Genomic DNA, 112,103 nt, shown 5'->3' with positions numbered 1-112,103 from the left:
GACCTCCTCATGGTTGGCGTGGGTCTACGTCAACGCTAGCGGGGCCGCTCGGCCGGTCACTGCGGGATGGGTGGGATCTCGCCTGTCGGACTGCCGAGTTCTTCTCGCACATGGTGTTCGACGAGCAACGGGACATAGTTGCGGATGTGCACCTTCCCGAACGCGTCGTAGACGTTGTGCACGATGTCGGCGAGCTCAGCGGGTGCGATGGTCGGGTACCGGATGATCAACCGCTCGATGACCTCGTCGAGTTGTCGGTTCTCGTGAGTAGTCATGTTCCGGGGTTACCCGGAGACGGCGTCGATCAACGGGTCGGCGCCTACTTTTCGTCGAAAACCAGATCGGTCGGCGGGCGCGTGAGGCGGACCGTCGCGCCGTCGATCACCGTGATCGCGTCCAGGCCGGTGGTGGAGTGCCCGGTCGAGAGGATGAAGAACCGGTCGGCCGCCTGGGCGAGGAAGGCGGGGAAGGTGTCCAGCGACAGGTCGCCGTCGCCGAGTTCGAGATAGTCGGCGAGGCGGCGGAACAGTTTCGGGAGCAGGACGACGTCGTCGGTGAGCGAAGTCGGCGAGGTGAGCGCGGCACCGGTCGTTGTCGCGTCGGCGGGCCAGACCCCGAGCCCGGCGGTGGCGGCGGCGATCGCGACGGCGGCGAATTCGTCGCGCAAGGCGGGGAACAAGCTGCGATAGAACGTGGGGTAGGCGAGGCCGGTCGCCAGCTGATGGTGGTTGAGGGTGAGTCGCAGCAGTGCAACGTCGACGAAGGTCTCGCTGCCCGAGGCAGCGGGTGCGGGTCCGCGCCCGGCGAACGCGACGCATCGCCCGTGCAGATCGGCGCCGCGGGTGAGGATGAAGCCGGGGACGTCGGCCTGGTCGGTGCTGGTGACCGTCTCACTCGCATTGCGCACCACGCCGGTGAAACCCAGCCATGCCAGCAATTCCTCGGCGGCGGCACGGGCCAGCGGCAGCGGCTGATGCATGCGGGTGCCGTGCCGGGGCGTGTAGTGCGTCTCGAGCGAATCGATACCGTCCAGGCGCAACTGCGCGGCCCCCGAGGCATTGCGCTTGACCCGGTGCGGACCGCCCACCCGGTCCCACAGGGCGGGGTCGTCGGGCCGGAAACGCACCGAATCACCATCGGGCTGTGCGCCTTTGGCGACGAAGACTCCGGAGATCAGCAGAAACGGCATCGCGCATCCTTCGGCTCGTGCTGTGTTGCCGACCTCGAACGCGCGGGGAACCGCGTGGGGCGGCGGGGATCTCGACCACGCTGTCGAACAGACACCCAGTCTGGGCACGGTTGCCGCACAGGGCAATACGCACCGGCGATGGTTCTGCGCTGTTCACCCAGCGGTTACCGCGATCCCTGATGTCGCGGCGCTCACCCGCCGTCCGTGCTGATCCGCGTCAGCACCGCGTCGACCACCAGGCACGCGCTGTCGACGACATCGGTCAGCGGTTGGCGGTATCCGTCGAGCACCCACTTCTGGGCGATGATCACGATGGCGCCGACCAGTCCGAGCAGCACGGTGCGCACGCTGAGGGCGGGATGGGTTTCCAGGTCGACGTGCGGGATGACCAGGGCAAAGCAGATGTCGACCAAGTCGTCGAGAACGCTGCGGTAAGCCCGGTCGACGGCGGGGCTCACACCGAGGATCTCGAAGAACGCGATCCGGGGAACCCGTGGGTCGTCGAGGATGAGCTGGAAGTACGCGGTCAGGGCGACGCGCACCTGGGTCTCGACGTCGGCGCCGGTATCGCGAAGGCCGGTATGGATCGCCCCGATCATCCTGGCGGCCGTCTCGCGATACACCTCGAGCAGCAGATCCTCACTGTCGGTGAAGGATTCGTAGAAGTAGCGTTTGCCGACGCCTGCCGCCGCGCAGATCGTGGTGACTGTGGCGTTGCGATAGCCATCGATGCCGAAGGCGTCGGTAGCCGCTTCGATGAGCCGGGCGCGGCGTTCCTGCTGACGTTGCCCCGGTGCGGTGCCACGGTACAGGCGGCCGTCGTCGAGTTCGGGCGCTGTCACAGTGCCAATTCTGTCAGGCGGCGGCCGCGGGGTGCGCGCGGGCGCTGATCGAGGATTGCCCAGAACATGTTCTTGCGGTCGAACGTGACCCACGCTACGTTACTTACCGGTACGGGAACGCTGTAGTTCCCGATGGTCGAGGGGTGAACCGAAGCATGATCGCACATCGCGGGCGGCTGGCAGCGCTGGTCGCATCTGTCGTTGTCTTGGCAGGCGCCGTCGCATCCGCACCGGTCGGGCAGGCATCGCCGAACGCCGAGGGCCTCGACGCGCAGTTCATCGCCACCCACAACGGACCGCAGCAGTACCCCAACGTCTTCATCGAGTGGGATGTGCCGATCACGATGAGTGACGGCACCGTATTGAAAGCCAACGTCTATCACCCAGCCGGTGCGGACGGTCAGCCGGTCGCCGAGCCGACACCCACCATCGTCAACATGACGCCCTACACCAAGCTGGTCTCCAACCTGGCAGATTCGGCACTCGCGGTGCCCGGCCTGTCGGAGCTGCTGATGCCGGTGCTGCAGAACCTGGACTTCACGCCGTTCGGTTTCAGCAGTCTCAGCGACATGATGAACGCGCTGCCCGGTGGCGCGGCCCGCACCTTCGGTGTCGACCGCAACCTGATCCGTGGCGGCTACACGCAGGTGGTCGTCGATGTGCGCGGCACCGGTTTCTCCCAGGGCATCTGGCAGGTGTTCGGTGAACGCGAGCAGCTCGACGGCGTGGAAGTCGTCGACTGGGCGGCGAAACAGGGCTGGTCCGACGGCAAGATCGGGATGAGCGGCATCTCCTACTCGGGGATCAACCAGCTGCAGACCGCGCAGCGTCATCCCGAGGCGCTCAAGGCGATCTTCCCGATCGTGCCAGGCAGCGACCTGATCCGCGATGTCGCGGCCCCCGGTGGCGCGCTCGGGATCGGGTTCATCCCGCCTTGGCTGCTCGCGGTCGACGGCGCGAAACTGCTGCCCGACATGGTGTCTGTGCTGACCGGCAAATTCGACTGGGTCTGGCTGCGCGACCGGGTGCGCGACCCGTTCACCTTCTTCAACGTGCTCATCGCCGCGCTGACCACCCCGAGCATCGAGCAGATCCCGCCGGAGATGGCCGCGATCCTCGACGACAAGAGCCCACTGCGGACCGCGTGGGTCGGCTCGCCCGAACAGGTACGGGTGCCGACCTTCCTCTACGGCGGCTGGCACGACATCTTCACCTACTCCACCCCGCGCATCTACAACGCGGTGAACGTGCCCGCCGAGCAGAAGAAGCTCGTCATGGACAACGTCTACCACGTGACGGTGAGCTCGGGCATGGGCCAGCCGGGTGCGCCCGCGCCACTGGAATCGTTGCAGCGCGCGTGGTTCGACAAGTGGCTCAAGGGAATCGACAACGGCATCGACCGCTACGACCCGGTCACGTTGTGGCAGCAGGGCAGTGAGCAGTGGACCACCGATGTCGCCTTCCCGCGGCCGGGCATGCAGTACCGGCGGATGTATCTCGACGCAGCATCTTCGGGCACCGCGCCGGGCGCCCGCCACGACGGCAGCCTGCGCACCGCTCCCGGTGCCGCACAGCGTGTTTCGGTGGACCCGAGCCTGACCACCATCTGCTCGCGTGATGGCGCGCAGGGCACGGCCGGACTGGTTCCGCTACCCGATATCTGTGCGAAGGACGCCCGGATCAGCGAGGGTGCCGCGCTCACCTTCACCACGGCGCCGGTGACTGCGCCGACGAGGATCTCCGGGGCGATCGCCGCACACCTGAACACCGTGCTCGACGCCACCGACGGCTACTGGACGGTGACCGTCAATGATGTAGCGCCCGACGGTACTTCGACAGTCTGGTCGCAGGGTCAGCTGACGGCGTCACTGCGCGCGATCGACGAAGGCAAGGCGACCCGCTCGCCGAACGGCGACTACACCGACCCGTATCCGTACCTCACCTTGGATACCCGTCAGCCGATCGTGCCCGGCGAGCCGACGACGATCGACATCGGGATCCGCGCCACCGACGGTGTCCTGCTACCCGGCCACCGCCTGCGCGTCGACATCTTCGCGGGCAACTTCCCCAGTGGAATCCCGTTGCGCCCGTTGCTGAACGAAAGCGGCCTGCGCACCCAGCACCTCGAGCTGGACCCGTCCCGCCCGAGCTGGATCAACGTCCCCCTCGACACCGATCCCGGCTGGTGACCCCGGCCCAACCCTTCTCGGACAGCCGCGGAAACGTATTCGGCGGCACCGGGATAGGTGCTCGGTGAGGTCACGACGTCGTCGGTTCGCCGATCGGTAGGTCGGGCACCCGGGTGACGTCGGCGCCCGCGCCCGCCGCGAGATGGGCGAAGGTGACGGCGTCACGCACGGCGGCACCGCCGTGGTCGTTGTTGAAGTAGACGTAGCTGTCGTCATCGGTGGACCAGGTGTCGAGCAGCCGATGCGCCCACCCGCTCAACGCCTGCTTGCCATAGGACGGCGGGGGAGTGGCGCGGCCCGCGTGCAGTCGCAGATACGCCCAGTCGGTGGTCCGCCACAGCGGCGCCGAATGCCTCGGCCGCCAAGGTGAATCCGAGCTGCCTGGCGAACCTGTCGCAGTGGGTTCAGCCGCGGCCGAGGGCGTTGGCCAGCTCCTGCTTGTTCATCTTGGAGCGGCCGTCGATATTGCGGCGACGGGCTTGCTCGTAGAGCTGATCGCGGGTCTGGCCGCTGCCCTGTGCCCGTTGACCGCCACGTCGGGAACTGCCGGATCGCGATGATTTGCCCGACCCCTTCGTCTCGCCGTGCTCGGCGCGCGTCTTGTTGACCGTCCGCGCGGCGATTTCCTCGGCCCTGCCCTCGCTGTGGCCACGGTCGCGCTCAGATTTCTTGATGTCTTCGTACTGTCGTTCGCGCTTGTCACTCCACGCTTGCTGGGGCATTGCTCGCTCCTGTCCGATCGGGATGTCGCCGCTGATTGCCGCCTACCCGGGGAGCGGCCGAGAAAACAGGACGACAGCAATGCTCCGGCAATTGCTGCCTGGCACACTGTTCTGGTGGGCGCACCGAGCAGGACGGCCAAGCGCGGCTGGCGGTGGATCCGCAGCGCGCCCGGCACCTACCTGTGGCTGACCGCCCTCGCCGTCACGTCGGTGATCATCGCCCTCCTCCCACCCGAGGAAGCCAGGCAGTGGCTCGATCACCGGTCGACCAACCTGCACCACCTCGGCCAAGATCCCCTGCGCGTGCTGATCACCAGCGCGTTCTGGACCGACGGCGGCGGATGGCTCGCCTACGCGGTGCTGTTCACGCTCTGTCACGCCAATGCCGAACGCTGGCTCGGCACGCTGCGCTGGCTCGTGGTGGTCGTGCTCGCGCACGTGGGCGCTACCTATCTCAGCCAGGGCGTGGTGCTGTGGGCGATCCGTAGCGAGGACGCGCCCGAACGGGCGATGTACCTCCTCGATGTGGGCGTCAGCTATGGGCTGGCCGGTGTTGCCGCGGTGCTCGCCTACCGGTTCGTGACGCCGTGGCGCTGGGTGTACGTATTCGCGGTGCTCGCGGTGGTGGTTCCGCCGATCTTCCTCAACCGCACGTTCACCGATATCGGGCATGCGAGCGCGGTCGCCATCGGTTTCGCCTGCTACCCGCTGACACGAGGTCGCGGGCGCCGATGGGATCCCGGTGTACTGCTCAGCCGGCGGTCCACCGCCGCGCGGTGATTGCCTGTTGCCGGCCGATAGGGCGTATCTGCGCACTAGCTCAGGCCCTCCGCTCGGGTCTGACGATCGCTGTGAGCCCCGCGCTCACTAGGGTGAAGCTGGTGATCTTGCTGGCGATCGGTGTGGTTGTGCTCGGTGTGTTCGCGCTGTGCTTCCGTCAGGAGCGGCGCCGATTCAGCAATGGGGTGTTGCTGCTGCTCGGAATTCTGTGTGTGGGCGCCGCGCTGATCGGTTCGGGCGCCGAGGGGGCGGGCTCCGACATTCTGGTCTTCTTCGCGCTCGCGTTGTCGCCGCTGCTCGTGCTGATGCCGGCCGGACTGCTGATGCTCAACGGCGTGGTGATGATGCGCCGTGAGGGCGTGCGCCCGGCGAACCTGCTCTCGTTCGGACTCGGTGTCGCGCTGCTGATTCCGTACGCGCTGCTGGTGGTGGCGGTGATCGCCGAGTGGATGGTGTTCGGGGTGGTGCTGCTCGCGGTCGTGCTCGTCGCCGCCTACCTCGGCTTCGTGCTGGTCGCGTTCGGGCTCTATTCGGTCGTCTACGGCTGGGTGACCCGCACCGACGGCGCCGTCGCGATCGTGGTGCACGGCTCCGGCCTGCTCGGTGACCGGGTCCCGCCGCTGCTGGCGAGCAGGCTCGACCGCGCGCTGGGCATCTGGCACACCGATCGCACGCACGGCCCGTCGCCGCTGCTGGTCACCAGCGGTGGCAAGGGTTGCGACGAGAAGGTCTCCGAAAGCACCGCGATGGCCGCCTACCTGGTCGAACACGGCGTGCCCGACGAAGAGATCCTGCGGGAGGACCGCTCGACGACCACCCGGGAGAACCTTCTTTTCAGCCGGGAATTGCTCGCCCGGCGTGGGATCGAGAGCCGCATCCTGCTGGTCACCAGCAACTTCCATGTGCTGCGCACCGCGCTGCTCGCCCGCTCGGTCGGGCTCGACGCCCAGGCAGTCGGCGCGCCGACCGCACGCTACTACCTGCCCAGCGCCATCCTGCGCGAATACGTCGGGATTCTGGTCGAGTACAAGGCGATCAATGCCGTGATATGCGCGTTGTTGGTGGCGGCGCCGGTCGCGCTGGCGATCTTCGGTGCAGCGAGTTGACAGATTTAGGTGTTACGTAAAGTTATGGATAGTTGTATCATCGGAACTACCGAGTGGGCGCAACGTCGCGACCTGGTGCACGCAGGATCGTGCGCGGTTGATCGAGGAGTACCGATGAAGCTATTTCCTTGGGGAAGAGAGCGGCCGGACGTGGATCCGGGCGTGGTGGCGTTGCACGCTCGCAATGTCGCCTTCGACTGGTCGGGTGTGGAGCTGCAGTGGATGTCGGCCGAGCCGATCGCCGGCCATCTGATCAGTGCGCTGAACATGCTGCTGCCCGAGGGCGAGCGCATGTTCATCGAGACCTATCGCGAAGCGTTGCCCTACGTCAAGGACGAGAAGCTGCGCGAGGACATGCTCGGTTTCATCGGCCAGGAGTCGATGCATGCCCAGACCCACGGCAAGGTGCTCGAGGACGTCTTCACCGCCCATGATATCGACGCGGGCCCCTATCTGCGACAGATGGAATACTTGTTCCGCATCTCGCTCGGCGCTCGCGGCGGCGACGATCGCGCAGGCCGTCAGATGCTGGTGGAACGGCTCGCCTTCATCGCCTGCCTCGAGCATTTCTTCGCCTGGCTCGGCGATTGGATTCTCAATGCCGACCTGGAGAAGTTCGGCGCCGACCCGCGGATGGTCGACCTGTTCCGCTGGCACGGGGCCGAAGAGGTCGAGCACCGCAGTGTCGCCCATGATGTGGCGGAGTACTTCGGGGTCGGGTACGTGCGCCGCTGCGCGTCGATGACGCTGGTGTTCCCGATCTTCCTCATCGTGCTGGTGCGTGGCGCGCGCTTCCTTGTGCAGCAGGACCCGCGATTGCCGGATCGGGGCTATACGCGGCTGCTCGCCGGGTTGTTCGGTGCGATGTGGCGTGGTGCGCTGCCCGGCGTTCCGTCGTTGCTGATGAGTGCGCTGTCGACCTTCCAGCCCGGGTACAACCCACAATCCGTCGGCTCCACGGCGCAGGCCATCGCCTACCTGGCCGCGTCGCCGGGTGCCCGCGCGGCAGCGTCGTGACCACTCGCGAGTTCCCGGCCGATCTCTACGGCAGGCGGCGGCACGACCAGGCGATCAGGATTATCGATGCCGTCGCGACCGCCCGGCTGCGCTGGACCGCGCTGGTCAACCGCAATGATCTGCGACCGCGCGTCGATGACCGCCGCCTGCCCGTGGTGGTGACCGAACGCCGGATCGAAGCGCACGACCAGGACGTGGTGAGCCTGCGTCTCGAGTCGCCCGATGGCCGGGTCCTGCCCCGTTGGTGGCCCGGCGCGCACCTCGACCTCGAATTGCCCTCGGGCCGGCTGCGGCAGTACTCGCTGTGCGGCGACCCCGCCGATGAGCGCGCCTACCGGGTCGCGGTGCGTCGCATTCCCGGCGGTGGCGGCGGCTCGATCGAGGTGCACGACGCACTGCCGGTCGGCAGTCGATTGGTGGTCCGCGGGCCGCGCAATGCCTTCCCGTTCGCGGTGCCCGGGCACGGATCACCCTCGCAGCGATTGCATTTGGTCGCCGGGGGCATCGGCATCACGCCGATCCTGCCGATGGCCCGGCTCGCGCACCGGCTCGGTGTGCCGTGGACGCTGGTCTACAGCGGGCGCAGCCGTGACACCATCCCGTTCCTGGCCGAGATCGAGAGCTTCGGTGCGAATGCCGTAGTGCGCACCGATGACGAGCACGGTCTGCCCGCCGCGGTGGATCTGCTGGCCGGCGTCGGTCCTGGCACCGCGGTCTACGCGTGCGGCCCCACCCCGATGACCTCGGCGATCGTCGCCGCGGTGCGCGAGATGCCCGAGGTGGAACTGCATTTCGAGCGGTTCTCCCCGCCGCCGGTCGTCGACGGCACACCGTTCGAGATCGAATTCGCCTCCAGCGGTGCGGTAGTCACCGTCGACGCCGACCGCACCGTGCTCGACACCATTCTCGATACGCGCCCCGACCAGCCCTATTCGTGCAGGCAGGGCTTCTGCGGTACCTGTGTGGTGCGGGTCAGGTCGGGCGAGCCAGACCATCGCGAGACCGTGCTCTCCGAGGCCGACCACGCCGAAGGTGCCATGCTCGCGTGTGTATCCCGTTCCCGCGGTGAGCGATTGGTACTCGACCTGTGAATTTCTTCGGTGACAACTCAGTGGACAGGGAGTCCGGCAGATCATGACGAACGACAGCCCGCAGCCCGTGAACCAGCGCACCGTCCGCAACGGCGATTTCGACATCGCCGTGTTCGAATACGGCGACCCGGCCGCCGACACCATCGTGCTCGTGCACGGCTGGCCCGACACACATCACCTGTGGGACCGGGTCATTCCGCTGCTCACCGCGCGCTTCCACGTGGTCGCCTACGACACCCGTGGGCACGGTGAATCCACCCGCACCCAGCGCACCGACGATTTCCGCCTCGACGAACTCGCCCGCGACTTCTACGCCGTGATCGACGGGGTGAGCCCCGACCGCCCCGTGCACGTACTCGCCCACGACTGGGGTTCGGTGCAGGTGTGGGAAGCGGTGTGCGAGCCGCAGGCCACCGAGCGCGTCGCCTCGTTCACCTCGGTTTCCGGCCCCAACCTCGACCACCTGGCCAGCTGGGTGCGCGACCGGTTCTCCCGCCCCACCCTGCGCAATGTGTGGCAGCCGATGACCCAGCTCGCCTCCTCGGCCTACACCTTCTTCTTCATGACCCCCGGGCTCCCGCGTGCCACGTTCAACGCCATCGGCACCGAAAAGGTGTGGCAGCGCGCGGTGTCCATCATGAACGACACCCCCGCCGCCAACGTGAAGCTCGGCCCCACATTCCGCCGCGACATGGTCGACGGGCTGCTCATCTATCGCGCCAACATCGTGGCGCGCATGCTCTCCCCGCGTGAGCGTCGCACCGAGGTGCCCGTGCAGTTGATCGTCGCGGGCCGCGACGTCGCCGTGCGGCCCGCCGGGTACGACGATTCGGCCAAGTGGACCGACCGGCTGTGGCGTCGCGACGTCCCCGCCGGGCACTGGATGCCGTTCTCCCATCCGGAACTCCTCGCCACCGCGACCACCGAGCTGATCGACGCGCTCGACGGGGCCGCGGTACCGCGTGGGCTCGCCAGAGCCGAAGTAGGCACTGCGCAGCGGGAATTCGAGAACAAGCTGGTGGTGGTCACCGGTGCGGGTAGCGGCATCGGCCGGGAGACCGCGCTGGCATTCGCGCGGCTCGGTGCCGAAGTGGTGGTCTCCGATGTCAACGAGCTCGCCGCCAAGGCCACCGCGGAGCTCGTCGCCTCGGAAGGTGGTGTGGCGCACTCCTATCCGCTGGATGTGTCGAACGAGGACGCGGTGCGCGCGCATGCCGACACGGTGATCGCCGCGCACGGCGTGCCCGATGTGCTGGTCAACAATGCCGGTGTTGGTCAGGCAGGCGGGTTCCTCGACACACCGTCGGAGGAGTTCGACCGTGTCCTGCGGATCAACCTCGGTGGTGTCGTCAACGGCTGCCGGGCTTTCGGCGCGGCGATGGCCGATCGGGGTCTCGGCGGGCACATCGTGAACCTGTCCAGCATGGCCGCCTACAGTCCGCAGCGCGATATGGCGGCCTATGCCACCAGCAAGTCGGCGGTGTTCATGTTCTCCGACTGCCTGCGTGCCGAACTGGCCGAGCGCGGCATCTCGGTGTCGACCGTGTGCCCGGGTATCGTGCACACGAATATCGTTGCCACCACCCGTATCTCGGGTGTCTCCGCCCAGGAAGAGGCGGCCGCGCAGCAGAAGTTCGACAAGCTGTACGAGCGCCGCGGCTACACCCCCGACCGGGTGGCCGCGCAGATCGTGAAGGCGGTGCGGACCGGGCGCGACATCGTGCCGGTGACGCCGGAATCGTGGGTGCAGTACCGGATCAACCGGATCGCACCTGGCGCGGTGCGGTTCGCCGCACGCCGGATGAAGCTGGTCTGAGCCGGCTACGCCCGGCGCAGTTGCTCCGTCACGGCGGCAACGTGCCGGGCGTCCACGCCCCACGGGTCCGCGACGCCGACCTTCCGGTCCAGGTCCCACAGCACGCACTCTTCGTCCGGTTGCGCCACCAGCGACCAGGCGACCACCGTGCGGCCCAGTTGTTCGACCATGGTGCCGTGATTCTGTGTGCTCTCCCCGACGCCCTCGGGGAAATGGTGCAGGAAACGTCGGTACGCCTGCTCACAGAAGTTCGCGTAGAGCTGGGTGCACAGGATGAAGCCGTGCCACGCCTCGTCGACCGCGTGCGAGGGCATACCGATCACCTGGTCGTCGCGAATGGCGGCACCGCAGCACCGCAACCATTGGCGCAGACCGGTTTCCACGAGATCGCGGGGTTGCCACGGTGAAGTCTTGAAGATCGCTTCGGGGAAACGCAGGGCGGCGACGGTGCGGTCGACGGTGGAGAGGTCGACTTGCCGTCTGCCGGGCCGGGGGAAAGAGAACGCCACAATTCACTGTAAGGCCACCGGCGGTGGGGGTGCTATGGGTGGGTGGCGCAGCAGCAGCTGCGGGGGTGGCTCATGATCGCGTGACCCACGTCCCAGCGCACTTGACCTGAACTCGACTTGAGGTTTCATACTTGGGACTTGTTGGGTCAACGCCACGAAGGAGTCGCCATGCGTGCAGTGCAGGTCAAGGAATTCGGTGGCCCAGAGGTCATGGAAGTGCTGGAATTGCCTACACCACAACCGGATTCGGTAGAAGTGGTCGTCGATGTCGAGGTCGCCGACGTGATGTTCCTCGACACCCGGCTGCGCAGTGGGTGGGGTCAGGACTACTTCCCGCTGAGCCTGCCCTACGTCCCCGGTGGTGCGATCGGTGGTGTGGTCAGCGCGGTCGGTGCCGAGGTCGATCCCCGCTGGCTCGGCAAGCGCGTCGTCACCCAGACCGCCGCCAGCGGCATCGGCGGGGGCCTGCCCATCGGCGGCTATGCCGAGAAATCCCTTGCCAAGGCCGCCACGTTGACCGAGATTCCCGGCGGATTGACCACCGAGCAGGCCGTCGGCCTCGCCCACGACGGCCGCACCGCCCTGGCAGTCTTCGACAGGGCTGCGGTGCAACCGAATTCGTGGGTGCTGATCACCGCCGCCGGGGGTGGGCTCGGCACGCTGCTCATCCAGCTGTCGATCACAGCGGGCGCGCACGTTGTCGCCGCGGCCCGCGGGACGGAAAAACTTGCGCTGGCAACACGATTGGGCGCCACCGCTGTGGTCGACTACTCCGTCGCGGGCTGGGCGGAGCGGGTCCGCGAGATCACGGGAGGGGGAGCGGCCGTCGTCTTCGACGGAGCGGGTGGCGAGTTCGGCGGTACGGCGTTGGCTGCCGCCGCCGACAACGGACTTTTCCTCGGATATGGGTCTGCCGCAGGAGATTTCGCAGACGGAGACACCGATGCCGCGGTAGCACGCGCGGTCACGGTGCTCGGCTTGTTCGACATCGTCGGCGAGGACGTCGACTGGGCCGCCATCACTTCGCGCGCTCAGGCAGCGGTAGTCGAAGGTTCGCTGGAAGTGGTCATCGGGCAAACCTTCCCGATCGACCAGGTGCGGCAGGCCCATGCCGCGATCGAAAGCCGCTCCGCCCTCGGTCGTACCTTATTGACGGTCAACGCGTCATTGTAACTTATTATGCGCCGCAATGGAATACACGTTAAGTTATGTTCTGTGCAGGGACTGATTATCGTCGCAGTGACCGCTGCGGTTCTGTTGTTGGTAATAGGAGTGATCAAGTTGGCCAGCAACCCAGGGGGCAGCATCGAACGTCGCGAACGCGAGGTTCGAGCACGGGAAGGCCAGCGAGCGAATAGCTCGTAACCCCTACCCCCGGGTGTAGCACCACAACGGCGATCGGGCACCGCAGCTTCCTCGGAAGCCGCGACCCCGATCGCCGTTCCTGTACCCAGCCACCCCACATCACCCAGCCGACACGACACGACCACGGCGCCAAGTGGTCAACCCCGCACTCCGCCGGGTACCATGCGACTCGCCCGCGGAGACCCCCGCGGCGAGGGGCGGTAGCTCAGTCGGTTAGAGCCGCGGACTCATAATCCGCTGGTCGTGGGTTCGAGCCCCACCCGCCCCACTTTTCCCCTCTGAACTGCCGGTTATCCGTACTTACCGGGCGTGACGCAACAACTACTCGGTGTAGGCGGACAGCTGGTCGGCGGCCTCGGGGGTGAAGGGTTCGCTGTGGATATCTCCGGGTCGTCCTGCGTGAACGCGGTCAGCGGGGCGGTGGGCGGGTTGTCGAGGTGGTGGAGAATTCGGTGGAGGGCCGCTTCGGCGAAGGTATCGAATTCTGCTGTCGAGGTAGTTTCGGGTGAAAGCTATCGTCGCTGCGTTGCAGATCCTGTCCGGCGTCGGTTGCCAGGGATGCGGATCGAGGACGTCGCCGAACGCTCCGATATCGCGAAAGCCACTCTCTACCACTGTTTTCCGAGCGAAGACGCGCTGGGCTCCGCCGCATTGGAGAAACTGACCTCCGACGTGCTCACACATCACTGAGGCTGTTCACCCGCCCCAGACAATCGCCACCTGACCAGTCAACTTCGAGATGAGGCGGCCACTGTCCGCAGCGATGGCTCCCACGCGACTACTTCGCACTCAGTCCCGCGATGAGTAGGGCGACCATTCGGCGTGGGTTGTAGCGGGGAGTGCTGCCGCCGATGCAGAGGTTGCCGACGGCGCGGAGGAGTTCGTAGGGGTTGGTGCCGGGGTGGATTTCGCCTGCGGTGGTGGCGGCGGTGAGTAGGGCGGCGCAGGTGGGGACCAGGCGGTCGAGGAAGTAGGTGTGGAGGGTTTCGAAGGTGGTGGCATCGGATTGAAGTGCTTCTGCCAGGCCGTGTTTGGTAGTGAGGAAGTCGGTGAACAGGGTTATCCATTCGCCGAGTGCCGTGTGGGGGGAACTGTGGGTGGACAGGAGGGCGGGGCCCGCTTCGGCGCACGCTTCGACCTGGTGGCGGTAGACGGCGACGATGAGGTCGGCTCGGGTGGGGAAGTGGCGGTAGATGGTGCCTACGCCGACGCCGGCTCTGGCGGCGATCTCGCGGACGGGAATATCGACGCCGGAGGCGATGAAGGCGGCCGCGGCGGCGTCGAGTAGCGCTTGCTGATTGCGCCGGGCGTCGGCGCGTTTGCGCGGTGCCTCTGCCGGGTTGTCGGCCATGGTCGCGAAACCTCCCTCTTGGCAAACGGAACAGCGTTCCGTATGTTGATTAGCGGAACACCGTTCCGCTTGGTCGAGGATGCCAGAATGGGCGAGCCGAACCAAGCTCATCTGGGAGGAACCGCCATGCAGTACCGCACTCTGGGTCGTACCGGTGTTCAGGTCAGCACGCTCGTGCTCGGCGCGATGAATTTCGGCAAGCTGGGAAAGTCCACGCAGGACGAGGTCACCGCCATGATCGACGTCGCCATCGACGGCGGCATCAACCTCATCGACACCGCCGACATGTACGGCCAGGGCGAATCCGAGGAACTGGTCGGCAAGGCCATCGCGGGCCGCCGCGACGACATCGTGCTGGCGACGAAGGCGAGCATGCCGATGGGCGAGGAGCGCAACCATCGCGGCGGTTCGCGCCGCTGGCTGACCACCGCGCTCGACAACAGCCTGCGCCGACTCGGCGTCGACCACGTCGATCTCTATCAGATCCACCGCTGGGACCCTGAAACCAGCGACGAGGAAACTCTCTCGGCGCTGACCGATCTGCAGCGCGCAGGCAAGATCGGCTACTTCGGATCCTCGACGTTCCCCGCCTACCGCATCGTGCAGGCGCAGTGGGCCGCTAAAGAGCACCACCTGAGCCGCTACGTCGCCGAACAGCCCAGCTACTCGATCCTGCAGCGCGGCATCGAAACCCACGTCCTGCCGGTCACCGAGGAATACGGCCTCGGCGTCCTCGCGTGGAGCCCACTGGCCTCGGGCTGGCTCTCGGGCGCGATCCGCGCCGATCGCGAAATAACCACCAGCCGTTCGGCATTCATGCCCGACCGCTACGACACCACCATCGCGGCCAACCACGCCAAGATGACCGCCGTCGAACAACTCGCAGCACTGGCCGACCAGGCAGGCCTGACCCTGATCCAGCTCGCCCTGGGTTTCGTCACCGCCCACCCCGCCGTCACCAGCGCCATCATCGGCCCCCGCACCATGAACCACCTGCATTCCCAACTCGCCGCCGCCGACACCGTATTGCTGCCCGAGGTCCTCGACGCCATCGATGCGATCGTCGCGCCCGGCATCGACCTCGCCCCCCACGAAAAGCACGACACCCCACCATCTCTGCTCGACGCGTCCCTGCGTCGTCGATGACGGGTGCTTGCTCGCGCGGCCGCCGCGATCGTCTCGCGACCAGGCGAATCGATCAGCCCTGAGTCATAGCCCGCAGGAACGAGGTGAGATCACCTGCACGGTGTGAGGATCACGATCGGGATTCTGCGGCTGCCCGCGTTGCGTTGGTAGAAGTCGTAGCTCGGGAAGAACTCGATGAACTTCGGCCACAGCAGGTTTCGTTCCGCATCGGTCGCCACGCGGGCTCGGACGGGGTGCGACTGGGCGCCGATTCGGATTGTGGTGTCCGGGTTGGCTTTCAGGTTGTGGAACCAGGCTGGGTGGGTTGGCTGGCCGGCTTTGGATGCGGCTATGGCGATGACATCACCGTCGGCGTGGTACATCAGCGGTGAGGTTCGGTGGGTACCGGTCTTGGCGCCGACGTGGTCGAGGAGCAGGATTCGGGCATCGGGCCAGCCGGGCATGCGCCCACCCAGTCGGCCGTTTGTTCGGCGGTACAGGGCCACATGGAGTTTCGTCGATCGGCGGCCGAGGTAGATCCCGCGCTTGTTCATGAACTGAGAACTCGATTCCACCAGGCGTGCCACCAATGACCTCTTGTTTCCACGTCCGGGATCGGGATCGTTCGGATTGCTCACTGCCCCCCCAAGGTTCAGTCTACTACGTACAATAGTAGACCGGTCGTCGATCGGCGGATGGTGAATCGTCCAGCGCATCCAGGCACTGATGACATATGTCATGACCGACCCATGCGAAACCCATCGGGGATCGGTGACTGCGCTTACTACTGGTGACGCCCCGCGTCGACCACCGTAGAGGGCATGAGAAACACAGACGTCATCACCGCACGGGGGCTGCGCCGAACATACGGCCGTGGCGACGACGCATTCGAAGCCGTCACAGGCGTCGACCTCGAGGTGCACGAGGGGGAGGTGTTCGCGCTGCTCGGGACGAACGGCGCGGGCAAGACTTCGACGCTCGACATGTTGGAAGGGCTCATCGCCCCCTCGGCGGGCGAGATCGAGGTCTTCGGCCTCGACCCGCTCCGGCACCGCGACCAGGTCCGCCCGAGGGTCGGCATCATGTTGCAGTCCGGTGGGCTGCCCGCCGAGCTGACCGTCGCCGAGACGCTGGAGATGTGGCGCGGGACGTGCACCGATCCGACCACCGCCGACGCCGTGCTGGCACAGGTCGGCCTCACCGATCGCGCGGGTGTGCGGGTCGGCGCGCTGTCGGGTGGTGAGCAGCGCCGCGTCGATCTGGCCTGCGCCCTGCTCGGACAACCGCGCTTGCTGTTCCTGGACGAACCGACCACCGGTCTCGATCCGGAAAGTCGGCGTGGGACCTGGCAATTGCTCGCCGACCTGAAGGCGTCGGGGGTGACGATGGTTCTCACCACGCACTATCTGGACGAGGCCGAAGCACTCGCCGATCAGATCGCGATCATGCACAAGGGCGCGATCGCCCGCAGGGGCACGCTGCGCGACATCGTCGAGGACCACCCGGCGCGCATCGCCTTCGACCACCCCGGCCTGCCCGTGCCGCAGTTCCGCGGCGCCCGCGTCGACGCACAGGCGCGAGTCACCCTCAGCACCAGCGATTTACAGGGCCATTTGTTCGAGCTGCTCGGCTGGGCACGTGCAGCAGGCGTGCGGTTGACCGGGCTAGAGGCGCGTGCCGCGTCGCTGGAATCGGTCTTTCTCGATATCGCCGAGGCGACCACCCCCACCCTGATCGGAGCACGATGACCACCACCCTGCCCGCCAATGCATTTCGCCGTCGACCACTCACCGCCCTCGCCAAGGCCGAGTGGCTGCAGTTCCGGCGCAACAAGACGCTCGTCTCCATGGCCACGGTGTTCCCGATCGGAATTCCGCTGGCCACCTTCCTCCTTGCCCGCAAAGACGCCGAGCCGACGACGGCGATGGCGGCGGTGGCCTTCGAGTTGCTCGCGCTGATGGCCCTGCTGTTCGTCCAGTACTACTCGGTGCTCTCGATGGTGACCACGCGCCGCAGCGAAGGTGTGCTGAAACGGCTGCGCACCGGTGAGGCCGCCGACTGGCAGATCCAGCTCGCCCCGGCCATACCCGGCGCCATCATGACGTTCGCGTGCACCGCTGTGGTCACCGCGGTGGTCTACGGCACCGGCACGCCCGCCCCCGTCAACCCGCTGGCGATCGCCGTAGCCATGGTCGGCGGGACGGTGCTGTTCTCGCTGCTCGCCCTGGCGACCAGCGCGTACACGAAGAACGCCGAGGCCGCGCAGATCACCTCGCTGCCGGTGATGATCATCGCGATGCTCGGCATGGCCTCCATCCGCACCGTGCTGCCCGACCGGCTGGCGCAGGTGGCCGACTGGACTCCCTTCGCCGCCGTCTCCGACCTCATCTCCCTCGGTACGGCGGGCAAGCTGTCGGCGGTCGCCGGATCCGACGCCGCGCTCAGCTTCGCGGACACCGTCATCGAATCCGGCCGGCCGTTTGCGACACTGGCGCTATGGACCGTTCTCGCGCTCGTGCTGACCCGCAAGAGCTTCCGCTGGGACGACCGCGGGTGATGCGCGCGACCGCCTGGTGGCATGAGCTGTCGGGGTCGGCCAAGTACCGGCTCTACTCGCGGCTCACGTTCCAGGCGGCCATCGCGGGTCTGGCCGTGGCGTTGGCGGTCTCCGCAGGCTCGGTGGTGGCGGTGCTCATGATCGCCGTGGGCGCCATCGCGGCGATGGCCGCCGTGGAGGCCCAACCCGCTTTCGCGACCGTCCCCGGTGTGGTGGCACGGCCGCGGATGCTGCCGCTCGCCACCGCGGTCCTGGCCGCACTCTGGGTGGTGAGCGGAGTCGTTGCCCACCTCGCCACCGACGAGTCGACTGTCGTCAGCGCACGCGTTGTCGGGGTGTCCGCGGCCTTGCTGACGATCTTCTCCGTGATCGCGTTCGCCCGGCACAAGTGGTGGTTTCTGATCGGCCTCAGTGTGATTACCCCGCCGGTGCTGGGAGCGCCGCTGGTGGCCGGACTCCAGGGAACCGCGTCGCTGCTGCTCGCGGGGGCATTCGCGATCGTGTTGACGCTGCTCACCGTGTGGGCGCTGGGAATCATCGACGAGTTGGAGCGGACCAAAGGGGTCGAGGCGCAGCTACAGGTCGCGGAGGAACGGCTGCGTTTCTCTCGGGACCTGCACGATGTCGTCGGCCGCGGGTTCTCCGCCATCGCAGTGAAAAGCGAACTGGCGGTGGCACTGTCACGAGCAGGTGACATCGATCGGGCGACCGCGGAGATGGAAGAGGTCAGAACGCTTGCGGTCGAATCGATGGGACAGATGCGCACCCTGGTGCGCGGCTACCGCAATATCGACCTGCGCGGGGAGGTGGCCGGGGCGCGGTCACTGCTGTCGGCGGCGGGATGCGAACTCGTCATCGAGGGAGACGCGGCCAAGGTGCCCGCGGCATTCCATGAAGTCGCGGCCTGGGTGGTCCGTGAAGGCACCACCAATATCGTCGAGCACTCGGCGGCGACGACCGCGACTCTCACACTCGGCGGGGCGGGTATGTCGCTGCGCAACGATCGTCCGCAGGGCTCGATCGGTGAACGATCCGGGCTGCGCGGGCTCGGCGAACGCCTCGCCGCGGTCGGCGCGACTCTCGGCATCGCCACCTCCGGCGACGAGTTCATCCTCGAAATCCATTGGGAGAATCAGTGATTCCCGTACTCCTCGCCGACGACGAAACCCTCATCCGCGCCGCCATGGCGACGATGCTCGGCCTGGAGCCCGATCTCGAGGTCGTCGCCCACGTCGGCTCCGGTGCCGAACTCCTCGCCGCGTGGCGGCGCAGGGCCGAGGCGGGTGAGCCCGTCGCGGTCGCCGTCATAGATCTGCAGATGCCGGGTATCGACGGCATCGATACCGCGGTCGAGCTGCTCCGAATCACTCCTGGCGCAGGCACTTTGATCGTCACCAGCCATGGCAGGCCCGGCTATCTCAAGCGCGCACTTGCCGCGGGTGTCCGGGGGTTCTTGCCCAAGACGACCTCGGCGGCGACGCTGGCCGAGGTGATCCGGTCGGTGCACAACGGTGGTCGATACGTCGATCCCGAACTCGCGGCCGAAGCCATCAGCGCGGGGGACACCGTCCTCACCGCCCGCGAGGCCGACGTGCTGGAATTCGCCGCCGACGGTGCCTCCGTGGAGGACATCGCCAAACGCGCGCACCTCTCGCCGGGCACCACCCGCAACTACCTGTCCTCGGCGATGACCAAGCTCGGTGTGTCCAATCGCTACGAAGCCGCACTCAAAGCACGAGAGAAGGGCTGGATCTAGCCCCGTATTCGCTTAGGGTGTGGGGCATTACGGTGCGATGAGAGGGATGGCGATGGCTGCTGCGCTGGTCAAAGGGCAGAACGCGAGCTTGGATTCGAGGGAGGTGGTGCTGTCGGTCCGGGGCGGGGTCGCGGCCGACCTCTCGGCGCTGTTGGTGACCGAAGCGGGCAAAGTTCGCTCGGACGCGGACTTCGTCTTCTTCAATCAGCCACAGGCGCCGGGTGTTCGGTGCAACGGTGCCGGGCTGGAGGTTTCGCTGGGCGCGGTGCCGGGGGATATCGCGCAGATTCGTGCGGTGATTACCGTTGCGGCAGAAGGGGATACGTTCGGCAAAGCCGCGTCTCCGGTCGCTTCGGTGGCTGATCGTGCGGGGAATATGTTGCACGAGTACGTGATCGACGGACTCGGTGGTGAATCGGTGGTGATCGCGCTCGAGCTGTATCGCCGGGGCGAACAGTGGAAGGTCCGTGCGGTAGGGCAGGGATATACGGGCGGGTTCGCCGACCTGGTCACCGATCATGGGGTGAGCGTCGACGATGAGCCGGAAGCTGTTGTGGTGCCGGAAGTTCGCACCGTGCTGGGGGAGGCGGCGCTGTCTTTCGAGAAGCGGCAGAAGCTGGACATGCGCAAGCGCGACGTCGCGAAGGTGCTGATCGACAAAGGCGCTTTCGGGGCCAGAGCGCGGGTGGTGCTGGTAATCGACAAGACCGGCAGCATGCGGAAGATGTACAGCGGCGGCACCGTGCATCGGGTCGTCGAACGGATGATCCCGGTAGCCACCCAGCTCGATGACGACGGCACCCTGGAGGCCTACCTCTACGCACTGACCTACGCGAAACTGCCCGATATCACCGTGGCCGGCGGAGAGCAGTGGGCGCAGACCTTCCTGCATCTCGAGGGCACCCACCAGGGCATCGACTACGACGGGATCGGCGGCCGCAACGACGAACTGCCCATCATGCGCGCGGTCATCGACACCCTCACCGCTGAGCCGACGCTGGTGCTGTTCTTCACCGACGGCGGTTTCGCGAAGAAACGCGAGATCGCCGCCCTCCTGCGCGAGGCCGCCCACCTGCCCGCCTTCTGGCAGTTCATCGGCCTGGGCAGAGCCAATTTCGGCGTCCTGCGCACCCTTGACGAACTCGACGGTCGCGTTGTCGACAATGCCGGCTTCTTCGCCCTCGACGACATCGATAGGGTCGACGACGCCGAGCTCTACCGCCTGCTGCTCAGCGAATTCCCGGACTGGCTGCGCGCCGCCCGCGCCGCGGGGATCGTTACGGCGTAGTCGCGATGCCGGTAACCACCGAACCGACCGAACCGAAGATGCCGAGGCCGACCGGACGGCCGGAAATCGAGTTGTGGCTGCTGGCGAGGATCGTTAGCGTGTCTACCGTTTGCTGTTCGGCAAACTGAAAGGACGAGCTCATGGAACCGATTACCGAACGCGACATCAGGTCGTCGTTCGTCAACTGCTCGAAAGGTGACGCGAAGCGGTTGAATGTGCCGCGTGACCTCGGTGAACGGCCCTGGGAGGATCTCGACTTCCTCGGCTGGACCGACCCCTCGTACGCGGGCCGCTGCTATCTCTCGGTGCCGCGCGAGGACGGGCTGGTCAGTGTCGCGTTGCGGCATGAGACCGGCGGGTCGGGCAAGACCCAGATGTGCACGATCTGTCTCACCACGCACTCGGGTGGTGGTGTTTCGCTGATGACCGCCAGCAAGACGGGCGAGTCGGGCCGCAAGGGCAACACCGTCGGCAGCTACATGTGCACCGATCTGGCCTGCTCGCTGTATGCGCGCAACAAGAAGCGGCCGTCGATGGGTAGCCGGTATCGCGAGGATCTGACGCAGGAGGAGAAGGCCGAGCGGGTGGTGGAAAACCTGAACGCTTTCGTGGACCGGCTCTACACCTAATGGGCGCCGACGCGACAGCGTTCACCAGCCGCGCACGGCCGGAGCGAACGCGGAGGTACGCCTAGCCGAACCGACGCGCTGAACGACAGGAGGTAGATGCTGTGCGCCGACACTCGATAACACTCATGCGGCCCGAGTTCTGTTGATCTCCACAGGACTCGGGCCGACTCGTTCCTGGCCGGTCGAGGTGGCCCGGGTTGATCCCGGGCCGTCCCGAGCGGAGCAGGAACCTAGAGCATCGCGTTCATGATGGTGCCCGCGCTGGTGGCGACGACGCCGCCGATCATCGCGCCCGCGACCATCTTCGGCGATTGCATCGCGCCGCCGGTCCATTTCTCCCAGGCGAATTTTCCGCCCGCGACAGTGATGGCGACGATGCCGGACAACAGGATGAACCAGGTCAGGTAGCTCACCATCTGCATGATCTTGTCCGCCAGTGGTGGTGCTTCGGGTGTCGGATTGCCGATTTGCGCCAAGGTATCGGTGACGGCGGCCAGAAACATGGGGTCTCACTCGGTAGCTCGGAGGAACGACGATGAACTCTGCACTGATCGTATCCGGTCCTGTGCGACGGTGTCGGTGCCCATCCGGACCGAACCGATCGGTTTTGTTGGTGTGCAGGGGGTTCGCGCCCGTATCCTGGACCACGATCGAATACGGCAGGGCTGGAACGCAGTTCGCGTCACGCGATAGGGGAGCAGGCTATGAGCATCATTCTGACGTCGATGGCCGACACCATCACCACGTATGCGCAGATCGGCAACCCGTCGCCGGAAGCGCCTCCGCTGTCGGACAAGATCATGAAAATGGTTCAGTACTTGACCTGGTTCATGATCCTGTCGGGCGTGCTCGCCATCACCGTCGCGGGCGGAAAGTTCGCCTGGGAGAAGTGGAACGGCAGCGCGATGGAGTCGCCGAAGATGATCGCGGGCGCCATGATCGGCGGTGTGGTCGCCACCAGTGGCGGCACCATCATGAACGCGATCCTCGGCTAGATCCGCGCGCCCTTGGCGCGATTGCAGGCCCGGCACAGGATCTGCAGGTTCGTCGCGCTCGTCGCACCACCGCGGCTGAGCGGGATGATGTGGTCGAACTCCAGGTAGTGGCCGTCGCCGCATTCGACGCACGCGCCGCCGTCGCGCTGCCACACCTGGGCTTTCACATCCTGCGGGATGCTGCGGCTGTCGCGCTGTCCCGGTGTCAGGACCAGTCGTTTCGACACGCGCAGCGCACCTTCCAGTGCGGCCGCCACATAGTCGGGGTCGGTGACACCGAAGGTCGCGCCGCCGCGTGCCGAGGTCGCCGCGAGCACGACAGTGCCGTGCTCGGGATGCACCGACACCACCCGGTTCCACGGCAGTTCGATGCCGGTGCCGTCGCCGACGAACCGCAGCTTCTTGGAGCTGCCGATGAGTCGGCCCTCGGTGTTGCGCGGGCCGCGGGCGAGCATGCGGATGTGGACGGCGGGCAGGTCGAGGTGGACGCGCTCGTCGGGGTCGAGGTGCAGGCCGGGGGTGTTGACGGTGGGCAGTTCGCCGGCGCGCAAGCGGGAGAGGGTGCGGCCGCGATGCATTCGGCGGCGCAGATCGTCGACGATGCCGCCGGACAGTGCCAGCTCGCTGACCACATGTTCGAAGGCGTCCAGTTCGTCGGCGAACACCTCACCGTCGGCGAAGGCGAAGGCGACCATTCGCTCGACCTGGGTCAGGCCGGCCTCGCGCAGTAGTGTTCGGCCGCGCTCGGAGTCGATGCGCTGGAAGCGCAGAGCGGCCCACACCTGGGTCCACTCCTCCGACATCGTGCCGGGGCCCGCGAGGGCGCGCCTTGCTCGGTTGCGCCAGTGAGTGAGGAACTCCTCGATCTCGTCGGCACAGTTCTTGCACGGTCCGTGACCGCCGAACAGTCTGCGCCGCAAGTGATTGCCGCAGCGGGAGCAGCGGGTTCGGTGATCGTGGATGTGGGGACGGACGCTGGTGGTCCACTCGTCGCCGTCCCACCAGCGGAGTTGATCGGGGGTTTCCGGGTCCGGGTGCCAGTCGGCGATCTCCGGGTCGACCGGTGGTGGGGGCGGCACATCGATGACGCGGCGGGACAGAGCCGGTGGGCGCGTCGACGCCGGTCCGTCGTGCCGCGATGCGGCTGGATTCGGAGATCCGGGGGACGGCGCCCAGTTCGTCCGGTGCTCGGCCTCGGGCAGATCGGCGGCGGAGGTCGCCGCGTCGGGTCGTGACGGCACCCTCGCCAATCGTGCGCGATCGGCGTCGGCGGGTGCCCCATTCGGTCGCGCGGGCACCCGCGCGCTGTCGTCGGGCGTGATCGTGGGGCGTCCGGTGGTGGGTTCGTCGACCGTGACCCCGAATTCACTGGCAAGTCCGGCCAGCCCGCCCGACCAACCCTGGCCGATCGCGCGGAACCGCCACTGGCCGTCGCGGCGGTAGAACTCGCCGAACATCATCGCCTGGACGTCTTCGATGCCGTCGATGGTGAACTGGGCGATCGGGCCGTCGGCGGCGTGCACGGTCAAGGTGAGGTCGGGGAGTTGGTCGAAGGTGGCGTCGTCGAGGGACGCGCTGATGACGATGCGTGCCACATCGGGTTCGGTGCGCGGCAGCGAAATGCTCAGACGCGCGGTCCCTGGGGCGGGCTCCTGGTCCAGGGTCACCGCCTGGGAGGCATGGCGGGGGGCGTTGAAGAAGACGAAATCCCGGTCACCGCGGACCAGGCCCGACTCGGTGACCAGCAGGGCGTGCGCGTCTACAGTATGCGCCGACCGCCATGAAACGACCACGGCGAGAAGCGATGTCGGGACCGGCGCGTGCGCACCCTTGCGTAGTTCCATGGTGCTCGCATGATGTCATGAGGGTCCGACAGGGTTTCAGCGCTGGGTGGTGGTGTGGTCGGGGTGTGCGGGGATTCGGGGGTTGGTAGTCCCAGGAGGTTTGGGGCTGTGTTTGTTGGCGCGCTGGCGCGCGCGTGTCCGCGGCCCTGAGGGGCCGCCGGTCAGGCACCGGTGCTTGCTCCTTCGTCGCCTACGCACCGGCGCCTGACCGGCGGCCCGGCCGCGGACCGGCCACTTCGTGGCCGTCCCTCCCTGGGGGTCGGGAGTGCGGTGGGTGGGTTGGGTTGGTTGTTGAGGACGGGGACTGGCTGGGGTGAACTGTGGTCGGGAGTGCGGTGGGTTGGTTGTTGAGGACGGGGACTGGCTGGGGTGAACTGTGGTCGGGAGTGAGGGGGGTTGGTTGTTGAAGGCGGGGACTGGCTGGGGTGAACTGTGGTCGGGAGTGAGGGGGTCTGGGGGTTTGGGGTGTGTGGTTGTGGGCGGGTGGCGGCGGAGTTCGGGCGTGACACGAGGCGGTGGAGGTTCGTACTGTTCGGCAATATGAGTATGAATGTGTCATTTCATGTCATACTGTGCAGGTGAAGTTGAAGGAATGGGCCAGCGTTCAGGGTGTTTCGTACCGAACCGCCCTGAACTGGTTTCATGCCGGAACGTTGCCGGTGCCCGCCCGTCAGCTCCCCACCGGCACGATCCTTGTTGACCCACCAGCGCTGTCATCAGGTCGGGCCGTGGCGTACTGCCGAGTGTCCTGCTCAGATCAGCGCGCCGACCTCGAGCGCCAAGCCGGCCGGGTAGCGCAGGCGTGTGGCAGCCGCGGAATCACGCTGTCCGAGACGGTCACCGAGGTCGGGTCAGGTCTGGACGCCCATCGCCCCGAACTACGGAAACTGTTGTCGGATCCGACGGTGATCACCATCGTGGTCGAGCATCGGGATCGGCTGGCACGGTTCGGTGTCGAACACCTCGAGGCCGCGCTGTCCGCATCCGGGCGGGGCCTGGTGATTCTCGAAGATGGCGAGGTCGACGACGACCTGGTTCAGGACATGGTAGACGTGCTCACTTCCCTGTGCGCTCGGTTATATGGTCGCCGGTCCGCGCGAGGGCGCGCCGAAGCTGGTATTCGTGCCGCCGCGGACGAGCCAACAAGATGAGCCGAGTAATCCAGGCGTACAGGTTCGCACTCGACCCGACCGTAGGTCAGGAGGAAGGGCTTCGGTCGCATTGTGGTGGACAACGATTCGCCTACAACTGGGCCTTGGCCGCAGTGATGGCGAATCTCGACCAGCGCACCGCGGAACGCTCCTACGGGATCGCCGAAGCGGACCTGACACCGCCGGTGGGCTGGTCTGCCTATAGCCTGCGCAGGAACTGGAACTTGGCCAAAGACGTTGCGGCACCGTGGTGGGCGGAGAATTCGAAGGAGGCGTACTCCTCGGGGTTGGCGAATCTGTCGACGGCCCTGTTGAATTGGTCGAACTCTCGATCCGGGAAGCGGAAGGGGCCCAAGGTTCGGTTCCCGAGGTTCAAGGGTAAGCGGGCCGCATGGTCGTGCCGGTTCACCACCGGGGCGTTCGGCCTCGCCGACGCTGATCGCCGACACGTGAAGCTGCCCCGCATCGGGACTATCCGCACCCACGAGTCCACCCGGAAACTGGCTCGCCGGATTGAGGCGGGGGCCGCTCGAATCCGGTCTGCCACCGTATCTTTCGACCGGGGCCGGTGGTTCGTCTCGTTCTCCGTCGAAGTCGAACGTGTCGCACCGACACCGCCGCGAACGGAGTCGACGGTGGGGGCGGACCTGGGGATCAAGTCCCTCGCGGTCCTGTCTACCGGTGAGGTGATCGAGAACCCGCGCCATCTCGAGCACGCGCAGAAGGCGTTGCGGCGTCTCGGGCGCCAAGCTGTTCGCCGGACGGCCCCGGACCGACGAACCCGGCAGCAGCCCTCGAACCGGTGGCGAAAAACCGTGGCGCGCATCGCCCGCGTGCACGGGTACGTGGCCGACGCCCGACGCGACGGGCTCCACAAACTCACCACCAGACTGGTCACCGCGCATACCGTGGTGGTGGTCGAGGACCTGAATGTGGCCGGGATGGTCCGCAACCGGCGGTTGGCCCGGCACATCGCTGGCGTCGGGATGGGCGAGTTTCGCCGTCAGGTCGAGTACAAGGCCGCTTGGTCCCGAACCCGGGTGCACATCGCGCACCGGTGGTATCCCAGCTCCAAAACGTGTTCGGCCTGTGGTGTGGTGAAAGCCAAACTGCGCCTGTCCGAACGCATCTTCACCTGCGATGGTTGCTGTGTGAGCATTGATCGTGATCTCAACGCGGCCCGCAACCTCGCCGCGCTTGTTGATGTGTCCTCCCCGAGTTGCGGGGCGACGGAAAACGAGCCCGATGGAAACCCATGTCAGCCCCGCACTGTGCGGGCAGCGGGTATCGCCACGGGAAGGCCAGCGCCTACTGGCGTGGGGTCAACGTCGACACCGCAAGGTGCCGACTCAGGATACGTTTTACACGTTTCCTGAACGGTGTGCTTCCCTGCGTCTGGGGCGTCTTTGCGGCACAGTGGTGTCATGACGAACCCGAGGAAACGGGGGCGCTCCCGGGAGGCTGCTCCGGCGGCGCAGGCGCGGAAGGTGCCGGGGGCGGATTTGTTGTCGGCGGCTCAGGCGGCGGTGGGGGCCGCGCAGACCGCGGCGGGGCAGGCCATCGATGCCGCTCAGCAGACGGCGGGGTATGCCTTCGACGCGGCGGTTCGGTTGCCGCCCGCTTCGGCGCAGTTGGCCGCGCAGTTGCCGGATCTGGTGGAGAACCTGTCGATCGCGGTGGAGCGGCTCAACAACACCATCGATCGGCTCGATCGGACATTGGCGCTGGCTGATCCGGTGTTCGCCACCTACGACCGGTTGTTGCCGCGGCTCGAGGCGCTGATCTCCCTGGGTGAGGACGTGTTGGGCGCGGTGGCGAAGCTGCCCGGTGTCGGGTTGCTCGGGCGGATCACCGGGCGTGGGGGCGAGGAACCCGCGCCGGAACCGGAGCCGGACAAGCGCGGCCGCCGCCGGCGGTGACACTCATGGTCCTGGCGTCAGCGCCCGGAATGTCGCGGCCGCCTTGAGCACCATCTCCGCGTACTCGTCCTCGGGATCGGAATCCAGGACGATCGCGCCGCCCGCGCCGATCCGCCATTCGTCGTCGTAGCGGACGGCCGTGCGGATGACGATATTGAGGTCGGCGGTGCCACCGAGGCCGAGGAAGCCGATGGTGCCCGAATAAATACCGCGCGCTTCGGTTTCCAGTTCGTCGAGGATCTCCATGGTCCGCAGCTTCGGCGCGCCGGTCATCGAACCGCCGGGGAAGCAGGCGCGCAGGCAGTCGATCACGCCGGCGTCGTGGCGCAGGGTCCCGCGCACGGTCGATACCAATTGGTGCAGGGTGGAATAGGTCTCGGTGTCCATCAGCTTCGGGACGTGCACCGAGCCGACCTCGCAGACCCGACCGAGGTCGTTGCGCAGCAGATCGACGATCATCAGGTTCTCGGCACGGGTCTTCGGGTCGTCGGCCAGTGCGCGACGCAGGCGCTCGTCCTCGTCGGTGGTCCGTCCGCGCGGGGCGGTGCCTTTGATCGGCTTGCTCTCGACCACCCGGTCCCGGTCGATCTCGAGAAACCGTTCCGGCGAGGAGCACGCCACATCCAGCCCGTCGAAGCGCAGGTAGGCGGCATACGGTGCGGGATTGCAGCGGCGCAGTCGCCGGTAGACAGCGAGCCCGTCATCGGGCGCGGCGGCGACGGCGACCGCGTCGGTGAGACAGATCTCGTAGGACTCGCCCGCGTGCAGCCGCTCCTGACAGACCGCGATATCGGCCAGATAGCGGTCGCGGCCACGCACCAGATGCGCCTGCACCGCGTCGGGATCGGCGGGCACGGGCAGGTCGGGGGGATTGGCCCAGGTCGGCAGATCGTCGAGGGCGCCGGAAGTCGCACGCAGCCACTGCTCGGCGTCGCGCTCGGTAGCGGGTTCGCTCAGGGCGAGCAGGTGGGTTCGTCCTGCCTCGTGGTCGACCACGATCAGGCGGTCGGCGAAAATCCACTGGGCATCAGGAGTGGGGGAGCGGTGGGCATTGCGGCCACCGCAGTCGGCCTTCACCTCGTAGCCGAGATAGCCGACGTAGCCGCCCGCGAAGTCGAAGGGCAGCGGCGGGGTTTCGCAGTGCCGGGCCCGGAGTTCGCGGTCGAGATAGTCCAGGACCGTGCCCGCGACGGTCCGGCTGCCCGCGACGTCTGTCACGGTGACGGAGCCGTCGCCGACCCGGTAGCTCACGATCTCGGCATGCGGCCCGCGCGCGTCACCGAGAAAGGAGAACCGGTCGAGGCCTGGTTCGACGTGCTCGCTGTCGAGCCAGAACGCGCTCGCAGCGTCGGCACAGCGGTGCAGGAAGATCGCTTCGGTGTCGATCGCTCGCTCGATCACCCTGTGCTGCAAGCGAAATGAGCGCTCGGGCGAAGCGGGACCCACGACCGCGGGTCCGCGCACGACTACCGGCGCGCCGACTTGCGCGCGCGCTTTGGTGAGGTCGGCGAAGTTGCGCAGCAGCGCGGCACCGAATTCGCTCGACACCGACTCGGGATGGAACTGCACACCCCACTGCGGCCGCTCGCGATGACGCACCCCCATGATCACCCCGTCGCTGGTCGACGCGGTCACCTCGAGCGTCGCGGGCAGCGGGTCCCTGGCCGCGAGCGAGTGGTAGCGCACGACAGTGAAGCCCTGCGGCAGACCGGCGAACAGGTCCCGATCGTCGTGGGTCACCTGATCGAGGAAACCGTGCCTGGCCTGCGGCGCGCGCTCCACCGTCCCGCCCGCGCCGAGCACGATCCCCTGGTGGCCCAGGCACACACCGAGCAGCGGCAGCTCGGTCTGCGCGATCAACGCCGTCGACACCCCCATGTCACGGGCCCGGTCCGGACGGCCAGGGCCGGGCGAGATCACCACATTGTCGAAGTGATCCAGGGTCAGGGAGCCTTCGGCCTCGTCGTTGCGCACGACGGTCGGCTCGCTCCCGTTGACCTCGCTGATCAGCTGATAGAGGTTGTAGGTGAACGAGTCGTAGTTGTCGATCAAGAGCGTGCGCATCGTGGCAGAGACATTACGCCGGGCGCGCGCGTACTCATTCCAGCGCAGTCACCACCGATGTCGGGGCACAATGTGCGGCATGGCTGTTTCTCAACCTGTCGATGTTGACCCGGCGATCGCGGATTTCGCGGCGATCGGGCGGTGGATGGACGAACAGGGCTTGCCCGGCGCGGAATTCGGCGCGGTCACCGCGCTCGGTGGCGGCACCCAGAACGTGATGCTGCGCTTCGCCCGGGGCGGGCGCGAGTATGTGCTGCGGCGCGGGCCCAAGCATCTGCGCGCCAAGAGCAATGAGGTGATCGGCCGGGAATCGCGACTGCTCGCCGCGATCGCGCAGACCGAGGTGCGTTCGCCGAGGGTGATCGCCGCCTGCGACGACGAGTCGGTGATCGGCGCGGTGTTCTACCTGATGGAACCCATCCGCGGCTTCAACCCGCAGACCGAACTGCCCGCGCTGCATGCCGGTGATCCCGAGATCCGGCGCCAGATGGGCCTGTCCGCGGTCGAGGCCATCGCCCGGCTCGGCGCTCTCGACTACCAGGCGCTCGGCCTCGACGACTACGGCCGCCCCGCGGGTTTCCTCGAACGTCAGGTACCGCGCTGGCTGCGCGAGCTCGACTCCTACAACGCCAACGCGGGCTACCCCGGCCCGCAGATCCCCGGTGTCGACCGGATCGGTGACTGGCTCGAACGTCACCGGCCGACGGACTGGTTGCCCGGCATCATGCACGGCGACTGCCACCTGGCGAACATGATGTTCGACTACGACGGTCCCGAGGTGGCGGCGATGGTCGACTGGGAGATGTCGACCATCGGTGACCCACTGCTCGACCTCGGCTGGCAGCTGGCGACCCGACCCGAGCCCGGCACCGTCGGCGCGGGCCTGATGGGCAGCCTCGGTACCGTCGGTGGCCTGCCGAGCGCGGCGGAGATGGTCGAGCACTACGGCAAGTTCTCCGACCGCGACCTGGGCGCGGTCACCTGGTACACCGTGCTGGCCTGTTTCAAGCTGGGCATCGTCCTCGAGGGCACCTACGCACGGGCGTTCGCGGGCAAGGCACCCAAACCGGTCGGCGACTTCCTGCATGCGGTGACGCTGGAACTGTTCGAACAAGCCAACCAGCTCGCCGAATGATGCCCGGATCTCGGCGATAGTTGGCTTGATATTGATGGAGCGCAAGAAGCGGACACCCTAGGCTGACTTCCATGATCGTTCCCGACACCAAGAACTGGACCTGGGTCCTCGAACGTGCCTGCGCCGAGTGTGGATTCGATGCCGAGTACACCGCGTACTCGGCCATCCCCGACAGCGTCCTCGACAGCGCCACCCGGCTCGGCTCGGCGCTCGAACGCGACGACGCGCGGGTGCGTCCGGACGAGCTGACCTGGTCTGTTCTCGAATACGGCGCGCACGTGCGCGATGTGTGCCGGATCTTCGACACCAGGCTCGCGCTCATGCTGGCCGGTGACGGTGTCGAGGTGCCGCGGTTCGGGAACTGGGATCAGGACGCGACCGCGGTCGCCGACCGCTACGGCGAACAGGACCCCGCTGTCGTCGCACGGGACTTGGCCGTCGCCGCTGATCGGGTGGCCGCCGCGTTCGCCTCGGTGCCGTCGGATCGGCTCGACCGGCGGGGTGCGCGCAGCGACGGATCGCTGTTCACGGTCACCTCGCTGGGTCGGTACTTCCTGCACGACCTCGTGCACCACGTCCATGACGTGCGCGGATAGAAAACAATCGAAATTTTTCTAGAACGTGTTTCAGAAATCGGAGATTTGTCGCTAGGGTGAGTGCAGTCACAACGAGGCACGAGCTTGGCGAGAGGTCTACCGGCATGAAGACGAAGGGCGCGATCCTGTGGGGCACCGATCAGCAATGGTCGGTCGAGGAGATCGAGGTCGGCGACCCCGTCGCCGGTGAAGTGCAGATCCGGATGGAAACGGCGGGCATGTGCCACTCCGACCATCACATCGTCACCGGGGCGACGCCGATGCCGGCGTTCCCGGTGATGGGCGGGCACGAGGGCGCGGGTGTCATCACCAAGCTCGGCCCGAACTGTCCGGCCGACCTGGCCGTGGGCGACCACGTCATCCTGTCGTTCATCCCCGCCTGCGGGCGCTGTCCCTCGTGCGTCGCGGGCAACATGGCGCTGTGCGACCTGGGTGCCGGACTGCTGATGGGCCAGGCGATTTCGGACGGCACCTACCGCATCCAGGCACGTGGCGAGAACGTCATCCCGATGTGCCTGCTCGGCACGTTCGCCCCGTACATGACGGTGCACCACACCTCCGTGGTGAAGATCGACCCCACCATCCCGTTCGAGGTGGCCTGCCTCGTCGGCTGTGGTGTGCCGACCGGATTCGGTTCCGCGACCCACGTGGCGCAGGTGGAGCCGGGCGAGACCGTGGTGATCGCGGGCATCGGTGGCGTCGGCATGAGCGCATTGCAGGGCGCTGTGCTCTCCGGTGCGTCGAAGGTCATCGCCATCGACCCGAATCCGTGGAAGCGGGAGCAGGCGCAGAAGTTCGGCGCCACCCACACCTACGAGAGCATGGCCGCCGCGATCATGCCGATGATCGAGGCCACCGAGGGGCGGATGGCCGAGAAGGTCATCCTCACCATGGGTGAGATGCACGGCGACTACGTCGAAGAGGGCCTGATCCTCACCGGCAAGGCGGGCACTCTGGTCGTCACCTCGATGGGCCGGATGGACGCGAGCGACGTCAAGATGAACAGCTTCCTGCTGTCGATGTTGCAGAAGACGGTGAAGGGCACCATCTTCGGTGGTGGCAACGCCCGCCAGGACGCGCCCCGGCTGCTGTCGCTCTACAAGGCGGGCCAGCTCAATCTCGACGACATGGTCACCCGCAGCTACTCGCTCGAAGAGATCAACCAGGGCTACCAGGACATGCTGGACGGCAAGAACATTCGCGGGATCATCCGCTACACCGAAGCCGACTGGTAGTCAGCTCTCACCTGCCCGCTCGGCGAGGCGGACCGCGACCCGAGCGATCAGGTCGTACGGAATCGGTTCGCCGAGTGGGAATTTCAAGGTGCCATGACCAGGACCTTCTTCGGATGACCCGCGGCCTCGAGCCGACCGTCTCGCAGCAGCAGGCAGTGGTCGGCTCTGCTCGCCTCGTCGAGGTCGTGGGTGGCCTGCACGACGGTCACGCCGGCCGCGCTGATCTGCGCCAGTGCCCGGGAGATCTCGGCCTGCGAGGTCTCGTCCAAGCCTGCCGCCGGTTCGTCGAGCAGCAGCAGATCGGACTGCTGCGCCAAGGCCTGCGCGAGCAGGGTGCGCTGGCGTTGACCGCCTGACAGGGTGTCGAGCCGCCGAGCCGCCAAGTCGGTGAGCGCCATTCTTTCCAGGCAGGTGCGCGCGATCTCGCGATCCGCACCGGTCAGTCGCCGCCACGGTCCGCGGTGCGCCCAGCGGCCCATCGCGACCACTTCCGCCACGGTGATCGGCAGGGTCGGCGGAATCGCCGTGTGCTGCACCACGAAGGCGGGGCGCCCGGTGGTGGTCCGGTGCACCGACCCCTTGTGCGCCGCCACGGTTCCAGCGAGGACGCCGAGCAGGGTCGATTTTCCCGAGCCGTTGGGTCCGACGATCGCGGTCACCTGCCCGCGCGGGATCGTGGCGGTCACCTCGCGGAGCACGGGTTGCCGGGCGTAGCCGGCGCTCAGGTGCTCGATCCGGATTGCTGCGTCATCTGTGTGCTGCATCTCACCTCAATTGAAACGATAATCATTTTCAGTATATCGTCTCGCGCTATGGAGTGGCTGTTCGCCCCGTTCGAGGTGGCTTTCGTGCAACGCGCGCTGTGGGGTGGGCTGCTCGTATCGTGCGTGTGCGCCCTCGCCGGGACCTGGGTGGTGGTGCGCGGCATGGCATTTCTCGGCGACGCGATGGCGCACGGGATGCTGCCCGGCGTCGCGGTCGCGGCGTTGCTCGGTGGGAACCTGATGATCGGTGCGGCGATCAGCTGTGCCGCCATGGCGGCCGGGGTGTCGGTGCTGAGCCGCGGCAAGCGTTTCGCGCCGGATACCGCAATCGGGCTGCTGTTCGTCGGGATGCTCGCGGCCGGGGTGATCATCGTGTCGCGGTCGCAGTCCTTCGCGGTGGATCTGACCGGGTTCCTGTTCGGTGATGTGCTGGCCGTGCGTGCCGTCGACCTGTGGTATCTCGTTGCGGCCCTTGGTATCGCGCTGGTGGTGGCGGTGCTCGGCCATCGCGCGTTCGTGGCGCTGACCTTCGATCCGCGCAAGGCACAGACCCTCGGGCTGCATCCGAAGGTGGCGCATGCGGCGCTGGTGGGGTTGGTGACAGTGGCGATCGTGGCGTCGTTTCATGTGGTGGGGACGCTGCTGGTCTTCGGATTGCTGATCGCGCCGCCGGCTGCCGCGGTGTTCTGGTCGAACCGGGTGCCGGTGGTCATGGCGGTCGCCGCGCTGATCGGTGGACTGTCCACTATTGGGGGACTGGTCATTTCGTGGCACGCGGGGACCGCCGCCGGGGCGACCATCGCGGCCGTCGCTGTCGGCTCGTTCTTCGTGTCCGCGATTGTCTCCGCGCTGCGGGAGCGGATCGGTCGGGTGGGAGTGGTCGCGCTTGCCGCCGTGCCGTTGGTCGGCTGTGGGGCAGGGGAGGCGCCGGTCGTCGAGGAGACGGTGCCGCACGGGTTCGTCGCCGGTGCGCAGGAGATGAGTGAGGCCCAGACTCGCGTGGTCGTCGCCGATGCGGTCGGGGCGGTGCGGGTGATCGATCTGCTGAGCGGCGACGTCACGCCGGTCGGCGCCGGTGCCCCGGAAAGTGTTCGAGCGCAACCACAGCCGAGCACGCCGGGGAGCGCTCCGCCGTCGTCGAGCAGCGGCGACCCGAAGGTGTCGACCATTGGAGCGGTTGGCGACGGGCGCTTCGCGTACCTCAGTTCGGGTGCGTCGGTACAGGTCGTGGACAGCGGGGCGTGGACCGTCGACCACGGTGACCACCGGCACTACTACCGGGCGCGGATCCGGGAAGTCGGTGTGGTCGCTGCGGGCGATGGAGGTTCGGCTGCCGGGCCGGGCACCGACAGTGTGTCCCCGGGAGCGAGTGGTTCCGGCCGATCGGGTTCAGGACCGGAAGGCGGCAGCGCCGCGGAGGTTTCCGGTGACTCGGGTGGCCGGCCGGACCGCGGTTCCGGGGTCGTCGGTGCTTACAGTGACGCCGCCGTCGCGTCGGTTGTGCTCGGCTCCGGTGCGACGATCTTGTTCGACCGTGGAGTGCTGGACGGCGGTGTCGCCCAAGCGCAACACCGGGTCGACGGCATCGCGGTGCCCTATGCCGAGCGGATCGTCGTCGCAGGCAGCTCGGGTCGGGTCGAGGTGCGCGGGCGTGACGGCGCGGCGGGACAGGTGCAGTCCGCCGCCTGTCCGCAGCCGAAGGGGCAGGCCGTGACCAGGCTCGGAGTCGTTTTCGGTTGTGCCGACGGAGCACTCGTGGTGGCGCAGCGCGACGGCGCTTTCGTCGCCGAGAAGATTCCCTACCCGGTGCAGACATCGGACCGCGCGAGCGGGTTCACCCACCGCCCCGGCAGTACCACCCTGACCGCGATCGCAGGCCGCGACGCCGTCTGGACACTCGACATCAGGAACAAGACCTGGACCCGGACTCCGATCGCCGACCCGGTCGCGGTGAACACCGCGGGCGAGGGATCGTCGTTGCTGGTCCTCACCCGCGACGGTGTGCTGCACGGGATCGACCCCGTCACCGGCACGGAGACAGCGCATACCGCGCTGATCGCCGGACCTGTCGAAGGCGATCCGGTGATCTGCGTCGACCCGGAGCGCGCCTATGTCAACGATTCTCGGGCGCGCATCGTCCACGAGATCGCCTACAACGACAACCTGCGCGTCGCGCGCACGTTCTCGCTGGACATCGCGCCCTCGCTGATGGTGGAGACAGGCCTGTGAAGCACCTATCCCTCGACATCGAGCCGTCGACGCGGCGCCGGCGCTCTCGGGCAAGCGGCCCGGCCGGGGCTGAACGAGTTCTCGCGGTGCCTGCGAGCTCGGTGTCCTCGGCGCGCCGTGTTGGCCGAATCCTGCTGGCGGCCCGCACTTTCCGCGTCCGCCGCGCGCCGGGAGCCAGCGTGCCGAGAGCCGGCGTGGCGATGAGCCGGACGGCTCGACTGTTCGTCGCGGCCGCCCTGCTCGTCCCGTTGATCGCCGCGTGTACAAGCGGGACCGAGCGGTCCGGGATTGTGGTGACCACGAACATTCTCGGCGACCTGACCAGGGTGGTCGTGGGTGACACGGTGCCGGTGACGGTGTTGATGCAGGCGGGCGCCGATCCGCATTCGTTCGCGATCTCCGCCCGTCAGGCGGCCGAGATCGAGCGAGCCGCGCTGGTGGTGCACAACGGGCTCGGGCTCGAAGAAGGAGTGGCCCGGCACGTGCAGGCTGCTGTGGCGGCGGGAGTGCCGGCGATTGCCGTCGCCGAGCGAGCGGACCCGATCCAGTACGCCTCCGATGAATCCGCGGGACAGCCTGATCCGCACTTCTGGACCGATCCGGCGCGGGTCCGCATGGCCGTCGAGGCGATCAGCGCGGAGGTGCTCGCCGAGGTCGACGGCGTCGATGCCGGTGCGGTGCAGGCGAATACGCAGCGCTACCTCGGCGAACTCGACCAGCTCGATCGATGGATGACCGACCGTTTCGCCGCGATCCCGGCCGAGCGCAGACAGCTGGTCACCGACCATCACGTCTTCGGTTATCTCGCACAGCGTTTCGGGTTCCGGGTGATCGGTGCGGTCATTCCCAGCGGCACCACCCTGGCCTCGCCGAGTGCGTCCGACCTCGACGGACTCGCCCACGCGATCAGGACCGCGGGCGTGAGCGCGATCTTCGCCGATTCTGCACAGCCCGAACGTCTTTCGCGTGTGCTCGCCGAACACACCGGACTGCAGGTGCAGGTGGTCGCCCTGCACACCGAATCACTGACTCGGCCCGGTGAGGGTGCGGCGACCTATCTGGAGATGGCGCGCGCCAACACCGAGGCCATCGCCCGCGGCTTATCCGGGCCGACCACGTAATCCACGCACGAAGAGATGGAGCAACACATGAACAGGTCGCGGACCACCACGATGGTGGCCCTGTCCGGGGCGCTCGCCTCGGTGCTGGCGCTGAGCGCTTGTGGCACAGAAGATTCCGCCCACGACCACGAGCACACCCCGGGCGCCGAACCGATCGCCCTCACCTATGACGGCGGTATCTACGTCCTCGACGGCGCCTCGCTCGCCCAGGAAGGTGAGGTAAAGCTCGAAGGGTACAACCGCCTCAACCCGGCCGGCGACGACGACCACCTGATGGTGTCGACCAAGGACGGCTTCCGTGTCTTCGATGCCTATGCCGCCGAGTTCACCGGAACCGACTACGCCGCAGTCAAACCCGGCCACGTGGTGCGGCACGCGGGCAAGACCGTGCTCTTCGCCGATGGCACCGGCGAGGTCACCATCATCGACACGGACAAGATCGACAGCGGCACTTCGTCCGAGGTCTACCAGGCTGCCACTGCGCACCACGGCGTCGCCCTCGAGCTGAGCAACGGGAACCTGCTGGTCACCCTCGGCACCGAGGACGCGCGGGTCGGCCTCATGGCCCTCGACAAGGACCGCAAGGAGATCGCCCGCACCGAGGACTGCCCCGGCGTCCACGGCGAAGCCGCCGCCGAGGGGGAAGCTGTGGTGGTCGGCTGCCGGACCGGCGCCGTCGTCTACCGCGACGGCAAGATCACCAAGGTGACCAGCCCGACCGCCTACGGCCGGATCGGCAATATGTCCGGCAGTGCGGTGTCCCCGATCGTGCTCGGCGACTACAAGCAGGACAAGGAGGCCGAACTCGAACGCCCGCAGCAGATCTCGCTGGTGAACACCGCCGACGGCACGCTGCGACTGGTCGACATCGGCACCAGTTACACCTTCCGCTCGCTGGGGCGGGGCCCGCAGGGTGAGGCGCTGGTGCTCGGCACCGACGGCAAGATCCACGTGATCGACCCGGTCGCGGGCAAGGAAGTTCGCACCATCCCGGTGATCGGCACCTGGCAGGAGCCACTCGACTGGCAAGCCGCTCGCCCGGCCCTGTTCGTCCGCGACGGCATCGCCTACGTGAGCGACCCAGCGAACAAGCAGGTGCACCGCGTCGACCTGGCCGATGGAAAAGTCACAGCCACGGCCACACTCGCCGCATCGCCGAACGAGATCACCGGCGTCACCGCACACTGAGACCGGTGCGCGTCCGGCCGGGGTGTGAGCCGGACGCGATCGCGGTGCCGCCCCAAGAGACCGGTCTCTTCGTGCAATCGGGCTCGTTTCAGTCAAGATACTGACTGGGCGCAGCCCGATTGCACGATCAGGCCGGACGATCGCTGGTCTAGCGCCCGATCACCAGGCCGGCACCGGGCGCCTGATCGGTCGCCGGATCGTTCAGGATGACGATATCGGGGCTACCGCTTCGCGCACCGCACGACGACCTCGCGCAGGTTGCGGCTGCGCACATCGTCGAGAATCGCCATGCCGAGACGGTTCATGCTGTAACCGAAGCCCACTCCGGTTGCCGGGTCGGCGAATCCGAACGAGCCACCCAAACCGGTGGTGCCATAGGCGCGTTTGTCCGAGCCGAAGCGGAAGGTGCCGCGCGACTTGCGGAAACCGAGGTGGTAGCGGCTCTTGGTGTGCAAGACCAGGTCATCGGCGGGCACATCGTCGGCGGTGTCGGCGGCGGCGAGCAGGTCGAGAACATCGTCGCTGATCGGCAGCGCGCCGGTGCGGCCCGCCGCGGCACCGTAGACCTTCGCCAGCGCGCGGGCATTGCCGACACCGTTCATGCCGGGCCATTCGATTTCGAGGAACTCCCGCCGCGCCGCCCGTGCGGGGGCACCCGGGCGCGGATTGGTCAGTGCCGCATAGGAGTGTCCACGCTTGGCATAGACCTCACCGCCGATGCGAAGCGGCAGATCACGGCGCTCATAGCGCCAGATGTCCCAGCCCTTGGTCGCCGAGAGTTGGGCGACCCGGTCCATCGACTCGGTCTCGGGCAGTCCGATGAACAGATCGGCGCCGACCGGGGCCGCGATCTCCTCGGCGAAGAACCGCCCGAGGCTACGGCCCGCCGGATCCACCCGCCGCAGCAATTCGCCCTGATACAGCCCCAGCGTCAGCGCGTGATAACCGTGCCGGGTGCCGGGCTCCCAAGCCGGTTTCTGCGCGGCGAGCAGCTCACCGAGGGCATCGCGATCGATCAGTTCCCGCAGGTTCACGATCCGGTCCAGCCCGGACAGCCCGGCCTGATGATCGATCAGCTGACGTACGGTGATCCGCTCCTTGCCGTGCGCGCCGAACTCCGGCCAGTACTTCGCCACCGGCGCCTCGTAGTCGAGCAGCCCTCGCGACACCGCCGTCGCGAGGGTGAACGCCGACATGCCCTTCGACGAGGAGAACACCGGCACGATCGTGTCGCGCTCCCACGCCACCTCGCGTTTGCGGTCGCGATGGCCTGCCCACAGGTCGACCAATGGCTGGTCGCCGGCGTAGACGGCGACGGCGGCGCCGATCTCGCCGTGATCGGTGAAGTTGCGGCGGAAGGCGTCGGCGACGGGGCCGAAACCGGCCGCCACGTCGCCGTGGATCGATGGTGCGGTGCTCATGGTGTCCTCGATCGTAGCCGCGTCTCGTACGCTGCCGATATGCGATCGTTGCAGCAGGTTCAGCACTGGCCGGTCAGATGCGCCGCCGCCGCCGTGGTCACCGCCGACGGTGCGTCGACCATCGGCGATACCGAGCGGGTGTTCCGGCTGGCCTCGGTCACCAAACCGCTCGTCGCTTATGCCACGCTCGTGGCGCTCGAGGAAGGCGCGGTCGAACTCGACCAGCCTGCGGGTCCGCCCGGTTCGACCGTGCGGCATCTGCTCGCCCACACCTCGGGCGTCGCGTTCGCCACTGCCGAGGTTCTCGCCGCACCCGGCGCCCGCCGCATCTACTCGAGCGCGGGGTTCGAACTGCTCGCCGATTTTCTCACCGACCAGACCGGTATCGAATTTCCGCGGTATCTGCGCGAGGCGGTTTTCGAGCCGCTCGGCATGTCCACGGCGGTCCTCGACGGTTCCGCCGGCCACGCGGGCAGTGCCTCCCTCGCCGACCTCACGCTATTCGCCACCGAGTTGCTGACACCTCAATTGATATCTCGGCAAACCCTGGACGACGCGACCTCGGTGCAATTCCCCGACCGCGACGGGGTCCTGCCCGGATACGGCTCCCAGCGTCCCAACGACTGGGGATTGGGATTCGAAATCCGCGACGGGAAAACCCCGCACTGGACGGGCACAGCCAATTCCGCCGGTACCTACGGGCACTTCGGCCAGTCCGGCACCTTCCTCTGGGTCGACCCGGAAATCGGAGTGGCGACAATCGCGCTGAGCGACGAGAATTTCGGTGATTGGGCCAGAACAGCGTGGCCGAAATTCAGCGATTCCGTTATCGCAGAGACACATAACACGCAGTAAAGTAACACGCGCAACACCGCACACTTCAGTACACTCGTGCCACGCCAGACCGCGACGGGCCGTTGGGGAAGACGTTCCTTGTCGAGGCTGGAGGTGTTGGTAAGTGCGCGCATCGAGTCAGTTCGCTGACGCGACGGCGGGTGTGGTGTACATCCACTCATCGCCCGCCGCGTTGTGCCCTCACGTGGAATGGGCGCTGTCCACCGCGCTCTCCTCGCCCGCGAAATTGCGCTGGAACACCCAACCGGCCGACGGGCAACTCCGCGCGCGCAGCGACTGGATCGGCCCGGTCGGTACCGCGGCCCGGATTGCCCAATCATTGCGCACCTGGCCGGTCCTGCGTTTCGAGGTTACCGAGGACCCGAGTGAGGGCGTCGACGGCGAACGCTACAGCTTCGTCCCCGCCCTCGGTCTCTGGCACGGGTCCACCGGCGCCAACGGCGACGTGATGCTGGGCGAAATGCGATTACGCGCCTTACTCCAAGCCGCCGAAGAACTCGACGTCCACGAAACCTTCGACCTCTCCACCGAACTCGACCGAGCACTGGGAGCGCCGTGGGACGAGGACCTCGAGGCATACCGGCAGGGGACCTATTGCACGGGCGCCGAAGTGACCTGGTTGCGACGAGACGTCGGCTGAATCAGCGTCGTGATCTCACCGAAGTCAGTGACAGCTGTCAGGACTCACCTGGCCAGCGGTACGGGCGCGTCGAGCCTGCCCAGCTTCTGCGGATTGCGCACCACATACAGCCAGGTGATGCGGCCGTTCTCGATGACCAGACTGATCGCGGAATCGAACTCGCCGCCCGCATCCGCTCGCAGCGCGGGGGCGCCGTTGAGCCATGCCCGTTCGAGTGCGGCGCCCGGTGCGAGGCGGGGCAGCTGGGCAAGGAATCTGGCGACCGTCCGGGAGCCGAGCATCGGCTTCGTGAACGCCTTGGCGATGCCGCCGCCGTCGGCCACGAAAACGATATCGGGCGACATCACGTCGAGTAGGCCTTGGATATCGCCGGTGTTCGCGGCGGCGCGGAACCGATCGATCACCGCTTCCTGCTCGGCTCTGCCCACATGCACGCGGGGGCGTCGGGCGGCGACGTGGTCGCGGGCCCGGTGCGCGATCTGCCGCGCGGCCGCCGGTGTCTTGTCGACCGCCGCCGCGATCTCGTCGTAGGACATGCCGAACACTTCGTGCAGCACGAACACCGCGCGTTCGGCCGGGCCGAGTGTTTCGAGCACCGTGAGCATCGCGATCGAGACGCTCTCGGCGAGCTCGATGTCGTCGGCCACATCGGGGCTGGTGAGCAGCGGCTCCGGCAGCCACTGCCCGACGTAATCCTCTCGACGGCGCGCCAGTGAGCGCATCCGGTTCAGGGCCTGCCGGGTGACGATGCGCACCAGGTACGCACGCGGATCCGCGATGTCGTGATCGCCGCGCGCGGCCCACCGCAGCCAGGTCTCCTGCACGACATCCTCGGCGTCGACGGCCGAGCCGAGCATTTCGTAGGCCACCGTGAACAGCAGGCTGCGGTGGGTCACGAAAGGGTCCTCCCGCGGGGCGGGGCTCATGACTGCGATGCTACTCCCGGCCGCGGGGTCGGCTTCGCCAGCGGCGCGAGACCGCAGGCCGCTGCGAACCCGTCCGACTCGATGCCGAGCGCCACGTTCGGGCGAGTGGTGAAATTCGCGAACGCGATCACGGCTGTGAGCTCGACGAGCGCCGCGTCGCCGAGCTGTTCGCGCAGGTGAGCGACCATTTCGTCGGTGACGGTCGGCTGGGTCCGAGTCATCGCCTCGGCGTATTCCATCACGTCTCGCTCCAGCGGAGAGAAGACGTCGGACTCGCGCCACCTCGGGACTTCGCGCGCCTTGTCGAGGTCGAGGTTGTGGTTGTGCGCCTCGAAGTAGTTGTAATCGAGGCACCAGGTGCAGCCGACCATCGAGGCCACCGCCATGTGCGCGAGGGACTTCAGTTGCTCGTCGCAGGCATCCCACTTCCTGACCTTGCTGCCGACTCCCGACATGCCCATCAGCACCTTCTGATTGTGCCAATAGACGCCGAGTGAACTGGGCACCTGCCCCAGCGCCTTCTTGACGAGCCTAGAGAGCAGTGCTCCTTTGATGCCGGTGATCTCTGCCGGGGGGATCCGGGGTGTGTCAGACATGTCGTCCTCCGTCCGTTCGGTGGGGTCGTACATGAAGACACCGTGGGGCGACCGTTTGTGACAGGTCGCCCGATCGACCAGTTGCCTCGGCATCTAGCGGATTCGCCGACAGCCGCAGCGGCTGTCTTCAGCTGTCCGTGCGTCGTGCCGGCAGGGCGATGCGGTCGAGATCGTGGGCGAGGACGGAGCCGGGAAAGGCTGCTTGTTCGGTGAACAGGTGATCCTCGCGCTCGGCATAGCGCTCTGAAAAGTGGGTCAGAACAAGGATTTTCACGCCACAAGTGCGCGCTACCTCGCCCGCCTGACGCGCCGTGAGATGGCCGCGTTCGTGCGCCTGATCTGTCTCGGAGTCGAGGAAAGTGGACTCGATGATCAGCATATCGACGCCGTCCGCGAGCTCGAAGATGTTGTCGCACAGGCGAGTATCCATGACGAAGGCCACCTTCTGGCCGGGTCGCGGTGCCGAGCATTCCTCCAGTAGTGGCCCCGGCAACGCACGGATCGCGGCACCGGAAATGCCGTGCTCACGCAGTTTCGCGGGCAGAAACGTTCGGCTGTCCGGTTCGGCGAGACGGTAGCCGTAGGTGGGGATGCTGTGGTCGAGGGGGAGTGCGGTGAGGGTGAAACCATTGCCTTGCAGCGTTTCGCCGGGGCCACTCACCGGGTGCTCGACGAGACTGGGCGAGCCGTAATAGCTCGTCGCGTACCTCAGTCGTTCCCAGTACTCGGTGCCCTGTGCGGGGTAGACGGCGTGCACGTCATGGGGCACTGCGTCGCGGCCGAGCCGCTGCACGATGCCGGGAACGCCCAGCGAGTGGTCACCGTGGAAATGGGTGACACACAGCCAATTCAGTTCGGTCGCCGACGCACCGGCGTGTGCCATCTGGCGCTGGGTACCCTCGCCGGGATCGAACAGCACGCCCTGCCCGTCCCAGCGCAGGAGGTAGCCGTTGTGGTTGCGACGGCGGGTGGGCACAGCCCCGGCTGTGCCGAGTACGACGAGTTCTCGTGTCGACATCGACCCATCCTGGCTGGTCGTCGTGTCGCTGTCACGTGGCCGCGATGATGAGATGGACCGAGTGCGTGCCGCCTGCCGAGGCTCGCGCCGATGACACAGCTTCCGGAGGACGACAATGGATCTGTTCGACTACGACGCCGAACTACGTCGGCACAATGCGCACTTTTTCGCCGCCGCGCGATTCGGTGCTGCTGATCGTGTGCTCGACATCGGTTGTGGCACCGGGCAGACCACACGGGAGGCGGCCCGTGCGGCCGTCGACGGGAGTGCGGTCGGGGTCGATATCTCGGCGGTGATGCTTGAACAAGCGCGTCGGATCAGCGCCGACGAAGGGCCGTCGAATATCAGTTTCGAGCTGGCGGACGCGCAGGTAAATCCTTTCCCGCCAGCACATTTCGACCTGTGCATCAGCAGGTTCGGTGTGATGTTCTTCGCTGATCCGGTCGCGGCGTTCACCAATATCGCGCGCGCACTGCGTCCCGGCGGCCGTCTCGCGTGGCTGGTCTGGCAAGGCCATGACCGCAACGAATGGGCATCGGTGTTCAGCGACGTCCTCGCCGCCGCGATAGCTACGCCCGGCCGCGGCCCGTTCTCCCTCGCCGACCCGAATGCCACCGAATCCATGTTGGCGACAGCAGGTTTCACCGATATCGACTTCACCGACATCGACGAGCCCGTGTACTACGGCCCCAACAGTGCGGCCGCCTACGACAACCTCCTTCGCCTGACCGGATTCACCGCCTTCCTCGCTGACCTCGAACCCGCGGAAGCCGAGCGAGCCCGAGCGCGGCTGCACGAGACCCTGGCCGACCATCAGACCGACAGCGGCGTGTACTTCGACTCGCGCGCTTGGCTCATCACCGCTCGTCGTCGGTGAGTAGTGGATGAGGCTGCGCGCAGGGTGAGGTAGCAGTTTCGGTTCGCGCAATCAATGCGGGTCGATCGGAGCGAGCTGTCGATTCGGAGTATGGGTGTCGATCTCTTCCCATGCGATCGGGCCGATATCGACTGGTATCGGGTGGCTGAGGTCGCACGGAGTGCGCCGACTCCGCGGCGTCACGGCGCGAGCTCTGTGATACCCCGACCGATCATCACTGCGGCGACGATGAGGAACAAGACCATCAGCACGGGCTTCTCGTTCGCTAGGAGCCAGACCTTCGCGCTCACCAGTTTGCCCTGCACGGCCTCACCGCCGCTCAGCCGAGCCAGCAGTGGTCCCGTGGCGGACACCGAGGCGACAAGGACGAACAGCGTGCCGACTGCGACTGCTTGCCCGAGCGGCAACCGCGCGTGGCCGATATCGACACCGGCCATCATTGCCAGGAGCGCGGTGCCGACGTCGAGAACGGCCACCAGCACCCCTAGGACGAAAGCGCGCGGGGGAGTCGTGCGGTCGACACGCCGCAGCAGCCGACTCGGTGTCGGGTCCTCGCCTGGCTTCGGCCGTTGGAACCACGTGCGCACGGCGAGTCCCGCGAGCAGGGCGCCCACGACAATTCTGCCGATCGACGTCGCCGTCGACGGATGTTCCCGGATGCTGAGATCGGCGGCGCCTGTGCTGAACAACACGGCGACGACGGCGACAATCGCGGTAATTCCGAGAAGGCGGCCGCCGACGTATGCGGAACCGCTGGCTCGCGCATTGTCCGACACCAGGATCAGCACGACCACGATCACCGGCAGCGGGCTGACCGCGATCGCAACGGCGAACGGCAGAATCTCACCGATGACACCCATCGGCCTCATCCGTCGTCTTTCTCGGGCCGCAACAGAATCACTGCGACTGCGATGGCAGCCAGCGGCACCGGCGCCATGACCAGGCCCAACGTGTGGATGGCGCCCAGCATGCTTTCGGTTGCGCCTTCGACAACCGCACGGGCTCGCTCCGGATCCAGGACGTTCGTTCCACCGCTGCCCGCGGTCGTCCCGCCGTGCGCCACGCGCAACGCCTCGCGCGCCTGTTCTTCCGTGATGTCGGTGCGCGCGAGCTTGTGCCGCCCGTCCTGGAGGAACATCGTCGTGCCCAGGAGCGCGAACAGGGTGGGTCCGAGTGAGTACGCGGCTTGGCCGGTCGCAGACTTCACGGCCGACACCGCTCCACCGAGATCGGCCGGCGCGCTGCTCATCATGATCGTGGACTGTGGCGTCTGGACAACCGCCCCGCCGACGGAGACGAGCGCGACCGCCGCGAACAGCACGATCATCGGGGTGTGCTCGCCGAGAGCGGTCAAGACGAGCAAGCCGGCGAGCAGAACCACCAACCCGGTGACGAGGACGGTCCGATCCCCGAAACGGCCCGCTGCCTTACCGGCACCGGTAGCTGCGAGCGCCTGCATGATCGTCGCGGGTACCAGGAGTAGTCCCAGCATCGCCGGCGACTCGCCGCGGATCGTCACGAGGTAGTACGCGAACAGAATCGTGCATCCACCGGTGAGGAAGTTGTAGGTGGCACCGGCGCAGACCGCGACCGTGAACCGGGTCGAACCGAAAATGCGCAGATCCACAGCGGGAGTCGGCGTGTGCAATTCACGCCAGCCGAATACGGCGCCGGCGAGGGCACCTATGGCGAGTGCGACGACGGTACCGATCTTCAGTCCTTCGGCGAGGCGCGAGATGCCGTAGACGGTGCAGAGCAGCGCGGCCGCGACGAGCGCGAGCCCCGCCAGATCGAGCTTGCGCTGTGCACGCAGAGTCTCCGGTACGAACCGCAGGGTGATGACCAGCGCTATGACCGCGACCACGGGCGTTACAAGGAATCCGGCACGCCAGCCGAAGTGCTCGGCGAGCAGGCTTCCGATCGCAGGCTGCGGAGCCGATACCGCGAACGAGGCTCCCAGATACCACGCGATCGCGCCTGCGCGCCGGTCGGGAGGGAACACGTCGTTCACGATTGCCAGCGACAGCCCGAGCAGGAGGGCAAAGCCCACACCGGCGCCGGCGCGGGCGACCATCAACGTCCCTGCGTTGGGGGCAGCCGACGCGACCAGGTTGAACACGATCGTCGAGAGCAGGCCGACGACGAACAGGCGCCTCTTGCCGAAACGGTCACCGAGCGCACCGGCACCCAGAACGGCGGCGGCAAGGGTAAGCGTCGCGAGACTCGCGACAAAACTCGCTGTGCTGCTGGTCATTCCGAGACCGGTACGCACCTGCGCGATGTCGGCGGAAAGAATCGTCGGATCCGCGTTCGCGATGCTGAACCCGAGCCCCATCGCGACGACGGTCATCGTTGCCGCGAGCCCGGTCACCTGCGGTGCGTGCACCACCGTCCCGGAGGAGTCACCCGAGGCCATCGTTGTTTCTCAGTGCGTGACGAGCGCTCGGCCGTACACCTGCTGCCCGGCAAGGAAAGTCGCGCGGACCTCCAGATCGGCGATCTGTTCCGGCGGCACTGTGCGCGGATCGGCCGAAAGCACCACCATGTCGGCGTACTTGCCGACTTCGAGAGAGCCGATGATGTCGTCGGCGAACAGCTGATACGCGGCGTCGATCGTCTGCGCGCGGATCGCTTGGTCGACACTGACCCGCTCCTCGGGACCGAGTACCCGGCCGCTCGGCGTGATGCGGGTGATCGCGACGCTGATGTTGCGCAGCGGCTCCTCGGGCGTCACCGGCGGATCGTTGTGGAACGAAATCCGCACGCCCGCGGCAAGGGCGGTGCCTGCGGGCATCCAGTGCGACCCGTGTTCGGGGCCGAACAACCCGTCGACGATGACATCGCCCCAGTAGTGCACTTGGTCGACGAAGATACTGCAGGTCACGCCGAGGCGCGCGGCTCGCTCGCACTGGTCGGGCCGCATCGCGCCGACATGCTCGAGGCGCAACCGATGGTCCTCGCGCGGATGCTCCCGCAGCACTTCCTCGTACACGTCGAGGATCGTGTCGACACCGGCGTCTCCTTGCACGTGGCAGGCCATCGGCCAGCCGAGCGGGAAGTAGGCGCCGACGATCTCGCGCAATTGGTCTTTGGTGTAGTTCGCGTGACCGCAGGAGCCGGGTGTGACGCCGATGGTCCGTACCTCCGGCGTATCGAGATACGGGAAGGTCAGATCGATATTGCCGATCCACGGTGACCCGTCGACCCAGATCTTGATGCCGACCTGACGAACCATGTCATCGCCGTTGACCGGGACCATGTCGGTCTTCAGCGCAGGGTTGGAAACCTCGTATGTACGGATCCGCACAGTCAACGCACCGGCATCCCGCATGCCGTCGAGTACTGAGCGGAACGCCGGGGTGAAGGCCATTTCCGAACACGTGGTCAAACCCGCTGCGTTCAGCCGGCCACATTCGGCGCGCAGCATCGACGGGTACATTTCTTCGTCGCCGATCGCGGATCGGACCAGCGGGAATACCGCGCCGGTTTCGTAAGCAGTGCCGTCGAGTTCGCCGTTCTCGTTCCTGCCGTAGCGGGCACCCGTCGGGTCGGGGGTGTCGAGCGTCAGCCCGGCTCGCCGACCGGCAACCGAGTTGAAATAGCACAGATGCCCTGAGTTGTGCACAATGACCAGCGGTGTATCCGGAGCCATCGAGTCGAGCCACGCGAGCGTCGGCGCGGGAAGACCGTCCTGCAGCAACGCGTCCCAGCCGATCAGATACGCGCCGTCGTCGCCGCGCTCGGCCACTGCGTCTCGGACGGCGGCAACGACGTCCTCGGCGTTGCGCACGGTAACCGGTCGGATGTCGACCATACGGTCGGAAAGAACGATCGCCTCCATGAGCGGGTGACCGTGTGCCTCGATCAACCCCGGCATCACGCACCCGTCGCCGAGGTTTCCGACCTGGGTGTCCGGTCCGATCCAGTCTTCGACCTCTGACCGATTCCCGACGGCCACGATGCGCCCGTCTCGAACGGCGATCGCCTCTGCTGTCGGCTTCGCTTCGTCGACGGTCATGACCGTGCCCAGGATTACGAGATCAGCAGACGACATGAGATCCTCCGGCAACTGATGGTGCGGGGAATGGTGTCAGCGCGTACGGATCTCGAGTATGCCCCTTCGCGATGCCGCCCGAAAACCGACGGGCCGAGAAGGTACCTTCTTGTTCCACAGCATCTCGGCTACACCGCGCGATGTACGCCCGATCGGGATGCGGGCGGACGGGTGACCACGCTAGGGTTCGTCATCGCGATCGGCCTGCCGCCGGCCGTCCTGGTCGGCGCGGCCGTCACCGAATCCATTATGGCGACAGCAGGTTTCACCGATGGCGGATGTGGCAGGTCCAGTTCGCGCGGATGCCCGGTTGATCAGGGGCGTGCTGTTGATTCGGAGGATGCGGTCGACTCTTCCCCCGGGTACGGGGTTTGCCTGCTCTCCTGTTGGAGTGGTGCAGGCGCGGTCGGTGGCCTCGGCGCCTGCGTCGACTTGCCGGCCCAGCCACTGATGCGCCGATCCGCCACCCCAGTACGCGACGACGCGCTCGACATCGGCGAGTTCGTCGGGCAGTGGCGTCGAGTCCGGCAGTATCCGCCAGTGGTACATCACGGGGAACCCGTCGAACTCGTCCGCCAGCACCCAGCCCGTCGTCATGGCGTGGACGGCGAGTTCTCGCCATGCGCCGAAGCCGGGCCCGCCGATGCCGTAGTGGCAGATCATCGGCAGCCCGAACAGATTCGCCGTGGACCGGATGTTCTCCGGCCGCCGCTCCCAATCGGTCAGCGGCACCCGCTTGACGAAGACCGGAACCCCGCAGACCTCCAGCAAAGCCGATTTCCCACCGATCCCGGAACCCAGCGGCACCGCAGCGTCGACGAGTTCGCTCAGCTCGGCATCACTGTGCAGCGCAAGGGAAGCGGAGACAGCACCGTGCGCCGTCAGCCGCGCGCCGCGCGACATCTCATCACTCTTCACGCGGGGTCACGCAGGGGGCGAGTGTTTCGACGAGTTGCGGCGCACCGAGCGTGCTCGTAACGGCGTGGGCGAGAAGCGTCACGACCGAACAACACGATCTCAGGGTGGGGTCAAGGGTTGTTCCGGATTTGTGGCCGGTCAGGATTCATATGGTAGTAGTACGCTACTAGAAGTATGCGTAGTTCTTCGATCGTTGCCACGATCGCGGTAGTCGTCTCGCTGGTGGGGTGTGCGCGTCCGGATGACGGTCCCTCGATCTCTCCCACCGAAACCCACGCGACATCGCCTGACCGGGTGCAGCGGGTGCGCGAGGACATCGACGCGGCAGTGGCCTCGGGTGTGTCAGGGGTGATCGCGACCCTCACCGGGAACGGGGAGACCACTACGTTGGTCGCTGGTGTCAGCGATCGCGCCACCGGAGTTCCGATTCCGGCCGAGCCGCCGCAGCAGGTTCGGGTGGGCAGTGTCTCGAAGTCTTTTGTCGCGGCGATCGTGCTGCAATTGGTGTCGGAGGGGCGAATCCAGCTCGACGTGCCTGTCGGTACCTATCTGCCCGGCTCGATCGTTGGTGACGGTGTCGACGGACGGGTCATCACGGTGCGTCAGATCCTGCAGCACCGCAGCGGATTACCGGAGTTCACCGATTCCCCGGAGATCGACGAATACGGCGCGGCCCTCGACGGCCGCACGTTCACACCCGCCGAACTGCTCGCCATCGCGCTGCGGCGCCCAGCGCGGTCCGCGCCAGGCGCCCGCTTCGCCTACACCAACACGAACTATCTCGTCGCCGCGATACTGGTCGAGCGAATCACCGGGCGCCCCTACGCGGATGCGTTGCAGGACCGGATCATTCGACCGCTCGGCCTGACCGGAACCTATCTGCCCGCCACCGGCGAACACGATATCCGCGGCCCGCACCCGCACGGTTACGCGCCGATCAACGGCATCCGCACCGATGTCACCCGGATCGAACCGTCGGTGCCCTGGGCGGTCGGAGCACTGGTCTCCACGGGCGAGAATCTCAACCGATATTTCCTGGACCTGGTGGCCGGCAAGGTGGTGGCGGCACCGGAACTACAGCAGATGCTCGCCACCATGCCGACCGGCGTAGACAGCATGCCCGAATACGGCCTCGGCGTGGTGTCCGCCGAATTATCCTGCGGCACAAGATATATCGGACACAACGGCAGAATCGCCGGTTACGTCACCTTCTCCGGCGCCACAACCGACGGGCGGGCTGCCACGGTCGTCTGGACCGAGCTGCCCAGCCAACAGCCGGACGCGGTGGCCATCCAGACCCGCGCACTGTGCCCCTGATACGGCTAACCCCCGAACAGCAGATACAGCCCGGTGAACGTGAAGCCGACCATGGTCAGCATCAATGCCAGCTGGCCGGTCAGCCGGTGGCGTGGGGGGAGAAGTAGCAGGCAGCGGTCGTGTGCGGCGGCGACGCCGAGGATGTGGCCGATCAGGACCGCGAGCACTTTGCAGGTGGCGAGCGCACTCGGATGACTCGACAGCACGTAGGCGACGTCACGATCGGCCAGCCCCGCGATATTCCATCCACGGTCCAGCGGGTCCGCGAACAGCAGTACCGTCGCCTGCCCCTTCTCGAGGAGAAACGTGAGGTAGTGGGCGACCAGATAGCCCGCCACGATCGGCGTGAGGCTGAGCGTCAGCCGCCGCGGTAGCAGCACTCGATCGGCCGGGCAGACACCACCGGTGGCACGCGCGGCGACGGAGAACAGCCCGCCGACCACCCCGATGAAGACCAGCAGTCCGGCCGTGCGCACCAGTGTCGCGTCAACGACCGGAGCCAGGTCGTCGACCAGTTCGCGCCAGCGCGGGAAGGTGGAGAAGCTGTCGAAGGCGGTGGATCCGAGCAGCGTCGCCGCGACCGCGACAGATCCGGCGAGTCCGGGAGTTCGCGCGAGATTGTTCAGCGGCATCCGCAGCACCGGCTGCCCAGCGCGGTCACGGCTATAGGGGCTCAGGTGTGCCAGCAGCGTGCTGTACACCTCGAGTGGATCGGCCCGCTCTGCCCAGACGGTGCCGAACAGCACGAGCCCGATCGAGGTCACGACCAGATAGCCGAGCAGCCAGGTCAGCACCGCGCTCACCGACCCCGGTGTGCGCCAAGCCAATTCCAGCCACACGAAGGAGAACAGGCCGATGACCGCCGGGAGGTAACCCCACTGCTCGCGATAGCGGAAAAGTCCGTGCTCCGGCGGGCGCCGCAGCAGCAGACAGCCGAATCGATGGATCGCCCTGACGGGGGAGAGGACCTTCCAGACCGGTCCGATCAGCAGCGACGCCACCATCACCCCGACCCAGACGCCGATGTACAGCACTCCTGGCACCGGATTCCGGGCCGGATCCGAGGAGCCGAGCACCGCGGTGACGAGCACGCAGGCGGTGACCACCACGCTCGCCACGGCGATGACCGTCCGCGTCGCGCGCGCGTCGATCATCCGGCGGACCGGCGTGGGCAGCGGTACGCCCGGCGAGTCGGGGTCCAGTCGTGGCCGACGCCAGATGAACAACAGCAGCGCGAACGAGAAGGTCAGCGCCCACGCCGCACCGATCAGGGCGTAGGTGAGCGGAATCGGCAGGTCAGCGGCACCGGTGAGGCCGTGGGCGAGGGGACTCACCGCCGGACCAGCAGTGTCGTCACCGTCCGTCCGAGGTGGTGCAGTTCGATCTCCACCTGGCCTGGCACCGTCACGGTGAAGTCGAACTGCTGGCCGGAAGCAGCGGCGACGGGAAAGGTGTGCGCGGGAGCGGAGTGGACATGCAGTTCGTCGGTGGTGTCACTGTCGACTCGCACGACGATGCGTTGCCCGACCTCGGCTTCGGCGCGCGTATTGGCCGGGGACACCGCGCCGTTCGCGATCCGGATGTCGATAGTGCGGGCCGCACGCGCGGGGTCGTTGGCGGGCTCGGACCCCTCGCCCGCTGCGCAGCCGACCAGCAGTGAACCCGCGGCGACCGTGAGCAGGCCGAACCGGAGCCGACGAAGGGTCACGGGATCTCCTCGGTGCGGTCGGTCTGCGCGGATTCTGCTTGCGCGCCTTCATTTTCGCGCCTCTCCGCGCGCCGGTCGCGCATCGCGAGGAACAGCACCAGCCCGACCAGTGCGACCGCGGGCAGGAAGGCCGGAATCGCCAGCAGGAGGGAATGGTCAGCGAGAAGGTCGACGTTCTCCTGGCGAATCACGGTTCGGCCGTTGCCTGCTGCTCCGGCGTGCTGCCCGCCGCCAGATAGCGGTCGTTGACCCGGGCCGCGCCCCACGCCATCGCCGCGATCAGGGCCAGGCTGCACGCCAGCACCACCAGGCCCGCGAGGCCGATCAGCCAGGACGGATGATCGAAGGACCGCTCGCGCTGCAGCACCGAGATCTCGTCGACGAACGGCCGTGTGAAGCTCGCGGGCGCGGGCACCTCCGCGGCGCCGATACCGCGATCGAGCGGCATGAAGATCGGGAGCGCGGATTGCATGCGCCCGTCCTGCACGCGCAATATCGTTTTCCAGGTGCCGTGCGCGGGCACGGGCCGGGTGGAAACGAAGTGGTCGTCGGCGACGCGGCGCAGCTGGTCCACGACGAGGCCGTGGCCGGGGCTGTCCTCGCCGGTGCCGCCCTGCCAGGACAGGATCTCCACCCATTCCGGATCGGAACCGATCAGATCTGCGGGGGAGAGCCGGATGTCGGCGGTGACCATCCGCCCGCCCTCGGGATCGGCGTCGGTGAGTGCGACGGTCGCCGACGCGTTCTCCGGCACCCGGATGATCAGCCCGTTCGTGGTCGCGGCGGCCGCGATCACCACAGCGGCGACCACGATTCCACGGCGCACCGCGGGCTTGGGCAGCGCCTCGCCGCGCAAGACGGTACCGAGCATCGCGCCGATCACACCGCCGGCCACACCGACCGGTACCGCCATCGCGAGCAGTTCCAGCCACATCCCGCCGACCCAGGGATTGACGAACATCCGCTCGATCCACAGCGATTCGAGCCAGATGCCCACTGTCGCCACACCGAGCCCGGTGAGCGCGCCCCACCAGAGCGGTCGGCGAATCAGCGGCACGAGGGCGAGCAGTTCGACCACGATCGCGGCGCCGAGGTAGAGCGGAAACACGTTGCGCGGCGCCTCGAATCCGGTGCCGACGAGGACCGCGACGAGGTACCGCACGCAGAAGGCGAAGGCCACGAGCAGCAGCGTGCTGAGTGGGCCGAGCGTCAACCGCGCCGAGATCAGGGCGATCGTGGCGGCGAAGACGATCAGCATCGGGTGCAGCACCAGCCGGAACTGCTCGACGCCGAAGTCGAACTCGACCTGGAACACCGACAGCCCGATCAGCAGGCCACCGAAGGCGAAGGCCTGAATCGCCCAGAGGAACCGCCCGTCGATCCGCTCGGGATCAGGCCGGTTGTATCGGCCTTCGAGTTCGAGCAGCAGCACGCCGATCAGCGACAGACCCGCACCACCGATGAGCATCAGGTGGGTGGGCCCCCAGAGCGTGACATCCTGGCCGAACAGGCGATGCCAGATGTCGTCGAGCGGGAAACCGATCAGCGCGTACAAACCGGCACCGGCGAGCAAGATGCCGCCGACGGGGGCATACCACTCGCGGGTGATCTTCACCGCGGCCCTGCCCGGTTTCTCGTCGAGCGGCAGGATAATCGCCAGCATGCCTGCCATGAAGAGGAAGAACAGGCCGACCAGGATGAAGTAGTGCGCCGGGTTGGCCAGCGGTCCGGCGTCGCGGCCCTTGCCGATATGCAGGCTCACATCCCAGATGAAGCCGAGGAACGCGGTCACGATGGTGGCGAGGAACATCAGGATCGGCAGCGCCACCCAGCCGGGACGGTTGATGATGCGACCGCTGAAGTCGGCCAGCCGCCGCAGCCAGGTGATGCGCCGCGTCCGATGCAGGTAGGCCACCCACAGCAGCACCGCACCGACCACCGCGGCAGCGACAGTCATCACCGCGACTTGATCGAGGGCAGCGCCGCCGCCTTCGGTGCCCGGCGCGGCCAGGATTGTCGGTGGATCGGTTATCGCTGTGGCCACGGCGGTTCCTCCGATGTCGAAGCGTCCGGCTCTGCGGGGTAAAGAACAGTATCCCGAAATTCGCGCTGCGCCGATACCCCGCGCCTCGCTACTGACAATTCGTTGAGTTTGCTAATCGAAAGGTGAATAACTTCAAAGTTCGGTTGAGCCGGCATCACCGCCATCACTTTCGCCGCGATAGCGGCGGCCACCCTCACCTTCACGCCGCATCGAGCGGCCGCCGCACCGGACCGGAATCCGATCCTGTTCGTACACGGATGGCAAGGGGCGGATTGGAATTGGGACCTCATCGAATAAGGTGATCGCCCAGGAAGTGAAAGCCGAGGCCGACGCGCTGCGGGCTGCCACCGGCGCCACCAAGATCGACATCATCAGCCACGGATGAAGCGTCATCCTCAACGGCGCGGCCAGTACCAAAAACGGCTGTATCGGCCATATTTCACTGCTCGCCGCGAGCACGGTCTTCACCCAGGTCCGAGATTTCGTTGCCTAGCTGCCGCAGCGAATGAGTAAGGTCTCGGTCCGTGGCGGCCGCTACGGATCGAGACCTATCCGGGGTGCTGGAGCTGCGCCCGGTACTGCTCGCCCCAGGTCTCCATCAGCGAGATGATCGGGACGAGACCGCGGCCGAAGTCGGTCAGCTCGTACTCGACTCGGGGCGGAACCTCCGCGTAGACGGCGCGGGTGAGTACGCCGTCGCGCTCGAGTTCACGCAGCTGCGCGGTGAGCATTCGCTGGGTCACGTGCGGCATGGCGCGACGCATCTCGTTGAACCGCGCCGTTCCCTCGCTCAGGTGGAAGACGATCATGCCCTTCCACTTGCCGCCGATCACGTCGAGGGTGACCTCGACCGGGCAGTCGAAATCGAGATCCTGCTTACGTTTCGCCATGCCACATCCTCGTCTACCGGCAAAGGTATGAAAAAGGGTACCGAGTAACAGAAATGTGCGTTCTTCCGCGGATATTCCCCGTCGGGCAGGCTCGGTCCAGTAAGGCAACCCAGCCCCGACAGGAGAATCAGAGATGGCCCAGCTACTGCAGGTCGATGCCAGCCCGCGCCGGTCGCGCTCACACACCCGCACCCTGGTCCGGGAGTTCGTCGACCGCTGGAGCGAGGGCAGGCCCGGTGACACGGTGATCCGCCGCGACCTCGGTCACGAACCGCCTCCGCACCTCACCGAGGACTGGATCGCCGCCGCCTTCACCACACCGGGGCAGCGCACCTCGCAGATGCGCGAGGCCCTGGCCTACAGCGACCATCTGGTGGACGAGCTGTTCGCCTCCGACGTGCTGGTGCTCGGAGTCCCCATGTACAACTTCGGGGTACCGGCGATGCTGAAGGCCTACATCGACCACATCGTGCGGGTCGGCCGCACCTTCTCCTTCGACCCCGAGGCCGCGGCACCGTACACACCACTCACCTCCGGCAAGCGCGCCTTTGTCATCGTCGGCACCGGCGACGCCGGCTACGAGGTCGGCGGTCCGCTGGCGAGCTCGAATCACGTGGAGCCGTACCTGCGCACGGCGCTGGGTTTCATCGGCATCGACGAGGTCGAGTTCGTCTACACGGGCAACGACGAATTCGGCGGCGAGCGTCTGCAACGGTCCCTCGAGTTCGCCCGGAACCGGGTGGCTGACCTGACTGCCGAGCGCGAAGCCGTCGCTGTAGCGGGCTGAATGCCCGGGCTGTGCGAGGGCGCGTCGCGGCGGCCGGTGCGCGGTGACTCCGAACCCCCGGACAGGGCCCGGGGTTTCGGTAAGTCGACCTGGATGAATCCAGGGTTCAGCGAGTGGCGATGATCGCCGATCCATGGCCGAAGAGGCCTTGATTCACCGCGATGCCCGCGCGAGCGTTCTCCACCTGGCGGCCGTCGGCCTTTCCACGCAACTGCCAGGTGAGCTCGCAGATCTGGGAGATGGCCTGTGCGGGGATGGCCTCGCCGAAGCAGGCAAGGCCGCCGCTGGGGTTCACCGGTACCCGTCCGCCCAATGTCGTTGCGCCACTGCGCAGCAGGGCCTCTGCATGGCCCGTCTCGCAGAGCCCGATGTCCTCGTACCAGTCCAGTTCCAGAGCGGTGGACAGGTCATAGACTTCGGCGAAGGACAGATCAGCGGGACCGAGGCCGGCCTCTTCGTAGGCGGCGTGCGCGATGGCCGACCGGAAGGTGCGTGCCGGGGGCTCGACGGCCACGGCGGAGTCCGTCGAGAAATCCGGCAGATCGAGCACGGTTTTCGGGAAGGTCGGTGTGATCGTCGACAGCGCCTTGATGCGCACCGGATCAGCGATGCCGTGGCGACGTGCGTAATCCATCGACGTCAGCACCAGTGCGGCCCCGCCGTCGCTGGTCGCGCAGATGTCGAGCAGCCGCAACGGGTCCGACACGATCGCCGAGGCGGCGATCTCCTCGACCGAGACTTCCTTGCGGTAGCGGGCATTCGGGTTGTTCAGGCCGTGCCGGGAGTTCTTCACCTTGACCGCGGCGAAGTCGTCGAGGGTGGCGCCGTGCAATGCCATGCGGCGGCGGGCGTAGAGCGCGAAATAGATCGGGTTGGTGGCGCCGAGCAGATGGAAGCGCAACCAGTCCGGGTCGTCGCGGCGCTCGCCACCGACCGGCTGGAAGAAGCCCTTGGGGGTGGTATCCGCGCCGACCACCAGCGCCACCTCGCACAGCCCGGCCAGGATCTGGGCGCGCGCGTTGGCGATGGCCTGTGCGCCAGAGGCGCAGGCGGCGTAGCTGCTCGAGATCTGCGCACCCGACCAGCCGAGCGCTTGCGCGAAAGTCGCGCCCGAAACGAACCCGGGGTAGCCGTTGCGGATGGTGTCCGCGCCGGCGATGTAGCCGACGTCGCGGTGGTTCAGCCCGGCATCGGCCAGCGCCGCACGCGCGGCTACCAGGCCGTATTCGACGAAATTGCGGCCCCACTTGCCCCACGGGTGCATGCCTGCACCGAGGACGGCGATGTCGCGATCATTGGTATCAGTCATTGACCGGCCTCCACATCCACACGGTGTGCTCTGCGTCCTCGTCTTCATACAGCGTGCCGACGGTCAATTCGACCGGCATGCCGACGGCCAGATCGTCCACCGTGAGACCGCGCACGACCTGCCCGAGAATCACCATCTGCTCGACCTCGAGCTCCACTGCCGCGACGACATAGGGCACGAAGGGATCGGCCGAGACATAGGGCGCGGGCGGCTTGTAGCGAGCGTCCGCATACGACCAGATCCGGCCACGCGTGGAGAACAGATACTCGACGAGCTCGGAGCCGTCATGGGTACCTGTGCATTGTGGATTGCGGCAGGCAAGCGTGTTCTTCGGGAAGTACGGCGTGCCGCAGTCGTTGCAGCGAGTCCCTGTGAGGCGTACCTGGCCGTCGTCCGCAGTGAACCAGTCAGCCACGGCGGGGCGTTGTTCTTTCTGCACGTGGCCGACGGTATAGGAACACGTTCTACTTTGGGGTGGAATTCTGTTCCGGCGCTGCTCGGGCGCAGGTACGGTGAGCGGATCGAGGATGCGATGCCATCGATCTGGAGTACCGCGCGATGGGCACCAAAGCTATCGACCCGCAGTCGATTCGCAACGTCACGATCATCGGCGATCCCGACGGGACGACACGGGTGGTCCACCGCCTGCGCCGCTGTTTCGGCGACACGGAGAACACGGTCCACTGGTCGACGAACCGCATCGAGCACACGATTGACTACCGCTGCTACGGTCGTCGCACCAGAGATTTCGCTGGTTCAGCGATCGTATTCGGTTGGGTATCAGGCAAACTCGGAGTCGCGAACCGCACTCGAACAGGTCGGCCGACCCACGGTCCATCCCATGGTTCGGTGCTGATCCTGCCCCACATCAATTGCGTGGGGCACTCCCGAAGCCAGCCTCGCAGGCTTTCCGCCGGCAACAATATCTGTGGGCGCAGAGGGGATCGAACCCCCGACCGCTGGTGTGTAAAACCAGTGCTCTACCGCTGAGCTATACGCCCTGGCACCGCCGGGGAGTACCGGCGGTGTCGGGTTATGAATCTAGCGCGGCGAGGGCTTTCTCCCAAGCCGCCTGGTCACGGGCTTGTCCGGGGCCGTTCATCTCCGCGAAAGTGATGTAGCCGGACTTGTCGACAACGAAGGTTCCGCGGTTGGGGTAGCCGGATTTCTCGTTGAAGACGTCGTAGGACTGGGTGACGGCACCGTGCGGCCAGAAGTCTGACAGCAGGGGGAACAGGTAGCCCTGTTCCGCGGCCCAGATCTTATGGGTGGGTGGCGGGCCGACGGAGATCGCGATGATCTCGGCGTCGTCGTTCTGGAACTTGGGCAGCTCGTCACGGACCTTGCACAGCTCGCCTTGGCAGATGCCGGTGAAGGCGAGCGGATAGAACACCAGCAGCACGTTCTTCTTGCCGCGATAGTCCGACAGGGTGACGGGCTGGTTGTTCTGGTCCTTGAGCGTGAAATCCGGCGCGAGAGTGCCAACCTCTAGCGGCATACTACAAATCCTCCGTCGTGTCGGGTCCCAGCCAGGCTCGCGAGCCCAACTGAGACCCTAGCGAACGGCGGATTCAGCGCTGTTTGGACGGTGCCTTCGGCTGAACGAGCCGTGAGGCCGTCCAACCGCCGAGGCTGATGGTGGATGTCTGGGTCAGGCCGGCCGTGGGTGCGGCTTCGGCGATCTCGCTCGGATCGACATGGCCTGATTGACCGGTTTTGGGGGTGAGGACCCAGATGAAGCCTTCATCGGCCAGCGGGCTGATGGCATCCATCAGCTCGTCGGCCAGATCGCCGTCACCTTCTCGCCACCACAGCAGGACGGCGTCGACGACCTCATCGGAGTCTTCGTCGACCATTTCGCCGCCGCTGACCTCCTCGATCTCGGCGCGCAATGCGTCGTCGGTGTCCTCGTCCCAGCCCAATTCCTGAACAACCAAGCCGTGAGAAATGCCAAGCTTCTGAGCGTAGTTCTGCGCGTCCGCCGCGGCGACCACGGTGGTGTCCTCCCTAAACTTCCGACAGTAAGATAGGTGCAAGCGAACATGGTTATCGGCCGCAGCGCAAGCTGATCGGATGAATTGGGACCGTATGCCGCGTGTCGGCAGGGCAAAATCGACCGCCTCAACAGGCGTCGTGGACTGCGGTGCGAGCCTGGTTGATGGCACGGCTGGCTTCGTTGAGCTTGCCGACAGGTGAGTTGTAGGTCATCTTTCTGGTCTGCGCAGAGAGCTCGCGCGCCGCGACGACATAGGCGGTGAACTTGTCGGCCAGCTCGGTCGGTAAGGCGCCCGCCGCGGCGACGACGCCCGCCTCGACTTTGGTCGCCGCGTTGTCGAGGGTGGTGGCGGCGGACTCGCGCTTGGCGGCGTAGTCGGGGGCGTTGGTGTCGTGCGCGGAGACGAAGTCGTTGTAGGCGGTGACACCGGCACCGGTGGTGGTGGCGAACTGCCCGCAGTTGTCGGTGATCGCCCGTTCTCGCGCGGCCGCGGCGCGCGAGGACGCGGCTGCCGAGGACGACGCGGCGGCCGCGGTCTTGTAGGCGGCCACTTCGGCCGGATCGGTCGTCGGTGTGCCGGGGATCTGCTCGGCGCAACCCGCTACCACCGAACCCGCGGTCACGGCGGCAAAGGCACAGATCAGCCCCAGTCGGCGCGCGTGCAGCACCCTCATCGTCCGGCGTTCCCTCTCACTCACATGCGCGACTCGTATTTCCCCCGCAGAACCTACCTAATGGTATTCCCGCTGAGGTGATGACCTGGGCAGCCGTTTCGGTAAGGATGGGAGTGCACCCGAACCTTTCGTCCCGGGTGGTCCGCACACCAAGCGGGCAGGCACGGGGATAGCGACGCCGACCAAGCAGTTCAGCCCCCATCACGAGGAGCAGATTTGACCGACCTGATCCACTCTGCAGCTTCCGGCGATCCAGTCGCGGGCGGTGAATCCACCACCAAACCCCCCGGTGAACGGGTACGGGTCATCCGCGAAGGAGTGGCGTCGTATCTACCGGATATCGACCCGGAAGAGACCAGCGAATGGCTGGAATCCTTCGACGACATGCTCGACCGGGAAGGCCCGGGTCGCGCCCGCTACCTGATGTTGCGCTTGCTCGAGCGCGCCGGCGAACGCCGTGTCTCGATTCCGGCGCTCACCTCCACCGATTACGTCAACACGATTCCCACCGAGAACGAGCCGTGGTTCCCCGGTGACGAGGAAGTCGAGCGCCGCTTCCGCGCCTGGATCCGGTGGAACGCCGCGATCATGGTGCATCGCGCGCAGCGCCCCGGGATCGGTGTCGGCGGCCATATTTCGACGTACGCGTCCTCGGCGGCACTGTACGAGGTGGGTTTCAACCACTTCTTCCGTGGCAAGGACCATCCCGGCGGCGGCGACCACATCTACATCCAGGGCCACGCCTCGCCCGGCATCTACGCGCGCGGTTTCCTCGAGGGACGCCTGGGCACGGACCGGCTCGACGGATTCCGTCAGGAATACAGCCACGGCGGCCTGGGCAAGGGACTGCCGTCCTATCCGCACCCGCGGCTGATGCCGGACTTCTGGGAGTTCCCGACGGTGTCGATGGGCCTTGGCCCGATGAACGCGATCTACCAGGCCAGGTTCAACCACTACCTCACCGATCGCGGGATCAAGGACACCTCCGACGAGCACGTCTGGGCCTTCCTCGGCGACGGCGAGATGGACGAGCCCGAGTCGCGCGGCCTGATCCAGGTGGCCGCCAACGAGGCGCTCGACAACCTGACGTTCGTGATCAACTGCAACCTGCAGCGGCTCGACGGCCCGGTGCGCGGCAACGGCAAGATCATCCAGGAACTGGAATCGTTCTTCCGCGGTGCCGGCTGGAACGTGATCAAGGTGGTCTGGGGTCGTGAGTGGGACGCGCTGCTGGGCGCCGACCGCGACGGCGCGCTGGTGAACCTGATGAACTCCACCCCCGACGGTGACTACCAGACCTACAAGGCCAACGACGGCGCGTACGTGCGCGACCACTTCTTCGGCCGCGATCCGCGCACAAAAGCGCTGGTGCAGAACATGTCCGACAACGATATCTGGAATCTCAAGCGCGGCGGCCACGACTACCGCAAGGTCTACGCGGCGTATTCGGCGGCGATGGCGCACAAGGGCCAGCCGACAGTGATCCTGGCCAAGACGATCAAGGGCTACACCCTCGGCAAGCACTTCGAGGGCCGCAACGCCACCCACCAGATGAAGAAGCTGGCGCTGCAGGACCTCAAGGACTTCCGCGATCTGCAGCGCATCCCGATCAGCGATGCCGAGCTGGAGAAGGACCCGTACCTGCCGCCGTACTACCACCCCGGCATGGGCGATCCGTCGATCCAGTACATGCTGGCCCGGCGCAAATCGCTCGGCGGTTTCGTGCCCGAGCGTCGCTCACCCGCCAAGCCGCTGAAGCTGCCGGGCGACGAGGCCTACCGTTCGGTGCGCAAGGGGTCGGGCAAGCAGAAGGTCGCCACCACGATGGCGCTGGTACGCCTGGTCAAGGAATTGTTGCGCGACGCCGAGATCGGCAAGCGCATCGTGCCGATCATCCCCGACGAGGCCCGCACCTTCGGCATGGACTCGTGGTTCCCGACGCTGAAGATCTACAACCGCAACGGCCAGCTCTACACCTCGGTCGACGCGGAACTGATGCTCGCCTACAAGGAGAGCGCCGCCGGGCAGATCCTGCACGAGGGCATCAACGAGGCCGGTTCCACCGCGTCGTTCACCGCGGTCGGCACCTCCTACGCCACCCACGGCGAGCCGATGATCCCGCTCTACATCTTCTATTCGATGTTCGGGTTCCAGCGCACCGGCGACAGCTTCTGGGCCGCGGCCGATCAGCTGGCGCGCGGATTCGTGCTCGGCGCCACCGCGGGCCGCACCACGCTCACCGGTGAAGGCCTGCAGCACAACGACGGGCAGTCGCTGCTGCTGGCGTCCGCCAACCCAGCTGTGGTGACCTACGATCCGGCGTTCTCGTTCGAGATTGCGCACATCGTCCGCGATGGTCTGCGCCGGATGTACGGCGGCGGCGAGGCCCCAACGAGTCAGCTGCCGGGTACCGACGTGCCCGCGATCGGCACGTTCGGCGGGGAGAACATTTTCTACTACATCACCCTGTACAACGAGCCCTACCAGCAGCCGGCCGAGCCCGACGACCTCGACGTGGCGGGTCTGCTCAAAGGTCTGTACCTGTACCAGCGCGGTGGTGAGGGCGATGTGCGTGCCCAGATCCTCGTCTCCGGCGTGACCGTGCCCGACGGGCTGCGCGCGCAGGAGATGCTGGCCCAGGAGTGGGGTGTGGCCGCGGATGTGTGGTCGGTGACCTCGTTCGGCGAGCTGCGCCGGGAGGCACTCGACAAGGAGATCATGGCGCTCAAGCACCCTGATTCCGATCCGGGTTCGCCCTATGTCACCCAGGCGCTCTCGGCCGCGCGTGGACCGGTGGTCGCCGCGACGGACTGGATGCGCGCAGTGCCCGATCAGATCCGGCAGTGGGTGCCCGGTGCCTACATCACCCTCGGCACCGACGGGTTCGGCTTCTCCGATACCCGCACGGCCGCGCGCCGGGTGTTCAACGTCGACGCGCAGTCGGTGGTGGTCGCGGTGCTGGAGGGCCTCGTCCGGGACGGCACCTTCGACAAGGTCAAGGCGGTGGAAGCGGCCGCGAAATACGGCATCGACAGCGTGGCCGCCGCGCCGAAGCCGAGTGCGGACGCGGCAGAGGAACTCGCGTAGCGGACTATTGGACTGTGGAGCGCAAACCGCCGCGGCCCCGTCGGATCACCGAGGGCACCAGCGAGCACGAGGTCTATCTGCCGACGGGGGCGCTGTCCCCGAACCGGCAGACCCGTGATCCGCTGCCCGACACGCTGCTCAAGCGGGTCAAGCAGTTCTCGGGCCGGCTGTCCACCGAGGCGGTGGGGTCGATGCAGGATCGGCTGCCGTTCTTCGCCGATCTGGACGCCGCGCAACGAGCGGGCGTGCAGATGCTGGTGCAGACGGCGGTCGTGAACTTCCTGGAGTGGTTGCAGGATCCCGACTCCGATATCCGCTTCAGCCTGGACGCGTTCCAGGTGATTCCGCAGGATCTGGCGCGGCGGCTCACGCTGCGCCAGACCGTGGACATGGTGCGGGTGGCCATGGACTTCTTCGAACAGTGGCTGCCCGCGCTGGCGCGCAACGATCGTCAGCTGGTGGCGCTCACCGAGGCGGTGCTGCGATACGGGCGTGAGCTCGGCTTCGCGGCCGCTTCGGTGTACGCCAGCGCCGCCGAGTCGCGGGGGGCGTGGGATACCCGCCTGGAGGCCCTGGTGGTCGACGCGGTGGTCCGGGGTGACACAGGCCCGGACATGCTTTCCCGGGCCGCCACGTTGAACTGGGACGCCACAGCGCCCGCCACGGTGCTGGTCGGCACGCCCCCGCTGGACCAGGGTGTATCCACGGTCGGCGCGGTGCACACTATCGCGACCAAACACGGCAGGGCCGCGCTGGCGGTGGTGCAGGGTGCGCGACTGGTGATGGTGGTCAGTGGGCACCTGGGGGAGTCGGGCATCGGTTCGCCGTTCCTCACCGATCTGCTGGCCGAGGTGTTCTCCGAGGGTCCGGTGGTGATCGGCCCCACGATGCGCACCCTCGGCGCCGCACACGCGTCGGCGATCGAGGCATTGGCGGGGATGGAGGCCGTTGTCGGCTGGCGCGGGGCGCCAAGGCCCGTTCACGCCACCGAGTTGTTACCGGAACGCGCGTTGCTGGGCGATAGAGCTGCGATAGAGGCGTTGAACGAGTATCTTGTGCTCCCGTTGGCTGCTGCCGGATCTTCGTTATCCGACACACTCGACGCGTACCTGGATTGTGGCGGAGCAGTAGAAACTTGCGCCCGGCAGCTGTACGTCCATCCAAATACCGTTCGGTACCGACTCAAACGAATCGGCGAAGTCACCGGCCGTGATCCGATGAATCCGCGGGACGCCTATGTGCTCCGAATCGCAGCAACAGTGGGCCGTTTGACACGAACGCATAACGAATCGTCTCCTCCTGTCACGGAAACCCCGCCCGTCCCATTGGCTCACGACCCCCTGTAACGGGATTGGCGAATCGGTCGATCCCGACACCCCACCTCGGATTTTGTGGGACCCCTACAAAAGCGATCGGAAAGCTTCATTCGCGCCGACATCTCATGCGGCGGGGGTCACAGTGTTGTCTTAGGGGGTGATCGCGTTGCTTACCCCTGGACAGGGGTCCCAGACACCCGGCATGCTCACGCCGTGGCTCGCACTTCCCGGTGCGACTGATCGCCTAGAGCTCTGGTCGAAGGCCGCAGGCCTCGATCTGGTCCGTCTCGGTACCACCGCGACGGCCGAGGAGATCGTCGACACCGCGGTGACGCAGCCGCTCGTGGTCGCCGCCGCACTGCTCGCGTTTGCCGAAATCGTCCCCGGGTCGATTCCGGCCGATACAGTCGTCGCCGGACACTCGGTCGGCGAATTCGCCGCAGCCGCTGTCGCCGGTGTCATCACCGCCGACGAGGCAGTCGCCCTCGCCGCCATCCGCGGCCGGGAGATGGCCAAGGCCTGTGCGCTGGAGCCGACCGGCATGTCCGCGGTGCTCGGTGGCGATGAGGCCACCGTGCTCGCACGGCTCGCCGAACTCGATCTGGTCCCGGCCAACCGCAACGCGGTCGGCCAGATCGTCGCAGCGGGCCGCCTGGAAGCTCTGGCGGAGCTCGCCGCGAACCCGCCGGAGAAGGCACGGGTCCGCGCGTTGCCCGTCGCCGGTGCGTTCCACACCGTCTTCATGGCCCCGGCACAGGAAGCTGTCGCCGATGCCATCGCCCAGATCTCGCCGAGCGACCCGATCCGGACGCTGCTGTCGAACTTCGACGGACAACCGGTCACCTCGGGCGCCGACGCGATCGAAAAACTCGCCGCTCAGGTCACTCGCCCCGTGCGCTGGGACCTGTGCAACGAGACCGTTCGCGCTGCGGCCGTCTCGGCCGTGGTCGAACTGCCGCCCGCGGGCACGCTGGTCGGCATCGCGAAGCGGGAACTGAAGGGCACGCCCAATCTGGCCCTCAAGACCCCCGAAGACCTCCCCGCGTTGGTCGAACTGACCACCTCGGGCTAGCTTTCCCCCGGCGGTCATGCACAGCGAAGTGCAGGCCGTTCACGACCCCACAAATAGAAACAAGAAGGGAGCCACCAAAGTGGCCGCTCTGACCCAGGAACAGATCGTCGAAGAACTCGGCAAGATCATCGAAGAGGTTACGGGTATCGAACCCTCCGAGGTGACCCTCGAGAAGTCCTTCGTCGACGACCTGGACATCGACTCGCTGTCCATGGTCGAGATCGCTGTGCAGATGGAAGACAAGTACGGCGTCAAGATCCCCGACGAGGATCTGGCCAGCCTGAAGACCGTCGGCGACTCCGTCGCTTACGTCCAGAAGCTCGAGGCCGAGAACGCCGACGTCGCCGCCGAGCTCAAGGCCAAGTTCGACAGCGCCGGCGAGTAGGGCCGAACTTTGACCACTCCTGCTCCCAGCACTTTGAACGGGAACTTCCCCAACGTCGTCATCACGTCGATGGCGGCGACCACGTCGATCGCTGGTGATGTCGATGCGACGTGGAAGGGACTCCTCAACGGTGAGAGCGGAATCGACGTTCTCGAGGATTCCTTCATCGAGGAATACGACCTGCCGGTGCGAATCGGCGGTCACCTGAAGGTCAGCCCCGACACCCTGTTGAGCCGGGTCGAGATCCGCCGTATGGCGTATGTCGAGCGCCTGGCGACCGTTCTCGGTCGTGAGGTGTGGAAGAACGCGGGCAGCCCTGAGGTCGACAACGACCGTCTCGGCGTCGCGATCGGCACCGGACTCGGCGGCGGCGACGCCCTGATCGACTCGGTCGACAAGCTGAAGAACGGTGGCTATCGCAAGATCTCGCCGCTGGCTGTTCAGATGGTCATGCCGAACGGTCCGTCGGCGGTCGTCGGTCTCGAGCTGAAGGCCAGGGCGGGAGTGGTCACTCCGGTCTCGGCGTGCTCGTCGGGTTCGGAGGCCATCGCCAACGCGTGGCGGATGATCGTGATGGGTGACGCCGACATCGTCGTCACCGGTGGTGTCGAGGGCTTCATCGACTCGGTGCCGATCGCGGCGTTCTCCATGATGCGCGCGATGAGTACCCGCAACGACGATCCGAAGGGTGCTTCGCGTCCCTTCGACAAGGATCGCGACGGTTTCGTCTTCGGCGAGGCCGGCGCGCTCATGGTCATCGAGACCGAAGAGCACGCCAAGGCACGCGGTGCCACCATCCACGCTCGTCTGCTGGGTGCCGGTATCACGTCCGACGGTTTCCACCTGGTCGCTCCCGATCCCGAGGGCACCGGTGCGGCCAGGGCGATGACGCGTGCGATGCAGACCGCTGGTCTGACCAAGCGCGACATCACCCATATCAACGCCCACGCGACCGCGACGCCCATCGGTGACTCCGCCGAAGCGAACGCGATCAACAAGGCGATCGGCAAGCACGCTTCGGTGTACGCGCCGAAGTCGGCACTGGGTCACTCGATCGGTGCCGTCGGCGCCCTCGAGTCGATCCTCACGGTGCTCGCGATCCGGGACGGCATTGTTCCGCCGACACTGAACCTGGACAACCAGGATCCGGAGATCGATCTCGATGTGGTGCACGGGGAAGCCCGTCGCCAGGAAATCGAGTACGCGATCAACAATTCCTTCGGTTTCGGTGGGCACAACGTCGCGCTCGCCTTCGGTCGGGCGTAAACGCCGCCGACTGCACATCCGATCCCCGGTTGGGGGTCGTGCCAACTGAATGGTTCGACCCCCCACCGGCGGTTCGCCACAGCAGCCGCCGTCGCGGCAATCTTTACGAAGGAGTGAGCGCGATGACCATCATTGCTCCCGCGTTTCAAGACACCACCACAGATCCGCGCGACCCACTGGGTCGGCTCCAACGTTTCTTCGACCCCGGCACCGTCCTGCCGCTGCATCCGCGTGACCGCTCCGGCGTGCTCGCCGCGATCGGCGAAGTCGACGGTGTCCGCACCGTGGCCTACTGCTCCGACGCCACCGTCATGGGTGGCGCGATGGGCGTCGAGGGGTGCAAGCACATCGTCGACGCGATCGACACCGCGATCGAATCCGGCATTCCCGTCGTCGGGCTGTGGCACTCCGGTGGCGCGCGCCTGGCCGAGGGTGTCGAGGCGCTGCACGCGGTAGGCCTGGTCTTCGAGGCCATGGTTCGCGCGTCGGGCCTGGTGCCCCAGATTTCGGTGGTCCTCGGCTTCGCCGCCGGTGGCGCCGCCTACGGTCCCGCGCTGACCGATGTGGTCATCATGGCGCCCGAGGGCCGCGTGTTCGTCACCGGACCCGACGTGGTGCGCTCGGTGACCGGCGAGAACGTCGACATGGAGACCCTCGGTGGTCCCGCCACACACTTCAAGAAGTCCGGCGTCTGCCACATCGCCGCCGACGACGAGGCCGACGCCTTGCACCGCGCGCGGCGGCTGGTCTCGATGTTCGCCGAGCAGGGCGAGTTCGACCTGGTCGCGGCCGAGCACGGCGATGTCGACCTCAAGGCGATGCTGCCGGACTCGCCCAGGCGCGCCTACGACGTGAAGCCGATCGTGCACGAGCTGCTCGACAATGTTGAATCTCCCGACGGCAACACCGAATCCTCGTTCGAGGAACTCCAGGGTGGTTACGCCCGCAGCATGGTCACCGGTCTCGGCCGTCTCGGTGGTCGCACCGTCGGCGTCCTGGCCAACAATCCGCTGCGCCTGGGTGGCTGCCTCAACTCCGAAAGTGCCGAGAAGGCTGCACGTTTCGTGCGCCTGTGCGACGCGTTCGGCATCCCGCTGATCGTGGTCACCGACGTCCCCGGCTACCTGCCCGGCGTCGGCCAGGAACTCGAGGGCGTTGTCCGCCGCGGCGCGAAGCTGTTGCACGCCTTCGCCGAAGCGCGCGTCCCCCGCGTCACCCTGGTGACCCGCAAGATCTACGGCGGCGCCTACATCGCCATGAACGCCCGCGCCCTCGGCGCCACCGCCGTCTACGCCTGGCCCGGCTCCGAAGTGGCCGTCATGGGCGCCAAGGCCGCCGTCGGCATCCTCCACAAGAAGGCGCTCGCCGCCGCCCCCGAATCCGAGCGCGAAGCCCTCCACGAGCGCCTCACCGCCGAACACGAGCAGCTCGCGGGCGGCGTCGAACGCGCCGTAGCCATCGGCGTCGTGGACGAGGTCATCGACCCAGCCAAAACCCGCAGCACCATCGCCGCGGCCCTCGCCTCGGCACCGGCCCGCAAGAGCCACCACAAGAACATCCCGCTGTGATCTGACCGCGGTAGTCGTTCGACGGCCGTCGCCATCCTCCTGATTCAGGAAGTGGCGGCGGCCGTTTCGCTGTCGCTCCACCTGTACGCCGGACGATGCTCCAGCTGTGGGACCGGGGATGCTTCAGAGCAGCCTGTCACTTCCTCGGACGAATATTCGCGTGCATTCGACGCGGTCGGTCCGTAATCTTTCGCCCGATCAGAGGGGTGACGATGGTACGTAGGCGGAGTCCGCAGGAAAAGAAGGCGCTCAGCTATGCCAAGGATCGTCGTAATGGCTACGGCGAGAACGACAAGAGCTCACGCAAGAACATTCCGCGCAACAAGCGAATCCGACACCGCGCCAAGCGCCACCGCGACAGCATCTTCGTCGGAGCTACCGGACCGATCGACCTCGACGTCGCCGAAAGGTGCGAAATCGACCTCTTGGGCACGCGATCGAAGTCGCGGACGGCATCCTGGCGGAAGATGCCGGATATCCCGCTGCGCGAGATGGTTGCCTACAAACTGCGCCGCCGCGAACAACGAGTTGCGATGGCATCGATGCGAGATAGAGGTGGTGCTGGTTCGGCGGGGGGAGGTGGTCGCCGCGCATAATGGCAGGGTGCGCTATGAGGAACTCGCAGACGTCCCGTGCTCGATTACGCGGCCGCTGGTGATCTTCGGTGACCGCTGGACCTTGCTGATTTTGAAGTACAGCTTCGCCGGAGTGCGCCGGTTCAACGCGTTCCAGAGTGCGCTCGGCATTTCGCGAAGCCGGCTGCGTGACCGTCTCGATCGCCTGGTCGAACACGAGATCCTGGTGAAACGCCCCGCCGATGACGGCGCGTACGAGGAATACCGCCTCACCGACAAGGGCCACGCGATCTACCCGATCCTGATGGCGATCCGCGATTGGGGCGACACCTACATGGCACCCGACGGACCGCCGGTGGAGTACCGCCATCGCGGCTGCGCGGGCGAAGCGCACGCACACCTGACCTGCGACGAATGCGCCGCAGAGGTCACCGCCCGCGACATCGAGCCCGAAGCGGGCCCCGCAATCACCTCGCGCGCTATGGACAATTGATCACCAGGCCATGTTGGCGGGTATCGCCCGAGAGGGATCCGCCACCATGGCCTGATGATCTTGATCCGCTAGGAGGTGTGCCAGGTGATCTGGTCTTCGAGGGGGACGCGGGCGGTGCGGAAGGTGTTGATGGGGTGGGCGGGGTCGGGGTGGCCGAAGGAGATGCCGAAGACGACCTTGCGGGTGTCGGGGATGTCGAAGTAGTCGCGGATGAAGGGGGCATAGGAGGCCAGGGCCGCTTGGGGGGCGGCGCCGAGGCCGAGGGCTTGGGCGCCGAGGAGGAAGTTCTCGAGCCAGAGGCCGCAGTCGATGGCGCCGTAGATGCCGAGGTCGGCTTCGGAGGTGACGATGGCGACGTGCGGGGCGTCGAAGAATTCGAAGTTGCGCACCATCTGGCGCATGGTCTTCTCGTGGTCGCCCTTGACGATGCCGACGCTGTCGTAGAGCTGGAATCCGCAGGCCCGGCGACGGTCGCGGTAGACACCCTCGTAGGCGGCGGGGAACTCGAAATCGGGTGTGCTGCCGACGGTTTGGATGTGGTCGAGCAGTTCCTTGCGGAACCGGCCGGTGCCTTCGCCGGTGGTGACCACGACCTGCCACGGCTGGGTGTTGCACCACGAAGGGGTGCGCTGCGCGAGGGTCAGCAGCTGTTCGATCCTCGCGCGGTCGACCTGTTCGGGGGTGAACTGGCGGCAGGTCCAGCGTTCGTCGGCCAGCCGCTGAAGGGTGGCGAAATCGCTGCTGTGGTGGTCGGTCTGCGCCATCGCGCGGCTCCCTCGGTAACGGAGAACTGGTCTCATTTCGAGACTAACTTAGCAGTCGGGTCACCTGTGCGGAACCCGCCGACCCCGCGAATTCGGGCGCCGGCGGGATCGTGGGGAATCTAGGCGCGTCGACGTGCGACAACGAAGATCGCTGTGCCGATGCCGACGAGCAGCGCTACGCCGGCGCCGATCAGGACATAGACGGTCCACGGCTTGGAGACAGCCGGCGAATCACTCACGGCCACCGGCTGCTGCGGTCCCGGCTCCGCACTGGCTCCGATGTAGGTCGGCCCGGGTTCGGGTGTGCCCGACACGGTGAGGTCGAGCCGCACCGGCGTGGGTGCCATGGTGTCCGCGCCGCCCGGCGAGCCGAGCTTGACCGCGAGGTAATACCAGCCGGCCACCGACACGCGCTCCACCTGCGCATCGGAGTTCTCCCGGTTGGCGTATCGGACCGGCACCGTGGCCACGGTGAGTTCGGTGCTCGACGTCCCGGTGTAGACGGTGGTGTCGGAGTCGATCTCCCGGCCCAGCGGCGAGTACAACGAGGTCGCGATATTCGCGGCGGTTCCGTACTTCACCCCGTCGGTCTCCGCGAAGCGCACCCGGTAGGCCAGGCCCTGACCCCAGTCGAGCCGCACCCGGTAGAAGACGTACTCACCGGGCTGCACGGTGTCGCTGTAATTGCCGCTGCCCTGCAGCGTCGAGGCGACCGTGAACGAGCCGCCACCGGCGATCGGCTGTGGGGTGCCGGCCGGGTCGGTGAACGTGACCGGTGCGGTCACCGCGGCGGGGCCGGGATCGGTGACGCCGGGCTCGATACCGACGAGGACCTCTATCGGCAGGCGCGCGGGTGAGCCCTTGGACACGAGGTCCCAATTGAGCTCGAAGTAATAGCGCCCCCCGCCTTTGCATTTGGCGGAGTTGGCGCCGGTGGGTTCTTCGGCCGCACCGTCGAAGACCTTGGCGACGGTGAGTGCGACGCCGTCGCTGGCCGAGCCGCCGAGTTCCCGTTCGCGGATGTTGCAGTCGATGCCGTCGCGCCCGAAGATGCGCAGTTCCAGCGCGTTCATGTCCTCGGACTGGGAGATGTCCTGCTGCCGGGGGAACGAGACGATTCCGGTGAAGTAGGCCGTGGCACCCGCGGGCACGTCGACCGCGTAGAACCGCTTCTCCTGCCGGCCGATGGTGTCGAGGTACTGGCCCGGCTTCGCGACCGGGGCGGTGCGGTATTCGCCGGTGCCGGTGATGGGCGTGCCGGTGGCCTGGTAGTTGCGCAGGGCGGCCGAACTCACCTGCGGCAGAATGCGTTCCAGCGCGGCGCCGTCGGCGGCATCGCTGTAGGTTCCGCCGGTGGCCTGTGCCATGCAGGTGAGCTGGGCGCGCGCCTTGTCGTCGACGGCGAACCCGATCGAATGCACGATCAGGTCGAGTCCCTGTTGCTTCAGCTCCTTGGCGACCTCGCACGGGTCGGGCGGGGAACAGGTGTCGTCACCGTCGGAGACGAGCACGATCGAGCGCGGCCCGGAATCGGGCAGCGCGTCGGCGGCTTGTCGCAGCGCGGTGCCCATCGGGGTCCAGCCGCGCGCGTGGATTCCGTCGACCGCGGCGGTGAGGGCGGGCTTGTCGATGGTCCTCGGCTGTTGCAGCACCTGGACGTCGCGGCAGCCTGCCACCTTGTCCGCCTCGGAATTGCTGGTACCGGTGCCATATGTGGTGAGTCCGACCGAGGATTCGGCAGGCGCCGAGGCGACGAAGCTACGGACGGCCCGCTTGGCGGAATCCATCATGGTGCCGCCCTGATCGGGGCGCTCCATCGAGCCGGAGGCGTCGAGGATCAGCATGGTCGGCGCGTATTGTCCGGGGTCGGCTCGGGCCAGGGCCGGGAGTGACGTGGGCAGCACGGTGAGGGCTACGGCGGTGAGTGCGGCGGTCAGCGTGCTGAGTCTCGGCATCGTCCTCGGCTTCGGTGCAGCGGGGTGAAACCGGACAGACGTTACCCATCGCCCGGTGGCCGCTCTACCCCCTGTAGAAGTGGGGCAACCCACTGTTTGAAACACTCGATCGCGTGTGCGCAGGTGAGGCCGTTGGGCTGGGTCTCGGCTCGTGCCTGCGGTGCATCTGGGCAGTTCCGGGGCACAATTGAACGCATGGCTTTGCAGGCCCGCGACGCGCAGGAGCGCAAACGGCACGGCAGGCACTACACGCCACCGGACCTCGCGCGGTTCCTGGCGCGACGGGCGCTGCGGTACGTGCCACGCGCGGCGACGCTGCGTGTGCTCGACCCGGCCTGCGGGGACGGCGAGCTGCTACTGGCGGTGCATCGGGAAATCGCCTCGAGCGCAACGGATGTCGCGGTGCACCTCACGGGATATGACCTCGATCGTCAGGCCATCGACGAAACCGCCGGGCGGGCCGCCGCGCTCGGCGTCGAAATAGACTGCCGTGCGGGCGATTTCCTGGCGGCTTCGGCTCAGCTGGCCGACGGCTCGTTCGACTTGATCATCAGCAATCCGCCCTACGTCCGGACGCAGCAGCTGGGCGGCGCGACTGCCCAGCTGCTGAGCAAACAGTTCGGCCTCCGCGGGCGGATCGACCTCACCCACCCCTTCGTGGCCATCGCGCCGCGGCTGCTGGATGCCGGGGGAGTGCTCGGATTGCTCTGCGCCAACCGGTTTCTCACCACGCGGGCCGGGGCGAACCTGCGCCGGATCCTCACCGGTGAACTGACACCGGTGGAGCTCTACGACCTCGGTGACACCAAACTCTTCACCGCCGCGGTGCTGCCCGCGATCACCATCGCCCTGCGCGCCACCGGCCCACCCGACTGCCGCTACGTCTCGGTCTATGAGGAACTGGGAGCCGAACCCGATTGCACTACCGAGCTTTTCGACGCGCTGGCGGGCGAGGACGCCTGTCTCGTCGGTGCCGGGGGGCGGGTGTTCGCGGTGGAGGTCGGCGTGTTGGCGACGGGCGAAGGGCGCGAATCCGCGACCATCGCGACGCTCCCGGCAGACGGGCCCGACCCGCCGCGGCCGGCGAGTGTGCTGGTCGACACGCCTCCCGACTCGCGAACAGTCGACGGTGGCCGGTCCGACCGGCACGGCGACACCGCATGGCGCATGTCGCGCCCCTCGGTCGATCACTGGCTCGGCCGGATCGCCGATCGCACCTGGCATTCGTTCGGAGAGGCCACGCGCATCAGGGTGGGGATCAAGACGACGGCGGACCGGGTGTTCATCTCGGACCGGTGGGAGCAGATGGATCCGACGCCCGAGCCGGAACTGTTGCGGGAGTTGATCACTCACCACGATCTGCAACCGTGGCGTGTCGCGATGGCGCGTGGCACGAGGGTGCTCTATCCCTACGATCTGCTCGAGCCCCGGCGGACACCGATCGATCTCGCGGAATTTCCTTGTGCGGCCGAGTATTTACGGTCCCACGAACAGGTGCTGTCGGGCAGGCGTTACGTCCTCGACGGTGGCCGGAAGTGGTTCGAGATCTGGGTGCCACAGCGTCCGCACCTCTGGGGCGCACCGAAATTGGTGTTCCCCGACATCAGTGAACGTCCACGGTTCGCCCTCGATCGGTCGGGCGCGGTCGTCAACGGTGACTGCTACTGGATCTCGCTCACCGACCTCGGCGCGGGCCGAGCGGCCATCGACCTGGCGTATCTCCTGATGGGTGTGGCGAATTCGGCGCTGGGGTTGCGTTTCTACGATGCTGTCTGCGGTAACCGGCTGTACTCGGGGCGCCGCCGCTGGATCACCCAATACGTAGCGCGACTGCCGCTGCCCGATCCTGCCGGTGCGGCCGGGGGTGAGATCGTGCGAAGGGTGCGCGCGCTACTGGAAGATGGTGTGCCGGTCGCTGATTCGGGCATCGATGAGGTGGTGGCGGCGGCGTTCGGGGTGTCAGCCGATATCGCGGATGCCGACCATCGGTAGCAGTGTGCGCCGCGCGAACTCCCGTCCGGCCGCCGGATCGTCGAGCGGAATGAGCCCGTCCGGGGTCAGCGCCAGCGACAGGGCCAGGCGCGCCATGATCTCGGCGACCAGGTCGGGATCGAATTCGGGCACCTGCAGCTCGCGCAGCTTCTCGGCCAGATACGCACGCCCGACGGCGAGGATCGGTCCGGCCTCGGTGGTGAGCCGGGGCAGGATGATCTCCGGTTCGGTGCTGAGCAACCGGCGCAGCAGTTCATTGCCCGCGATGGTGGTGACGAAGGCGACGAAGATCTCGACGAGCTGCTCGTCGGGTTCGGTGACCGCGCGTACCCGCTCGTCGATCTCGGTCACATAGCGCTGTGCCTCGCGTACGCCGACGGCTTCGACCAGCTCGTTCTTGGATTCGTAGCGCCGGTAGAGGGTGGCCGGGCTGATGCCGGCCCGCCGCGCGATCTCGCCCATGCTTGTGCGTTTGATCCCGAAGTCCAGAAACGCCGACAGCGCACTGTCGAGCAGCTTCTCCCCGTCGGTGACGGGTTTCTCGAGTATCCGCGCGAGGATCGACGAAACGGTAGGCATTACCCCATTATCCCTGTGGGGGCAGATCCAATGCTGCCATCTCCTGCTCGATCGCATTGGCCGCGAAATGAACTCCGTGAGAACGGAGTTCGTGAACGCGGGATTGGAGTGCTTCGATGCCTCCGGGCTGGGCGGCGATATCGGCCACGCTGAGCCGTCCTGTCGCTCGGCGCACACCGGAATGCACGTATGCCACCGTGATACCTCCTGCCTCGCGTATCCGGTGCCGATCGCTGATCTCATGATCGCCACGCAATACGCAGGACAAATGCTATCAGGGATATCTACTGGACACTTGCTCAGTATGATGGGTCACAACACCTCGGCGTCGCGATGGTTGGTCAGATTGTGAAGATACACCGCCGCGTTGAGCTTGATCCCGTCCTGTTGGGCAGAGGTGAGCTCGCGCCGCACCTTGCCCGGCACGCCCGCCACGAGCGAGCCGGGCGGAATCTGCGCGCCCTCGGGAATCAGCGCATTGGCAGCGATCAGGCTGCCTGCACCGATCACCGCGCCGTTGAGCACCGTCGCGCCCATGCCGACGAGGACATCGTCGCCGATGGTGCAGCCGTGCAGAATCGCGTTGTGTCCCACCGAGACCCCGGTGCCGACAGTGAGCGCGAAACCGGGGTCGGCGTGCAGCACGCAGCCGTCCTGGATATTGGTGCGTGCGCCGATGCTGATCTGTTCGAGGTCGCCGCGCAGCACCGCCGAGTACCAGACGCCGACCTCGGCGCCAAGGCGCACCCGGCCGATCACGGTCGCGGTCGGCGCGATCCAGGCAGTGTCGTCGATCTCGGGAGTGAACCCGCTCACCTTGATGATCATGAACGCCATTATTGCGCCGTAACGCGGAACCGCGCTCGGTGGGCCGTCTCAGGCCTGCCGAGCATGCGGTGGAAGTGGTGGCGCAGGCTCACGGTGCTGCCGAAACCGGTGTCGCGCGCAACCCGGTCGACGGTGTCGTCGGTCGATTCCATCAGTAGCCGGGCATGGTCGATGCGCGGCTGTAGCGAGTCGCTGGACTGCCTCGAGCGCACCGACCCCTTCGCCGATCGCGCGTGTCAACCGATCGTGCCGGCGCGGGTGAAATGTTTTCGGTGTGAGCGGCGATTCAACGAATAGTTCTGCTATCTAACATCTTTCGTAGACCTACCCCGTGTCAGGTGCGGGTCTGTGGGCTGAGGAGAAGGCATGTTGCCGAACTTACTGCGGGGCCGCCGACGACTACCACCGTTGCGGCGACCGCCCGGAAACCATCTCGAGCCCGGCGGCTCCAGTCCCCGCGTAGCCGAGTCGGCCGCGACACGCGATCGAGGCGGCGGCTGAGCTTCGGCGCGGGTCCTAGGCTTGCCGGATGACGCGAACGGGCGTAACCGTCGGGGTACCGACGGAGGTCAAGCCGCAGGAGTTCCGGGTGGCGCTCACGCCGGCGGGCGCCGCCGAACTGGTCGCCCACGGGCATGAAGTGCTCGTGCAGGCCGGTGCCGGTGTCGGGTCGGGATTCGCCGACGACGACTACCGCGTCACCGGTACGCGGATCGCGGCCGACGCCGATCAGGTCTGGGCTCGGTCGGATCTGGTGGTGAAGGTGAAAGAGCCTGTCGCGCAGGAATATTCGCTGATGCGCCGCGATCAGGTGCTGTTCACCTTTCTGCATCTGGCGGCATCGAAGGCATGCACCGACGCGATCCTGTCCTCGGGGATCGTCGCCATCGCCTACGAGACCGTGCGCGGGGCCAACGGATCACTGCCGTTGCTCGCACCGATGAGCGAGGTGGCGGGCAGGCTGAGCGCCCAGGTCGGGGCCTATCACCTGATGGCGCCGATGGGTGGCGGCGGTGTGCTGCTCGGGGGTGTGCCCGGGGTGCGACCGGCCGACGTGGTGGTGCTCGGCGGCGGCGTCGCGGGGACGAACGCGGCGAGTATCGCGGTCGGGATGGGCGCTGGGGTGAGCGTGCTCGATACGAATCTGGCGCGGTTGCGTGAACTCGACGCACGCTTCGCCGGCCGGGTCGGAACCCTCGCCTCGCACGCACTCGAGATCGAAAAGGCCGTGGTCGCGGCAGATCTGGTGATCGGGTCGGTCCTGGTACCGGGGGCAAAGGCGCCGAAATTGGTATCCGACGAACTCGTCGCGCGGATGCGGCCCGGCTCGGTACTCGTCGACATCGCCGTCGATCAGGGCGGTTGCTTCGCCTCCACGCGGCCGACGACGCACGCGAATCCGACCTTCCCCGTGGCTGATTCACTGTTCTACTGCGTGGCGAACATGCCGGGCGCGGTGCCGCACACCTCGACCGTGGCACTGACCAACGCCACACTGCCGTTCGCGCTGGTGATCGCGGACAAGGGCTGGCGCGGAGCATGCGCCGCCGACCCCGGTCTGGCGGCGGGGCTCACGGCGGTCGACGGCAAGCTGCTGTCCGCCGAAGTCGCGGCCGCGCACGGGTATTCGCTCGGCGCGTGACGGCGACCGCCCGTCGGACATGTGGTTGCCAGGCGATGGCGCACACATCGCCCAGCGGAAATCTGCGGCAGTGCTTGATGATCTAGGTCTGTGTCCGACGTCTATTCGCCGCCGCCCAGGTACCAGTCCGGCGCGCCCTCGGTGGGCAGGTCGCGGAGCTTGTCGGGGTTGCGGACGACGTTGATCGCTACGACCCGACCGGCGTCGATGACGAACGAGAAGACGCCCATGGTGGTGCCGTCGAAGACGATCAGGCCGGGCATGCCGTTGACCAGCACCGCCCGGCCCCAGCCGTTCGCGGTGTTGTACCAGCCGAGCAGCATCTTGGCGATGAGCTCCGCGCCGCGCACCGGCTGACGGATGGCGGGCACCTTGCCGCCGCCGTCGGCGGTGAGGACCACGTTCTGGTCGAGCACCCCGAGCAGCGAACTCAGATCACCCGAGCGCCAGACCAGCGCGAACGCCGAGACGACCTTCTCCTGTTCGGCCGGGGAAGCGGGAAAGCGTGGGGTGCCGTTCTCGACATGCTTGCGCGCGCGGGAGGCGAGCTGGCGGACCGCGGCGGGAGTGCGCCCGACTACCTCGGAGACCTCGGGGCCGGTCATTCCGAACACATCTTGCAGCACGAACGCGGTGCGTTCGGCGGGCGACAGCGACTCGAGTACCACCAGGAGCGCGGTGGTGACACGTTCGTCCTGGGAGATGCGGTCGGCTGGGTCGTCCCAGGAAGTGACTTCCGGTTCCGGCAGCCACTCGCCCACGTACTGTTCGCGGCGGGCGCGCGCGGACCCGAGCTGGTCCAGGGCGAGGCGGCCGACGACGGTGGTGAGCCAGGCGCGCAGGTTGTCGATCTCGTCGGCCTTACCCGCGTCGAACTGTCGTTGCAGGCGCAGCCACGCGTCCTGCACCGCGTCTTCGGCGTCACTGATGCTGCCGAGCGTGCTGTAGGCGAGTCGCCGCAGGTAGGCGCGATGTTCCTCGAAGCGGCGGGCCAGTTCGGCCTGATCGTGAGGCTGCGGTGAGGTCATGGTGTGCGCCTGTTCGGTTGATCTTGCTCGGTCCCGGCGAGTCCAGAAGTGCCGTCACCGTGATGACGAAACAGTGGTCGCCGGTGTGACAACCCCGGCGACCGCTACCCTCGGCCGGTGCGGAAAGCGACATCGACGGCGGCCGGGCTGGTGCTGGGATTCGTGCTCGATCGGGTATTCGCCGATCCACGGCGCTGGCATCCCGTGGCCGGATTCGGTTCGGCGGCAGCGGCATTGGAGAAGGTGACCTATGCCGACGATCGGCGAGCCGGGATGGTGCACGAGGTGATCGCGGTCGGCTCAGTCGTCGGAATCGGTCTGCTAGCCACCCACGGTACGGGGCCGGGCGGTCGCGGCGGTGTGCTGGTGACCGCGTTGGCGACGTGGACCGCGCTGGGTGGTCGCAGCCTCGTCCGCGCCGGGCATGCCATGGCCGACCGCCTCGAGGCCGAGGATCTCACGGGTGCCCGCGAACTGTTGCCGTCGCTGTGTGGGCGCGACCCGTCGGTCCTCGATGCCGATGGACTCGCGCGCGCCGCTCTCGAATCCATCGCCGAGAACACCTCAGATGCGGCTGTCGCCCCGTTGCTATGGGGTGCGGTCGCGGGGGTGCCAGGGGTGCTCGGTTATCGCGCGGTGAACACTCTTGACGCGATGATCGGCTACCGGAATGAACGGTACGAACGGTTCGGCTGGGCTGCCGCTCGTACCGACGATGTCGCCAACCTCGTCCCTGCCCGTGTCACTGGGTTGCTCACTGCCGCCCTTGCGCCGCTCGCCGGCGGGAATCCGTCGGGTGCGTTGCGCGCATGGCGACGCGATGCGGCCGATCACCCGAGCCCCAACGCGGGGGTCGTCGAAGCGTCCATGGCAGGAGCCCTCGGTATTCGGCTGGGTGGGCGCACTCAGTATCGCCATGGCACTGAACTTCGACCCACCCTTGGTGACGGTCCGACACCCACGGCGGCGGACCTGCGACGTGCGGTGCGGATGTCGGCGGGTGTGCAAGTTGGGGCGCTTGCGGTGGCTGTTGCGGTCAGCGTGCTGCGGCGTGCGGGATAGCTCGTACGGGGTGGGGTTGGTAGTTGTGGCGTTGAGGGACCACCTCACAGCTGCGGCGCACACGACGCAAGGCCGAGAGCCAACAGTCGAGCTCCCGGACGACCCGCTGAATATCCGGGGAGGCGGATCAGTTGCGGCCGTAGCGGTCGGCTAGCCGGGCTTCGGTGGTGGGTCGGGCTGGGGGGCCCGTAGTTGGCGTCGTCGGCGCAGACGGTTGGGCTCGGTCCCGGCGGCGGGCTCGGAGTTCGGCTACTACGAAATAGCCGAGGCCGAGGGGAGCCATCAGGCCGAAGGCGAGCCATTGGAGGCCGTAGGAGAGGTAGGGGCCCGCGTCGAGCTGGGGCAGGGGGGTGGGGGTGAAGGCACCTGGCTGGTTGTCGGCCAGCTGGAGGTAGCCGCCCTTGTCGGTGCCGGTCGGGATGGGGGTGAGGGGAGTGCCGAGGACGGTGGATTCCTGGGTGGTGTCGACCGTGTACACCTGGCGGTAGCCGTCTTGGGTGCTGGGAGTCTTGTCGGGGACCACGCCCTCGGAGGCTCGGACTCGGGCTTCGATGCGTTGCCTGCCCGCGGGTGGGTCCGCGATCGCGGGTGGGCGGGTGCCGTCCACGGAGGCAACCAAGCCGCGGTCGACCAGGAGGGTGCGGCCGTCGTCGAGGCGGAAGGCGGCCAGGACCGCATAGCCGGGGGCACCGTCGAGGTGGCGGAGCCGGACCAGGACGGTCGACTCGGGGACGAAGGTGCCGGTCGCGGTCACCTTGCGCCATTCGGTGTGGGTGCCGGTATCGCTGTCCAGGACATCGGTGACGGCCACGGGGTCGGCTTGCACGGAGTCGGCGATCAATCGGTTGCGGTGTTCGGTGCTGTCGTTCTTGCCGAGCTGCCATGGCGCCAGGACCGTGAAGCACAGGTAGGCGAAGGCGGCGACGATCACTGCGAGGATCAGCCAGCTGGGGCGCAGCAGGAAGGTGAGCTTGCGCATCAGAGCTGCACGTCGGCGGGTTTGCGGGCGTCCAGTTCGGCGTGCACCCAGTCGAGCAGGCCGGGGATCGCGGCCTCGATCTGGTCGCGAACCAGGTCGAAGTCGGACTGGTCGCCGTAGTACGGGTCCGGCACGTCGGAGCCATCGGCCGCGGGGTCGAAGCTGCGCAGCAGTCTGCGCTGGTCGGTGGGGACGCCGCGATGCGCGAGCTCGCGGTCGTGCCCGGTGTCCAAGGCGATGATCAGATCGGCGGCACTGTGCTCGGGACCGAAGGTCGCCGCGGTGTGCTCGGTCGGGTAGCCGGCGCGGCGCAGGGTCGCCTCGGTGCGCGGGTCGGCCGCATCGCCGACATGCCACGAACCGGTACCCGCGCTGCTCACCCGCACCCGGTTCGCGAGACCGGCCCGGTAGAGGTGCGCCTCGAACATCTTCGCGGCCATCGGTGACCGGCAGATATTGCCTGTGCAAAGGAACGAGACATGTAGTGGACCCACGGGAGCCATTGTCGCCCGTGGCGCCGAATCGCCGCCACGTAGGGTGTGCAGTTGTGCTCGAGGACTCCGTCGACCCCGCGATGTTGCGCCACCACGGCGACGTGGAGGCGCGCCCTGGCATGCTCGATTTCGCGGTGAACGTCCAGGGCGTCACCCCACCCGCCTGGCTGCGCGAACGCCTCGCCGCTCGTCTCACCGACCTGGGCCGCTATCCCAGTTCCGACGACGACCACACTGCCCGCGTTGCCGTCGCCGCCCGCCACGGCCGCTCGCCGGACGAGGTACTGCTGCTGGCGGGCGCCGCCGAGGGGTTCGCGATGCTGCCACGCTTGGCACCCCGCCTCGCCGCCGTCATCCACCCGTCCTTCACCGAGCCCGAACTGGCACTTCGCGAGGCAGGTGTCCCGGTCACCCGGGTGGTCCTGGAACGGCCGTACACCCTCGACCCCACCCTGGTCCCCGAAGAAGCCGACCTCGTGGTCGTCGGCAACCCCACCAACCCCACTTCGATTCTGCATCCCGCCGAGACGATTCAGGCCCTTCGCCGCCCCGGCCGGATCATCGTGATCGACGAAGCCTTCGCCGACGCGGTCGTTGGCCGGTGCTCGCCCTCTGGCCTCGCCGACGAGCGCACCTCGAGCCGGTTGCCATCCGGCTCGACCGGCATTGATGGCGATCCCGCGTTGGACGGCGGTCTGTTCGGTCAGCGCCGAGCCGACGCTGGTGGTCCGGCCGATGTGCGATCCGGTGGCATCGCGGATACGCGCTCGGGTGAGAATCTGCCCGGTGTGAGTCCGGCCGTTTCTGGTGAGCCGGAGTCGTTGGCAGGTCTTTCGGCCCCCGATGTCATCGTTTTGCGCAGCCTCACCAAGACATGGGCGCTGGCCGGTTTGCGTTGTGGCTACGCCCTCGGTGCTCCCGAAGTCCTGGCTCGACTGGCACATGGCCGCCCGCACTGGCCGCTCGGCACTCTCCAGCTCGAGGCGATCATCGCCACCGCCGAACCCTCCGCTGTCGCCGAATCCCGGCAGCACGCGCACCGCATTGGCGCTGACCGCACCGCCATGATCGACCGCCTCACCGCGCTCGGCCTCGACGTCCACACCCCGGCCACCGGGCCCTTCCTTCTCCTGTGCGTCCCCGACGGCGCTCTGGTACGCAAACGGCTCGCCGACCGCGGTATCGCAGTCCGCCGCGCCGACACCTTCCCCGGACTCGGTCCCGACCACCTCCGCGTAGCGGTTCGTGGTGCCGCCGAAGTCGACCGGTTGATCGACGCTCTGAACGCAGCACTGTGGTGACCCCCACGACGACCATTCCCACGCGACGAAGGAGGCGGCGGTGACCGACCTGGCCGAACTGATCGGAGTACTCGACGCGGCGTACCCGCCGAGACTGGCCGAATCGTGGGATTCGGTGGGGCTCGTCTGTGGTGACCCCGCACAGCAGGTCACCAAGGTGGTGTTCGCCGTCGACGCGACCGCCGCTGTTGTCGACGAGGCGATCGGTTGGGGTGCACAGGCTTTGGTCGTGCATCATCCGCTGCTGTTGCGCGGGGTCGACACCGTCGCCGCCGATACGCCGAAAGGCGCACTGCTGCACCGGTTGATCCGATCCGGCTGCGCCCTGTTCTCCGCCCACACCAATGCCGACTCCGCCGACCCGGGTGTCTCCGACGCGCTCGCCGCCGCCGTCGGCCTCACCGTCACCGGCCCGTTGGATCCCAAACCGCTTGCCTCCGTGGATAAATGGGTCATCCAGGTGCCCCAGACCCACACGGCTTCCTTGATGTCGGCCTTGTTCACGGCGGGCGCGGGCGCGATCGGCGACTACCGCGAAGCAGCCTGGTACACAGCGGGAACCGGCCAATTCCTGCCGATCGCGGGTGCCAACCCGGCGATCGGCGCGATCGGCACCGTCGAAACCCTCACCGAGGACGCCGTCGAGGTGGTCGCGCCCCCGACCTCCCGCCTCGCGGTCCTCGCCGCCCTGCGCGCCGCTCACCCCTACGAGGAACCCGCCTACCACGTCACCGAACGTGCACCTCTGCCGTCGTCACTCGGCATCGGCCGCATCGGCGAACTCCCACAGCCCGAAACCCTGGCCGAATTCACCGCCCGCGTCGGCGTCGGCCTGCCCCGCACCGTCTGGGGTGTGCGCGCCGCGGGTGATCCGGAACGCATCATCGAACGCGTAGCCGTCTGCGGCGGCGCGGGTGATTCCTACCTCAATGCGGCCATCCGAGCCGGTGTCGACGCCTATCTCACCTCCGACCTGCGCCACCACCCCGTCGACGAACACCTCCGCCGCGGCGGCCCCGCCCTCATCGACGCCGCCCACTGGGCCACCGAGTTCCCCTGGTGCGGCCAGGCCGAACAGTTCGTCAACACCGCCCTGCCCGCGGTGCAGACCCGCGTCTGCACGCTGCGCACCGACCCGTGGACGGTCAGCGGCTAGTTCCTCGCCGCCGGTATCCCGAGGTAGACGGACGCGCGCCGAGCACATTCGGTTCGGCGATGTCTTCGGGTCATGGCGTGATCACACGCTGCGGCGCGGTACGGTTGATCGATCCATCCGTCCACTGTGTTCAGGAGTTCGTGCGCGTTGAATGTCGAACCGTCGGTCCAGACCAAGCTGTTGCAGCTCGCAGGTGTCGATGCCGAGTTGACGCGCATCGCCCATCGCCGTTCCGCGCTGCCCGAGCAGCAGGAAGTGGCACGACTGGCGGCCGAGCGCAACGGCTACAAGGACGCGGCCGTGGCGGTGGAGATCGGCATCGACGATCTGGACCGCGACATCCGCAAGCTCGAGGGCGAGGTCGACGCCGTCCGCAAGCGTGAGGACCGCGACCGCGGCATGCTCACCGCGGGCACCGTCGCCGCTAAGCAGCTCTCCGAGATCCAGCACGAACTGGGCAGCCTGGAGCGTCGCCGCTCGGTGCTCGAGGACGAGTTGCTGACCGTGATGGAGCAACGCGAGGCGATGCTCGCCGACCACGATCACGCGGGTGCGCGGCTCAGCAAGGCCGACCACGACCTCGAGGACGCCGAACGCCTGCGCGATGAGGCGATGGCCGATCTCGAAGTGGCACAGCAGCGCTGCGAGAAGGATCGCGCCGAGCTGATCGGCCTGTTCCCCGCCGACCTGATCGCCGTCTACGACAAGCAGCGCTCGGCGCACGGTGTCGGCGCGGCCCTGCTGCAGGCTCGCCGCTGCGGCGCCTGCCGGATCGAGATCGACCGCGGCGAGATGCAGCGCATCGCCAAGGCCGCGCCCGACGCGGTCCTGCGCTGCCCGGAGTGCAGCGCGATCATGGTGCGTACCAAGGAATCGGGGCTGTGATCGCGGCGGTGCGCCGATGAGCGAGGTGATCGTCGAAGCCGACGGTGGCTCGCGTGGCAATCCCGGCCCGGCCGGTTACGGCGCGGTGGTGTTCGCCGCCGATCACGTGCGGGTGCTCGCCGAACGCAAGGAGTTCATCGGCGTCGCCACCAACAATGTGGCCGAATACCGCGGTCTCATCGCGGGTTTGGCGGCTTCGGCCGAATTGGGCGCGCGGGTTGTCACGGTGCGAATGGATTCCAAACTCGTCGTCGAACAGATGTCGGGACGCTGGAAGATCAAGCACGCCTCGATGATTCCGCTCGCCGAGCAGGCGCGAGCACTGGTCGCCGGATTCGATCGGGTGAGCTTCACCTGGATTCCGCGCGCCGAGAACTCACACGCCGACCGGCTCGCGAACGAGGCGATGGACGACAGTGCGCTCACCGCGACCGTGCGCGAGGCCGTTGCCGCCGGACATGCCGCCGGTGACGAAGTCGCGGTGCCGAAATCGGTTGACCCGAACAAGGTGTCGCCCGGCTGGACCGGCGCCGTCGGCAAGCCGACCCGCCTGCTGCTGCTGCGCCACGGCCAGACCGCGCTGTCGGTGGAGCGCCGCTACTCCGGCCGTGGCAATCCGCCGCTGACCGACCTCGGTCGCGAGCAGGCCGAGCGTGCCGCGAAAATGCTTGCCGCCAAAGGTGATATCGCCGCAGTGGTGAGCTCTCCACTGCAGCGGGCCCGTTCCACCGCCGAAGCCGCCGCGACCGCACTGGATGTTCCGCTGCGCATCCTCGACGGCCTCACCGAGACCGACTTCGGTGACTGGGAAGGTCTCACCTTCGCCGAAGCCGCCCAGCGCGATCCGATCCTGCACCGCGACTGGCTCGGTGACCCCTCGATCCCCGCACCGGGCGGCGAGAGTTTCGATCAGGTGCGCGAACGCATCGAAGGGGTGCGCCGGGACCTGGTCGCGCTGTACCCGGGCCAGAACGTGGTGGTGGTCAGCCACGTGACCCCGATCAAGACCCTGCTGCAGCTGGCACTCGGCGTCGGCCCGTCGCTGCTGTACCGCCTGCACCTCGACCTCGCGTCGCTGTGCATCGCCGAGTTCTATCCCGACGGTGGCGCCTCGGTGCGCCTGGTCAACGACACCTCATACCTGTGAGCTAGCCGGTCCTCGCCCGGGCACGGTACGGTCGCCCCGGCGCACGGTCGGCGTAACGACGACCCCGCATCGCCCGACAGATTCTCGGGCGTGCGGATGCGCGGCCACACAGGAAAGGTACTTGATGAGGTTTCTACGGATGGCGGCGTTTGCGGCGGCCATCGCGGGGGTGCTTACCGCGTCCGCGGGTGCGGGTAGCGTGACGGCCGATCCGAGCGTGGTGCTCGGTGCGGCATCGGGCATCGTCTTCGACAACAACTCCGGTTGTTCGCTCACGGCCATCGGCCACGACGGCGCGGGCCGCCTCGTCGGTCTCACCGCGGGACACTGCGCGCCGACCGGTTCGCGCGTCGGCGCCGAGCAGGCGCTCGCAGCAGGCGTGATCGGTACCGTCGCGTTTTCCGACGACGGCGACTACCTGGATTTCGCTGTGCTGCAACTTGATGCGTCGAAGGTGCTGCCGGTGCGCACCATCGGCCAGACCACCGTCGCGGGTATCGGCGCCGTGCCGGGCCCCGGTGCCATGGTGTGCTCGGACGGCCGCACCAGCGGTCGCAGCTGCGGTGTGGTGTGGGGTGAACTCGAAGGCACCTCGATCAACCAGTACTGCTCGCAGCCAGGCGATTCCGGCGGCCCCGTCGTCGTCGGTGACCGCCTCGTCGGCATGAACCAGGGCCGCCTCACCGGCCTCGGCCCGGTCGACTTCGACGTCCCCTGCGCCGGCGGCGCCAACCCGATCCACTCACCCGCCTACTTCCAGCCCATCCAGGTGATCCTGGACGTGCTCAACCGCGCAGGCGGCGTGGGCGCGGGCTTCCAGCCCCTCTGATCCACCCGCGAAACCCCAAGGGCGCAGCACCGTTTCGGTGCTGCGCCCTTCGTGCGCGTGCGATCAACGATGGCCGAGCCCACGCTCGTGCATGAGCAGCGGCCCGTAGGCGGCCACCGCGTGTGAACAGTGCGTGAGCTGGTCTGTTCCAGCACCCCATGGTGCCCCGATACCGTGGCGTATCCGGGCAGTTCAGGGGCGAAGGACCGACACCAGGAAGTCGGTCTGATCGCGCACTACCTGCTCGAAGACATCGTCGAAGTACACATCGAAGTGGCCGACCGGATACTGCTTGACCACTGCGTGTTTGGTCCGTTCGGCCGCCTTGCGGGTCGGGCCTGCGGGGGCGATCGAGTCGTTTTCGGCGATCGCGTAGAAGACGGGGACCTTCAGGGACTTGGCGCGGCGGCCGGGGGAGTCGAAGAGGGTCGAGAAGGCGATGCGGGCACCGACTTTGGGGTCGTAGGTGTCGCTCTCCTCGGCGAGCCGGCCGTTGCCCTCGGGGACGTCGGTGGCGCTCATCAACGCCGCGGAGCGTTTGCGCCCGGCCAGCCGGATACGGATGGGTTTGCGGCGGATCGGGCCGACGAGCAGGTCGGTGGCGGCGATGGTGGCGACCTTGGTCAGGCTGATCGGTCCCTTCGCCATCGACGACGCCCACCCACTGGTGAACGGCACCTGGGCCACCACCGCGGCCAGGTAATCGTCGTCGGGCGCCACCGCGAGCACATGCCCACCGCCGAACGAAGTGCCCCACAGCGCGATCCGGGTGGCATCGAAGCCACGGATGCTGCGCGCGTAGGCGATTGCGGCCTTCCAGTCCTGCCGCTGACGGGCGATACTGAGTACCTGGCGAGGTGAACCCTCACTGGCACCGAAATGTCGGTAGTCGAAAGCCAGCACCCCCATTCCCGCGGCGACGAACCGCCGCGCATACCGATCCAAACCCATCTCGCGGGTGGCCCCGAGCCCGTGTCCCATGATCACCAACGGCCGCGGCCGAGGCGCACCGTCGGGCAGGTAGAGCCACGCGGCGCACTGCTGGTGATCCGAAGGGAAACTGACGTCGACACGTTCCATGAGTCAATACCGTAGCGAGTACTCTGTACCGGCGGGCGAGTCGGCCGGGCGACCGCGGTGACGGGAACGGGCACGCACAGTGCCGCTGCCCGGTACCGAGGAAAGTCCGGACTCCACAGAGCAGGGCGGTTGTTAACGGCAACCCGGGGTGACCCGCGGGACAGTGCCACAGAGAACAGACCGCCGCACGCGAGTGCGGTAAGGGTGAAACGGTGCGGTAAGAGCGCACCAGCGCCCCGGGTGACCGGGGCGGCTAGGTAAACCCCGCCCGGAGCAAGGTCGAAGGTCGCATCGGCAACGGTGCGGCTGCGCAGGTGTTCGAGGGCTGCTCGCCCGAGCCTGCGGGTGGACCGCTCGAGGCACCCGGCAACGGTGTGTCCAGATGGATGGTCGCCCCCCGATGCGAATCGGGGACAGGATCCGGCTTACAGGCCGGCTCGCCCGCCCACGAAACGAGAAGGCGGCGGTTCCCACTGGGAACCGCCGCCTCGCTTCGCCGCGAAGGGCTCAGCACATCAGCTTGGACATCTGGTAGACGGCCGTTGCCTCTTCGGTGGTCGCGGCGTTGTCGCCGTTCTTGGCCGCCTTGATGATCGTGGCGATGGTGTCGGCCTCGGACTTGCCCGCCTTGATCTCGGAGCAGGAATGGTTCAGCACCGCGGCCACGGCGGCGTCGTCACGCCCCTGCGCCAGCTTGGGGAAGGCATTGCGGTAGCTCACCACGAACATGCCCGCCTTGCTTGCTTCGACCTGGAACGCAGGGGCGGGAGTGGTGGAGGGGGCGGGGGAACCGGCGGAGGAAGAGTCGTCGCTGCAGCCGGCCAGAAGCAGGGCGAAGACGGTGGCGCTGGCCGCGATGGCGGCGGTAGTTCTACTCACGGAGCGGGATGCTAGCGGTCCAGGAAACACGCCGCTTCCCCTGTGGTTAACGGGAAGCGACATGTTCTGGATCGAAGCGGTGAGCTACCCCGGGTTAATCGCCAGCAGGTGCGCCCAATAGCTGGCCGCGTCCGGTCCGAGGATCGGCGACAGGTAATCGAAAATCAGCCACGACATACGTTCGCAAACTCCCATTTATCGACGTGAGTGCCGCACAACCCGGCAGCTGCCGAGTGCGCCGCCGCCACAGTAACAATTGCCCGTAATGTCGCCGCGTTCGTGTGTCGAGACGGCGAAATTGCGCTGGAACCCGCCGGGAACGTGAGCGAGGTCATAGAGTGATCGCCGTCGGCAGGGCTCGCTGCCACTTCCTCGGGCCCAACACATTCGATCGCGGAAGCAGGTCACATTTACATGCGGGTAGTTCGTTCCATTGTCGCCGGTGCACTGATCGCCGGAGCCGCTGCGGTGTTCGCAACCCTTGGTGCCGGTTCGGCGAGCGCGGTCGCGGTGACCCCGCTCGCAGGCGGGGTTCAGGTCGACCTCAGCCCGGCTGATACCGCCTGGGTGCACCAGTCCCGATTCGGCCTGACCGTGGCCGGTCTGCCGCATCCGTCGGCGGCCTCGTTCGGTCAGGCCCTCGACGCGGCCGCGACCGTGTCCTCGGCCGTACCCAACGGCCGGGTCACTTTCACGGTGTACGGCCCGCTCGATCAGCTCAACGGCACCATGCTCGCTCTGAAGTAGGACTCGCTACGCTGCGAAGATGGACTTCGAAGACAGGACGAGTAGTTCGCAGGATCGGGGTCGGACCACTGGTCTGCAACTCCATCAGCGGATCGTCTCGGCGCCGGTCGACTTCGGCGCCATCCGTTCCGAATTCGGACTGGCCTCGGAATATCCGTCCGAGGCCGTCTCCGAGGCCCGCGACGCGGTAGACGCGTTCGCGGGCACCCGGGTCGATCGGACCGATATCGAGTTCGTGACCATCGACCCGCCCAGCGCGCTGGATCTGGACCAGGCGCTGCATATCGAACGCACTCCCACCGGTTTCACCCTGCACTACGCGATCGCCGATCTCGGTGCGGTGATCGTGCCGGGCAGTGCGCTCGCCGCGGAAGCCGAAGTGCGCGGGCAAACTTTCTATCTGCCCGACGGCAATATTGCGCTGCATCCGACAGTGCTGTCCGAGGGCACCGCGAGTCTGCTGCCCGGTGTCGACCGGCCCGCCGCGTTGTGGACCATCGAACTCGACAATGCCGCGGTACCGCTGAGCTTTTCGGTGACGCGCGCGTTGGTGCGCTCTCGGGAGCGCTTCGATTACGCGCAGGTGCAGGCCGCCGCCGACGCTGCAACATTGCCTCGGTCGTTGATCGCACTGCCCGAATTCGGGCGGCTGCGGATCGAGGCGGGGTTCGAACAAGGCGCTATCTCGCTGCGGTTGCCCGCACAGGAGGTGGTCTCCGACGGCGACGGCTGGCGCCTGCAGCTGGAGCCGAGGACCGACGCCGACGACTGGAACGAGCAGGTCTCGCTGCTCACCGGAATGTGCGCGGCGCGAATCATGGTGGAGCACAAGGGAATCGGCTTGCTGCGGACGATGCCGCCGCCGCCCGGGAGCGCGATCGAATCGATGCGCCGTACGGCGGCGGCGTTGGGGGTCGATTGGCCCGCCGGGGTGCCGGTCGGGCGCATGCTCGCCGGGCTGGACGCGAATACGCCCGCCGCGCTGGTGCTGATGTCGGAAGCTACGGGTTTGTTGCGTGGGGCGAGCTACACGCTGCTCGCCGAACTCGAAGACCCGTCGCCGGAGCAGCTGACGCACAGTGCGATCGGAGCCCCGTACGCGCACGTGACGGCGCCACTGCGCCGCCTGGCCGACCGCTTCACCACCGAAATCTGTCTGGCCTACTGCGCCGGGGTCGAGGTGCCGCAGTGGGTGGTCGACGGGCTGAAAGCCGCGGCCGAGACGATGCGGCGCACTGATGCGGTGGCCAACAAGGTGGATCGCGCGTGCGTCGATCTGACCGAGGCCACTGTTCTCGCGCCTCGGGTCGACACCGAGTTCACTGCCGTGGTCTTGCGTGATGCCAACGGGTCTCGGCCTGCCGAGATCTTCGTCAGTGAACCGCCGATCCTCGCACGGTGTGAGGGGACGCCGCCGGAAGGTAAGCCGGTCGCCGTGCGGTTGGCTGTCGCTGATCCGGTAACTCGGACTATCGGGTTCGAATATGACAGGGCGCGTTGATCGTTGGGGATTTCAGTGCATCGCGGAGATAAAGGCGGCGGCCGCGGGGTAGTGGGCGATGGCGCGGCCCGCGGCTGCTTCTTCGGTGTCGGCCAGTAGTTCGTAGACGGTGGCCGCGGGGCCGTGCGTGGCCGCGCCCACTGCCAGGATCGCTTCGCGGGACTCGACGGCGTCCCGGTGGTCGCCGAGGACGGATTGCAGCCGTTTGGCGCGGGCGCCGAGGTCGGCGGCCTCGGGGCCGAGGACGGTTGTCGCGGCCTCGCAGGAATACCGTAAACGCTTGGCGCCCTTGCGGATGTCGTGGAGGAGTTCCACGCGATCGGCGGGGGTGGCGGTGGGTTCGGCGAAGACCAGCTTGCGAAGGCGTTTGCGGTCGCGGCGCAGGACTCGGCCGAAGACATCGGTTGCGTTGTCGCGGGCGAGTTCTGGGGCGAGTGGGGGATCGGTGCGCCAGGTTTTCATGACCTTACGCAGGCGGCGGTAGCGCTTGTCATCGAGTGCGCGCAGCACCTCCGCGTGGGCGTCGGTGTAGGCCTTGCGGGACGCGCCGACCAGGGAATCGGTGACCTCGGTCGGGACCGTGTCGTAGCCGGACAGCAGGTCGGTGAATCGTTCGGCGCGGACCTCGGCGTCGCGGGCCACGCCGAGCAGGTCGGCCAGCCACTTCAGCTCCGCTTCGGTGGCGGCGGCCGTGTCGGCGTCGAACAGCCTGCGGTAGGAGCGCAGGACGCTGCGCAGCCTGCGCGTGGCCACCCGCATCTGGTGCACCGAATCGTCGGCGTCGGCGCGAACGTCGGGCTCGGCGGCGAACAGCCGGTCGATGTCCTCGCGTAGTGCCGCGACGACGGCTTTTCCGGCCTCGATCGCCATGGTGTCAGCCTCGCTTTCCGAACTCGTCGGTCGCCTCCACCAGGTGGTGGGTGATGCCGGGCTCGTGCGCGGTATGTCCGGCATCCTCGACGATGTGCAGGGTCGAGGCCGGCCACGCAGTGTGCAGGTCCCATGCGCTCACCGCGGGGCACACGATGTCGTGGCGGCCCTGCACGATCACGCCGGGGATCTCGGCGATCCGATCTATCTCTGCCAGCAACTGTCCCTCGTCGAGGAATCCGCCGTGGCGAAAGTAGTGGTTTTCGATCCGGGCGAAGGCGAGGGCGAAGCGTGCCTCGGCGGTTTCGGCGACCCGATCCGGTTGTGGGAGCAGTGAACTCGTCGCACCTTCCCACGTCGACCAGGCGACCGCGGCATCGAGTGCGACCTGCGGATCGGGGGAGTGCAGCAGCCGGTGATACACCTCGACGAGGTCGTCATCGCGTTCCCCGGCGGGCACCGGCGCCAGGAATTTCGCCCACTCGGCAGGGTAGACATTGCCCGCGGCACCGTTGTAGTACCAGTCGATTTCCTTGCGCCGCAACAAGAAGATGCCACGCAACACCAGTTCGGTCACCCGCTGCGGGTGCGCCTGCGCATAAGCCAGGCCGAGGGTCGACCCCCACGAACCGCCGAACACCTGCCAGCGCTCGATCCCGAGATGCGCGCGCAGCGACTCCATGTCGGCGATCAGGTTCGGCGTGGTGTTGGTGTCCAGCGGTGCCCCATCGGCGATGTGCGGCATGGACTTTCCGCAGCCGCGCTGATCGAACAGCACGATCTTGTACACGGCCGGGTCGAAGAAACGCCGCTGTAGTGGCCCGGTGCCACCGCCGGGTCCGCCGTGCACGAAAACCACCGGCTTGCCATCGGGATCGCCGCTGACCTCCCAGTACACCGACTGGCCGTCGCCGACGTCGAGCAGTCCCTGCTCGAACGGTTCGATCTCGGGGTAGAGGGTGCGCATCAGAACGCCAATCCCGCGGCAAGGGAAGGCAATTCGAGGGCGGTGAGGGCCTCGGTCCGTACCTCGGGGCAGCTGTCGGTGGTCACCCGGTCGATCATCGCCTTGTCGGCGAGCACGTGCCCGTTGATGCCACCGTTGCGAAAGCCCCAATCGTGCACCATGGCGTTGAGCGAGATCCGCCCGAGCGTCGGGCCCTGCACCCGGAAGTTCGACAGCTCGGGCCGGATCATGTCGCACAGCTGCGCCGCGGAGGAGGGGCTGATCGTCAGAGTCCCCGCTGGTGTCGTCGTCGCCGGAGCCGACGTGGTAGTGCCTGCGCTGCCGGTCTGAGCGGGTTCCACGCCTCCACACGCCGTCAGCCCCGCGGCAACCGCGATCAACAACACAGAACGAGAAATCCAACGGGGTTGCGGCATCGGTACCTCTGATAGTCGGCGAGTGTCGGTATCGAGTCTGCCATTTGTGGTTTTGGTGCGCTGGGTCCGAAGCTGCGATCCTGGGATTGGTAGTCCCAGACGGTTTGACGCTGTGTTTTTGGCGCGCTGGCGCGCGCGTGTCCGCGGCCCCAAGGGGCCGCCGGTTAGCGCTCGAGACTAACGCCTTCGGCGTAGCGCTTTCGAGCGCTAACCGGCGACCCGGCCGCGGACCGGCCACTTCGTGGCCGCCGCTCCCCAGGGGTCGCGGGTGCGGGGTTGGGAGTGCGGTCATGGCGGATTTGGGGTTTGTGGTGTGGCTGGGTGGTGCGGTTATGGCGGATTTGGGGTTTGTGGTGTGGCTGGGTGGTGCGGTTATGGCGGATTTGGGGTTTGTGGTGTGGCTGGGTGGTGCGGTTATGGCGGATTTGGGGTTTGTGGTGTGGCTGGGTGGTGCGGTTATGGCGGATTTGGGGTTTGTGGTGTGGCTGGGTGGTGCGGTTATGGCGGACGCAGTGGGGGTGGGAGTTGCGCCGATCAGAAGCTGTGTTCGGGGCCTGGGAAGGTGCCTTGGCGGACTTCGGCGGCGTAAGTGGCTGCGGCGGTGCGGAGCTCGTCGCCGACGTTGCCGAAGCGCTTGACGAACTTGGCGGTCTTGCCGCTGGTGTAGCCGGCCATGTCCTGCCAGACCAGCACCTGGGCGTCGCAGTCGGCACCGGCGCCGATGCCGATGGTGGGGATGGTCAGCTTGCGGGAGACCTGGCCCGCGATCTCGGCGGGCACCATTTCCATGACCACCGAGAACGCACCGGCTTCCTGCACGGCGATCGCGTCGGCGACCAGCTGCTCGGCACCGTCGCCACGGCCCTGGACCCGGAAACCGCCGAGGGTGTTCACGCTCTGCGGAGTGAACCCGATGTGGGCCATCACGGGGATGCCGGCGGAGGTGATCAGCGCGATCTGCTCGGCGACCCGTTCGCCGCCCTCGAGCTTCACCGCGTGCGCCCCGCCCTCCTTCATGAAGCGGATGGCGGTCGCGAGGGCCTGCTGCGGCGAGGACTCGTAGGTCCCGAACGGCAGGTCGGCGACCACCAGCGCGTGCGGTGCGCCGCGCACGACTCCGCGCACGAGCGGGATGAGCTCGTCGATGGTGATCGGCACGGTGGTGTCGTAGCCGTAGACGACATTGGCGGCGGAGTCGCCGACCAGGAGCACGGGAATACCGGCTTCCTCGAACAGTCGCGCGGACGAGTAGTCGTAGGCCGTCAGCATCGACCAGCGCTCACCGTCGACCTTCATCTGCTGGAGATGCTGGACGCGGGTCTTGCGGCGTGGTTTGGCTTCGACGGGAGTGGCACCGTAGGCAGGACCCTGCTCATCGGATACGGACATCATCGTCCCTTTCGTCTGGTTCCTCGAGGCCCATACCGGGTCCCCGGGCGTTTCTGACAAGCCCAGTGTGCCACCCGCGCCCGCACGGGTTTAAGGCCCGGCGCCGGTGTGATCGGTCACATCGTCGATTCGGCTACCGTGACGGGAGCCCATTCGGGCGCATGGTGTGCGCCGCAGGGCGCGGAAAGGTGGGCCAACTGTGCAGCGCGGCCGGCTCGTCGTGCTCCTCGGCGCTGTCTCTGCGTTGATCGTCACCGGCTGCGGCATCGGCGAGGAGAGCGCACCGCGCGCCGAACTGCCCCCGCCGCCGCCGGGCCTGAACACCTTCTACGACCAGCAGATCGGCTGGGGTTCGTGCGAGGGATACGGCAGCCCGGAGGACCGGCTGCCGCCCAAGACCGAGTGCGCGCGGATCATCGTGCCGATCGATTACGCGCGCCCGGACGGACCGACCGCCCAGATCGCGCTCTCGCGGATCCCGGCCACCGGCGACAAGATCGGCTCGCTGCTGATGAACCCGGGTGGACCCGGCGTCTCCGGCCTGTCGATGATCGCCGTCGGCAACCGCACCGAACTCGCGGAGAAGTTCGATCGGGTCGGCTTCGATCCGCGCGGTGTCGGCTCGTCGCTGCCCGCGATCGTCTGCCTGACCTCGCAGCAGGCCGACGCCGAACGCGCCGAGCCGCCCACCGACAACACCCCGGCCGGCATCGCCGACGCCGAGGCCGAAAACCGTGAATACGCCGACCGCTGCGCCGAGCGCTCGGGTGTCGACCTGCTCGGACATGTCGGCACTCGCGAGGTGATCCAGGATATGGATGTCATGCGGGCCGTTCTGGGTGACGCGAAGCTGAGCTACCTCGGCTACTCCTACGGCACCCGCCTCGGCTCGGCCTACGCGGAGAAGTACCCGCAGAACGTGCGCGCGCTCGTCCTCGACGGAGCCGTCGACTCCTCGCAGGACCCGGTCCAGGAATCGTTGCGCCAAGCAGCGGGCTTCCAGGGCGTGTTCAACGCCTACGCCACCGACTGTGCGAAGAACTCCGACTGCCCGCTCGGCACCGACCCCGCCCTGGCCGTGACCCGCTTCCGCGAGCTGGTCGGCCCCCTGGAGCAGACCCCGGCCGCGACCGCCGACCCCCGCGGCCTCAGCTACAACGACGCGATCACCGGCGTCCAGCAGGCCCTCTACAGCGACGACCTGTGGCAGATCCTCACCCAGGGCCTGTCCGAATTGCGCGGTGGAAACGGCGACACCCTGCTGCAGCTGGCCGATATGTACGACGGCCGCCGCCAGGACGGCACCTACGCCAACACCCAGGATGCCTTCAACGCGATCCGCTGCGTCGACGATCCCCGCGTCACCGATCCCGCGGTGACCGGCCGTCAGGACACCGAATACCGCAAGGCCGCCCCGTTCCTCGATGACGGCAGGGGCACCGGCGCCGCCCCGCTGGAACTGTGCGCCGCCTGGCCGGTGCCCAACACCAGCACCCCGCATCGTGTCTCGGCTCCCGGACTGCCGCCCACCGTCGTTGTCTCCACCACCGACGACCCGGCCACGCCGTATCAGGCGGGTGTCGACCTGGCCGCACAGCTGGGCGCCGACCTGATCACCTTCCGTGGCAATCGGCACACCGCCGCTCTCGTCGCGGGCGATCAGTGCCTCGACGCCGCCGTGATCAGCTATCTCGTCGATCTCGCCACGCCCGCTCCAGGTCTCACATGCTGAGAGCCCGATTCGGCTCACCGCGCCCCGTCGTGGCCGGTGAGATGTGCGAACGATGTGACGCGATCGCAAACCCGTCTGCGTATGTAACACGGATTTAACGCCGGGTGCTTACGCTCGCCGGTATGGATCGCCAGAAGGAATTCGTGCTGCGGACGCTCGAAGAGCGGGATATCCGTTTCGTCCGTCTCTGGTTCACCGATGTGCTGGGCTACCTCAAGTCCGTGGCCATCGCCCCCGCTGAGCTCGAAGGCGCCTTCGAGGAGGGCATCGGCTTCGACGGTTCGGCCATCGAGGGCTTCGCGCGCGTGTCCGAAGCGGACATGGTCGCCCGGCCGGATCCGTCGACCTTCCAGGTGCTGCCCTGGGCCAGTTCCAAGGGCCACCAGCACTCGGCGCGGATGTTCTGCGACATCACCATGCCCGACGGTTCGCCGTCCTGGGCCGACCCGCGCCACGTGCTGCGCCGTCAGCTGAACAAGGCCGCCGACGCGGGCTTCAGCTGCTACGTGCACCCCGAAATCGAGTTCTTCCTGCTGAAGAACCAGCTCAAGGACGGCTACGAGCCGACCCCGGCCGACAACGGCGGCTTCTTCGACCAGGCCGTGCACGATTCGGCACCGAACTTCCGCCGCCACGCCATCGACTCGCTCGAATCGATGGGTATCTCGGTCGAGTTCAGCCACCACGAGGGCGCTCCCGGCCAGCAGGAGATCGACCTGCGCTACGCCGACGCGCTCTCGATGGCCGACAACGTGATGACCTTCCGCTACCTGATCAAAGAGGTCGCGATCGACGAGGGCGTGCGCGCGACGTTCATGCCCAAGCCGTTCTCCCAGTACCCCGGCTCGGCCATGCACACCCACATGAGCCTGTTCGAGGGCGAGAACAACGCCTTCGCCGATCCCGACGATCCGAACAACCTCTCGGGCACCGCGCGTTCGTTCATCGCGGGCATCCTCGAGCACGCCCCCGAGATCAGCGCGATCACCAACCAGTGGGTCAACTCCTACAAGCGCCTGATCCACGGCGGCGAAGCTCCGACCGCGGCGTCCTGGGGCCGGTCCAACCGGTCGGCGCTGGTGCGTGTGCCGATGTACACCCCGAACAAGTCGTCCTCGCGTCGCGTCGAGATCCGCAGCCCAGACTCGGCCTGCAACCCCTACCTGACCTTCGCGGTGCTACTGGCCGCCGGTCTGCGCGGCATCGAGAAGGGCTACACCCTGCCGCCCGAGGCCGAAGACGACGTGTGGTCGCTGACCGACGCCGAGCGCCGTGCCATGGGCTTTCGCACCCTGCCCGGCACCCTCGACGAGGCTCTGCATGCGATGGAGCGCTCGGAGCTGGTCGCCGAAACCCTCGGCGAACACGTCTTCGACTTCTTCCTGCGCAACAAGCGCCGCGAATGGGCCGACTACCGCTCGCAGGTCACCCCGTGGGAGCTCAAGGAATACCTGAGCCTCTAACGGCCGACGCCGTCGGGTTCTCGGCCTGTTGTCGAGAACCGGCAATGCGTCCGTGACGTGACGCTGTCGTTGCCCGGACCCTGTAGTTTTGTCCCCATGGTCCGGCCACCGACTGCCCGCTCCGCTGTTCCCGGCGTCGGCCGGCTCGGTTTGCTCGAACCGACAGCGGCGGATTCACTGCGCCAGCTCGGCTGGGACAACGTCGACACCGTGCCCGTGCTCTGGGCGCTGTCGCGTTCGCCCGATGCGGATCTCGCCCTGTGCACGCTCGTGCGGCTGCGTGAATCGCTCGAAGACGATTGGTCCGAACTCGATTCGGCGATCCGCTCCGATACGACGTTGCGCGGCAGGCTGTTCGGCTTGCTCGGTTCCTCGACGGCCTTCGGTGACCACCTCGTCGCCGTCCCGGCCGCGTGGAAAGTCTTGTGTAAGAAGGAACTTCCCCCCCGTGACGAGCTGATCGCCGATCTGCTCGATGCCGTCGACGCGACACCGGAGATTGGACCCAATGCGGGGCCGATGTTGTTCCGTGCGGGGATCGCCGGTCCTGAAGCAGTTGCATTGTTGCGCAGCAGGTATCGCGATCAGCTGCTGCTGCTGGCCGCGGTCGACCTCGCCTCCACGGTCGAGAACGAACCTGTCCCGCCGTATCTGGTGGTCGGCAAGCATCTGTCGGATCTGGCCGATGCCGCGCTCACCGCGGCCCTGTCGGTCGCGGTGGCCAGGGTGTGCAAGAACGGCCAGGTGCCGGTGCGCCTGTCGGTGATCGCGATGGGCAAATGTGGTGCGCGAGAACTGAATTACGTCAGCGATGTCGACGTGGTGTTCGTCGCCGAACCCGCCGACGCGACCGCGACCCGGCTGGCCGCGGAGATGATGAGTGTCGCCGGCTCGGCCTTCTTCGAGGTCGACGCCGCTCTGCGCCCCGAGGGTAAAGCGGGTGCCCTGGTGCGCACCCTCGACTCCCACCTCGCCTACTACAAGCGGTGGGCGCGCACCTGGGAGTTCCAGGCGCTGTTGAAGAACCGGCCGATGACCGGGGATCTGGAGCTCGGACAGCAGTACCGCGACGCGCTGATGCCGATGGTCTGGACCGCGTCGGAACGCCCCGATTTCGTGGCCGACGTCCAGGCCATGCGCCGCCGGGTCGAGGACCTGGTCCCCGCCGACCTGCGCGAGCGCGAACTCAAGCTCGGTGCGGGCAGCCTGCGCGATGTCGAATTCGCGGTGCAGCTCTTGCAATTGGTGCACGGCCGGGTCGACGACGCGCTGCATGTCACCAACACCGTGGAGGCGCTGGCCGCCCTGGCCGCGCGCGGCTATGTCGGCCGTGAGGATGCCGCCAACCTCACCGCCTCCTACGAGTTCCTGCGCCTGCTCGAACACCGCCTGCAATTGCAGCGGCTCAAGCGCACCCACACCCTGCCCGCCGCCGACGACGAGGAAGGCATGCGCTGGCTGGCCCGCGCCGCCCACATTCGTCCCGACGGCCGCCAGGACGCGGTGGGCGTGCTCGACACCGACATCCGGCGCAATGCCGTGCGGGTGCGGCGCCTGCACGCGAAACTGTTCTACCGCCCGCTGCTGGACGCGGTGGCCCGGATGGACTCCGACGCGCTGCGCCTGAGCCCCGACGCCGCCGTCCGCCAGCTCGCGGCCCTCGGCTACGGTGCACCGGCCAATGCGCTCGGCCACCTCAAAGCACTCACCGGCGGCGTCTCGCGCAAGGGCCGCATCCAGGCACTGCTGCTGCCGACGCTGCTCGAATGGCTCGGTGACACACCGAATCCCGACGCGGGCCTGCTCGCCTACCGGCGGGTGTCGGAGGGCCTCGACGACCAGATCTGGTTCCTGCGCGAACTGCGTGACGAGGGTGCCGTCGCCCAGCGCCTGATGATCGTGCTCGGCTCCTCGGAGTACCTGCCCGACCTGCTGATCAACGCGCCCGACACCATCCGCATGTACGCCGACGGACCCGGTGGCCCACAGCTGCTCAGCACCAACCCCGAAGACGTCGCCCGCGGCATGCAAACCGCGGCCGCCCGCTATGACGACCCGAAACGTGCTGTCGCGGCGGCACGTTCACTGCGCCGCCACGAACTCGCCCGGGTCGCCTCGGCCGATGTGCTCGGCATGCTCGACGTCGCGCAGGTGTGCGCGGCGCTGTCGTCGGTCTGGGTCGCGGTGCTCGAGGCGGCACTGTGCGCGGTCATCCGCGCCTCGGAGGCCGAACGGGGTGGACCCGCGCCCGCCGGCTTCGCGGTGATCGGCATGGGCAGGCTCGGCGGGATGGAACTGGGCTACGGCTCCGACGCCGATGTGCTGTTCGTCTGCGATCCGCGCCCCGGCGAGGACGAGGCCACCGCCGTGAAGTGGGCCAACGGGATCGCGGAGAAAGTCCAGCGGCTGCTCGGCGCGCCCAGTGTCGACCCGCCGTTGCAGGTGGACGCGGGTCTGCGCCCCGAGGGCCGTAACGGGCCCCTGGTTCGCACGCTGGCCGCGTACCAGGCCTACTACGCGCAATGGGCCCAGCCGTGGGAGGTGCAGGCGCTGCTGCGCGCACATCAGGTGGCAGGCGATCAGGATCTCGGGGTGCGCTTCCTGCACGTCATCGACCCGATCCGCTACCCGACAGGTGGGGTCTCGGAGGAATCGGTCCGCGAGATCCGCCGCATCAAGGCCCGTGTCGACGCCGAACGCCTCCCGCGCGGCGCCAACCCGTCCACGCACACCAAACTGGGTCGCGGCGGTCTGGCGGACATCGAATGGACCGTCCAGCTGCTGCAGTTGCGGCACGCGCACGAGGTCCCCGCGCTGCACAACACCTCGACCCTGCAGTCGCTCGACGTGATCGAGGCCGAAGGCATCCTCGAACCCGAGGATGTGGCGCTGCTGCGTGAATCGTGGATCGCCGCCACCGCCGCCCGCAACGCCCTCGTCCTGGTCAAGGGAAAACCGACCGACCAGCTCCCCGGCCCCGGGAAACTGCTGTCGGCGGTCGCCCGGGTGGCGGGCTGGCCCAACGACGACGGCAGCGAATTCCTCGACACCTACATGCGTGTCACCCGGCGCGCGAAGGCGGTCGTCGAGCGCGTGTTCGGGGGATAGTCCGGACATGACAATGCCCCGCACCACTGGTGCGGGGCATTGTCAGTTCACGCCGAAATCAGATGGCGCGGACGTCCTGGGCCTGCGGGCCCTTCTGGCCCTGGCCGACCTCGAACTCCACCCGCTGTCCCTCTTCGAGGGACTTGAAGCCCGAGCCGCCGATAGCCGAGTAGTGAACGAAGACGTCGGGGCCGCCTCCGTCTTGGGCGATGAAGCCGAAGCCCTTTTCGCCGTTGAACCACTTGACGGTGCCTTGAGTCATGTTTTAAAAGTCTTTTCCGTAGGTGAGCCATGGCGATCACTTGCGATCAGCCCAGTCTCAGCAACCCAGTATGCCATACTCGCCAGCAAACCGCGCCTAGCAGTTTGTCGCACCGCGGTCTGGGCGGGGTTTGTCGTGGGAAACCGGCGTGTCGCGTCGGCAGGCAACCCCATCTGTGCTCCCTTTTCACATCGCGCCGCGGACTGTGTCACTGTGAGCGGTATGGGTGAGATGAACGAGGGGCGCGGCGGGCACGTCGACCTGGCCATGCGAATCCTCGACGCGCATGTGGCGTTCACCAAGCAGCAGTTGCGCGAGCCCGCCGGGTTCCTCGAGTTCGTCACCGAGGAGGTCGACGGCGCGCTCGACGAGGCCGCGGTGCTGACCCTCGCGGAAGCGGTCACCCGCGAGCAGATCAAAGCGGTCGCGCACAAGTTCGCCGTGCAGGTTCCGGTCGAAGGGGCGATTCCCGAACTCGCCGGTGAGATCGCCACGCGTATGTACAACCATCGCGCCAACGACGAGATCGAGGTGGGCGAGCTGGTCGACAACCGCCGCTTCGACGAGCTGGTCGACGCCGTCGCCGATCTCGACCTCACCCACCGGCTGGTGCGGCTGGTGCTCAACAGCCCAGTGACCGTCGACGCGTGCGTCGAGGCGGTCCAGCGCGCGGTGGTCACCGCGGTCGACGACGGCTTGCACCCCGACGGGGCAGGGCTGGCCGCTACGTTGCGCGGCGCGCTGTCGCGGTTGGCCGAACCCGCGATGCCCGTGATCGAGAGCGGTGTCGGCAGGCTCACCCGCACCGGCGCGCGATTCGTGTTGCGCGGCAACAGCAGTGACGCCGACGAGGTACTGCTCGACAGCGCCCGCGAGACCTGGCGCAAACACGCAGGCGACACGGTCGGCTCGTTCCGTGATCTGGTCTCGGCCAACGATGTCGAAGACGTCGTTGTGCTCGTCTTCGAATTCTGGCGCACCTTCCGCGATACCGATTATTTCCATGCCCTGCTCGACGAGGGCGTCGACCACGTCTTCGACAAATACGGCGACACCCCCCTTGCCGAATTGCTGGCTGAGCTGGGCGTCGGGCGCGCGGAAATGATCGAAGAGGCGCTGCGTTTCGGCCCGCCGGTGCTCGAAACACTCGACGAGCGTGGTTATCTCGACACCGTGCTACGCCGCAGGCTGGCTCCGTTCTATGCCTCGGACGCGTTCCGGGCCGCGGTGTCCGGGACGGGGTAAGCGCACCAGTTCCGTTCGGCCGCTGGCATGTCGGGATGTGTCGGTACGATTCGTGCAACGATGGGGCGCTTGTCCGCCACCGGATCTCGATCGAAAGGCTGCCGTGACGCGTCTGTCCACCCTGCTCGACCAGATCGACTCCGGTGCTGTGTTGCTGCCCGAATTCCAGCGTGGCTACGTGTGGAACCGCGACCAGGTGCGTGGGCTCATGCGGTCGCTGTATCTCGGGTATCCGGTCGGTGGGTTGCTGGTGTGGGAGACCGGGTCCGAGGAGATCGCGGTGCGCGGGTCGACGACCGGCTCGGGCCTGCGGCAGTTGCTGCTCGACGGCCAGCAGCGCATCACCACCCTCTACGGGATCGTGCGCGGCACGGCACCGTCGTTTTTCGAGGGCGACGAGATCGCGTTCACCGGCCTGCATTTCGATGTCGAGCGTGAGCTTTTCGAATTCCAGGTGCCGGGCCGCGATACCGCGCCCGCGTGGATCGACATCACCGAACTGTTCGCCCAGGGCCCGATGCACTATCTGTCGAGGTTCCCCGACGAGTCGCCGGAAACCCTTGCCCTCTATCTCGATCGGCTGAACAAGGTCCGCGAGGTCACCAACCGCGAGTTCAATGTCGAGACCATCACCGGGTCGGATCGCACGGTCGACGAGGTGGTCGACATCTTCAACCGGGTCAACTCCGGCGGCACCAAACTGTCCAAGGGGGACCTCGCGCTGGCCACCCTGTGCGCGCAGTGGCCGCAGGCCCGCGGCAACCTGCGCGACCACCTGATCCGCTGGGACAAAGACGGCTATACCTTCACCCTGGACTGGTTGCTGCGCAACGTGATCGCGGTCGGCAACGGACGCGCGCACTTCGACGCGCTCGGCGATCTGGCGCCCGCGGAATTCGAACAGGCGCTGGTGGACACCACCAGACAGGTCGACACCTTCCTCGACACCGTGGCGGGCAGGCTCGGCCTCGACCACGACCGAGTCCTGATGGGGCGCTACGCGATTCCGGTGATCACCCGGCTGCTGTTCCTCAACGGCGGCCGTTTCGACGACGATCTGCACCGTGACCGGGCGCTGTACTGGTACGTGCATTCGGCGCTGTGGGGCCGGTTCAGCGGCTCCACCGAGACCTTCCTGCAACAGGACTACGACACCCTCGAACGCGGCGGCATCAACGCGCTGATCGGCTCGCTGGAGCGGCTGCGCGGCGGCTCGCTCGACCTGTGCGCCGACGATTTCGCCGGCGCCACTCGCGGTTCCCGGTTCTATCCGCTGCTGTACATGCTGACCCGCGTCGACGGTTCACGCGATCTCGGCACCGGCTCGGAGCTGGGCATCGAGCAGTTCGGCGAGCGCACCCCGGTGCAGGTGCACTACCTGTTCCCGAAAGCCCTGCTGCGCGACGCCGGTTACGAACGCAACGAGATCAACGCGATCGCCAACTTCTGCTTCCTCAGCCCAGGTTCGGAGGCCGAGCTCGGTGAGCGCGAGCCCGCCGACTACTTCGCCGAGATGGAACGCCGCAACCCGGGTGTGCTCGCCTCGCAGTGGATTCCGACCGACCCGTCGCTGTGGCGGGTGCAGAACTACCGCGAGTTCCTGCGGGCCCGCCGCAAACTGCTCTCCGCCTCGGCCGACGCCTTCCTCGAAAAGCTGCGCACCGGCAAACTCCACCGCCCGACCCTGCTGACGGTGGGTGTCGCCGGGGTGACCGTCGGCGATCCAGCGGTGGACCAGGTCAACGCGCTCGTCGACGACCTCATCGCCGACGGCTTCGGCTTCCCGCTGCTCGACAGTGAGGTCTCCGACCCGGTCACCGGCCGCGAACTCGCTGTCGCCGAAGCCTTTTGGCCCGAGGGCCTGCAGCCGGGTGTCGGCATGCCGGTGGTGCTGGTGCTCGAACCGTCCAATGCCGACCTCACCCGCTTCGCCCAGCTGGGCTACGCGGTGTTCACCTCCGTCGACGCCCTGCGCGGCTACGTCGACAACCTGCGCGTGGAGGCCTCCGGTGACACCGGCGTCGACGGCCCGGCCGCCGACCTGGCCGCACTGGCCGACCGTCTGCCCGCCACCTGGGTCGGCAATTCCGAACAGGTCTGGTTCCGCTTCGCCTGGAACCAGCTCGAGCACGACCGCGCCGACGGCCCCGACGCGCTGCTCGGCCCCGAACAGCTCGCCCTGCGCTACATCGCCCTGTGGGCGCTCACCCGCACCTTCTACATTCACGCCTTCGACCAGGGCAACCCCGGCGAATGGCGCTACTACCTCGGCGACGCCATCGGCCCGAGCCCGCTGGTCCCACGTGCCTGGCTGACCCAGCGCGCCGTCGAGTCCGGTGCGCTGGCCCCTGGCATGGGCCCCGGCGACGAAGACATCGCGATCGCCCTCGTGCACGGCGTCCTCGAGACCGTCGACGAGGTCGCCACCGCGCTGTCCCACCTCCTCGGCGGCCCCGGCCTCTTCGCGTCCCTGTGGGCGTCGGCGGGCGCGGCCGAACACTACGGCTACCCCCTGTCCGCCGACCAGATCAACGACCTCATCAACCAGGTCGTCAACGACCCCGAGTCCCGAAAGATCCAGGCCTACAACTGGATCGAGGCAGGCCTGCCGCTCTAGGGCGCGGCGGTGAATTCCTCGATGTACACGGCAGCCTCCTTGTCGGTGGCCAGTGTAGGCCCTCAGAAAACCTTCAAGGCAGCCACAAGGGATCAGAAAGTGGGGCCGCTTAGGGTGGCCGCATGATGCGTAAATGGGTGGAACGAGCGTTGCTCGTCCTGGGGTGGGGCGCGGTGGTCGCGGCGATGGCCGGGATCGTGTTGCACGTTGTGGACTGGAGCCAGAAGTCGATGGTGTTGCTGGCGTCGGGGGCGATGTGGTTGATGCTCGGTGCGGTCGTGGGGCTGGTGCTGATGCTCCTCGCACGGGGCTGGCGCAGTTCGGGGGCGGCGGTCCTGGTGCTGGCCGGTGCCGCGTGGTTGGTGGTGCCGTCCTACATCCCGGAGGCCAGAGCGGCCGAGGGCCCGGAACTGGTCGTGATGCAGTCGAACATCCTCTTCGGCAAGGCCGACCCGGTCGCCGTGGTCGGTGCGGTGCGTGACAACAACGTCGACGTGCTCACCGTCGAGGAATTGACCGCCGACTCGATCACGGGTCTGCGCGGGGCCGGCCTCGAACAGCGACTGCCCTACTTCTATCTCGAACCCGCGCAGTCGGGCGGTGGCGGCACCGGCATCTACAGCCGATACCCGTTGCGCGACACCAAGAAATACGACGGTTTCATCATGAGCAATATCTCCGCGACCATGGAACATCCGCAGCGCGGCCCGATGCCGGTATTCGCGTTCCATCCGATCCCGCCGAACATCGACTTCGCCGCCTGGTCGGCGGAGATGCGCAGGGTCGACGAGATCCTCGCCGCGACGAGCGCGCCCGCGATCGTCGGCGCGGATTTCAATGCGACACACGACCATTCGGCCTACCGGGCGCTGCTCGACGGTGCCTTCGCCTCGGCTGCCGACCAGACCGGCGACGGTGTCCTGCTCACCTTCCCAGCCGATCGCCGGTGGGGACCGGTGATCGGGATCGATCACATCCTCGTCGCAGGTGGAGTGGCAGAACAGATCCGCACCCTCACCATCCCCGGCTCCGACCACCGCGCGGTGCTGGCCACGATCCGAATGGACCTGTGAGCAGGAAACGTAGCGCTCGAGCTCGTTCCTTCAGAGCCAGGTCGGCGCGTTCAATCTGTCGGTAGGTCGCGATAGGGTCCTGTTGTGCAGTTGCGCTATAACTTCCGCGTGTACCCGACGCCCGGCCAACAGAACTCGTTGGCTCGCGCGTTCGGGTGCGCGCGTGTGGTGTTCAACGATGGCTTGCGCGCTCGACAGGTCGCCCATGCCGCCGGGCTGCCGTATATCAAAGACTCGATGTTGCAAACCCGGCTGATCACCGCGGCGAAGAAGACTCCCGAACGTGCTTGGCTGGGCGAGGTTTCGTCGGTCGTGTTGGTTCAGGCGTTGGGTGATCTGCACGCCGCGTACCGCAATTTTTTCGCGTCGGTCACCGGGAAACGTAAGGGCGGCAGGGTGTCACTGCCACGGTTCCGGTCACGGAAGGACAATCGGCAGTCGATCCGGTTCACGCGCAACGGTTTCAGTTTGCGACCGAACCGTAGGTTGTATGTCGCGAAGGTCGGAGAACTGGACGTTCGGTGGTCGCGGGAGCTGCCGTCGGACCCGTCGTCGGTCACGATCACCAAGGACCCGTCCGGCCGGTATTTCGCCTCGTTCGTCGTCGAGGTGGACCAGGTTGTGCTCCCGGTCGTGAAATCCGAGGTCGGTATCGACTTGGGGTTGGCGACGTTCGCTGTGCTGTCGAACGGTAAGACCATCGCCGCGCCGCGGTTCCTGCGCCGTGCCGAACGCCGGTTGAAGAAGGCTCAGAAAGCGCTGTCCCGCAAGGACAAAGGCTCCGGCAACCGGGCGAAGGCGCGGGTGCGGGTAGCGAAAGCGCACGCGAAGGTCGCCGACACGCGCCGGGATTGGGCGCACAAGCATTCCGCGATGATCATTCGTGACAACCAAGCGGTGTTCGTCGAGGATTTGTGCGTGAAAGGTCTGGCTCGTACCAGGTTGGCGAAGTCGGTGCATGATGCTGGGTGGGGCATGTTCACGCGGTTGTTGGCGGAGAAGGCTGCTCGGCATGGGCGGACCTTTGCGAAGGTTGATCGTTGGTTCCCGTCGACCCGGTTGTGCTCGGCGTGTGGGGTGGTGAGCGGCAAGAAGCCGTTGCAGGTTCGGGAGTGGACCTGCGAGTGTGGTGCCCAGCACGACCGTGATCTGAACGCGGCACTCAATATCCTCGCGGCCGGGCAGGCCGAGAGGTTAAACGCTTGTGGAGGGACGGTAAGTCCAGCCGCCTAGCGGAAGGCACGTCCCGGTGAAACAGGAACCCGCTGAAGGGCCGGAAGGTCTGGTAGGGATCCCGGTCGTTCGCGACCGGGAGGATGTCAAAGCGGTCGTTTACCATGAGCGCTCGACAGCGGACCGCTAGGCGTCCGCTGAGTTTCGGAGGGGAGGACAGCGCATGAGAAGACATCGGTTCGGCGCGACCATGGCAGCTTTGGTGAGTATCGGCATGCTCGTATCCGGTTGCGGCGCGACAACTGTCGCCAGTGACCAGGCGGTGGCGGTTATGGACAACCCATGGGAGGTGGCCGGCGCGGCGTCGTCCACCGGACCCAGCGGGTCGCGTCCCGGTGTGCCGGATACGGACAAGAAGGCCGACAACGGCGACAACGGCAAGATCGACAAGCTCGCCCTCAACGCCATCGCCGACATCGAAGAGTACTGGCAGACCGAGTATTCCAAGACTTTCCGCGGCAACTTCAAGCCCGCCTCGAAGTACATCTCGTGGTCGGCGAAAGCGCCGGAATCGGAGTCGGTGCAGTTCTGCAAGAGCAGCACCTACAAGCTGGTCAACGCCGCCTACTGCCCGCTCGACCACACCATCGGCTGGGACCGCACCGTCCTGCTGCCGCTGCTGGTCGACAAGTACAAGGAGATGTCGGTGGTGATGGTGCTGGCCCACGAATACGGGCACGCCATCCAGTCCAAGGCGGACCTGCTGCGCGGGTTCCTCACCGATGCGCTGGTCAAGGAACAGCAGGCAGACTGCCTGGCCGGTGTGTTCCTTCGCCATGTGGCAGAAGGCAATTCGAAGCACTTCACGCTCAACACCACCGATGGGCTCAACGGCGTGCTCGGCGCGACCGTCGCCGTGCGCGACCGTGACCCCAATGATCCCGACGCCGTGCACGGTTCGGCGTTCGAGCGGGTCACGGCGGTGCAGATGGGTTACACCCAGGGCGCCAAGTCGTGCAAGGACATCAACGAGGACGAGATCGAGAAGCGTCGCGCCGGCCTGCCCGTCACCTTCGAAGAGGATGAACGCGACAAGCAGCTACCGGTGAACAAGGAGACATTGACGACCCTGGCCGCCCAGCTGGGCAAGTCGATGCCGGTGAAGAACGCGCCGAAGTTCGACTACGCAGGCGTCACCCGCAATTGCGCGTCGACGACTACCACCGAGCCGGTCTCCTACTGCCCGGGCTCGAACACCATCGGCACCGACATTCCCGCCATGGCCAAGCGCGCCGGCGAGGGTGCGAGCACGAAAGAGGAGCCGCTGTCGGCGGTCGTTACCGGCGACTACAACGCCGCCGCGGTGTTCGTGTCCCGCTATGCCCTCGCGGTGCAGCAGGATCGCAAGCTGTCACTGTCGGGTGCCGATTCCGCGGGCCTGCGCACCGCGTGCCTGACGGGCGTGCTCACCACGAAACTCAGTGAGCCGAGCAGTGATCCGCGGCTGTCGGCCGGTGACCTCGACGAGGCGGTGTCCGGCCTGCTCGCCGACGGCCTCGCGGCCGCCGATGTCAACGGCAAGGTGGTGCCGAGCGGGTATCAGCGCCTCGAGGCGTTCCGCACCGGCGTGCTCAGCGGCGAACAGGCCTGCCTGAACCAGTTCAAATAGCTCAGCGAGAAGCGGGCAGTGACCGCAGGGAGCTGAGGGTGTTCGCCACCGCGCGGGCAGCCTCGGCTCCCTTTGTCACGAAGTGGTTGGTGTAGTAGTCCACGTGCTCGCTGTGCTCGTGGAAGTGGTGCGGGGTGAGTACCACCGAGAACACCGGCACATCGGTGTCGAGCTGCACGCGCATCAGGCCGTCGATCACCGCGGAGGCGACGAAGTCGTGGCGGTAGATGCCGCCGTCGACGACCAGGGCCGCGGCGACGATCGCCTCGTAGCGACCGGTGCGGGCCAGGCGCTGGGCATGCAGCGGGATCTCGAAGGCGCCCGGAACGTCGAACACCTCGACGACCTCGGGGTCGAACCCGAAGCCGGTGTATTCGGCGAGGAAGCCCTCGTGCGCCTTGTTGACGATGGAGCTGTGCCAGCTCGCGCGGATGAAGGCAACGGCGCCGGAAGACGTGGTCATGAGTAGTGAGTCTACTAGGTCACCCGCACGAGAACTTACTGTCCGGTAACATGGGTCGACAGCCAGTCGGTGACATCGTCGAGCACCCGCGCGCGCTCGGGTTCGTTGAACACCTCGTGGTAGAGCCCCTGGTAGCGCAGCACCGTCACATCGGTCGAGCCCGCGTCGCGTTCGAGCAGATCGGCGCTCGACGGCGACGCGATCGTGTCGGCGGTGCCGTGCAACACCAGCAGCGGCGCGGTGAGCGCGCCGAGGCGCCGTTTCACCAGCGCGGTGTGTTGCAGGATCTCCACCGCGGAGCGCGCGGGCAGCTTGCCGCGGAAGACCAGCGGGTCGTCGTCATAGGCGCGCACCACCTCGGGATCGCGGCTGATCGTGGACGAATCCAGGGTCAGTACCCCGAGATTCGGCGCGAACCGGGTGAGTACGGGCGCGGCGAGGCGCTGGATCGGGTTGCCGAGCGGGATGTCCAGCGGCGGCGCGGACACGATGACGCCCGCTACGTCGACCGGCCCGCGGGTAGCCAGGTGCAGGACAACCAGGCTGCCCATCGAATGCCCGAGCAGGAATCGAGGGACACCGGGATGGGCGACGCCCGCGAGATCGAGCAGCGTCGCGACATTGTCGGCGGCGCCCTGCATCGAACCGATATTGGCCGCCGGACCCTCGGACCGACCGTGGCCGAGGTGGTCGAGCGCGTAAACCGCGAAGCCCGCGTCGGCCAGGGCCGCGCCGACGTGTTCGTAGCGACCCGAGTGTTCGGCGACGCCGTGCACCAGCACCACCACCGCGCGCAATGCCGTCTCGGGTTGCCATGCGCGCCAAGCGATCTTGCCGCCGTGGCCCGCGAACTCGCCGGTGTCGGTCGTCATCGTGGCGCTCCTCCTGCTTCGGGCGCCGCGGCGAGCCGCTCGATGAGACGCCGGTTGAACTCGATCAGCCGAGCGTAGTTGAGTCGCGAGATCCGCTCGTCGGTTCCGTGGATCCGTTCCAGATCCGCCGAGGTCAACACGATCGGCGCGAAGTTGCAGCGGGTCGCGGCCAAGCCGTCGTAGTGGCGTGCATCGGTGGCGCCGGGCACGATCCCGGTGGTGGTGACGATCCCGGGCACCACACTCGAGGCCAGCTCGGCGACCATGTCGAACGCCGGGCCCGGCTCGGTGAACCGGGAGGGCTCCGACGCCGGTCCGACGAGGTCGATCGCCACGCCGATATCACGAATCACCCGGGTGCAGTGCGCCAGCACCGCGGCCACCGAATCACCGGGCAGGATACGGAAATTCACGAGTGCCTCGGCACTCTGGGGGAGCACGTTGGCCTTCACGCCGCCGCTGATCACCGTGGGCGCGGTGGTGGTGCGGACGAGGGCCTCGGTGGTCGGGCCGGCCGCCATGATCCGGGCCAGGAGCGGCCCGGCCAGTTTGGCCAGCCCGCGCGAGTCGGCGAGCTCGAGCAGTCTGCGTCGTGGTTCGGGCAGCGACTCCCGCATGCGGGCGAGCATGTCGCTGATCACCGGAGTCAGCCGCAGCGGCATCGGATTATCCTGCACTCGCGCGACCGCGCGTGCCAGCCGCCCCACCGCGGTCTGCTTGCCGGGCATCGAGGAGTGACCGCCGGTCCCGGTGACCGAAAGCCGGACCGTCGCATAGCCTTTCTCGCCGACCATGATGCTGGCCACCGGCCGGTCGACCCCGTCGGCGACGCCTTCGGTGATCACCCCGCCCTCGTCGAGCAGCAGCTCCGCGCGGACCCCTTGGTCGCGCAGGTGCTCGGCAATCCGGACCGCGCCGCCGTCGCCGAAGACCTCTTCGTCGTGACCGAAGGCCAGGAACATGGTGTGGCGCGGGCGAATTCCGGCTGCCACTGCCGATTCGACCGCTTCCAGGACGGCGAGCATGCGGCTCTTGTCGTCGATCGCGCCACGGCCCCAGATGAATTCGTCGTCGACGACGCCGGCGAACGGGGGATGGGTCCAGCGTTGAGCGTCGTCGACCGGAACCACGTCCTGGTGGGCGAGCAGGATCGCCGACACCGCGCCCGGCTCGGCGCCGTCCCAGCGGTAGAGCCTGCTGTGGCCGAAGCTCGTCAACGCCAGCTCGGCGTGCACGAGCGGGAACGAGGTCTCGAGGTGGGTGGCCAGGCGCGCGAACTCCGCGTCGGCGGTGTGCGCGGGATCCTCCGTCGACACCGTCGTGCACTGCAACGCGACGGCGAGCCGGCGTGCGACCTCGTCGTCGACGCCCTCGGTGACGGGGGACGTGGCGGGGTTCTCGGTGATCGGGCGCATCTCTGTCATTGTGGCCCGTGGCGGGGTCCTTCGCCCACCGAAGGCGCCCGAAACGCCGGGATCGTGGCGCGGTGTGATGCGGTCAGACGCACCGGCGGCGCGCCATCTAAGCTGGCCTCATGGCAGGAGGCAAGGGCGGCAAGCCGTCGAAGGAAGCCAGGGCCGCGGCTAAAGCGGCCCGTAAGCAGGCATCACGCGAGCGTCGTCAGCAGTTGTGGCAGGCGTTCAACATGCAGCGCAAGGAAGACAAGGCGCTGCTGCCGCTGATGATCGGCGCACTGGTCGGCACCACGGTGGTTTTCTTCCTCATCGGGCTGATCTTCGACATGCAGTGGTTCCTGCTGCCGCTGGGTCTGCTGCTGGGTGTGCTGCTGGCATTCATCCTGTTCGGGCGCCGCGTACAGAAGAACGTGTACCGCAAGGCCGAGGGGCAGGCGGGCGCCGCGGCGTGGGTACTGGATAACCTGCAGGGCAAGTGGCGGGTCGCCAACGGCGTCGCCGCGACCACCCAGCTCGACGCTGTGCACCGCGTCATCGGCCTGCCCGGGGTGATCTTCGTCGCCGAGGGTTCCCCGCAGCGGGTCCGCTCGCTCATCGCGCAGGAGAAGAAGCGCACCGCCCGCCTGGTCGGTGACACCCCCATCTACGAAGTGATCGTCGGCAACGAGGAAGGCCAGACTCCGCTCAAGGAGCTGCAGAAATACCTCACCAAGCTGCCGCGCAACATCGACGTCAAGCGGATCGACCAGATCGAGGGCAGGCTCACGGCCCTGAGTTCGCGCAGCGGTCCCGCGATGCCGAAGGGCCCGATGCCCCCCGGCGCGAAGATGAAAGGCATGCAGCGCGCGATCCGTCGCCGCTGACCTACTCCCGTCACGAGCCCGTCACCTGACCAGGTGACGGGCTCGTGACGTTTGCCCAGCGGCTCAGCGGGCGTTGACCAGCGCCGTCCCGGTGGCCTGGTCGTGCATGCCGCGTCCGTCGGCATCGGTGAACAGCGCGGGCACGATGAATACCAGCAGTACCTGCCTGGCCAGCGCGCGCACGAACCCGACCGCCACCGGTGCGTCGATGCGCACCACCCGCAGCTTCATGAAGTACTGGCCAGGGGTGAACCCGAACAGCGTCACCGCGGCCACGCCGACCACGAACCACA

At 67.2% G+C, this 112,103-nt stretch carries 106 protein-coding genes, 2 tRNA genes, 1 other RNA gene and 1 pseudogene (1 of these 110 only partly in view); 59 read left to right on the top strand and 51 right to left on the bottom strand.

Annotated elements, in window-relative coordinates:
- Window positions 1–56: 56 nt before the first annotated feature.
- The 3 genes from ACTWPB_RS27900 to ACTWPB_RS27890 all read right to left on the bottom strand — a co-directional run bounded on the left by ACTWPB_RS27900 (window position 57) and on the right by ACTWPB_RS27890 (window position 2,031).
- Window positions 57–275, bottom strand: a complete 219-nt coding sequence (locus tag ACTWPB_RS27900; protein WP_446223449.1) for a three-helix bundle dimerization domain-containing protein — start codon at window positions 273–275, stop codon at window positions 57–59.
- Between the two features lie 44 nt (window positions 276–319).
- Window positions 320–1,189, bottom strand: coding sequence for a hypothetical protein (locus ACTWPB_RS27895; protein ID WP_446223448.1), 870 nt, complete (start codon window positions 1,187–1,189; stop codon window positions 320–322).
- Between the two features lie 191 nt (window positions 1,190–1,380).
- Window positions 1,381–2,031, bottom strand: a complete 651-nt coding sequence (locus tag ACTWPB_RS27890; RefSeq protein WP_446223447.1) for a TetR/AcrR family transcriptional regulator — start codon at window positions 2,029–2,031, stop codon at window positions 1,381–1,383.
- Window positions 2,032–2,186: 155 nt separating this feature from the next.
- On the opposite strand from ACTWPB_RS27890, the gene ACTWPB_RS27885 reads away from it, so the two are divergent.
- Window positions 2,187–4,220 (top strand): CocE/NonD family hydrolase, encoded by a 2,034-nt coding sequence (locus ACTWPB_RS27885; RefSeq protein WP_446223446.1) that lies wholly within the window; start codon window positions 2,187–2,189, stop codon window positions 4,218–4,220.
- Between the two features lie 70 nt (window positions 4,221–4,290).
- Here the strand turns inward: ACTWPB_RS27885 and ACTWPB_RS27880 are convergent.
- A pseudogene (locus ACTWPB_RS27880) lies at window positions 4,291–4,563 on the bottom strand (DUF72 domain-containing protein); the annotation flags it as partial.
- Window positions 4,564–4,624: 61 nt separating this feature from the next.
- Window positions 4,625–4,942: a plasmid stabilization protein gene (locus tag ACTWPB_RS27875; RefSeq protein ID WP_446223445.1), complete on the bottom strand. Its 318-nt coding sequence runs from the start codon at window positions 4,940–4,942 to the stop codon at window positions 4,625–4,627.
- Window positions 4,943–5,056: 114 nt separating this feature from the next.
- On the opposite strand from ACTWPB_RS27875, the gene ACTWPB_RS27870 reads away from it, so the two are divergent.
- From ACTWPB_RS27870 to ACTWPB_RS27850, 5 genes are all read left to right on the top strand, one after another.
- Window positions 5,057–5,722, top strand: coding sequence for a rhomboid-like protein (locus ACTWPB_RS27870; protein WP_446223444.1), 666 nt, complete (start codon window positions 5,057–5,059; stop codon window positions 5,720–5,722).
- 101 nt (window positions 5,723–5,823) lie between these two features.
- Complete coding sequence (locus ACTWPB_RS27865) at window positions 5,824–6,828, top strand: YdcF family protein (protein ID WP_446223443.1); 1,005 nt, start codon at window positions 5,824–5,826, stop codon at window positions 6,826–6,828.
- A 114-nt stretch (window positions 6,829–6,942) separates the two neighbouring features.
- Window positions 6,943–7,845: a metal-dependent hydrolase gene (locus ACTWPB_RS27860; RefSeq protein ID WP_446223442.1), complete on the top strand. Its 903-nt coding sequence runs from the start codon at window positions 6,943–6,945 to the stop codon at window positions 7,843–7,845.
- Window positions 7,842–8,936, top strand: a complete 1,095-nt coding sequence (locus ACTWPB_RS27855) for a PDR/VanB family oxidoreductase (RefSeq protein WP_446223441.1) — start codon at window positions 7,842–7,844, stop codon at window positions 8,934–8,936. Before ACTWPB_RS27860 ends, ACTWPB_RS27855 begins: the two co-directional genes overlap by 4 nt.
- 43 nt (window positions 8,937–8,979) lie before the next feature.
- Window positions 8,980–10,752 carry an SDR family oxidoreductase gene (locus ACTWPB_RS27850; protein ID WP_446223440.1) on the top strand — a complete coding sequence of 591 codons (1,773 nt, stop codon included), beginning with the start codon at window positions 8,980–8,982 and terminating at the stop codon, window positions 10,750–10,752.
- 5 nt (window positions 10,753–10,757) lie between these two features.
- On the opposite strand, the gene ACTWPB_RS27845 is transcribed toward ACTWPB_RS27850, so the two are convergent.
- The gene (locus ACTWPB_RS27845; protein ID WP_446223439.1) at window positions 10,758–11,261 is read right to left on the bottom strand and encodes a hypothetical protein; all 504 of its coding nucleotides are present in this window, start codon (window positions 11,259–11,261) and stop codon (window positions 10,758–10,760) included.
- A gap of 168 nt (window positions 11,262–11,429) precedes the next feature.
- Here ACTWPB_RS27845 and ACTWPB_RS27840 point away from each other — a divergent pair, with 168 nt between their 5' ends.
- From ACTWPB_RS27840 to ACTWPB_RS27830, 3 genes are all read left to right on the top strand, one after another.
- Window positions 11,430–12,434: a zinc-binding dehydrogenase gene (locus ACTWPB_RS27840; protein WP_446223438.1), complete on the top strand. Its 1,005-nt coding sequence runs from the start codon at window positions 11,430–11,432 to the stop codon at window positions 12,432–12,434.
- Between the two features lie 386 nt (window positions 12,435–12,820).
- A tRNA-Ile gene (locus ACTWPB_RS27835) sits at window positions 12,821–12,894 on the top strand.
- 290 nt (window positions 12,895–13,184) lie between these two features.
- Window positions 13,185–13,316 (top strand): hypothetical protein, encoded by a 132-nt coding sequence (locus ACTWPB_RS27830; RefSeq protein WP_446223437.1) that lies wholly within the window; start codon window positions 13,185–13,187, stop codon window positions 13,314–13,316.
- An 88-nt stretch (window positions 13,317–13,404) separates the two neighbouring features.
- On the opposite strand, the gene ACTWPB_RS27825 is transcribed toward ACTWPB_RS27830, so the two are convergent.
- Complete coding sequence (locus ACTWPB_RS27825; RefSeq protein WP_446223436.1) at window positions 13,405–13,977, bottom strand: TetR/AcrR family transcriptional regulator; 573 nt, start codon at window positions 13,975–13,977, stop codon at window positions 13,405–13,407.
- Window positions 13,978–14,103: 126 nt separating this feature from the next.
- On the opposite strand from ACTWPB_RS27825, the gene ACTWPB_RS27820 reads away from it, so the two are divergent.
- Window positions 14,104–15,123 carry an aldo/keto reductase gene (locus ACTWPB_RS27820; RefSeq protein WP_446223435.1) on the top strand — a complete coding sequence of 340 codons (1,020 nt, stop codon included), beginning with the start codon at window positions 14,104–14,106 and terminating at the stop codon, window positions 15,121–15,123.
- Window positions 15,124–15,212: 89 nt separating this feature from the next.
- Here ACTWPB_RS27820 and ACTWPB_RS27815 read toward each other — a convergent pair whose 3' ends face one another.
- Window positions 15,213–15,842: a nitroreductase family deazaflavin-dependent oxidoreductase gene (locus tag ACTWPB_RS27815; protein WP_446223434.1), complete on the bottom strand. Its 630-nt coding sequence runs from the start codon at window positions 15,840–15,842 to the stop codon at window positions 15,213–15,215.
- An 81-nt stretch (window positions 15,843–15,923) separates the two neighbouring features.
- Between ACTWPB_RS27815 and ACTWPB_RS27810 the strand changes: the two genes are divergently transcribed.
- From ACTWPB_RS27810 to ACTWPB_RS27785, 6 genes are all read left to right on the top strand, one after another.
- Entirely contained in the window at window positions 15,924–16,850 is a 927-nt protein-coding gene (locus tag ACTWPB_RS27810) for an ABC transporter ATP-binding protein (RefSeq protein WP_446223433.1), read from the top strand.
- Window positions 16,847–17,659, top strand: a complete 813-nt coding sequence (locus ACTWPB_RS27805; RefSeq protein WP_446223432.1) for an ABC transporter permease — start codon at window positions 16,847–16,849, stop codon at window positions 17,657–17,659. Before ACTWPB_RS27810 ends, ACTWPB_RS27805 begins: the two co-directional genes overlap by 4 nt.
- On the top strand, window positions 17,599–18,798 hold the full coding sequence (locus ACTWPB_RS27800; protein ID WP_446223431.1) for a sensor histidine kinase: 1,200 nt from the start codon (window positions 17,599–17,601) through the stop codon (window positions 18,796–18,798). The genes ACTWPB_RS27805 and ACTWPB_RS27800 overlap by 61 nt, the downstream gene beginning before the upstream one ends.
- On the top strand, window positions 18,795–19,415 hold the full coding sequence (locus ACTWPB_RS27795) for a response regulator (RefSeq protein WP_446223430.1): 621 nt from the start codon (window positions 18,795–18,797) through the stop codon (window positions 19,413–19,415). Before ACTWPB_RS27800 ends, ACTWPB_RS27795 begins: the two co-directional genes overlap by 4 nt.
- Before the next feature lie 52 nt (window positions 19,416–19,467).
- A complete protein-coding gene (locus tag ACTWPB_RS27790; protein WP_446226513.1) occupies window positions 19,468–20,703 on the top strand; it encodes a vWA domain-containing protein in 1,236 nt (411 codons plus the stop codon).
- Window positions 20,704–20,843: 140 nt separating this feature from the next.
- Complete coding sequence (locus ACTWPB_RS27785) at window positions 20,844–21,332, top strand: FBP domain-containing protein (RefSeq protein WP_446223429.1); 489 nt, start codon at window positions 20,844–20,846, stop codon at window positions 21,330–21,332.
- 230 nt (window positions 21,333–21,562) lie between these two features.
- Here the strand turns inward: ACTWPB_RS27785 and ACTWPB_RS27780 are convergent, their stop codons facing one another.
- Entirely contained in the window at window positions 21,563–21,835 is a 273-nt protein-coding gene (locus tag ACTWPB_RS27780; RefSeq protein WP_378952254.1) for a hypothetical protein, read from the bottom strand.
- Window positions 21,836–22,036: 201 nt separating this feature from the next.
- Here ACTWPB_RS27780 and ACTWPB_RS27775 point away from each other — a divergent pair, with 201 nt between their 5' ends.
- Window positions 22,037–22,327 (top strand): hypothetical protein, encoded by a 291-nt coding sequence (locus tag ACTWPB_RS27775; RefSeq protein WP_378637732.1) that lies wholly within the window; start codon window positions 22,037–22,039, stop codon window positions 22,325–22,327.
- Here the strand turns inward: ACTWPB_RS27775 and ACTWPB_RS27770 are convergent.
- Window positions 22,324–24,171: a TerD family protein gene (locus ACTWPB_RS27770; RefSeq protein WP_446223428.1), complete on the bottom strand. Its 1,848-nt coding sequence runs from the start codon at window positions 24,169–24,171 to the stop codon at window positions 22,324–22,326. The two genes, ACTWPB_RS27775 and ACTWPB_RS27770, sit on opposite strands and share 4 nt — an antisense overlap.
- A 578-nt stretch (window positions 24,172–24,749) precedes the next feature.
- Between ACTWPB_RS27770 and ACTWPB_RS27765 the strand changes: the two genes are divergently transcribed.
- Genes ACTWPB_RS27765 through ACTWPB_RS27755 form a run of 3 tightly spaced genes read left to right on the top strand, consistent with a single transcriptional unit; the run spans window position 24,750 to window position 27,241 of the window.
- On the top strand, window positions 24,750–25,322 hold the full coding sequence (locus ACTWPB_RS27765) for an IS607 family transposase (protein WP_446223427.1): 573 nt from the start codon (window positions 24,750–24,752) through the stop codon (window positions 25,320–25,322).
- Complete coding sequence (gene tnpB, locus ACTWPB_RS27760) at window positions 25,319–26,698, top strand: IS607 family element RNA-guided endonuclease TnpB (RefSeq protein WP_446223426.1); 1,380 nt, start codon at window positions 25,319–25,321, stop codon at window positions 26,696–26,698. The genes ACTWPB_RS27765 and tnpB overlap by 4 nt, the downstream gene beginning before the upstream one ends.
- Window positions 26,699–26,746: 48 nt before the next feature.
- Window positions 26,747–27,241 (top strand): hypothetical protein, encoded by a 495-nt coding sequence (locus tag ACTWPB_RS27755; RefSeq protein ID WP_446223425.1) that lies wholly within the window; start codon window positions 26,747–26,749, stop codon window positions 27,239–27,241.
- Window positions 27,242–27,244: 3 nt separating this feature from the next.
- On the opposite strand, the gene pabB is transcribed toward ACTWPB_RS27755, so the two are convergent.
- Window positions 27,245–29,305 carry an aminodeoxychorismate synthase component I gene (gene pabB, locus ACTWPB_RS27750; protein WP_446223424.1) on the bottom strand — a complete coding sequence of 687 codons (2,061 nt, stop codon included), beginning with the start codon at window positions 29,303–29,305 and terminating at the stop codon, window positions 27,245–27,247.
- Between the two features lie 70 nt (window positions 29,306–29,375).
- Here pabB and ACTWPB_RS27745 point away from each other — a divergent pair, with 70 nt between their 5' ends.
- The 3 genes from ACTWPB_RS27745 (at window position 29,376) to ACTWPB_RS27735 (ending at window position 32,271) form a co-directional block, all read left to right on the top strand.
- A complete protein-coding gene (locus ACTWPB_RS27745) occupies window positions 29,376–30,440 on the top strand; it encodes a phosphotransferase family protein (RefSeq protein ID WP_446226512.1) in 1,065 nt (354 codons plus the stop codon).
- 71 nt (window positions 30,441–30,511) lie between these two features.
- Complete coding sequence (locus ACTWPB_RS27740; protein ID WP_446223423.1) at window positions 30,512–31,036, top strand: DinB family protein; 525 nt, start codon at window positions 30,512–30,514, stop codon at window positions 31,034–31,036.
- Between the two features lie 104 nt (window positions 31,037–31,140).
- The gene (locus tag ACTWPB_RS27735) at window positions 31,141–32,271 is read left to right on the top strand and encodes an NDMA-dependent alcohol dehydrogenase (RefSeq protein WP_446223422.1); all 1,131 of its coding nucleotides are present in this window, start codon (window positions 31,141–31,143) and stop codon (window positions 32,269–32,271) included.
- A gap of 83 nt (window positions 32,272–32,354) precedes the next feature.
- Here the strand turns inward: ACTWPB_RS27735 and aztA are convergent, their stop codons facing one another.
- The gene (gene aztA, locus ACTWPB_RS27730; RefSeq protein ID WP_446223421.1) at window positions 32,355–33,035 is read right to left on the bottom strand and encodes a zinc ABC transporter ATP-binding protein AztA; all 681 of its coding nucleotides are present in this window, start codon (window positions 33,033–33,035) and stop codon (window positions 32,355–32,357) included.
- A 48-nt stretch (window positions 33,036–33,083) separates the two neighbouring features.
- Here aztA and aztB point away from each other — a divergent pair, with 48 nt between their 5' ends.
- The 3 genes from aztB (at window position 33,084) to aztD (ending at window position 37,573) form a co-directional block, all read left to right on the top strand.
- Window positions 33,084–35,264 (top strand): zinc ABC transporter permease AztB, encoded by a 2,181-nt coding sequence (gene aztB, locus ACTWPB_RS27725; RefSeq protein ID WP_446223420.1) that lies wholly within the window; start codon window positions 33,084–33,086, stop codon window positions 35,262–35,264.
- 200 nt (window positions 35,265–35,464) lie between these two features.
- Window positions 35,465–36,385 (top strand): zinc ABC transporter substrate-binding protein AztC, encoded by a 921-nt coding sequence (aztC, locus tag ACTWPB_RS27720; RefSeq protein ID WP_446226511.1) that lies wholly within the window; start codon window positions 35,465–35,467, stop codon window positions 36,383–36,385.
- Between the two features lie 27 nt (window positions 36,386–36,412).
- Window positions 36,413–37,573: a zinc metallochaperone AztD gene (aztD, locus tag ACTWPB_RS27715; RefSeq protein ID WP_446223419.1), complete on the top strand. Its 1,161-nt coding sequence runs from the start codon at window positions 36,413–36,415 to the stop codon at window positions 37,571–37,573.
- A 221-nt stretch (window positions 37,574–37,794) separates the two neighbouring features.
- Here the strand turns inward: aztD and ACTWPB_RS27710 are convergent, their stop codons facing one another.
- Complete coding sequence (locus ACTWPB_RS27710) at window positions 37,795–38,994, bottom strand: serine hydrolase domain-containing protein (RefSeq protein ID WP_446223418.1); 1,200 nt, start codon at window positions 38,992–38,994, stop codon at window positions 37,795–37,797.
- Window positions 38,995–39,033: 39 nt separating this feature from the next.
- On the opposite strand from ACTWPB_RS27710, the gene ACTWPB_RS27705 reads away from it, so the two are divergent.
- On the top strand, window positions 39,034–39,849 hold the full coding sequence (locus tag ACTWPB_RS27705; protein ID WP_446223417.1) for a serine hydrolase domain-containing protein: 816 nt from the start codon (window positions 39,034–39,036) through the stop codon (window positions 39,847–39,849).
- Between the two features lie 103 nt (window positions 39,850–39,952).
- Window positions 39,953–40,489 (top strand): DUF3145 domain-containing protein, encoded by a 537-nt coding sequence (locus ACTWPB_RS27700; protein WP_446223416.1) that lies wholly within the window; start codon window positions 39,953–39,955, stop codon window positions 40,487–40,489.
- A 44-nt stretch (window positions 40,490–40,533) separates the two neighbouring features.
- On the opposite strand, the gene ACTWPB_RS27695 is transcribed toward ACTWPB_RS27700, so the two are convergent.
- The 3 genes from ACTWPB_RS27695 to ACTWPB_RS27685 all read right to left on the bottom strand — a co-directional run bounded on the left by ACTWPB_RS27695 (window position 40,534) and on the right by ACTWPB_RS27685 (window position 43,029).
- Window positions 40,534–41,415: an RNA polymerase sigma-70 factor gene (locus tag ACTWPB_RS27695; RefSeq protein WP_446223415.1), complete on the bottom strand. Its 882-nt coding sequence runs from the start codon at window positions 41,413–41,415 to the stop codon at window positions 40,534–40,536.
- On the bottom strand, window positions 41,412–42,011 hold the full coding sequence (locus tag ACTWPB_RS27690; protein WP_446226510.1) for a carboxymuconolactone decarboxylase family protein: 600 nt from the start codon (window positions 42,009–42,011) through the stop codon (window positions 41,412–41,414). Before ACTWPB_RS27690 ends, ACTWPB_RS27695 begins: the two co-directional genes overlap by 4 nt.
- A 127-nt stretch (window positions 42,012–42,138) precedes the next feature.
- Window positions 42,139–43,029, bottom strand: a complete 891-nt coding sequence (locus ACTWPB_RS27685; protein WP_446223414.1) for a ribonuclease Z — start codon at window positions 43,027–43,029, stop codon at window positions 42,139–42,141.
- A 115-nt stretch (window positions 43,030–43,144) separates the two neighbouring features.
- Between ACTWPB_RS27685 and ACTWPB_RS27680 the strand changes: the two genes are divergently transcribed.
- On the top strand, window positions 43,145–43,906 hold the full coding sequence (locus ACTWPB_RS27680; protein WP_446223413.1) for a class I SAM-dependent methyltransferase: 762 nt from the start codon (window positions 43,145–43,147) through the stop codon (window positions 43,904–43,906).
- 179 nt (window positions 43,907–44,085) lie between these two features.
- On the opposite strand, the gene ACTWPB_RS27675 is transcribed toward ACTWPB_RS27680, so the two are convergent.
- The 4 genes from ACTWPB_RS27675 to ACTWPB_RS27660 form a co-directional block, all read right to left on the bottom strand.
- Window positions 44,086–44,766, bottom strand: a complete 681-nt coding sequence (locus ACTWPB_RS27675; protein WP_446223412.1) for a GAP family protein — start codon at window positions 44,764–44,766, stop codon at window positions 44,086–44,088.
- Window positions 44,767–44,771: 5 nt separating this feature from the next.
- On the bottom strand, window positions 44,772–46,322 hold the full coding sequence (locus ACTWPB_RS27670) for an MFS transporter (protein ID WP_446223411.1): 1,551 nt from the start codon (window positions 46,320–46,322) through the stop codon (window positions 44,772–44,774).
- A gap of 9 nt (window positions 46,323–46,331) precedes the next feature.
- Window positions 46,332–47,960 (bottom strand): amidohydrolase, encoded by a 1,629-nt coding sequence (locus ACTWPB_RS27665; RefSeq protein ID WP_446223410.1) that lies wholly within the window; start codon window positions 47,958–47,960, stop codon window positions 46,332–46,334.
- Window positions 47,961–48,140: 180 nt separating this feature from the next.
- On the bottom strand, window positions 48,141–48,863 hold the full coding sequence (locus tag ACTWPB_RS27660) for a hypothetical protein (RefSeq protein ID WP_446223409.1): 723 nt from the start codon (window positions 48,861–48,863) through the stop codon (window positions 48,141–48,143).
- A 189-nt stretch (window positions 48,864–49,052) separates the two neighbouring features.
- Between ACTWPB_RS27660 and ACTWPB_RS27655 the strand changes: the two genes are divergently transcribed.
- A complete protein-coding gene (locus ACTWPB_RS27655; RefSeq protein WP_446223408.1) occupies window positions 49,053–50,195 on the top strand; it encodes a serine hydrolase domain-containing protein in 1,143 nt (380 codons plus the stop codon).
- Between the two features lie 5 nt (window positions 50,196–50,200).
- Here the strand turns inward: ACTWPB_RS27655 and ACTWPB_RS27650 are convergent, their stop codons facing one another.
- From ACTWPB_RS27650 to ACTWPB_RS27625, 6 genes are all read right to left on the bottom strand, one after another.
- Window positions 50,201–51,529 (bottom strand): hypothetical protein, encoded by a 1,329-nt coding sequence (locus ACTWPB_RS27650; protein WP_446223407.1) that lies wholly within the window; start codon window positions 51,527–51,529, stop codon window positions 50,201–50,203.
- Window positions 51,526–51,903, bottom strand: coding sequence for a hypothetical protein (locus ACTWPB_RS27645; protein WP_446223406.1), 378 nt, complete (start codon window positions 51,901–51,903; stop codon window positions 51,526–51,528). Before ACTWPB_RS27645 ends, ACTWPB_RS27650 begins: the two co-directional genes overlap by 4 nt.
- Complete coding sequence (locus ACTWPB_RS27640; protein WP_446226509.1) at window positions 51,900–52,091, bottom strand: hypothetical protein; 192 nt, start codon at window positions 52,089–52,091, stop codon at window positions 51,900–51,902. The genes ACTWPB_RS27645 and ACTWPB_RS27640 overlap by 4 nt, the downstream gene beginning before the upstream one ends.
- Entirely contained in the window at window positions 52,091–53,860 is a 1,770-nt protein-coding gene (locus ACTWPB_RS27635; protein WP_446226508.1) for a hypothetical protein, read from the bottom strand. The genes ACTWPB_RS27640 and ACTWPB_RS27635 overlap by 1 nt, the downstream gene beginning before the upstream one ends.
- A gap of 219 nt (window positions 53,861–54,079) precedes the next feature.
- Window positions 54,080–54,415, bottom strand: coding sequence for a hypothetical protein (locus tag ACTWPB_RS27630; protein ID WP_446223405.1), 336 nt, complete (start codon window positions 54,413–54,415; stop codon window positions 54,080–54,082).
- 80 nt (window positions 54,416–54,495) lie between these two features.
- Window positions 54,496–54,837, bottom strand: coding sequence for a winged helix-turn-helix transcriptional regulator (locus ACTWPB_RS27625; protein WP_446223404.1), 342 nt, complete (start codon window positions 54,835–54,837; stop codon window positions 54,496–54,498).
- A 133-nt stretch (window positions 54,838–54,970) separates the two neighbouring features.
- Here ACTWPB_RS27625 and ACTWPB_RS27620 point away from each other — a divergent pair, with 133 nt between their 5' ends.
- Complete coding sequence (locus ACTWPB_RS27620) at window positions 54,971–55,624, top strand: FMN-dependent NADH-azoreductase (protein WP_446223403.1); 654 nt, start codon at window positions 54,971–54,973, stop codon at window positions 55,622–55,624.
- Window positions 55,625–55,730: 106 nt separating this feature from the next.
- Here ACTWPB_RS27620 and ACTWPB_RS27615 read toward each other — a convergent pair whose 3' ends face one another.
- The 6 genes from ACTWPB_RS27615 to ACTWPB_RS27590 all read right to left on the bottom strand — a co-directional run bounded on the left by ACTWPB_RS27615 (window position 55,731) and on the right by ACTWPB_RS27590 (window position 59,603).
- Window positions 55,731–56,933, bottom strand: a complete 1,203-nt coding sequence (locus ACTWPB_RS27615) for a lipid-transfer protein (protein WP_446223402.1) — start codon at window positions 56,931–56,933, stop codon at window positions 55,731–55,733.
- Window positions 56,926–57,372 carry a Zn-ribbon domain-containing OB-fold protein gene (locus tag ACTWPB_RS27610; protein WP_378907232.1) on the bottom strand — a complete coding sequence of 149 codons (447 nt, stop codon included), beginning with the start codon at window positions 57,370–57,372 and terminating at the stop codon, window positions 56,926–56,928. Before ACTWPB_RS27610 ends, ACTWPB_RS27615 begins: the two co-directional genes overlap by 8 nt.
- 490 nt (window positions 57,373–57,862) lie before the next feature.
- Window positions 57,863–57,934 (bottom strand) — tRNA-Val (locus ACTWPB_RS27605).
- 32 nt (window positions 57,935–57,966) lie between these two features.
- The gene (locus ACTWPB_RS27600) at window positions 57,967–58,431 is read right to left on the bottom strand and encodes a peroxiredoxin (RefSeq protein ID WP_056821170.1); all 465 of its coding nucleotides are present in this window, start codon (window positions 58,429–58,431) and stop codon (window positions 57,967–57,969) included.
- A 73-nt stretch (window positions 58,432–58,504) separates the two neighbouring features.
- A complete protein-coding gene (locus ACTWPB_RS27595) occupies window positions 58,505–58,927 on the bottom strand; it encodes a DUF3052 domain-containing protein (protein ID WP_446223401.1) in 423 nt (140 codons plus the stop codon).
- Window positions 58,928–59,054: 127 nt separating this feature from the next.
- The gene (locus tag ACTWPB_RS27590; protein ID WP_446223400.1) at window positions 59,055–59,603 is read right to left on the bottom strand and encodes a hypothetical protein; all 549 of its coding nucleotides are present in this window, start codon (window positions 59,601–59,603) and stop codon (window positions 59,055–59,057) included.
- 216 nt (window positions 59,604–59,819) lie between these two features.
- On the opposite strand from ACTWPB_RS27590, the gene aceE reads away from it, so the two are divergent.
- The 8 genes from aceE (at window position 59,820) to ACTWPB_RS27550 (ending at window position 69,365) form a co-directional block, all read left to right on the top strand.
- Entirely contained in the window at window positions 59,820–62,690 is a 2,871-nt protein-coding gene (gene aceE, locus ACTWPB_RS27585) for a pyruvate dehydrogenase (acetyl-transferring), homodimeric type (protein WP_446223399.1), read from the top strand.
- Window positions 62,691–62,734: 44 nt separating this feature from the next.
- Window positions 62,735–64,036 (top strand): PucR family transcriptional regulator, encoded by a 1,302-nt coding sequence (locus tag ACTWPB_RS27580; protein ID WP_446226507.1) that lies wholly within the window; start codon window positions 62,735–62,737, stop codon window positions 64,034–64,036.
- A gap of 127 nt (window positions 64,037–64,163) precedes the next feature.
- Window positions 64,164–65,078, top strand: a complete 915-nt coding sequence (locus tag ACTWPB_RS27575; RefSeq protein WP_446223398.1) for an ACP S-malonyltransferase — start codon at window positions 64,164–64,166, stop codon at window positions 65,076–65,078.
- Between the two features lie 79 nt (window positions 65,079–65,157).
- Window positions 65,158–65,463 carry a meromycolate extension acyl carrier protein AcpM gene (gene acpM, locus ACTWPB_RS27570; RefSeq protein ID WP_056821158.1) on the top strand — a complete coding sequence of 102 codons (306 nt, stop codon included), beginning with the start codon at window positions 65,158–65,160 and terminating at the stop codon, window positions 65,461–65,463.
- A gap of 9 nt (window positions 65,464–65,472) precedes the next feature.
- Window positions 65,473–66,729, top strand: a complete 1,257-nt coding sequence (locus ACTWPB_RS27565) for a KasA/KasB family beta-ketoacyl-ACP synthase (protein WP_446223397.1) — start codon at window positions 65,473–65,475, stop codon at window positions 66,727–66,729.
- Between the two features lie 122 nt (window positions 66,730–66,851).
- Window positions 66,852–68,297 (top strand): acyl-CoA carboxylase subunit beta, encoded by a 1,446-nt coding sequence (locus tag ACTWPB_RS27560; protein WP_446223396.1) that lies wholly within the window; start codon window positions 66,852–66,854, stop codon window positions 68,295–68,297.
- A gap of 212 nt (window positions 68,298–68,509) precedes the next feature.
- On the top strand, window positions 68,510–68,893 hold the full coding sequence (locus ACTWPB_RS27555) for a hypothetical protein (protein WP_446223395.1): 384 nt from the start codon (window positions 68,510–68,512) through the stop codon (window positions 68,891–68,893).
- A gap of 7 nt (window positions 68,894–68,900) precedes the next feature.
- On the top strand, window positions 68,901–69,365 hold the full coding sequence (locus ACTWPB_RS27550; protein WP_446223394.1) for a winged helix-turn-helix transcriptional regulator: 465 nt from the start codon (window positions 68,901–68,903) through the stop codon (window positions 69,363–69,365).
- 68 nt (window positions 69,366–69,433) lie between these two features.
- Here ACTWPB_RS27550 and ACTWPB_RS27545 read toward each other — a convergent pair whose 3' ends face one another.
- Window positions 69,434–70,129, bottom strand: coding sequence for a nitroreductase (locus tag ACTWPB_RS27545; protein WP_446223393.1), 696 nt, complete (start codon window positions 70,127–70,129; stop codon window positions 69,434–69,436).
- A gap of 119 nt (window positions 70,130–70,248) precedes the next feature.
- Entirely contained in the window at window positions 70,249–72,084 is a 1,836-nt protein-coding gene (locus tag ACTWPB_RS27540; RefSeq protein WP_446223392.1) for a vWA domain-containing protein, read from the bottom strand.
- Window positions 72,085–72,279: 195 nt separating this feature from the next.
- Between ACTWPB_RS27540 and ACTWPB_RS27535 the strand changes: the two genes are divergently transcribed.
- Window positions 72,280–74,076: an Eco57I restriction-modification methylase domain-containing protein gene (locus ACTWPB_RS27535; protein WP_446223391.1), complete on the top strand. Its 1,797-nt coding sequence runs from the start codon at window positions 72,280–72,282 to the stop codon at window positions 74,074–74,076.
- Here the strand turns inward: ACTWPB_RS27535 and ACTWPB_RS27530 are convergent.
- The 3 genes from ACTWPB_RS27530 to ACTWPB_RS27520 all read right to left on the bottom strand — a co-directional run bounded on the left by ACTWPB_RS27530 (window position 74,044) and on the right by ACTWPB_RS27520 (window position 75,695).
- On the bottom strand, window positions 74,044–74,655 hold the full coding sequence (locus ACTWPB_RS27530) for a TetR/AcrR family transcriptional regulator (protein WP_446223390.1): 612 nt from the start codon (window positions 74,653–74,655) through the stop codon (window positions 74,044–74,046). The genes ACTWPB_RS27535 and ACTWPB_RS27530 overlap by 33 nt on opposite strands.
- Window positions 74,656–74,967: 312 nt before the next feature.
- On the bottom strand, window positions 74,968–75,483 hold the full coding sequence (locus tag ACTWPB_RS27525) for a gamma carbonic anhydrase family protein (RefSeq protein ID WP_378919252.1): 516 nt from the start codon (window positions 75,481–75,483) through the stop codon (window positions 74,968–74,970).
- Window positions 75,484–75,491: 8 nt separating this feature from the next.
- Entirely contained in the window at window positions 75,492–75,695 is a 204-nt protein-coding gene (locus tag ACTWPB_RS27520; protein WP_446223389.1) for a helix-turn-helix domain-containing protein, read from the bottom strand.
- Window positions 75,696–76,012: 317 nt separating this feature from the next.
- Between ACTWPB_RS27520 and ald the strand changes: the two genes are divergently transcribed.
- The gene (gene ald, locus ACTWPB_RS27515) at window positions 76,013–77,125 is read left to right on the top strand and encodes an alanine dehydrogenase (protein WP_446223388.1); all 1,113 of its coding nucleotides are present in this window, start codon (window positions 76,013–76,015) and stop codon (window positions 77,123–77,125) included.
- A gap of 101 nt (window positions 77,126–77,226) precedes the next feature.
- On the opposite strand, the gene sigJ is transcribed toward ald, so the two are convergent.
- A complete protein-coding gene (gene sigJ, locus ACTWPB_RS27510; RefSeq protein WP_446223387.1) occupies window positions 77,227–78,153 on the bottom strand; it encodes an RNA polymerase sigma factor SigJ in 927 nt (308 codons plus the stop codon).
- A gap of 117 nt (window positions 78,154–78,270) precedes the next feature.
- Between sigJ and ACTWPB_RS27505 the strand changes: the two genes are divergently transcribed.
- Window positions 78,271–79,215: a cobalamin biosynthesis protein gene (locus ACTWPB_RS27505; RefSeq protein ID WP_446223386.1), complete on the top strand. Its 945-nt coding sequence runs from the start codon at window positions 78,271–78,273 to the stop codon at window positions 79,213–79,215.
- Between the two features lie 127 nt (window positions 79,216–79,342).
- On the opposite strand, the gene ACTWPB_RS27500 is transcribed toward ACTWPB_RS27505, so the two are convergent.
- Both ACTWPB_RS27500 and ACTWPB_RS27495 read right to left on the bottom strand, forming a co-directional pair.
- Window positions 79,343–80,194 carry an SURF1 family cytochrome oxidase biogenesis protein gene (locus ACTWPB_RS27500; protein ID WP_446223385.1) on the bottom strand — a complete coding sequence of 284 codons (852 nt, stop codon included), beginning with the start codon at window positions 80,192–80,194 and terminating at the stop codon, window positions 79,343–79,345.
- Window positions 80,194–80,697, bottom strand: coding sequence for a low molecular weight protein-tyrosine-phosphatase (locus ACTWPB_RS27495; protein ID WP_446223384.1), 504 nt, complete (start codon window positions 80,695–80,697; stop codon window positions 80,194–80,196). The genes ACTWPB_RS27500 and ACTWPB_RS27495 overlap by 1 nt, the downstream gene beginning before the upstream one ends.
- A gap of 71 nt (window positions 80,698–80,768) precedes the next feature.
- Here ACTWPB_RS27495 and ACTWPB_RS27490 point away from each other — a divergent pair, with 71 nt between their 5' ends.
- The 5 genes from ACTWPB_RS27490 to ACTWPB_RS27470 all read left to right on the top strand — a co-directional run bounded on the left by ACTWPB_RS27490 (window position 80,769) and on the right by ACTWPB_RS27470 (window position 86,006).
- Entirely contained in the window at window positions 80,769–81,989 is a 1,221-nt protein-coding gene (locus ACTWPB_RS27490) for an aminotransferase class I/II-fold pyridoxal phosphate-dependent enzyme (protein ID WP_446226506.1), read from the top strand.
- A gap of 40 nt (window positions 81,990–82,029) precedes the next feature.
- Window positions 82,030–83,145 (top strand): Nif3-like dinuclear metal center hexameric protein, encoded by a 1,116-nt coding sequence (locus ACTWPB_RS27485; protein ID WP_446223383.1) that lies wholly within the window; start codon window positions 82,030–82,032, stop codon window positions 83,143–83,145.
- A 147-nt stretch (window positions 83,146–83,292) separates the two neighbouring features.
- Window positions 83,293–84,030, top strand: a complete 738-nt coding sequence (locus tag ACTWPB_RS27480) for a zinc ribbon domain-containing protein (protein ID WP_446223382.1) — start codon at window positions 83,293–83,295, stop codon at window positions 84,028–84,030.
- A gap of 16 nt (window positions 84,031–84,046) precedes the next feature.
- Window positions 84,047–85,177 (top strand): bifunctional RNase H/acid phosphatase, encoded by a 1,131-nt coding sequence (locus ACTWPB_RS27475; RefSeq protein WP_446223381.1) that lies wholly within the window; start codon window positions 84,047–84,049, stop codon window positions 85,175–85,177.
- A gap of 139 nt (window positions 85,178–85,316) precedes the next feature.
- Window positions 85,317–86,006 (top strand): S1 family peptidase, encoded by a 690-nt coding sequence (locus ACTWPB_RS27470; RefSeq protein ID WP_446223380.1) that lies wholly within the window; start codon window positions 85,317–85,319, stop codon window positions 86,004–86,006.
- Window positions 86,007–86,198: 192 nt separating this feature from the next.
- Here ACTWPB_RS27470 and ACTWPB_RS27465 read toward each other — a convergent pair whose 3' ends face one another.
- Window positions 86,199–87,086: an alpha/beta hydrolase gene (locus ACTWPB_RS27465; protein WP_446223379.1), complete on the bottom strand. Its 888-nt coding sequence runs from the start codon at window positions 87,084–87,086 to the stop codon at window positions 86,199–86,201.
- 36 nt (window positions 87,087–87,122) lie between these two features.
- Here ACTWPB_RS27465 and rnpB point away from each other — a divergent pair.
- An RNA gene (gene rnpB, locus ACTWPB_RS27460) (RNase P RNA component class A) lies at window positions 87,123–87,530 on the top strand.
- Between the two features lie 63 nt (window positions 87,531–87,593).
- On the opposite strand, the gene ACTWPB_RS27455 is transcribed toward rnpB, so the two are convergent.
- Window positions 87,594–87,965, bottom strand: a complete 372-nt coding sequence (locus ACTWPB_RS27455) for a hypothetical protein (RefSeq protein ID WP_446223378.1) — start codon at window positions 87,963–87,965, stop codon at window positions 87,594–87,596.
- A 414-nt stretch (window positions 87,966–88,379) separates the two neighbouring features.
- On the opposite strand from ACTWPB_RS27455, the gene ACTWPB_RS27450 reads away from it, so the two are divergent.
- Window positions 88,380–88,712 (top strand): hypothetical protein, encoded by a 333-nt coding sequence (locus ACTWPB_RS27450; RefSeq protein ID WP_056821111.1) that lies wholly within the window; start codon window positions 88,380–88,382, stop codon window positions 88,710–88,712.
- Window positions 88,713–88,785: 73 nt separating this feature from the next.
- Window positions 88,786–90,213, top strand: coding sequence for an RNB domain-containing ribonuclease (locus tag ACTWPB_RS27445; protein WP_446226505.1), 1,428 nt, complete (start codon window positions 88,786–88,788; stop codon window positions 90,211–90,213).
- A 12-nt stretch (window positions 90,214–90,225) separates the two neighbouring features.
- Here ACTWPB_RS27445 and ACTWPB_RS27440 read toward each other — a convergent pair whose 3' ends face one another.
- The 4 genes from ACTWPB_RS27440 to panB all read right to left on the bottom strand — a co-directional run bounded on the left by ACTWPB_RS27440 (window position 90,226) and on the right by panB (window position 93,855).
- Window positions 90,226–91,083, bottom strand: a complete 858-nt coding sequence (locus ACTWPB_RS27440; protein WP_446223377.1) for a CHAD domain-containing protein — start codon at window positions 91,081–91,083, stop codon at window positions 90,226–90,228.
- Window positions 91,084–91,087: 4 nt separating this feature from the next.
- Window positions 91,088–92,050 (bottom strand): prolyl aminopeptidase, encoded by a 963-nt coding sequence (pip, locus tag ACTWPB_RS27435; RefSeq protein WP_446223376.1) that lies wholly within the window; start codon window positions 92,048–92,050, stop codon window positions 91,088–91,090.
- The gene (locus ACTWPB_RS27430; protein ID WP_446223375.1) at window positions 92,050–92,391 is read right to left on the bottom strand and encodes a hypothetical protein; all 342 of its coding nucleotides are present in this window, start codon (window positions 92,389–92,391) and stop codon (window positions 92,050–92,052) included. Before ACTWPB_RS27430 ends, pip begins: the two co-directional genes overlap by 1 nt.
- 609 nt (window positions 92,392–93,000) lie before the next feature.
- Complete coding sequence (gene panB, locus ACTWPB_RS27425; protein WP_446226504.1) at window positions 93,001–93,855, bottom strand: 3-methyl-2-oxobutanoate hydroxymethyltransferase; 855 nt, start codon at window positions 93,853–93,855, stop codon at window positions 93,001–93,003.
- Window positions 93,856–94,054: 199 nt separating this feature from the next.
- On the opposite strand from panB, the gene ACTWPB_RS27420 reads away from it, so the two are divergent.
- The 3 genes from ACTWPB_RS27420 (at window position 94,055) to ACTWPB_RS27410 (ending at window position 100,158) form a co-directional block, all read left to right on the top strand.
- Window positions 94,055–95,587, top strand: a complete 1,533-nt coding sequence (locus ACTWPB_RS27420; protein ID WP_446223374.1) for an alpha/beta hydrolase — start codon at window positions 94,055–94,057, stop codon at window positions 95,585–95,587.
- Between the two features lie 122 nt (window positions 95,588–95,709).
- On the top strand, window positions 95,710–97,050 hold the full coding sequence (gene glnA, locus ACTWPB_RS27415; protein WP_446223373.1) for a type I glutamate--ammonia ligase: 1,341 nt from the start codon (window positions 95,710–95,712) through the stop codon (window positions 97,048–97,050).
- A 96-nt stretch (window positions 97,051–97,146) separates the two neighbouring features.
- On the top strand, window positions 97,147–100,158 hold the full coding sequence (locus ACTWPB_RS27410; RefSeq protein WP_446223372.1) for a bifunctional [glutamine synthetase] adenylyltransferase/[glutamine synthetase]-adenylyl-L-tyrosine phosphorylase: 3,012 nt from the start codon (window positions 97,147–97,149) through the stop codon (window positions 100,156–100,158).
- Between the two features lie 58 nt (window positions 100,159–100,216).
- Here the strand turns inward: ACTWPB_RS27410 and ACTWPB_RS27405 are convergent, their stop codons facing one another.
- Entirely contained in the window at window positions 100,217–100,420 is a 204-nt protein-coding gene (locus tag ACTWPB_RS27405; RefSeq protein WP_056821080.1) for a cold-shock protein, read from the bottom strand.
- Window positions 100,421–100,642: 222 nt separating this feature from the next.
- Between ACTWPB_RS27405 and ACTWPB_RS27400 the strand changes: the two genes are divergently transcribed.
- From ACTWPB_RS27400 to ACTWPB_RS27380, 5 genes are all read left to right on the top strand, one after another.
- Window positions 100,643–101,665 carry a hypothetical protein gene (locus ACTWPB_RS27400; RefSeq protein ID WP_446223371.1) on the top strand — a complete coding sequence of 341 codons (1,023 nt, stop codon included), beginning with the start codon at window positions 100,643–100,645 and terminating at the stop codon, window positions 101,663–101,665.
- A gap of 103 nt (window positions 101,666–101,768) precedes the next feature.
- Complete coding sequence (locus ACTWPB_RS27395) at window positions 101,769–104,282, top strand: GmrSD restriction endonuclease domain-containing protein (RefSeq protein ID WP_446223370.1); 2,514 nt, start codon at window positions 101,769–101,771, stop codon at window positions 104,280–104,282.
- Window positions 104,283–104,404: 122 nt separating this feature from the next.
- The gene (locus ACTWPB_RS27390; protein WP_446223369.1) at window positions 104,405–105,355 is read left to right on the top strand and encodes an endonuclease/exonuclease/phosphatase family protein; all 951 of its coding nucleotides are present in this window, start codon (window positions 104,405–104,407) and stop codon (window positions 105,353–105,355) included.
- 84 nt (window positions 105,356–105,439) lie between these two features.
- Complete coding sequence (locus tag ACTWPB_RS27385) at window positions 105,440–106,588, top strand: RNA-guided endonuclease InsQ/TnpB family protein (RefSeq protein ID WP_446223368.1); 1,149 nt, start codon at window positions 105,440–105,442, stop codon at window positions 106,586–106,588.
- Between the two features lie 163 nt (window positions 106,589–106,751).
- Window positions 106,752–108,197, top strand: coding sequence for a metallopeptidase (locus ACTWPB_RS27380; RefSeq protein WP_446223367.1), 1,446 nt, complete (start codon window positions 106,752–106,754; stop codon window positions 108,195–108,197).
- A 1-nt stretch (window position 108,198) separates the two neighbouring features.
- Here ACTWPB_RS27380 and ACTWPB_RS27375 read toward each other — a convergent pair whose 3' ends face one another.
- The 3 genes from ACTWPB_RS27375 to ACTWPB_RS27365 are packed head-to-tail and all read right to left on the bottom strand — an operon-like array spanning window position 108,199 to window position 110,947.
- Window positions 108,199–108,660, bottom strand: a complete 462-nt coding sequence (locus ACTWPB_RS27375; protein WP_378919316.1) for a 6,7-dimethyl-8-ribityllumazine synthase — start codon at window positions 108,658–108,660, stop codon at window positions 108,199–108,201.
- Window positions 108,661–108,695: 35 nt separating this feature from the next.
- Window positions 108,696–109,532 carry an alpha/beta hydrolase gene (locus tag ACTWPB_RS27370; RefSeq protein ID WP_446223366.1) on the bottom strand — a complete coding sequence of 279 codons (837 nt, stop codon included), beginning with the start codon at window positions 109,530–109,532 and terminating at the stop codon, window positions 108,696–108,698.
- On the bottom strand, window positions 109,529–110,947 hold the full coding sequence (locus tag ACTWPB_RS27365; protein ID WP_446223365.1) for a M20/M25/M40 family metallo-hydrolase: 1,419 nt from the start codon (window positions 110,945–110,947) through the stop codon (window positions 109,529–109,531). Before ACTWPB_RS27365 ends, ACTWPB_RS27370 begins: the two co-directional genes overlap by 4 nt.
- Window positions 110,948–111,066: 119 nt before the next feature.
- On the opposite strand from ACTWPB_RS27365, the gene ACTWPB_RS27360 reads away from it, so the two are divergent.
- Window positions 111,067–111,810 carry a DUF4191 domain-containing protein gene (locus ACTWPB_RS27360; protein ID WP_446223364.1) on the top strand — a complete coding sequence of 248 codons (744 nt, stop codon included), beginning with the start codon at window positions 111,067–111,069 and terminating at the stop codon, window positions 111,808–111,810.
- A 63-nt stretch (window positions 111,811–111,873) separates the two neighbouring features.
- On the opposite strand, the gene ACTWPB_RS27355 is transcribed toward ACTWPB_RS27360, so the two are convergent.
- Window positions 111,874–112,103: the 3' portion of an RDD family protein gene (locus ACTWPB_RS27355; protein WP_446223363.1), read on the bottom strand. The gene runs 226 nt beyond the window's last position; the window shows 230 of its 456 coding nt (coding positions 227–456); its start codon lies off the right edge, out of view; the stop codon is at window positions 111,874–111,876.

The sequence above is a fragment of the Nocardia sp. IBHARD005 genome (assembly GCF_052814245.1).
This window is presented reverse-complemented; position numbering and strand designations above follow the sequence as displayed.

Excerpts from the sequence above, each read along its gene's own strand:
- ACTWPB_RS27900 (WP_446223449.1), bottom strand. The coding sequence starts at position 275 with ATGACTACTCACGAGAACCGACAACTCGACGAGGTCATCGAGCGGTTG.
- ACTWPB_RS27895 (WP_446223448.1), bottom strand. The coding sequence starts at position 1,189 with ATGCCGTTTCTGCTGATCTCCGGAGTCTTCGTCGCCAAAGGCGCACAG.
- ACTWPB_RS27885 (WP_446223446.1), top strand. The coding sequence starts at position 2,187 with ATGATCGCACATCGCGGGCGGCTGGCAGCGCTGGTCGCATCTGTCGTT.
- ACTWPB_RS27875 (WP_446223445.1), bottom strand. The coding sequence starts at position 4,942 with ATGCCCCAGCAAGCGTGGAGTGACAAGCGCGAACGACAGTACGAAGAC.
- ACTWPB_RS27860 (WP_446223442.1), top strand. The coding sequence starts at position 6,943 with ATGAAGCTATTTCCTTGGGGAAGAGAGCGGCCGGACGTGGATCCGGGC.
- ACTWPB_RS27850 (WP_446223440.1), top strand. The coding sequence starts at position 8,980 with ATGACGAACGACAGCCCGCAGCCCGTGAACCAGCGCACCGTCCGCAAC.
- ACTWPB_RS27840 (WP_446223438.1), top strand. The coding sequence starts at position 11,430 with ATGCGTGCAGTGCAGGTCAAGGAATTCGGTGGCCCAGAGGTCATGGAA.
- ACTWPB_RS27830 (WP_446223437.1), top strand. The coding sequence starts at position 13,185 with ATGCGGATCGAGGACGTCGCCGAACGCTCCGATATCGCGAAAGCCACT.
- ACTWPB_RS27825 (WP_446223436.1), bottom strand. The coding sequence starts at position 13,977 with ATGGCCGACAACCCGGCAGAGGCACCGCGCAAACGCGCCGACGCCCGG.
- ACTWPB_RS27820 (WP_446223435.1), top strand. The coding sequence starts at position 14,104 with ATGCAGTACCGCACTCTGGGTCGTACCGGTGTTCAGGTCAGCACGCTC.
- ACTWPB_RS27815 (WP_446223434.1), bottom strand. The coding sequence starts at position 15,842 with ATGACATATGTCATCAGTGCCTGGATGCGCTGGACGATTCACCATCCG.
- ACTWPB_RS27810 (WP_446223433.1), top strand. The coding sequence starts at position 15,924 with ATGAGAAACACAGACGTCATCACCGCACGGGGGCTGCGCCGAACATAC.
- ACTWPB_RS27805 (WP_446223432.1), top strand. The coding sequence starts at position 16,847 with ATGACCACCACCCTGCCCGCCAATGCATTTCGCCGTCGACCACTCACC.
- ACTWPB_RS27800 (WP_446223431.1), top strand. The coding sequence starts at position 17,599 with ATGGACCGTTCTCGCGCTCGTGCTGACCCGCAAGAGCTTCCGCTGGGA.
- ACTWPB_RS27790 (WP_446226513.1), top strand. The coding sequence starts at position 19,468 with ATGGCTGCTGCGCTGGTCAAAGGGCAGAACGCGAGCTTGGATTCGAGG.
- ACTWPB_RS27785 (WP_446223429.1), top strand. The coding sequence starts at position 20,844 with ATGGAACCGATTACCGAACGCGACATCAGGTCGTCGTTCGTCAACTGC.
- ACTWPB_RS27780 (WP_378952254.1), bottom strand. The coding sequence starts at position 21,835 with ATGTTTCTGGCCGCCGTCACCGATACCTTGGCGCAAATCGGCAATCCG.
- ACTWPB_RS27775 (WP_378637732.1), top strand. The coding sequence starts at position 22,037 with ATGAGCATCATTCTGACGTCGATGGCCGACACCATCACCACGTATGCG.
- ACTWPB_RS27770 (WP_446223428.1), bottom strand. The coding sequence starts at position 24,171 with ATGGAACTACGCAAGGGTGCGCACGCGCCGGTCCCGACATCGCTTCTC.
- tnpB (WP_446223426.1), top strand. The coding sequence starts at position 25,319 with ATGAGCCGAGTAATCCAGGCGTACAGGTTCGCACTCGACCCGACCGTA.
- ACTWPB_RS27755 (WP_446223425.1), top strand. The coding sequence starts at position 26,747 with ATGACGAACCCGAGGAAACGGGGGCGCTCCCGGGAGGCTGCTCCGGCG.
- pabB (WP_446223424.1), bottom strand. The coding sequence starts at position 29,305 with ATGCGCACGCTCTTGATCGACAACTACGACTCGTTCACCTACAACCTC.
- ACTWPB_RS27745 (WP_446226512.1), top strand. The coding sequence starts at position 29,376 with ATGTGCGGCATGGCTGTTTCTCAACCTGTCGATGTTGACCCGGCGATC.
- ACTWPB_RS27740 (WP_446223423.1), top strand. The coding sequence starts at position 30,512 with ATGATCGTTCCCGACACCAAGAACTGGACCTGGGTCCTCGAACGTGCC.
- ACTWPB_RS27735 (WP_446223422.1), top strand. The coding sequence starts at position 31,141 with ATGAAGACGAAGGGCGCGATCCTGTGGGGCACCGATCAGCAATGGTCG.
- aztA (WP_446223421.1), bottom strand. The coding sequence starts at position 33,035 with ATGCAGCACACAGATGACGCAGCAATCCGGATCGAGCACCTGAGCGCC.
- aztB (WP_446223420.1), top strand. The coding sequence starts at position 33,084 with ATGGAGTGGCTGTTCGCCCCGTTCGAGGTGGCTTTCGTGCAACGCGCG.
- aztC (WP_446226511.1), top strand. The coding sequence starts at position 35,465 with ATGAGCCGGACGGCTCGACTGTTCGTCGCGGCCGCCCTGCTCGTCCCG.
- aztD (WP_446223419.1), top strand. The coding sequence starts at position 36,413 with ATGAACAGGTCGCGGACCACCACGATGGTGGCCCTGTCCGGGGCGCTC.
- ACTWPB_RS27710 (WP_446223418.1), bottom strand. The coding sequence starts at position 38,994 with ATGAGCACCGCACCATCGATCCACGGCGACGTGGCGGCCGGTTTCGGC.
- ACTWPB_RS27705 (WP_446223417.1), top strand. The coding sequence starts at position 39,034 with ATGCGATCGTTGCAGCAGGTTCAGCACTGGCCGGTCAGATGCGCCGCC.
- ACTWPB_RS27695 (WP_446223415.1), bottom strand. The coding sequence starts at position 41,415 with ATGAGCCCCGCCCCGCGGGAGGACCCTTTCGTGACCCACCGCAGCCTG.
- ACTWPB_RS27690 (WP_446226510.1), bottom strand. The coding sequence starts at position 42,011 with ATGTCTGACACACCCCGGATCCCCCCGGCAGAGATCACCGGCATCAAA.
- ACTWPB_RS27685 (WP_446223414.1), bottom strand. The coding sequence starts at position 43,029 with ATGTCGACACGAGAACTCGTCGTACTCGGCACAGCCGGGGCTGTGCCC.
- ACTWPB_RS27680 (WP_446223413.1), top strand. The coding sequence starts at position 43,145 with ATGGATCTGTTCGACTACGACGCCGAACTACGTCGGCACAATGCGCAC.
- ACTWPB_RS27675 (WP_446223412.1), bottom strand. The coding sequence starts at position 44,766 with ATGGGTGTCATCGGTGAGATTCTGCCGTTCGCCGTTGCGATCGCGGTC.
- ACTWPB_RS27670 (WP_446223411.1), bottom strand. The coding sequence starts at position 46,322 with ATGGCCTCGGGTGACTCCTCCGGGACGGTGGTGCACGCACCGCAGGTG.
- ACTWPB_RS27665 (WP_446223410.1), bottom strand. The coding sequence starts at position 47,960 with ATGTCGTCTGCTGATCTCGTAATCCTGGGCACGGTCATGACCGTCGAC.
- ACTWPB_RS27660 (WP_446223409.1), bottom strand. The coding sequence starts at position 48,863 with ATGTCGCGCGGCGCGCGGCTGACGGCGCACGGTGCTGTCTCCGCTTCC.
- ACTWPB_RS27655 (WP_446223408.1), top strand. The coding sequence starts at position 49,053 with ATGCGTAGTTCTTCGATCGTTGCCACGATCGCGGTAGTCGTCTCGCTG.
- ACTWPB_RS27635 (WP_446226508.1), bottom strand. The coding sequence starts at position 53,860 with ATGACTGTCGCTGCCGCGGTGGTCGGTGCGGTGCTGCTGTGGGTGGCC.
- ACTWPB_RS27625 (WP_446223404.1), bottom strand. The coding sequence starts at position 54,837 with ATGGCGAAACGTAAGCAGGATCTCGATTTCGACTGCCCGGTCGAGGTC.
- ACTWPB_RS27620 (WP_446223403.1), top strand. The coding sequence starts at position 54,971 with ATGGCCCAGCTACTGCAGGTCGATGCCAGCCCGCGCCGGTCGCGCTCA.
- ACTWPB_RS27615 (WP_446223402.1), bottom strand. The coding sequence starts at position 56,933 with ATGACTGATACCAATGATCGCGACATCGCCGTCCTCGGTGCAGGCATG.
- ACTWPB_RS27600 (WP_056821170.1), bottom strand. The coding sequence starts at position 58,431 with ATGCCGCTAGAGGTTGGCACTCTCGCGCCGGATTTCACGCTCAAGGAC.
- ACTWPB_RS27590 (WP_446223400.1), bottom strand. The coding sequence starts at position 59,603 with ATGAGGGTGCTGCACGCGCGCCGACTGGGGCTGATCTGTGCCTTTGCC.
- ACTWPB_RS27560 (WP_446223396.1), top strand. The coding sequence starts at position 66,852 with ATGACCATCATTGCTCCCGCGTTTCAAGACACCACCACAGATCCGCGC.
- ACTWPB_RS27555 (WP_446223395.1), top strand. The coding sequence starts at position 68,510 with ATGGTACGTAGGCGGAGTCCGCAGGAAAAGAAGGCGCTCAGCTATGCC.
- ACTWPB_RS27545 (WP_446223393.1), bottom strand. The coding sequence starts at position 70,129 with ATGGCGCAGACCGACCACCACAGCAGCGATTTCGCCACCCTTCAGCGG.
- ACTWPB_RS27540 (WP_446223392.1), bottom strand. The coding sequence starts at position 72,084 with ATGCCGAGACTCAGCACGCTGACCGCCGCACTCACCGCCGTAGCCCTC.
- ACTWPB_RS27535 (WP_446223391.1), top strand. The coding sequence starts at position 72,280 with ATGGCTTTGCAGGCCCGCGACGCGCAGGAGCGCAAACGGCACGGCAGG.
- ACTWPB_RS27530 (WP_446223390.1), bottom strand. The coding sequence starts at position 74,655 with ATGCCTACCGTTTCGTCGATCCTCGCGCGGATACTCGAGAAACCCGTC.
- ACTWPB_RS27525 (WP_378919252.1), bottom strand. The coding sequence starts at position 75,483 with ATGATCATCAAGGTGAGCGGGTTCACTCCCGAGATCGACGACACTGCC.
- ald (WP_446223388.1), top strand. The coding sequence starts at position 76,013 with ATGACGCGAACGGGCGTAACCGTCGGGGTACCGACGGAGGTCAAGCCG.
- sigJ (WP_446223387.1), bottom strand. The coding sequence starts at position 78,153 with ATGACCTCACCGCAGCCTCACGATCAGGCCGAACTGGCCCGCCGCTTC.
- ACTWPB_RS27500 (WP_446223385.1), bottom strand. The coding sequence starts at position 80,194 with ATGCGCAAGCTCACCTTCCTGCTGCGCCCCAGCTGGCTGATCCTCGCA.
- ACTWPB_RS27495 (WP_446223384.1), bottom strand. The coding sequence starts at position 80,697 with ATGGCTCCCGTGGGTCCACTACATGTCTCGTTCCTTTGCACAGGCAAT.
- ACTWPB_RS27490 (WP_446226506.1), top strand. The coding sequence starts at position 80,769 with ATGTTGCGCCACCACGGCGACGTGGAGGCGCGCCCTGGCATGCTCGAT.
- ACTWPB_RS27475 (WP_446223381.1), top strand. The coding sequence starts at position 84,047 with ATGAGCGAGGTGATCGTCGAAGCCGACGGTGGCTCGCGTGGCAATCCC.
- ACTWPB_RS27470 (WP_446223380.1), top strand. The coding sequence starts at position 85,317 with ATGGCGGCGTTTGCGGCGGCCATCGCGGGGGTGCTTACCGCGTCCGCG.
- ACTWPB_RS27465 (WP_446223379.1), bottom strand. The coding sequence starts at position 87,086 with ATGGAACGTGTCGACGTCAGTTTCCCTTCGGATCACCAGCAGTGCGCC.
- ACTWPB_RS27450 (WP_056821111.1), top strand. The coding sequence starts at position 88,380 with ATGCGGGTAGTTCGTTCCATTGTCGCCGGTGCACTGATCGCCGGAGCC.
- ACTWPB_RS27440 (WP_446223377.1), bottom strand. The coding sequence starts at position 91,083 with ATGGCGATCGAGGCCGGAAAAGCCGTCGTCGCGGCACTACGCGAGGAC.
- pip (WP_446223376.1), bottom strand. The coding sequence starts at position 92,050 with ATGCGCACCCTCTACCCCGAGATCGAACCGTTCGAGCAGGGACTGCTC.
- panB (WP_446226504.1), bottom strand. The coding sequence starts at position 93,855 with ATGTCCGTATCCGATGAGCAGGGTCCTGCCTACGGTGCCACTCCCGTC.
- glnA (WP_446223373.1), top strand. The coding sequence starts at position 95,710 with ATGGATCGCCAGAAGGAATTCGTGCTGCGGACGCTCGAAGAGCGGGAT.
- ACTWPB_RS27410 (WP_446223372.1), top strand. The coding sequence starts at position 97,147 with ATGGTCCGGCCACCGACTGCCCGCTCCGCTGTTCCCGGCGTCGGCCGG.
- ACTWPB_RS27405 (WP_056821080.1), bottom strand. The coding sequence starts at position 100,420 with ATGACTCAAGGCACCGTCAAGTGGTTCAACGGCGAAAAGGGCTTCGGC.
- ACTWPB_RS27400 (WP_446223371.1), top strand. The coding sequence starts at position 100,643 with ATGGGTGAGATGAACGAGGGGCGCGGCGGGCACGTCGACCTGGCCATG.
- ACTWPB_RS27390 (WP_446223369.1), top strand. The coding sequence starts at position 104,405 with ATGATGCGTAAATGGGTGGAACGAGCGTTGCTCGTCCTGGGGTGGGGC.
- ACTWPB_RS27380 (WP_446223367.1), top strand. The coding sequence starts at position 106,752 with ATGAGAAGACATCGGTTCGGCGCGACCATGGCAGCTTTGGTGAGTATC.
- ACTWPB_RS27375 (WP_378919316.1), bottom strand. The coding sequence starts at position 108,660 with ATGACCACGTCTTCCGGCGCCGTTGCCTTCATCCGCGCGAGCTGGCAC.
- ACTWPB_RS27370 (WP_446223366.1), bottom strand. The coding sequence starts at position 109,532 with ATGACGACCGACACCGGCGAGTTCGCGGGCCACGGCGGCAAGATCGCT.
- ACTWPB_RS27365 (WP_446223365.1), bottom strand. The coding sequence starts at position 110,947 with ATGCGCCCGATCACCGAGAACCCCGCCACGTCCCCCGTCACCGAGGGC.
- ACTWPB_RS27360 (WP_446223364.1), top strand. The coding sequence starts at position 111,067 with ATGGCAGGAGGCAAGGGCGGCAAGCCGTCGAAGGAAGCCAGGGCCGCG.